The organism is Streptococcus cristatus (assembly GCF_003943815.1).
Lineage (GTDB): Bacteria > Bacillota > Bacilli > Lactobacillales > Streptococcaceae > Streptococcus > Streptococcus cristatus_F.
The window spans coordinates 114324-229666 of sequence record NZ_RJNA01000001.1; the positions used below are offsets into that span (position 1 = coordinate 114324).

The 115343-nt window shown below is 41.2% G+C and carries 106 protein-coding genes, 1 tRNA gene and 2 pseudogenes (2 of these 109 cut by a window edge); 90 read left to right on the forward strand and 19 right to left on the reverse strand.

The window, feature by feature from the left end:
- Positions 1-397, forward strand: partial view of an alpha,alpha-phosphotrehalase gene (gene treC, locus D8872_RS00625; protein WP_125389591.1) — the 3' end only. It extends 1229 nt beyond the left edge of the window; the window shows 397 of its 1626 coding nt (coding positions 1230-1626); its start codon lies off the left edge, out of view; the stop codon is at positions 395-397.
- Positions 398-673: 276 nt separating this feature from the next.
- Here treC and D8872_RS10790 read toward each other — a convergent pair whose 3' ends face one another.
- From D8872_RS10790 to D8872_RS00640, 4 genes are all read right to left on the reverse strand, one after another.
- Entirely contained in the window at positions 674-838 is a 165-nt protein-coding gene (locus tag D8872_RS10790) for a hypothetical protein (protein WP_167320511.1), read from the reverse strand.
- Positions 839-851: 13 nt separating this feature from the next.
- Entirely contained in the window at positions 852-1346 is a 495-nt protein-coding gene (locus D8872_RS00630; RefSeq protein ID WP_125389592.1) for an adhesin, read from the reverse strand.
- 12 nt (positions 1347-1358) lie between these two features.
- Complete coding sequence (locus tag D8872_RS00635) at positions 1359-1829, reverse strand: hypothetical protein (RefSeq protein WP_125389593.1); 471 nt, start codon at positions 1827-1829, stop codon at positions 1359-1361.
- A 253-nt stretch (positions 1830-2082) separates the two neighbouring features.
- The gene (locus tag D8872_RS00640) at positions 2083-2727 is read right to left on the reverse strand and encodes a recombinase family protein (protein WP_125389594.1); all 645 of its coding nucleotides are present in this window, start codon (positions 2725-2727) and stop codon (positions 2083-2085) included.
- 2540 nt (positions 2728-5267) lie between these two features.
- Here D8872_RS00640 and D8872_RS00660 point away from each other — a divergent pair.
- From D8872_RS00660 to D8872_RS00805, 31 genes are all read left to right on the forward strand, one after another.
- Complete coding sequence (locus D8872_RS00660; RefSeq protein ID WP_125389597.1) at positions 5268-5528, forward strand: hypothetical protein; 261 nt, start codon at positions 5268-5270, stop codon at positions 5526-5528.
- Between the two features lie 9 nt (positions 5529-5537).
- Entirely contained in the window at positions 5538-5738 is a 201-nt protein-coding gene (locus D8872_RS00665) for a hypothetical protein (protein ID WP_125389598.1), read from the forward strand.
- 157 nt (positions 5739-5895) lie between these two features.
- Positions 5896-6063: a hypothetical protein gene (locus D8872_RS10795; RefSeq protein ID WP_185761359.1), complete on the forward strand. Its 168-nt coding sequence runs from the start codon at positions 5896-5898 to the stop codon at positions 6061-6063.
- A 2-nt stretch (positions 6064-6065) separates the two neighbouring features.
- Entirely contained in the window at positions 6066-8285 is a 2220-nt protein-coding gene (locus D8872_RS00670; RefSeq protein WP_125389599.1) for a type IV secretory system conjugative DNA transfer family protein, read from the forward strand.
- A gap of 92 nt (positions 8286-8377) precedes the next feature.
- Positions 8378-9181, forward strand: coding sequence for a replication-relaxation family protein (locus tag D8872_RS00675; protein ID WP_125389600.1), 804 nt, complete (start codon positions 8378-8380; stop codon positions 9179-9181).
- Between the two features lie 206 nt (positions 9182-9387).
- A complete protein-coding gene (locus D8872_RS00680; RefSeq protein ID WP_125389601.1) occupies positions 9388-11091 on the forward strand; it encodes a recombinase family protein in 1704 nt (567 codons plus the stop codon).
- A gap of 247 nt (positions 11092-11338) precedes the next feature.
- Positions 11339-12136, forward strand: coding sequence for a pyruvate formate-lyase-activating protein (gene pflA / locus D8872_RS00685; protein WP_061910806.1), 798 nt, complete (start codon positions 11339-11341; stop codon positions 12134-12136).
- 350 nt (positions 12137-12486) lie between these two features.
- Positions 12487-13710, forward strand: coding sequence for a glycosyltransferase (locus D8872_RS00690; RefSeq protein ID WP_125389602.1), 1224 nt, complete (start codon positions 12487-12489; stop codon positions 13708-13710).
- A gap of 167 nt (positions 13711-13877) precedes the next feature.
- Positions 13878-15137 carry an accessory Sec system protein translocase subunit SecY2 gene (gene secY2 / locus D8872_RS00695; protein ID WP_125389603.1) on the forward strand — a complete coding sequence of 420 codons (1260 nt, stop codon included), beginning with the start codon at positions 13878-13880 and terminating at the stop codon, positions 15135-15137.
- A gap of 6 nt (positions 15138-15143) precedes the next feature.
- Positions 15144-16745 carry an accessory Sec system protein Asp1 gene (gene asp1 / locus D8872_RS00700; RefSeq protein ID WP_125389604.1) on the forward strand — a complete coding sequence of 534 codons (1602 nt, stop codon included), beginning with the start codon at positions 15144-15146 and terminating at the stop codon, positions 16743-16745.
- On the forward strand, positions 16732-18291 hold the full coding sequence (gene asp2 / locus D8872_RS00705) for an accessory Sec system protein Asp2 (protein ID WP_125389605.1): 1560 nt from the start codon (positions 16732-16734) through the stop codon (positions 18289-18291). The genes asp1 and asp2 overlap by 14 nt, the downstream gene beginning before the upstream one ends.
- On the forward strand, positions 18288-19322 hold the full coding sequence (gene asp3, locus D8872_RS00710; RefSeq protein WP_125389606.1) for an accessory Sec system protein Asp3: 1035 nt from the start codon (positions 18288-18290) through the stop codon (positions 19320-19322). Before asp2 ends, asp3 begins: the two co-directional genes overlap by 4 nt.
- Positions 19312-21699 carry an accessory Sec system translocase SecA2 gene (gene secA2 / locus D8872_RS00715; protein WP_125389607.1) on the forward strand — a complete coding sequence of 796 codons (2388 nt, stop codon included), beginning with the start codon at positions 19312-19314 and terminating at the stop codon, positions 21697-21699. The genes asp3 and secA2 overlap by 11 nt, the downstream gene beginning before the upstream one ends.
- 69 nt (positions 21700-21768) lie before the next feature.
- On the forward strand, positions 21769-24672 hold the full coding sequence (locus D8872_RS00720; RefSeq protein WP_260471652.1) for a hypothetical protein: 2904 nt from the start codon (positions 21769-21771) through the stop codon (positions 24670-24672).
- A gap of 63 nt (positions 24673-24735) precedes the next feature.
- Entirely contained in the window at positions 24736-25911 is a 1176-nt protein-coding gene (locus tag D8872_RS00725; protein WP_125389608.1) for a family 1 glycosylhydrolase, read from the forward strand.
- Positions 25912-26178: 267 nt separating this feature from the next.
- Positions 26179-27027 (forward strand): hypothetical protein, encoded by an 849-nt coding sequence (locus D8872_RS00730; RefSeq protein WP_048764705.1) that lies wholly within the window; start codon positions 26179-26181, stop codon positions 27025-27027.
- 14 nt (positions 27028-27041) lie between these two features.
- On the forward strand, positions 27042-28571 hold the full coding sequence (gene gtfA, locus D8872_RS00735; protein WP_125389609.1) for an accessory Sec system glycosyltransferase GtfA: 1530 nt from the start codon (positions 27042-27044) through the stop codon (positions 28569-28571).
- A gap of 30 nt (positions 28572-28601) precedes the next feature.
- Positions 28602-29930, forward strand: coding sequence for an accessory Sec system glycosylation chaperone GtfB (gene gtfB, locus D8872_RS00740; protein ID WP_125389610.1), 1329 nt, complete (start codon positions 28602-28604; stop codon positions 29928-29930).
- A gap of 70 nt (positions 29931-30000) precedes the next feature.
- Complete coding sequence (locus tag D8872_RS00745; RefSeq protein ID WP_048764492.1) at positions 30001-30177, forward strand: hypothetical protein; 177 nt, start codon at positions 30001-30003, stop codon at positions 30175-30177.
- A 106-nt stretch (positions 30178-30283) separates the two neighbouring features.
- Positions 30284-31321, forward strand: a complete 1038-nt coding sequence (holA, locus tag D8872_RS00750; RefSeq protein ID WP_125389611.1) for a DNA polymerase III subunit delta — start codon at positions 30284-30286, stop codon at positions 31319-31321.
- 91 nt (positions 31322-31412) lie between these two features.
- A complete protein-coding gene (gene sodA, locus D8872_RS00755; protein WP_062005403.1) occupies positions 31413-32018 on the forward strand; it encodes a superoxide dismutase SodA in 606 nt (201 codons plus the stop codon).
- Positions 32019-32131: 113 nt separating this feature from the next.
- Positions 32132-33184, forward strand: a complete 1053-nt coding sequence (locus D8872_RS00760) for a serine hydrolase (protein ID WP_125389612.1) — start codon at positions 32132-32134, stop codon at positions 33182-33184.
- A gap of 190 nt (positions 33185-33374) precedes the next feature.
- The gene (locus tag D8872_RS00765) at positions 33375-34163 is read left to right on the forward strand and encodes a YhfC family intramembrane metalloprotease (protein WP_125389613.1); all 789 of its coding nucleotides are present in this window, start codon (positions 33375-33377) and stop codon (positions 34161-34163) included.
- Positions 34141-34419 carry an autorepressor SdpR family transcription factor gene (locus D8872_RS00770; protein ID WP_125389614.1) on the forward strand — a complete coding sequence of 93 codons (279 nt, stop codon included), beginning with the start codon at positions 34141-34143 and terminating at the stop codon, positions 34417-34419. Before D8872_RS00765 ends, D8872_RS00770 begins: the two co-directional genes overlap by 23 nt.
- Entirely contained in the window at positions 34406-34903 is a 498-nt protein-coding gene (locus D8872_RS00775) for a DUF1648 domain-containing protein (RefSeq protein ID WP_125389615.1), read from the forward strand. Before D8872_RS00770 ends, D8872_RS00775 begins: the two co-directional genes overlap by 14 nt.
- A 44-nt stretch (positions 34904-34947) precedes the next feature.
- Complete coding sequence (locus tag D8872_RS00780) at positions 34948-35634, forward strand: Crp/Fnr family transcriptional regulator (RefSeq protein WP_125389616.1); 687 nt, start codon at positions 34948-34950, stop codon at positions 35632-35634.
- Between the two features lie 304 nt (positions 35635-35938).
- Positions 35939-37168, forward strand: coding sequence for an arginine deiminase (gene arcA, locus D8872_RS00785; protein ID WP_005590767.1), 1230 nt, complete (start codon positions 35939-35941; stop codon positions 37166-37168).
- A gap of 57 nt (positions 37169-37225) precedes the next feature.
- A complete protein-coding gene (argF, locus tag D8872_RS00790) occupies positions 37226-38242 on the forward strand; it encodes an ornithine carbamoyltransferase (RefSeq protein ID WP_005590765.1) in 1017 nt (338 codons plus the stop codon).
- A gap of 159 nt (positions 38243-38401) precedes the next feature.
- Positions 38402-39349, forward strand: a complete 948-nt coding sequence (gene arcC / locus D8872_RS00795) for a carbamate kinase (protein ID WP_125389617.1) — start codon at positions 38402-38404, stop codon at positions 39347-39349.
- Positions 39350-39561: 212 nt separating this feature from the next.
- Complete coding sequence (locus D8872_RS00800) at positions 39562-41076, forward strand: YfcC family protein (protein WP_125389618.1); 1515 nt, start codon at positions 39562-39564, stop codon at positions 41074-41076.
- Between the two features lie 20 nt (positions 41077-41096).
- On the forward strand, positions 41097-42431 hold the full coding sequence (locus D8872_RS00805) for a dipeptidase (protein ID WP_125389619.1): 1335 nt from the start codon (positions 41097-41099) through the stop codon (positions 42429-42431).
- A gap of 227 nt (positions 42432-42658) precedes the next feature.
- Here D8872_RS00805 and D8872_RS00810 read toward each other — a convergent pair whose 3' ends face one another.
- A complete protein-coding gene (locus D8872_RS00810) occupies positions 42659-43129 on the reverse strand; it encodes an arginine repressor (RefSeq protein WP_125382432.1) in 471 nt (156 codons plus the stop codon).
- Positions 43130-43143: 14 nt separating this feature from the next.
- Complete coding sequence (gene queA, locus D8872_RS00815; RefSeq protein ID WP_125389620.1) at positions 43144-44172, reverse strand: tRNA preQ1(34) S-adenosylmethionine ribosyltransferase-isomerase QueA; 1029 nt, start codon at positions 44170-44172, stop codon at positions 43144-43146.
- Between the two features lie 317 nt (positions 44173-44489).
- Between queA and D8872_RS00820 the strand changes: the two genes are divergently transcribed.
- From D8872_RS00820 to D8872_RS00905, 16 genes and pseudogenes are all read left to right on the forward strand, one after another.
- Positions 44490-45197, forward strand: a complete 708-nt coding sequence (locus D8872_RS00820; RefSeq protein WP_125389621.1) for a glucosamine-6-phosphate deaminase — start codon at positions 44490-44492, stop codon at positions 45195-45197.
- Positions 45198-45302: 105 nt separating this feature from the next.
- Positions 45303-46646 (forward strand): D-alanyl-D-alanine carboxypeptidase, encoded by a 1344-nt coding sequence (locus D8872_RS00825; protein ID WP_125389622.1) that lies wholly within the window; start codon positions 45303-45305, stop codon positions 46644-46646.
- Between the two features lie 232 nt (positions 46647-46878).
- Positions 46879-48044 (forward strand): annotated as a pseudogene (locus D8872_RS00835) (MFS transporter).
- Positions 48045-48202: 158 nt separating this feature from the next.
- Positions 48203-49162, forward strand: coding sequence for a competence protein CoiA (locus tag D8872_RS00840; protein ID WP_125389623.1), 960 nt, complete (start codon positions 48203-48205; stop codon positions 49160-49162).
- A 20-nt stretch (positions 49163-49182) separates the two neighbouring features.
- Positions 49183-50985 (forward strand): oligoendopeptidase F, encoded by a 1803-nt coding sequence (pepF, locus tag D8872_RS00845; protein WP_125389624.1) that lies wholly within the window; start codon positions 49183-49185, stop codon positions 50983-50985.
- Between the two features lies 1 nt (position 50986).
- On the forward strand, positions 50987-51673 hold the full coding sequence (locus D8872_RS00850) for an O-methyltransferase (RefSeq protein ID WP_125389625.1): 687 nt from the start codon (positions 50987-50989) through the stop codon (positions 51671-51673).
- A gap of 110 nt (positions 51674-51783) precedes the next feature.
- A complete protein-coding gene (gene prsA, locus D8872_RS00855) occupies positions 51784-52830 on the forward strand; it encodes a peptidylprolyl isomerase PrsA (protein WP_125389626.1) in 1047 nt (348 codons plus the stop codon).
- Positions 52831-52968: 138 nt separating this feature from the next.
- A complete protein-coding gene (locus D8872_RS00860) occupies positions 52969-53550 on the forward strand; it encodes an LURP-one-related/scramblase family protein (RefSeq protein WP_185761360.1) in 582 nt (193 codons plus the stop codon).
- A gap of 35 nt (positions 53551-53585) precedes the next feature.
- Entirely contained in the window at positions 53586-56204 is a 2619-nt protein-coding gene (alaS, locus tag D8872_RS00865) for an alanine--tRNA ligase (RefSeq protein WP_125389628.1), read from the forward strand.
- 297 nt (positions 56205-56501) lie between these two features.
- Positions 56502-56696: an aspartyl-tRNA synthetase gene (locus D8872_RS10960; RefSeq protein ID WP_231089324.1), complete on the forward strand. Its 195-nt coding sequence runs from the start codon at positions 56502-56504 to the stop codon at positions 56694-56696.
- Between the two features lie 11 nt (positions 56697-56707).
- Positions 56708-56914: a helix-turn-helix transcriptional regulator gene (locus D8872_RS00875; protein ID WP_005590740.1), complete on the forward strand. Its 207-nt coding sequence runs from the start codon at positions 56708-56710 to the stop codon at positions 56912-56914.
- A gap of 165 nt (positions 56915-57079) precedes the next feature.
- Positions 57080-57433: a PspC domain-containing protein gene (locus D8872_RS00880; protein ID WP_185761361.1), complete on the forward strand. Its 354-nt coding sequence runs from the start codon at positions 57080-57082 to the stop codon at positions 57431-57433.
- 15 nt (positions 57434-57448) lie between these two features.
- On the forward strand, positions 57449-58192 hold the full coding sequence (locus D8872_RS00885) for a DUF3169 family protein (RefSeq protein ID WP_125389630.1): 744 nt from the start codon (positions 57449-57451) through the stop codon (positions 58190-58192).
- Positions 58193-58401: 209 nt separating this feature from the next.
- The gene (locus D8872_RS00895; protein ID WP_125389674.1) at positions 58402-59235 is read left to right on the forward strand and encodes an ABC transporter ATP-binding protein; all 834 of its coding nucleotides are present in this window, start codon (positions 58402-58404) and stop codon (positions 59233-59235) included.
- Positions 59228-59920 (forward strand): ABC transporter permease, encoded by a 693-nt coding sequence (locus tag D8872_RS00900; protein ID WP_125389631.1) that lies wholly within the window; start codon positions 59228-59230, stop codon positions 59918-59920. Before D8872_RS00895 ends, D8872_RS00900 begins: the two co-directional genes overlap by 8 nt.
- Before the next feature lie 13 nt (positions 59921-59933).
- Positions 59934-60494 (forward strand): DUF3267 domain-containing protein, encoded by a 561-nt coding sequence (locus tag D8872_RS00905; protein WP_125389632.1) that lies wholly within the window; start codon positions 59934-59936, stop codon positions 60492-60494.
- 187 nt (positions 60495-60681) lie between these two features.
- On the opposite strand, the gene ald is transcribed toward D8872_RS00905, so the two are convergent.
- A complete protein-coding gene (gene ald / locus D8872_RS00910; protein WP_125389633.1) occupies positions 60682-61794 on the reverse strand; it encodes an alanine dehydrogenase in 1113 nt (370 codons plus the stop codon).
- Between the two features lie 130 nt (positions 61795-61924).
- Between ald and D8872_RS00915 the strand changes: the two genes are divergently transcribed.
- From D8872_RS00915 to D8872_RS01000, 19 genes and pseudogenes are all read left to right on the forward strand, one after another.
- The gene (locus D8872_RS00915) at positions 61925-62494 is read left to right on the forward strand and encodes a GNAT family N-acetyltransferase (protein WP_002906034.1); all 570 of its coding nucleotides are present in this window, start codon (positions 61925-61927) and stop codon (positions 62492-62494) included.
- A 48-nt stretch (positions 62495-62542) separates the two neighbouring features.
- Positions 62543-62615: transfer RNA gene (locus D8872_RS00920), tRNA-Thr, on the forward strand.
- Between the two features lie 139 nt (positions 62616-62754).
- Positions 62755-63252: an rRNA maturation RNase YbeY gene (ybeY, locus tag D8872_RS00925; RefSeq protein ID WP_125389634.1), complete on the forward strand. Its 498-nt coding sequence runs from the start codon at positions 62755-62757 to the stop codon at positions 63250-63252.
- Positions 63233-63637, forward strand: coding sequence for a diacylglycerol kinase family protein (locus tag D8872_RS00930; protein ID WP_045499229.1), 405 nt, complete (start codon positions 63233-63235; stop codon positions 63635-63637). The genes ybeY and D8872_RS00930 overlap by 20 nt, the downstream gene beginning before the upstream one ends.
- A gap of 15 nt (positions 63638-63652) precedes the next feature.
- Positions 63653-64552 carry a GTPase Era gene (gene era, locus D8872_RS00935; RefSeq protein WP_061909637.1) on the forward strand — a complete coding sequence of 300 codons (900 nt, stop codon included), beginning with the start codon at positions 63653-63655 and terminating at the stop codon, positions 64550-64552.
- A 56-nt stretch (positions 64553-64608) separates the two neighbouring features.
- A complete protein-coding gene (locus D8872_RS00940; RefSeq protein ID WP_125389635.1) occupies positions 64609-65085 on the forward strand; it encodes an NUDIX hydrolase in 477 nt (158 codons plus the stop codon).
- 27 nt (positions 65086-65112) lie between these two features.
- Positions 65113-65937, forward strand: coding sequence for a DNA-formamidopyrimidine glycosylase (gene mutM, locus D8872_RS00945; protein WP_125389636.1), 825 nt, complete (start codon positions 65113-65115; stop codon positions 65935-65937).
- 5 nt (positions 65938-65942) lie between these two features.
- Positions 65943-66539 carry a dephospho-CoA kinase gene (gene coaE / locus D8872_RS00950; RefSeq protein WP_125389637.1) on the forward strand — a complete coding sequence of 199 codons (597 nt, stop codon included), beginning with the start codon at positions 65943-65945 and terminating at the stop codon, positions 66537-66539.
- A gap of 10 nt (positions 66540-66549) precedes the next feature.
- Entirely contained in the window at positions 66550-67746 is a 1197-nt protein-coding gene (locus D8872_RS00955; protein ID WP_376739483.1) for a multidrug efflux MFS transporter, read from the forward strand.
- Entirely contained in the window at positions 67746-67895 is a 150-nt protein-coding gene (gene rpmG, locus D8872_RS00960; protein WP_005590723.1) for a 50S ribosomal protein L33, read from the forward strand. Before D8872_RS00955 ends, rpmG begins: the two co-directional genes overlap by 1 nt.
- A gap of 41 nt (positions 67896-67936) precedes the next feature.
- Positions 67937-68170, forward strand: a complete 234-nt coding sequence (secG, locus tag D8872_RS00965; RefSeq protein ID WP_005590722.1) for a preprotein translocase subunit SecG — start codon at positions 67937-67939, stop codon at positions 68168-68170.
- 84 nt (positions 68171-68254) lie between these two features.
- Positions 68255-70603, forward strand: a complete 2349-nt coding sequence (rnr, locus tag D8872_RS00970; protein ID WP_125389639.1) for a ribonuclease R — start codon at positions 68255-68257, stop codon at positions 70601-70603.
- On the forward strand, positions 70566-71033 hold the full coding sequence (smpB, locus tag D8872_RS00975) for an SsrA-binding protein SmpB (protein ID WP_002894882.1): 468 nt from the start codon (positions 70566-70568) through the stop codon (positions 71031-71033). The genes rnr and smpB overlap by 38 nt, the downstream gene beginning before the upstream one ends.
- 154 nt (positions 71034-71187) lie before the next feature.
- Positions 71188-71550 (forward strand): hypothetical protein, encoded by a 363-nt coding sequence (locus tag D8872_RS10965; protein WP_260471654.1) that lies wholly within the window; start codon positions 71188-71190, stop codon positions 71548-71550.
- Between the two features lie 11 nt (positions 71551-71561).
- Complete coding sequence (locus D8872_RS00980) at positions 71562-72152, forward strand: hypothetical protein (RefSeq protein WP_260471655.1); 591 nt, start codon at positions 71562-71564, stop codon at positions 72150-72152.
- A gap of 20 nt (positions 72153-72172) precedes the next feature.
- Positions 72173-72250, forward strand: a pseudogene (locus tag D8872_RS00985) (SsrA-binding protein); the annotation flags it as partial.
- 215 nt (positions 72251-72465) lie between these two features.
- A complete protein-coding gene (tehB, locus tag D8872_RS00990) occupies positions 72466-73329 on the forward strand; it encodes an SAM-dependent methyltransferase TehB (protein ID WP_125389640.1) in 864 nt (287 codons plus the stop codon).
- Between the two features lie 323 nt (positions 73330-73652).
- Entirely contained in the window at positions 73653-75359 is a 1707-nt protein-coding gene (locus tag D8872_RS00995; RefSeq protein WP_125389641.1) for a C69 family dipeptidase, read from the forward strand.
- 208 nt (positions 75360-75567) lie between these two features.
- The gene (locus D8872_RS01000; protein ID WP_125389642.1) at positions 75568-76854 is read left to right on the forward strand and encodes a peptidase U32 family protein; all 1287 of its coding nucleotides are present in this window, start codon (positions 75568-75570) and stop codon (positions 76852-76854) included.
- A 146-nt stretch (positions 76855-77000) separates the two neighbouring features.
- On the opposite strand, the gene D8872_RS01005 is transcribed toward D8872_RS01000, so the two are convergent.
- The gene (locus D8872_RS01005; protein ID WP_125387612.1) at positions 77001-77357 is read right to left on the reverse strand and encodes a hypothetical protein; all 357 of its coding nucleotides are present in this window, start codon (positions 77355-77357) and stop codon (positions 77001-77003) included.
- Positions 77358-77446: 89 nt separating this feature from the next.
- On the opposite strand from D8872_RS01005, the gene D8872_RS01010 reads away from it, so the two are divergent.
- Complete coding sequence (locus tag D8872_RS01010; protein WP_005590703.1) at positions 77447-77662, forward strand: YdbC family protein; 216 nt, start codon at positions 77447-77449, stop codon at positions 77660-77662.
- A gap of 9 nt (positions 77663-77671) precedes the next feature.
- Here the strand turns inward: D8872_RS01010 and D8872_RS01015 are convergent, their stop codons facing one another.
- Together D8872_RS01015 and gorA are read right to left on the reverse strand one after the other, a co-directional pair.
- Entirely contained in the window at positions 77672-78226 is a 555-nt protein-coding gene (locus D8872_RS01015; RefSeq protein ID WP_125389643.1) for a biotin transporter BioY, read from the reverse strand.
- Positions 78227-78867: 641 nt separating this feature from the next.
- Positions 78868-80217, reverse strand: a complete 1350-nt coding sequence (gene gorA, locus D8872_RS01020) for a glutathione-disulfide reductase (RefSeq protein ID WP_125389644.1) — start codon at positions 80215-80217, stop codon at positions 78868-78870.
- A 213-nt stretch (positions 80218-80430) separates the two neighbouring features.
- Between gorA and D8872_RS01025 the strand changes: the two genes are divergently transcribed.
- From D8872_RS01025 to D8872_RS01035, 3 genes are read left to right on the forward strand one after another with little or no spacing between them, the layout of a single operon-like run.
- The gene (locus tag D8872_RS01025; RefSeq protein ID WP_125389645.1) at positions 80431-81582 is read left to right on the forward strand and encodes an efflux RND transporter periplasmic adaptor subunit; all 1152 of its coding nucleotides are present in this window, start codon (positions 80431-80433) and stop codon (positions 81580-81582) included.
- Positions 81566-82264: an ABC transporter ATP-binding protein gene (locus D8872_RS01030; RefSeq protein WP_125373290.1), complete on the forward strand. Its 699-nt coding sequence runs from the start codon at positions 81566-81568 to the stop codon at positions 82262-82264. The genes D8872_RS01025 and D8872_RS01030 overlap by 17 nt, the downstream gene beginning before the upstream one ends.
- Complete coding sequence (locus D8872_RS01035) at positions 82264-83520, forward strand: ABC transporter permease (RefSeq protein WP_125389646.1); 1257 nt, start codon at positions 82264-82266, stop codon at positions 83518-83520. The genes D8872_RS01030 and D8872_RS01035 overlap by 1 nt, the downstream gene beginning before the upstream one ends.
- 97 nt (positions 83521-83617) lie before the next feature.
- On the opposite strand, the gene lysS is transcribed toward D8872_RS01035, so the two are convergent.
- The 5 genes from lysS to D8872_RS01060 all read right to left on the reverse strand — a co-directional run bounded on the left by lysS (position 83618) and on the right by D8872_RS01060 (position 88174).
- Positions 83618-85108, reverse strand: coding sequence for a lysine--tRNA ligase (lysS, locus tag D8872_RS01040; RefSeq protein WP_125389647.1), 1491 nt, complete (start codon positions 85106-85108; stop codon positions 83618-83620).
- 92 nt (positions 85109-85200) lie between these two features.
- Positions 85201-85842, reverse strand: a complete 642-nt coding sequence (locus tag D8872_RS01045; protein ID WP_125389648.1) for a histidine phosphatase family protein — start codon at positions 85840-85842, stop codon at positions 85201-85203.
- Positions 85843-85875: 33 nt separating this feature from the next.
- Entirely contained in the window at positions 85876-86352 is a 477-nt protein-coding gene (locus tag D8872_RS01050) for an aminoacyl-tRNA deacylase (RefSeq protein WP_005590691.1), read from the reverse strand.
- Positions 86352-87194, reverse strand: coding sequence for a DUF368 domain-containing protein (locus tag D8872_RS01055; RefSeq protein ID WP_125389649.1), 843 nt, complete (start codon positions 87192-87194; stop codon positions 86352-86354). Before D8872_RS01055 ends, D8872_RS01050 begins: the two co-directional genes overlap by 1 nt.
- Before the next feature lie 134 nt (positions 87195-87328).
- Entirely contained in the window at positions 87329-88174 is an 846-nt protein-coding gene (locus D8872_RS01060; RefSeq protein ID WP_125389650.1) for a glycoside hydrolase family 25 protein, read from the reverse strand.
- Between the two features lie 227 nt (positions 88175-88401).
- Between D8872_RS01060 and ftsW the strand changes: the two genes are divergently transcribed.
- The 6 genes from ftsW to pyk all read left to right on the forward strand — a co-directional run bounded on the left by ftsW (position 88402) and on the right by pyk (position 99833).
- Positions 88402-89616, forward strand: a complete 1215-nt coding sequence (gene ftsW, locus D8872_RS01065; RefSeq protein WP_045499297.1) for a cell division peptidoglycan polymerase FtsW — start codon at positions 88402-88404, stop codon at positions 89614-89616.
- A 47-nt stretch (positions 89617-89663) separates the two neighbouring features.
- Entirely contained in the window at positions 89664-92510 is a 2847-nt protein-coding gene (ppc, locus tag D8872_RS01070) for a phosphoenolpyruvate carboxylase (RefSeq protein WP_125389651.1), read from the forward strand.
- A 230-nt stretch (positions 92511-92740) separates the two neighbouring features.
- The gene (ccpA, locus tag D8872_RS01075) at positions 92741-93745 is read left to right on the forward strand and encodes a catabolite control protein A (RefSeq protein ID WP_125389652.1); all 1005 of its coding nucleotides are present in this window, start codon (positions 92741-92743) and stop codon (positions 93743-93745) included.
- 324 nt (positions 93746-94069) lie between these two features.
- Entirely contained in the window at positions 94070-97180 is a 3111-nt protein-coding gene (locus tag D8872_RS01080; RefSeq protein WP_125389653.1) for a DNA polymerase III subunit alpha, read from the forward strand.
- A gap of 84 nt (positions 97181-97264) precedes the next feature.
- Entirely contained in the window at positions 97265-98275 is a 1011-nt protein-coding gene (pfkA, locus tag D8872_RS01085) for a 6-phosphofructokinase (protein ID WP_005590682.1), read from the forward strand.
- Between the two features lie 52 nt (positions 98276-98327).
- Positions 98328-99833 (forward strand): pyruvate kinase, encoded by a 1506-nt coding sequence (gene pyk / locus D8872_RS01090; protein WP_125373280.1) that lies wholly within the window; start codon positions 98328-98330, stop codon positions 99831-99833.
- A 96-nt stretch (positions 99834-99929) separates the two neighbouring features.
- Here pyk and D8872_RS01095 read toward each other — a convergent pair whose 3' ends face one another.
- Positions 99930-100310: an Asp23/Gls24 family envelope stress response protein gene (locus D8872_RS01095; RefSeq protein ID WP_125389654.1), complete on the reverse strand. Its 381-nt coding sequence runs from the start codon at positions 100308-100310 to the stop codon at positions 99930-99932.
- Positions 100311-100666: 356 nt separating this feature from the next.
- Here D8872_RS01095 and cshA point away from each other — a divergent pair, with 356 nt between their 5' ends.
- The 10 genes from cshA (at position 100667) to lacD (ending at position 110020) form a co-directional block, all read left to right on the forward strand.
- The gene (gene cshA / locus D8872_RS01110; protein WP_125389655.1) at positions 100667-102241 is read left to right on the forward strand and encodes a degradosome RNA helicase CshA; all 1575 of its coding nucleotides are present in this window, start codon (positions 100667-100669) and stop codon (positions 102239-102241) included.
- Positions 102242-102524: 283 nt separating this feature from the next.
- Complete coding sequence (locus tag D8872_RS01115; RefSeq protein WP_125389656.1) at positions 102525-103271, forward strand: DeoR/GlpR family DNA-binding transcription regulator; 747 nt, start codon at positions 102525-102527, stop codon at positions 103269-103271.
- A gap of 326 nt (positions 103272-103597) precedes the next feature.
- Positions 103598-104074: a PTS sugar transporter subunit IIA gene (locus D8872_RS01120; protein ID WP_048763634.1), complete on the forward strand. Its 477-nt coding sequence runs from the start codon at positions 103598-103600 to the stop codon at positions 104072-104074.
- A 20-nt stretch (positions 104075-104094) separates the two neighbouring features.
- Positions 104095-104400: a PTS sugar transporter subunit IIB gene (locus tag D8872_RS01125; RefSeq protein WP_005590672.1), complete on the forward strand. Its 306-nt coding sequence runs from the start codon at positions 104095-104097 to the stop codon at positions 104398-104400.
- Positions 104401-104451: 51 nt separating this feature from the next.
- Positions 104452-105927, forward strand: a complete 1476-nt coding sequence (locus D8872_RS01130) for a PTS galactitol transporter subunit IIC (RefSeq protein ID WP_125389657.1) — start codon at positions 104452-104454, stop codon at positions 105925-105927.
- Between the two features lie 157 nt (positions 105928-106084).
- The gene (locus D8872_RS01135) at positions 106085-106981 is read left to right on the forward strand and encodes an aldose 1-epimerase family protein (RefSeq protein WP_125389658.1); all 897 of its coding nucleotides are present in this window, start codon (positions 106085-106087) and stop codon (positions 106979-106981) included.
- 145 nt (positions 106982-107126) lie between these two features.
- Positions 107127-107552, forward strand: coding sequence for a galactose-6-phosphate isomerase subunit LacA (gene lacA / locus D8872_RS01140; RefSeq protein WP_125389659.1), 426 nt, complete (start codon positions 107127-107129; stop codon positions 107550-107552).
- A gap of 30 nt (positions 107553-107582) precedes the next feature.
- Positions 107583-108098, forward strand: coding sequence for a galactose-6-phosphate isomerase subunit LacB (lacB, locus tag D8872_RS01145; protein WP_005590668.1), 516 nt, complete (start codon positions 107583-107585; stop codon positions 108096-108098).
- A gap of 10 nt (positions 108099-108108) precedes the next feature.
- Complete coding sequence (locus tag D8872_RS01150) at positions 108109-109038, forward strand: tagatose-6-phosphate kinase (RefSeq protein ID WP_125389660.1); 930 nt, start codon at positions 108109-108111, stop codon at positions 109036-109038.
- Position 109039: 1 nt separating this feature from the next.
- Positions 109040-110020, forward strand: a complete 981-nt coding sequence (lacD, locus tag D8872_RS01155; RefSeq protein WP_125389661.1) for a tagatose-bisphosphate aldolase — start codon at positions 109040-109042, stop codon at positions 110018-110020.
- Between the two features lie 39 nt (positions 110021-110059).
- On the opposite strand, the gene D8872_RS01160 is transcribed toward lacD, so the two are convergent.
- From D8872_RS01160 to D8872_RS01170, 3 genes are all read right to left on the reverse strand, one after another.
- Positions 110060-110323 carry a GIY-YIG nuclease family protein gene (locus D8872_RS01160; protein WP_125389662.1) on the reverse strand — a complete coding sequence of 88 codons (264 nt, stop codon included), beginning with the start codon at positions 110321-110323 and terminating at the stop codon, positions 110060-110062.
- A complete protein-coding gene (locus tag D8872_RS01165; RefSeq protein WP_125389663.1) occupies positions 110313-111059 on the reverse strand; it encodes a tRNA1(Val) (adenine(37)-N6)-methyltransferase in 747 nt (248 codons plus the stop codon). Before D8872_RS01165 ends, D8872_RS01160 begins: the two co-directional genes overlap by 11 nt.
- 92 nt (positions 111060-111151) lie before the next feature.
- On the reverse strand, positions 111152-113491 hold the full coding sequence (locus D8872_RS01170; protein WP_125389664.1) for a cation-translocating P-type ATPase: 2340 nt from the start codon (positions 113489-113491) through the stop codon (positions 111152-111154).
- A gap of 157 nt (positions 113492-113648) precedes the next feature.
- On the opposite strand from D8872_RS01170, the gene D8872_RS01175 reads away from it, so the two are divergent.
- The 3 genes from D8872_RS01175 to D8872_RS01185 form a co-directional block, all read left to right on the forward strand.
- Positions 113649-114389: a lysophospholipid acyltransferase family protein gene (locus D8872_RS01175; RefSeq protein WP_125389665.1), complete on the forward strand. Its 741-nt coding sequence runs from the start codon at positions 113649-113651 to the stop codon at positions 114387-114389.
- A 125-nt stretch (positions 114390-114514) separates the two neighbouring features.
- Positions 114515-115210 (forward strand): helix-hairpin-helix domain-containing protein, encoded by a 696-nt coding sequence (locus D8872_RS01180; protein WP_125389666.1) that lies wholly within the window; start codon positions 114515-114517, stop codon positions 115208-115210.
- On the forward strand, positions 115191-115343 hold the beginning of the coding sequence (locus D8872_RS01185) for a DNA internalization-related competence protein ComEC/Rec2 (protein ID WP_125389667.1). It continues 2088 nt past the right edge of the window; 153 of the gene's 2241 nt are visible here — the first part of the coding sequence; it begins with the start codon at positions 115191-115193; its stop codon lies off the right edge, out of view. The genes D8872_RS01180 and D8872_RS01185 overlap by 20 nt, the downstream gene beginning before the upstream one ends.

The following is a 115343-nucleotide window of genomic DNA, read 5'->3' on the forward strand; positions in this document are numbered from 1 at the left end:
GCAGTGGGATGATTCAGTCAATGCAGGTTTTACAACAGGAACTCCATGGCTGAAGGCGGGCAAATCCTATCCTCTCATCAATGTGGAAAATGAAATCAAGGGACCAATCTTTACCTTTTATCAGAAATTGATTGCCCTGCGTAAGGAACTGCCTATCATCGCAGAAGGCAGCTATCAGCCAGCCTATGAAGACAGTCCCCAGGTCTATGCCTTTGAGAGGGAGTGGCAAGGACAAAAGCTTTTAGTCCTTAACAATTTTTATGCTGATCCGATTACGTTGGACATCCTACCAGACTATCAAAATGGCCAGGTGCTGATTTCGAATTACGAGGAGACAGCAGTAGCAGCGACCATGACCTTGAAACCCTATGAAACGTTAGCTATTCTAGTAAAATAATGACTAAAACCAGCTTAAGCTTCTTTTAAGTATGGTGCAGTATACTAGAATCATCAAATGAAGACCTCTTAACTTTATTTGATAGAAGGAGTCCTTTAGTTTAACAGATGAGCAGCTGTTATAGCTATAGTTCCGCACCTTTTTTTCATAACAATCTCCGAAAAGGTCGCCCTCTAGATAGTCTGACACTCAGCAGTCTAAAAATAATCTGAGTTCGCATACCTTATAATAATGATAAAAAGCTAAGACAAAACCAGTCTTAGCTTTTAAATTATCTTATTTATCGTCATTTTTCTTCTTTTCGTATTCATCTAGACTGTCATTATATTTTCCTGATATAAATCCAAAGATACCACTAAAAATAAAATTCAGGAAATCTTCAAATTTTCCATAAAAGTAAGCAAGTATGAAAAGCATAACCAATCCAATAATAATTTCCATTATTTTCTCCTATCTAAGATTTTCGTAACTCAATGAGTAACTCCTTAAATTCATCATCTTTCCATAGAGAATAAGAGACTATTCCGCCTATAGAAAAAGAAACTAATACACCTACTAAACTAGAATGTCTCTTTTTTGCTACCAACTTATTTAGCTCATTGGATAACCCCTTAAATAAACCATAAGAAGTATATGACTCAGGATAAAATACCGAACCTACTTCAAAATTTGCTCCATAGTAATTTACTTCACCATTTCCTTTAAATCCAAAGAATAGGAAAGATATAACACAAAGAGCTAAAATCACTAATCTAGATTTTAATTTCGGATGAATATAATTCATAGTGGTGCTACTTGCCTCGCTTTCTGAGATTGTTTTATTACCTTTAGAGCGTGCTCTTCCAAATGATTGGACCCCCGAAAACTTAGTTGCTACACTCACTATAAGTAGGAACGGTAGGGCTATAATTACAAAACCAAACACAACCATACTCCAACTATTTTCCATATATTCCTCCATCTATTTAACACGTTTGAACTCAAATGTTATTGAGTTGCTACCAATAGTAATACCATTAGCCTGCTCCGCATTTTTATCTATGATATTTTCAAAATATAGTGTATTTTGGTCTTCAGAAAGAGTAGCAACTCCATAGATATTAGCGCCATCAATGATTATCTTATCACCATCCTTTTTCCAAGTTGCATCAAATAGCATTCCACTATCCATAACTAAAGTTTCATCTTCTTTAATTTCCATAGTAGCGTTAAAATGTAACTCATTCATAAGCATAGATAAGATATTACCGCTTAGCTCATTGCCTGCTAATGAATTTATCATGCTTTGGGCATCTTTTCTTGTATTTCCTTGGTTAAATATATCTGTAGTCCAAGTACCTACAAATCTTTTTTCTGACGTACAAGCATTTAAAGTTATAAAAGCAAACAAAAGTATCGTAACTTTAGCAATATTTTTAGCTATCCTCTCCATAAATTACCTCTTTTTGTTTTGTTTTATCTCTAAAAATCCCTGCTACAATAGGGGTTGAGCTTGTTTTAGTGAACGGTCGTCAACTAAAACAATGAAAAAAATAAAAATGCCAATTTAACAAGGTAACGAAAACCTTATTAAATCAGCATTTTAAATATTCTTATTGATAACTTTGATTGTTTTAAGAAACGACCGTCTTTTAAAACACTTTTACGGTTTCAGTTTACTCTTTTTTAAGGTGTTTGTCAATTAATTATAGGTGATTTTTTCTATTTATTTGAATACCATTGCGCTTTAGCACATTATAAACGGTTGCGGTGGAAATATTTAGCTGATTCGCAATCTTGCGCACAGATAATTCTTTTCGTAGGTATTGCTCAATTACTTGTTTTTCGGTATCTTTAGGTAACCCTTTATTTCCTAGTTTTACGCCTCGCTCTTTAGCTTTGCGTAATCCATCTTTTGTTCGGTCTGAAATCGCTTGAAGCTCCCATTCTGCTACATAACCCAGCATTAAGCAAAAGAATTTACCAGTTAAAGAATCCGTCTCAATATTTTCATGAATAGATTGTAGACGAATGTTATTCTTGGTTAAATCTTCAATAATAGCAGAGAGGTGAAACATTTTGCGAGTTAATCTGTCCAGCTTATAAACTACAAAATTAGTTTTAACGCCTTGTTTGGCGTAATTTTTAGCTAATCTTAACGCTTTTTCAAGCTGTGGGCGTTCTTGATTGCCACCAGAATCTTTTTCTATATAGAGCTTGTCGCAGAAGTTGAGAGCTTCTTTTTGAACAGACAAACCCAATTCTTGCCGATTATCTGTTGAGCTAACGCGAGCATAGCCGATAGTTATTGTTTTGATATTTTCTAATTTGTTCTTGTGATGATTTGTCAAAATTTCTCCTTTCTTTACTATTGTAGCAGGGTAGCTATATTTTAGAAGAAAACTTAGATAAAAGAAAAGACTCGCGGTTTTCGCAAGTCTGATAGGTTATGTAATGTTCGTATTGATAGTATATTGTTTAGTGCACGATGTTGCCATGAATTGCAAAAAAAGAAAAAACAGTGTGACACCTAATAGTCTAAACAATCTGAGTTTATATACCTTTAAACATTAAAAGACGGCTAAAATAACTATCTCTATTTTATAGTCTTAGAAAGTAAAGCTAGTAATGCTTCAGATTCTCCAGAGTTATCTGTCTTAACAAGGCCAGTTTCTGTTTTACTGAATAAAGCATTAAAAATTATCAATCGTTCTTTCCATAATTTTTCAGGTGTTTCAAGCTGTAATTTTTTCTCATAGGTATCTTCTAAAATCTTTATAAATGTCTCTTTGTTATTTCGCCATTGTTCAAGATTGTGTTTAAATTCATCTACNTCACGAGAATGCTCTATGAAAATTTCTCTAATTTTTTCATCATTTTTATCAACTAAGTTAGCTGTTTGTTTAAAGTGTTATTCAGTTTCTTTGGCTATATTGTCTATAGATTCCGAAATGGAACTTTCAAGAAACTATCAGAAAAATTAAAATCTGTTACAAATAATAAACTACTATTGACAAAGTGTAAGAATATGGTTTATATTAGTAACACTGAAGATTTCTTATTTTTTCCAACCGACATTATTTTAACGAAAGTGAGGATGGAACGGCTAAAAAAATAAAATCAATGTTAACTGCAGCAGGTGCTGGCAGTATTGGCAGCATAGTCTCTGGTCATATATTAAAAATACCGTTCGAAAATCTTATTGTAATAGGTGTAGTGATAGTCGTTATTTCACTAATTATTTGTTGCTCTACATTCTTGGTTATCAATTCTAACAGAAGAACCAGAAATTCAAAAGAGCTGATGGCCACTTGGCTTAGAAAGGGTAATAACTATACTAAACCTAGGAATAAAGCTTCACCAAGTAAAAGAAAAAATCACCACTAAAAAGTGGTGACACCAGTGTAAATCAGTCTTGTCGTTCTATTGTTGGTTAACTATAAGGCTGATAACTAAAAATAAGAAATCTTCTTCCCAGTGATACTCGAACTATCATTGGGATTTTCTTTATCTCAAAAGCATATATTTTATAGCTACCTGAGATAACTTAATCTATTATACAGACTTTAAGTAATTGTGTCAACAGTTTTGTTGAAAAATTATTGAAATTAGTTTTGACATAGAACTTTCAATTCTAAAGCTCATTTAAAAGTTCATTTTTTATCGTATGCTTTATGACATTGAAACATTTCTGTCACAAAAATAGTGTATGAAGAGTGTCTCATCTAAAACTCATCCACACCCAATATTTCTATATCAATAGGTAATCCTTTAACCTTATTTTTAAACTCCTCCCCCAACTCCTTAAAAAACTCATCATTAGCCTCAATCTCCAAAATATCAATCAGGGTTTTGGCGGTATCTGTTAGGTGGAAGGCGCTATATTCAAACGTTATTCTTTCGTCAGATTCAGTGGTGAAGGTTAAGACGAGGTTATCATTTTGGAAACCAGATAGTTCTCCCTTTTCCACAATTATCTCATGTCTGCCACCACCAGAAATAAAACCATATTCAATCAGGCGTGAAACTTCATTGCCTTTAACACCATACTTAGTGAACAAATCCAAAAAATCAGCATGTGAGATTAAGTAGTGGTCTAAAACAGCTTCGCCTGAAAACTCATCAAAAGAATTGTCATAAAAAGTAAAAGGAGCTATTTTTCTGAACAGTTGGAGTTCTTCTTCTGAAAAACGGTTTAAGTCTTGAGTAATGCGCTTCGAATAACCGTTAGCTCGTGCCACGAGCTCTTCTAATGGTTTTGAAACAACTTCTGTTTCTTGGCTAAAGTCCGGCTCAATATACTGTTGCTGTTTGTCGTGCTGNCAAGCTAAAACATAAAATAAACACTCAGCCAGAAAGAGATAAGGTCGGTCTTGGTGGTTGAGTTTGTAAGACTGCTTCAAGCCTAATAAAACGGCCTTTGGCAGATTTTGCGATTCTTCTATTAGGTCAAAAAAATCTTCTATCGTATCAGACAACAAAAACTTATTTTCTTTATAGTTGGTGTCGCTCAATCGCTTCTCAGCTTGAAAGATGTAGCTGGAAAAGCCTTTTTCTGTTATCTCATCTCGGACGATCCCGTAAAGGGTTCGTCCTTTATTTTGTCCTGTAAACAATTTATTGAAACTTGTGTCCGCTAGATAAGCCAAAGAGTCTTCGTGTAAGACGAATGATAAGCCCACGCTAACTTTTTTTCTATCAGACCAAGTCGTTTTATTGGCGTGTTTTAAAACAATAGAAAATAGACTAGGAATATCAAACATCAAGCACCTCCGAAACTGGCAAGATTTTAGCACAATTATTGGCAACAAATCACGCTTGGGCTTTTCTATAATAAAGCCATAAGTTAGCTAACTTAAAACAATTATATCAAAATTAAAGGAGAAATCTCATGAATCATATTCAAAAATCAACCCCAAAAGTAGAACTTTCTCAACTTGTTAGCCCCTTTCAGTTAGAAGTAGCTAAAACACTAAGTGAAGCGATGGCAGATAATCAAGTCTTGGAGCTTCTCGCTAGCGATATTTTATATAAAGTGGGCAATCTGGCGCTTACTCAGTCTGAAATCCTCAAAAATACGCCAGAAGCTAAAGCATATACAGATTATATTCTAAAAGCGTTCACTTATTACGCTACTGAAAAGATGAAATGAGGTAGCTTTATGATGGATTACTTTATAGCTTTTATGATTATCGTTGTTGCTGTATTTCTTTGGGATTGGTTCGAAAAACCAAAACAAGCAGATAAAAAGCACTATAGCGAAGAAGAAATTTCCTTGGCGGAATTTCTGGAAAAACGGCAAGAAATCAATCAACTTTTCTTGGCCGCTAAAGCAGAAATGCGAAAAATTTCAAGAAAATAAAAGGATTGTTTAGACTAGACAAATGGTCAAAATATGTTCAAATATACTACTGTTTCATTGCTTACAATTCATTCCAATCGCTTCAAAAACTGAGGTAAGCGAAATTTAACTTTTACCTAATTTTCTTGTATAAATGAAGGCAGAAAGGAGACCAACTATGAAAAAACTAGTGGCATATATTCTTGGATTTGTTGCTTGTGCTTGGCTTATCAACTGGGCGGTTAAACTAATTCTGGAAGTTTGGTGGTTCTTGGTTTTGGCGACTGTGGTTGTTTTCATTGGCTGGTTTGCCTTTCAGCTTATTAAATCTAAAGATTGGAGGTAAATATGAGACGTAAGTTTGAAGCCTTATCTTGGAGTGAATTCAGCTGGATGCGCCCGTTTAAGATAGATGATGTGAAGTCTATGTTGGGTCAACTGGTGGGGCTAAGTCGGCGCAAAGCGGTTGTTTTTGAAATTCGATTATCTAAGAATCGTGTGCGTTATCTGTTAGGAACAGAAGAACAGGACAAACGACACATTCACCAGCTGATTCAATCGCACCGAACTATTCAGTTTTCAAGAGTCTTAAAACGTGAAAAACTTTCGGTTGCGCGGTTAGTGAATATCAAAGAATCTCACTATGCTTTAAAAACGGACTCTGTAGAAAACATGATACGTTCAAGCCTTGCAATTTCAAAAATACTTCAGCCAGATGAGACAGTGGTTGTTCAGTTGGTCATTGGTGCAGGCTCACCACCTCGCCCTCAACCAAAAGACCTACCTAATTTATCTGCTAAGTGGTATCAAGTAATCACCAACAATATTCCTGAACTATCTGAAAGCTCCAAGAAGCTTATGCGCCAAAAGTTGAACCAATCTACTTTTAAGTGTGAAATTCGCCTTGGTGTCCAATCTCGCAGTATTTTGCGAACAAAGGAATTTCTTGGCAGCCTACTTAGTAGTTTTCGCATGATGGAATCAAATGCAACCATTGAATTAAAACCATTAGCTATCCAAAAACTTAATCAAGCACAACCTTCTTGGGCTTATCCCTATAGCTTGGGAGTTTCAGACCTCGCTTGTTTCCTACTTCTGCCAATTGGTGAAGAAAATATTGCAGGTGTGCCAAATGTTCACCCTAAATTAGTAGCGCCGCCTTTGGGCTACAATGTTAATCGGAAAACTCAGCGAAGTTTGGCACAAACGGTTGAAAGTCAATCAAGACCAATTCAAATTCCAGCTCAAGCTGGCAAAAAGCACACCGTTTTTCTCGGCTCAACAGGTTGCGGGAAAACCACCGCCATGAGTCACTTGATTTTATCAGATATACAGTCGAAAAATCACAGTATGGTTGTGGTAGATGCTAAGGGTCAACTCACTCATGAACTCTTAGAGCGTACACCAACTGAACACGATGAAGATATAGTAGTCATCTCACCAACCGCCAAACGAGTTGTTGGTATAAACCCTTTTGAACTCACTAAGCACGGTATCGAGCCAGAAGTTATCGCAGACTATCTACTGGAACTGTTTAAAGGGTTATATCCTGAACACTTTGGGATTTACTCACTGGATATTCTATCGCACAGTTTTCTAACGCTTGCTAGAATTCCAAACACTTCTTTAGTCATGTTACCAAGTTTGCTCACCAATCAGTCCTTTCGAAACAAACTATTAAAAGAGTTAAAAGACCCTATTGGGCTGGAAAGTTTCTGGAACTGGTTTGAACTGCTTAGTGAAGCCCAACGTCACCAGATGTTAAACCCCATTTTGAATAAATTCCGCCAGTTTTTGCTTCGCCCACAACTTCGAGCAATGTTGGGACAGACTAATCCAAATTTCAGTCTTGCAGAAATCTTCAAAAGCCGAAAAATCGTATTGATTCCACTAAATAAATCGGTAATCGGTTCAGAGTCTGCGAAACTCATAGGTAGCCTAATCACTTCCATGCTCTGGATGTTAATTTTACGCCAGTCGTCAGTTGAGCCAAGCAAACGCCAATCGATCTTTATCTATATTGATGAAACACCAAGTTTCTTAGGAATCCCTAACGCTAACTTAGATGAAGCACTTTCGCAATCTCGTCAATTTAATGTTGGCTGGAATATCGGCTTCCAGCATCTTGCACAGATGTCGCTCCAGTTAAAAGCTGGAATTGAATCTAATGTTGCGAATGAAATTGTTTTTGGCTTAAATCTTGATGAAGCTCGCGAAATGGCAAAATATACTCTAGAGATTGATAAAGAAGATTTTTACAGCTTACCACCATTTTGGGCATATATCAGAACAGAAATCTCACCAAATACCTACCGTTGGATTATTGGCAAAACCTACCCACCTAAGCCAAAAATTAGAGATAGTCGTGCACCATTTTTGAATAGCTTAACCAAATATGGGCAAAATATAACAGATATTGAAGCTGAATTTGAAAGTTATGCTTTTGAAAAAACAGTTTCGAAAAATGAAAATTCTAACCAGAAATTAACAGATTTAGGGCGCAGAAAGCGTTCCAATCGCTCTTCTAATCGTGTTGATGAAGAAAATTCTTCAAACACCGATAAATAAAGGTTTTTGGGATTTTTACTCACACGACTTACTCCGTAACTAAGCACATTTTGCGGAGAGCACACCTTTAAATTTAATGGAGAACAAAACAGATGAAATGGAATTACAAAACAGATAACGACATACAAATTCTTTATTTTTTGAGTCAAGCAAGATATGCCACCACCAACCAACTAGCCAGACTCTTTTTCGCGGATAGCGCTCGATTTGAAACCGCTATTCGTCGGGCTAATTTTGCACTTCAAAGTCTGAAGAAAGCTGGATTGGTTTCACACTTAAAACGGCGAATTGGTGGCGCACGCCATGGCTCTGCCTCTTATGTTTGGCAAATTACTTTTCAAGGGCTAAAGCTCCTTAAAAGTCAAGATGACAGTATTGTCTTGCGCTATAAAAATAAATATGAGCCAACCCAGCACCACGTTGAACACACTTTGGCGATTACGGAAATCTTTGTTGAGACACTGGAGGCTGTTCGAAATTCAGAAAAACTGTCGCTTGAAACTTTTTCCTTTGAGCCAAACTCTTGGCGTAGCTACCAAAAACTTTCTGGTGTTGGAATGACTTTGAGACCAGACGCTTATTTAGAGCTAGTCAATCACGATTACGAAGACCATTATTTTCTGGAAATAGACCGAAGCACTGAAAGCCTTGCACGCATTGTAAATACTTGTAAGAAATATATTAAATACTACCGTTCAGGTATTGAACAACGACAGAAGGAAGTTTTCCCCTATGTTTTGTGGGTTGTGCCAGATGACAAGCGTAAGCTGGCGATTTCGAAAGCGATTCAAAAAGAATTATACAATTTTTGGGAACTGTTCACTGTCATAACGCTGGAAGAATACCCAGATTATATCAAGGGAGGAATAGATAATGAATCAAAAGAATCAAGATAGAGACTCAAACCGCCCCTCATGCACCGCCGATGAAATTTGTCGAATTGGTCGAACGACTTACTTAATCCGTCACCGTTTTACTGGAAATCGCCATCTTGAAAATGTCCTAGAAAGGTTGATTCTAAGCGATAAATCACTACTTTAACAGTAGCAAAAATGGTATAATAGAAGTATAAGGTGTGTGAACTCCAAAAGGAGAAAAACACATGAACAGAACTTTGACAATTTCAGATTATAGACAAGTAGATACTTCGAAGCTTTCAGATATTACGGTGGTTTATTGTCGCTTAAGTCAAGACGATGGACTGGACGGAGATAGTAACTCAATTACCAATCAGAAGAAAATCCTGCTTGATGTAGTTACAAGAGAAAATCTCTCTAATCCTATTTTGTTTGTCGATGATGGCTTTAGTGGTACAAATTTTGACCGTCCAGCTATTTCGGAAGCTCTGCGTTTGGTAGAAAATCGGCAAGTTTCGAACTTTCTTGTAAAGGATTTAAGCCGTTTGGGGCGCTCTTATATCAAGGTTGGTCAACTAACGGAAATTACTTTCCCAAGCTTTGATGTCCGCTTTATTGCTTTAAATGATGGTGTAGATTCGAATAAGCCTAATGAAACTAATTCTATTTTCTTGCCAATCAAGAGTTTAATGGATGAAATGTATGCAGCGGATACCAGCAAGAAGATTCGCGCGGTGGTGCAAGCTAAAGCCAAAGCTGGCGAGCGAGTAACTACTAACCCACCTTACGGCTATCTAAAAGATTCAAACAACCCTAAAAATTGGATCATTGACCCAGTTGCTAGCGAAGTCGTGAAGCGGATTTTTCAGGAAGCGAAAAGCGGAAAAAGTCTCTCAGAGATTTCAAAAGGGTTAGAAAGTGACAAAATTTTTAAACCAGACCGCCACCGAATAGAAATCGGTTTGAAGTCTATCTCTTCCAGCCCAAATGTGGAAACTTTGCCGTATTTTTGGACGCGAGAAACCCTAAGCACTATCTTAGGACGTGAAGAATATCTCGGGCATACTGTTAATCTTCGAACACGTACAAAATCTTATAAAGACAAGCGTAAGGTGGATAACTCAAAGAAGGATTGGTTTGTTTTCAAGAATACCCATGAAGCAATAATCGACCAAGAAACTTTTGATATTGTTCAGAAGATGAGGAGTCATAAGCGATCTAATCAACGGTATAAAAATCGGGCTGGTCATGAAAACTTGTTTGCTGGATTAGTTTTTTGTGGAACTTGTGGGCGAAAGCATTATTTTTGCCCACAAGAAAAAAACGGATTAAATAATGACCATTACAAGTGTTCTGGCTACCGTAAGCCGATTGATGATTGCGAAAATCCACACTACATTCAAAAATCCGCCCTGATTGAGATTGTAAGCGACAAACTTCGTCAAACTATCCACGAGTGCCAATTAGACCAAGAAACCTTTTTGAAGAAGCTAGAACAGCAAAGCCAAGCTCAATTCAGCAAAGATAACAAACGCCAGCGCCAGCAACTTCAAAAGGATGAACACCGCTCTAAAGAGATTGACAGCATCATTCAGAAGCTTTATGAAGACAATCTACTTGGTAAAATTTCAGATGAACGCTTTGTTAAGTTAAGTCAGAGCTATGAAGAAGAACAGAAACAACTTCAAACTTCCATTTCTGACTTAACCGAAAAACTCGCCAAACAACAAGAAGATAGCCTTAATATCTCCAAGTTTATGGCGAGAATTTCCAAATATACAGAGCTACCAGAACTAACCGTTGAAATAGTGAATGAGCTGATTGACAAGATTGTGATTCATAAACCAACTGGCACGAAACGCAATCGCATTATCCAAATTGACATTTACTACAATTTCATCGGGAGACTAGATAACGAAAAAAGCGAGCCAAACAAATTGGCTCGCTAAACATTAACCCATTTAGCTAAACTGCTATGTGTCAGGTCGGCTCTAGGGCGGCTTTTTTTATGGAGAAAGCTGGAAACGGAGAGAGGCAATTTTAAGAAAAATGGGAGACTTTATCTGTTGTAACACAATGAAAATGAAACTGAAAAACAGTTTATTTTCTAAAAAATAGGCAGAATCTATCTATTTTCACTCGAATCGTGGTATAATGTAGTTATAGTAAAACGTTTTCAGGTACAAGAGGATTATTATGGTTGAAGAAGCGATTGATTATGGGAAAGTAACAGGAATGGTGCACTCTACAGAGAGTTTTGGGGCAGTGGATGGACCAGGTATCCGCTTCATCGTCTTTCTGCAGGGCTGTCATATGCGTTGTCAATATTGCCACAATCCAGATACTTGGGAGATGGAGACTAACAAGTCTCAACTGCGGACTGTGGATGATATCTTACAAGAAGCCCTTCGTTACAAAGGTTTCTGGGGCAATAAAGGTGGCATTACCGTCAGCGGGGGAGAGGCACTTCTACAAATTGACTTTTTGATTGCCTTCTTTACCAAGGCCAAAGAGCTGGGGATACATTGTACGCTGGATACTTGCGCCCTGCCTTTTAGAAATACGCCTCGTTACCTAGAAAAGTTTAATAAACTGATGGCAGTGACGGATTTGGTTTTGCTGGATATCAAAGAAATTAATGAAGCGCAGCATAGGATCGTGACTACCCAGACTAATAAAAACATCCTGGCCTGTGCAAAATATCTCTCAGATATCGGGAAGCCAGTGTGGATTCGTCACGTTCTGGTGCCAGGCTTAACGGACCGTGATGAGGACTTGATTGAGCTAGGTAAATTTGTCAAAACACTAAAGAACGTTGATAAGTTTGAAATCCTTCCTTATCATACTATGGGAGAGTTCAAATGGCGGGAGCTGGGTATTCCTTATTCACTGGAAGGGGTGAAGCCACCGACTGCCGAGCGGGTTAAAAATGCTAAGGAACTGATGCAAACGGAATCCTATACCGAATACATGAATCGGGTGCATAATAACTAAGTGATGTAAGTAGGGTAAGTGGACTGGCGAAAAGCCAGTCCATTTTTCTCAATAAAATACCGGCTAATTCTTCGGGATAGCCTAATTTTATAAGATTTGATAGCATGTTCAGCACCTATTTAAAGACGTTACAGGTGGCGGCTGTCTGATTTTAAAAGGATGGATATATTAGAAGAGCTTATAGCAAGCTTTCTTCTTTTTGCCTGCTTAGCTTTCACCTCTATGTGTAAGGCTAGAAAAGTTAGGTCCAGCTTCCAAGAAGGTGTTTGAATAAAGGCGGAATTTATGGTATAATAAACCCTAGTAGCGATTTTTTTAGAGAATTGAATAAGCTTAGTGGGAGTAGTGTTTTGGAAAAGAAAAAAGCCATTGTGGTTTCGGGAGATTACGGGTATATTAGACAGATTGAAACAACAATAAAATCTCTTTGCTGTCATCATAAAAATCTAGATATTTATGTTTTCAATCAGGATATTCCTCAAGAATGGTTTTACTATACGCGTCGGAAGGTAGAAGCATCTGGCAGTCAGTTGAACGATGTGAAATTGTTTAATGACCAGATTGACGATCAGGTGAAATCGAAATGGGAAGCTGGGACTTACGCTCATATCAACTACATGGCCTATGGGCGCTATTTTATACCGAATTACGTTGCAGCAGATAAAGTCTTATATTTAGATTGTGATATTGTTGTGACACGAAATCTGGACCATCTTTTTGAGATAGATCTGGAGGATTATTATGTAGCAACGACTCGCGCGACATATGGAGTAGGCTTTGGCTTTAATTCTGGAATGATGCTCATCAATAATAAGCGTTGGCGTGAAGAAAACATGGCTCAGCAATTGGTTGAGTTGACAGATAGAGAATTAGCCAATTTTACTGAAGGTGATCAGTCTATCTTGAATTTGATGTTTGAGGGCAAAAAACTTGATTTGGAAGATACTTACAATTTTCAAATCGGTTTTGACATGGGAGCTGCGCTAGATAAGCATGACTGGATTTTCGAAATTCCACTTTCTCCACTACCTGCTGTTTTGCATTATATTTCTGGTCAAAAACCATGGAACACTGTTTCCAACATGCGTCTGCGTGAAGTATGGTGGTTTTACAATTCTCTTGATTGGTCTACAATTATTGAGACAGATGAATTTGATGTCGAGAAAGCTATTAAACAGAGGGATGAAGGCTTTGATCTCCACTGTGTAACCTTGACAAACTCAGATAGGTTAGAGGGAATTGAAGATTTGGTGAGTGCATTACCAAACTGTCTATTTCATATTGCTGCCTATACACAGATGTCTGATAAGTTACTCAAACTGATGGCTTATGAAAATGTTCGTTTGCACCCTGCAATTTTGCCATATCCTTTGAGAGATTTACTGGCGAGCAGCGACATTTATCTTGATATCAATCACGATCAGAAATTCGATACTGTAATTAGAGAGTTTCAAGAGTCTGGTAAGCCTGTTTATGCCTTTGATAATGTACAAACAGAAGGGGTTTCAGAGCGAGTATTCTCACATGAGAATTATCAGGAAATGGTGGAAAAAATTCGATCAGATTTTAATTAAATGACGAACTGCCCCACATTTTGTAATCAAAATAGAGAAAGCAAGTTGATTCCTTATCTATAATTCTATGGAATGGGCTTGCTTTCTTAAGTCTTTGGCTTAAAAGACAAGTTTATGTATGAAAAGAGGACTCTGGGCAAGTCCAAAATACAAATAAAGGATAATAAATGGAGCACTTTGGTCTTAAGAAAAAGAAGCGTCAGAATATTTTTAGAAAGAGAATCTTCTTTACACTGTTCATCATTGCTATTTATATATTAGGAAGACATATCTTGCTTCCAGGCTACAATGGCAGTATGGAAGCTTTTCGGGTAAAGGAAGACAATCCCTTGGCCGCTTTGTATTTGCTGGCAGGAATTGATGTTTCTCAGATTTCAGTATTTTCTTTGGGATTAGGACCTTGGATTACGACGATGATTGTATGGCAAGTCATGAACCTAAAGAAAAGCTGGAATATACAAGCTTGGTCTCTTAAAAAAACGGATTTCTTTCAAAAAATCCTAACCTTGTTCTTTGCGATTGTGCAGGGACTAGCCATTATGTACACCGCTTATAGAGGAAATGGTCGCTTTCTACTTCTCGTGGATGATTGGCTCTATAATCTAGCAGTTTTACTCACAGTTGTGACAGGCAGTTTTATCATTATTTGGTTGTCAAGTCTTAATACTCGTAAGGGAGTGGGAGGATCAACCATTATTATCATTTCAGGGATTTTACTCCAGTTTGCTGACCAATTAATAGTCTTGATTGGGAAATCCTTGTCTTCTGTCCGAGGAGGAATGATTTTAGTTGTGGCTCTATTGGCCTATCTTCTCTTGACCTTTGTTGCTGTCGTGTGTGAGAAAGCCGAGATACGTCTGCCTCTTAATCGGATCATGTTAAGCAGTCGCTACTATGATAAATCTTATTTGCCAATTAAGTTCATTCCTTCGGGTGGAATGCCCATTATGTATGCAACAAGTGTCTTGATGTTGTTCCAATTATTACTAGACTGGACGGGGAAAGGATTTTCAGTAAAATTTGGGAATTTGTTTGACTTTACAAAGCCCTTGGGTCTCTTTGTTTATCTAGTTGCGATTTACTTGTTGGGTATTTTGTTTGCCTATATCAATTTGGAACCGGAAGAGACAGCGAAACGCTTGCAGCGTCAGGGAGAATATTTTGACTATATTCAGCCTGGGAAAGAAACCTTAAAAGTGTTAAAACACTATATTTCTTTGCAATCAAATATAGGAGCTATCTATCTCATCTTGTATGTCGGTCTGCCCTATTTTATTAATTTCTTCTTGCCTTTGCCAAGTTTCTTTTTGACCTTGCCAAGCACACTAGTCATTTTGATCAGCATGCTCTTGCCCTTGCGTGAAGAAATACGAATCTTAAGAATCGGGACTTATTATCATAAAGAACTAGAAGTAAAAGGAGAATAGAGGGATATGTTTTACTTTGTACCTTCTTGGTATAAACAAGATCGAAAATGGTATTCTACTGCCCTACCTTTCTATCTGCAACCGAAAAATATGATGTTTGATGATGCCGTAAATTTATTGCGGATGTTTCAACAATCAGGAGAAGCCAACTCTGTCCTGATTTTGAATTATTCACCTCATATTCGGACTTTCTTTTATCAACAAAGACTTTCATCAGATGAAATGTGGAACCTATTTGATAGCATACAAGGTCTGACAGACGTGCCTGCACGAAAAATTCGTTTGGATGATTTGAAATGGCCGCAGGGAGCAGAAATCTTTTATACTCCTTTTATTGTAGATGTTTACGTCGATCACCTACCTTATGCTCAGATTAATTTTTCACAAATAGGTAATATTTTTGATATTACCTATTTTGAAAATAATCAGATAGATTATCAGCTTGTTTTTGATGACCGTGGCTTTGTCTCCAGTATTATCTATTTTGAGCATAATCAGCCTTATTATCAGGACTATCTGAATGCACAAGGGATATGGCAATTCAGAGAATTTTTGACAGCTGATAACCAGCAGGTCATTATCAATCCTGAGGCACAGGGCACATTTGCTAAGGATGTTTATCAGAATATTGAAGAGCTTGTTAAAGAAAAGCTAGAGCAGCATTTGGCTTCTGTTTTAACCAAGGATGATTCGATTATTGTTTCAGCAGATGTGCAGCATAATCATTTTTTCCAACAGATTAAGAAGGATCATCTTGTTGTTCTGTCCTTCTTTGGCAATCGCTATCCGATTACGAATACAGAACAGCTTTTGTCTGATTTAAAAGATACCCCATTTTTTGTGGTAGATAGCTTGGATAAAATCGTGAAGATTGCAGAACAAGTGGGTGAAGTAGAAGAAGAGCAACTTCCTGCTTATTATGAGATACCACCTTATGACACACAGTTGAATCTTGGGCATAGTCAGCGGAAAAAAGAGTTGATCATCTATGTCAATTTCGATACTTTACCAGAACATCATCTTCAATATGTTTTTACTTCCTTGTTTGATATGATGTTGCAACATGAGTGGATTGACTTATTGGTCGGGACGCAGAGTCAGGATTTTGGTCGAGAAGCTTCTATTCGACAGTTTCTTGAGGAATCTTTATCATCAACAAAGTATGCAGAAAAATTGCTCCTTGTTGACAAGGATAAGGCTGCTAAGAGTGGTGATCCACGCTTAGAAGATGATGATAGCCTCAGAGAGCGAATTGATACTGTAGTGATTCATAGTGATACCGATTTGGCGAAGGCTCTGAAGTATGTTCGCGTCATCTTGGATTTGGGAAGTCCAGCCGATATCCGAACCCAAATTGCAGGTATCAGTGGAGGGATTCCTCAAGTGAATTTGTATAATTCTTCCTATGTGAAGCATGGCGAAAATGGTTGGATCATGAATGATATTTCTAACCTGATAGAGGCACTCTTGTATTACCTCACAGATTTGGAACACTGGAATCAGTCTTTGGTGCATTCGGTTAAGAGGATTGAGCTGTATACAAGGGGAGAAATTGTCGAAATGTGGAAAAATACGATAAAGGAATTAAAGCTAAATGAACAGAATTAGTGTCCTACAGATTGCCAATGAGAATTGGCAGCACCAATATGAGATTCCTAGTAATATCGCATGGACATTTGTTAAACCAGAAGATATCATGTCTCTCTTGCCAGAAGATATTGGTATTTTAAAAAAGGATGGGAAGAAACCGAAGGCTGCTAAGCCCTATGATGTTGTATTGGTCGATACTGTTGAGCATTTTGAGTATATTACAGTATTGGACAGCTTAATTCAGGTTTATCGCTTGTTTTATCATGAACGCTGTCAAATCACTACAAAAACCTTGGAGAGATTCCTTTTACGCAAAAGGGCCGTTCAGTCTACTTTTGAAGATCCAGCTCAGATGCTGTATCTATTTTCACGGGGCTTTTCTTCCAAGCAAAGTGGTACCAAGCTCAGTGTTAATCATCTAGCCGTCAATCCCTCCTTTTCAGGTCAGATTAACTATGAAGGAACTAACTATCTCCGTCTGTGTGGCCAATATGGTGAGGATTACCAAACTGTAGCAACCTATCAGTACAATATCTTTCTGAGCGCAGACGTCCCTTTGGATTTATGGCCAGAGTTCAGAAATTCTGAAGATTGCGCAATTCGTTATGTCATCAAGGGTTATCCAGTTGGCAATTCTCCTATGCAAGAATGGATTTATGATGAAGAATCTTTTGATAAGCTTCTCGTTTTGGATACCAGCGATTCTTATTACCTAAGCGTCAGTGTTCAAGTGAAGGGGCAAGGAATTGTGAAAATTGGACCATTCCACCATCGCCAGTCTCATTTGGGTTATGGCGACTTGTTGATTGGTGGAAATCGTGTTGTGGATAAAAATCGGGAGGAATTGATTTACTACTTCCATCCTGGTGATTTGAAGCCACCTCTCAATATTTATTTTTCTGGTTATCGTCCAGCTGAAGGATTTGAGGGATACTGGATGATGAACAATTTGGGAGCGCCTTTCTTGTTGATTGGAGATCCGCGTTCTGAGGGTGGTGCTTTCTATCTCGGCTCAGAAGAGCTAGAGCAAAAGCTTGTTCAGGTCATTCATCACTGTTTAGATGAATTAGGCTTTACAAGAGACCAGTTGACCTTATCCGGACTATCAATGGGGACCTTTGGAGCCCTGTATTATGCTTCCAAGTTAGAGCCTCATGCAGTGATTGTCGGTAAGCCCTTAGTAAATTTAGGCGATATTGCAGAGAATGAATCCACGATTCGTCCTGGAGGTTTTCCTACTTCTTTAGATTTGGTGCTTCGTACAACAGGAGAATTATCAGAGGAAGGAATAGCTCAACTTAATGAGCACTTCTGGACAGTATTCAAAGAGGCTGATTTTTCAAGGACGAAATTTATTGTGTCTTATATGTATCATGATGACTACGATGGTACGGCCTACCCTGATATGCTAGAAGAGCTAGGAAAGCGAGCTTATCGCGTTAATGTCATTAGTAAAGGATTGACTGGACGACACAATGATGATACGCAAGGAATTGTCGAATGGTTCTTTAATCAATATAAAACTTTATTAGTGAATAGTTTTGAAAGGAAGTTTGATTCGTGAGATACAAGGAAGAAATCTATTTTGCTTATTGGGATATGCAAAGTGTATCACAGTATCTATATGGATCGTCTGTGAAGCTGCTAGCAGATGGGCATGTTTTATATGAAAATCAGTTCATGCCGTCTGGTACAGTCATTCATGAATGGCATTCGCAGGCAAACTATCAGGCTTTACGAAATACGAGTCAGCTTCCTGAATTGAAGCGAGGAGAAAAATATATCTTTGGCAGCCATCTGGAGACTCTTCCTGAAAATTCGACCTACTTAAAGATTGAATTTATGAATGCGCGTGATGAGGAGATTTTTAATCAAATCATTAAGCAGGGTGAAACCATGAGCGTTCGTGTTCCGAACAATACCCACCATTATAAAATTCAATTAGTGAGTTCAGGTTGCCATCGTTTCTTGTTTGAAAGCATCTATATTGCCGAAGAAGGTGTGGCTGATTATACTGTCGATCGCTATTGGATTTCGAAATTGTTGCATAAGGATGTCAATCAAGAGACGATTTACGTTTGCTTTACAGAGCCTGATTTCAATCGGACGGGCTACATTCCAGAAATTGTTCGGGAGCATTTTCCAAATTTGTTGGTAGTCAATTCTTCCTACAAAGACGCTCTTTTGTATATGGAAAAAGAGTTCTTCGAAATCTTACTTGGAACAATTGAAAAGCTGGCTCGAGAATATTCTTTTGAAAAGGTCGCTTTTGCTGGCTATGGGCCGATTTCAAATATCGCAGCCTTGCTTTACTCACAGCAATTTGAAAATGCCTATGCTTTAGTGACTGATGATTTCATGCCAGAATTGGAGTATCAGCATGTTCTTGTTCGCTATCGAAATAGGGTGAATTATCCTTTATTTAGAGATTTGCTGCTGGAACGCTTTAATTCAGCTAGAGTAAAAGAGTATGCCCATCTGAAAAATAGGCCACGGGTACTAACCAAAATTGATTATTTGTTGGATCAGTCTTTTTTGCTTCAAAAAATAGACTTGGAGAAAACGGAAGAGTGGATGAGAAAGAATGAAGCCTAAAAAATTACATTTAGCTAATTCCTTTAAACTAAGGCGGTATAAAAAAATCTTAGAAAAGATTAATCAGCTTTCTGATGATTATGCAGCCATGTCAGATGAAGAATTACAGTCCAAAACTCAATGGTTTAAAGGCCGTCTTTCTAAAGGAGAAAGGCTGCAGGAAATTTTACCAGAAGCCTATGCCACCATTCGTGAAGCGGCTAAGCGTGTCTTGGGGCTCTATCCTTACGATGTGCAAATCTTAGGTGCCTTAGTCATGCAAGACAATCAGATTGCCGAGATGAGGACGGGAGAGGGCAAAACACTAACAGCAATTCTGCCCTTGTACTTAAATGCTTTAACTGGAAACAGCACCATCTTGGTTACGGCCAATGAATATTTGGCGATACGCGATGCTAAACAAATGGCTCCTGTTTTTCATTACTTAGGAATGACAGTTGGGATTGGTGTTTCAGAAAATCCAGCTAAAAGATTGAAGGTTGCGCAAAAGCAGCGGATTTATCAAAGTGATATCGTGTATACAACACATAGTGCGCTGGGATTTGACTACCTTGAAGAAAATTTAGCGACCTCTCAAGCAAAGAAATTCTTGCCTAAATTCTATTTCTGTTTAGTGGATGAGGTTGATGCAGCTCTCTTGGATAGTGCACAGATGCCTCTGATTATATCAGGCTCTCCGCGGGTTCAGTCCAATCTATTTGTTACCTGTGATGAGTTTGTTAAGACCTTGAAGGAAGGGGAAGATTTTAAGCTAGATTCGACTCGGACTTCAGTCTGGTTGACGAGAAAAGGTGTCAAGGAAGCAGAAATATACTTCCGTGTACAAAATGCCTACGATCCAAATAACTACCAACTGATCCGTCAAATCAATTTGGCCTTAAGGGCCAATCATTTATTTGAAAAAGATCGTCAGTATACTGTAGAAAATGGCGAAGTTAAGCTGATGGATGAGGCAACAGGGCGAGTTTTAGAAGGGAATAAACTCCAATCTGGTTTGCACCAAGCCTTGGAAGCGAGAGAACGCGTGAAGATTTCCTTAGAAACACGTTCTATGGCCTCTATTACCTATCAAAATTTGTTCAAGATGTTTCCTAAATTGGCGGGGATGACGGGTACAGGGAAGGTCTGTGAAGATGAATTTCGTGAGGTGTATGACTTGGGAGTGGTCGTTGTACCAACTAGAAAACCCAATCAACGGATTGATTATCCAGATGAAATCTATCTAACTATCCCTCAAAAACTTTATGCTTCTTTGGATTATATTAAAAAACTACACAAAAAAGGGCAGCCAGTTCTGATTGCGACAGGATCGGTAAGAATGTCAGAAATTTACTCCATGCTCCTGTTGCAGGAAGGAATTGCTCATAACGTGCTAAATGCCTACAATGCAGCAAAAGAAGCAGAGATGATTGCACAGGCTGGCCGCCGTTCTGCGGTAACCGTCGCAACCTCTATGGCTGGTCGGGGAACGGACATTATCCTAGAAGAAGGCGTTGCTAAATTAGGCGGACTGGCGGTTATTGGAACAGAGAGAATGTCCAGCGAACGAGTGGATTTGCAGCTTCGTGGTCGTGCAGGCCGTCAAGGCGCACCTGGATTAAGTAAATTCTTTGTTTCACTTGAAGATGATATTATCACCAAGACTGGCAGTAAGTGGATCAATGATTTTTATCAGAAAGAAGTCGCTAAGCCAGAGGAAAAACAGAAGGTTCATCTAAAATCTGTTCGTATTAAATATGAGGTGACAGAAGCTCAGAGAAACAGCGATAATGCGGCAGCTGCTTCAAGACGATCAACGGAGCAGTATGACGAAAGTATCCGAATTCAACGGCAAATCATTTATAATAAGCGCAATGACATTATTGCTCATTCTGACTTTAAACTAGAATATTTTTTATCTGTTTTATCAGATGCTATGGACGCCTATATGAAGAAGCATCCATTTAAAGAGCAAGCTGATTTGTATCGTTTTGTTTTGGATAACATTAGCTACTATTGTCAAGGCATTCCGAGAGATTTAGATGTGACAAACATTCGTCAAGTTAAAAAGTTTCTATCTAAGCTTTTCATTGAAGAATATCAGCGAAAACGCGATAGAATTGAGGATTCAGAACTGTTTGGGCAGCTTCAACGCATTGCAGTGCTAAGAGCAGTAGATGATTGCTGGGTGGAGCAAGTTGACTATCTCCAACAATTTCAAACTTTAGTGGTTAGTCAAGGTTATGCACAAAAGAATCCTGTATATGAGTTTCATAAAGAGGCTTTTGAGTCATATAAGAGAATGAATGCAGACATGAATCTTAAAATTATAAAAAATATGGCGCTTAGTTATGTCAATGTTCAGCCTACAGGGAAATTAGAGGTTTTCTTTGGTTAAAGTTTTGACAGATTGTGCTATAGACTTTATAATAAGGATATAACTGCATTCGGGAGAAAATGTATATTTATGATGGGTAAGAATAATAAAGCAAAAGCAAAGGGGTTTAAGCGCGTTATATCGAAGTTTAAACGATTGGTGACGGAGGATGATAATTATTATGATCCGGATGCAGCCATCTTAAAACCGATTAGCCGAAAACCCCAAGAGCAGAATCAGGTTGTGTTAGGTGTTAATGAAGAATTAAAACCAGAGACAGAACCAATTTCTATTATGGAAGACTTTGAGGATTTTCAAGCCAATAATAGCTTGGTAGTAGATGATCTGATAAAAAATGTCAGCCAAAGCTTATCAATGAGCGTTTCGACCTCAATGAGTTTGTCTGCTGAACATTTCGATAGTGACTCTGTTTCAACAAGCGAGAGTTCTCTTCAAGATTCGCTGTGGGAGAATGATTCATTAGAGACTTATTCTTTAGACTCTTCTTCTCACATTATCGATCAATCAGATTCAGAATCTGAGCTGGTTCTTGAGGATGAATCCTTATCCGCTTCTATCAGCACCAGCGAGAGTCTTTCCGAGTCTGAATACTGGAGTATTTTCGAATCTGAGTCCCTCAGCATTTCAGAGTCAGATTCACTTTATGAGAGTGAATGGCTATCCGCTTCTATTAGCACGAGTGAGAGTCTTTCCGAGTCTGAATACTGGAGTATTTTCGAATCTGAGTCCCTCAGCATATCAGAGTCGGATTCACTTTATGAGAGCGAATGGCTATCCGCTTCTATCAGTGCCAGTGAGAGTCTTTCTGAGTCTGAGTACTGGAGTATCTTTGAATCTGAATCTCTCAGCATATCAGAGTCAGATTCACTCTATGAGAGTGAATGGTTATCCGCTTCTATCAGTGCAAGTGAGAGCCTTTCTGAGTCTGAGTACTGGAGTATTTTCGAATCTGAATCTTTCAGTATATCAGAATCAGATTCACTCTATGAGAGTGAATGGTTATCCGCTTCTATCAGTGCAAGCGAGAGTCTTTCCGAGTCGGCTTCTATCCTTCTTAGCGAATTTGTTTCAACTTCAGTAGCGGATAGTCAGTCAGCTTCTCTGTCAGAATCCATTAGTGCTAGTCTGAGCCTTTCAGAATCTGAGTCTCTCAGTGCCTTAGAAGAGGCTTCTATGAGTCTTTCAGATTCAGTTTATGAGGAGGAAGCTGATTCACCTTCAGTAAACGAGAATAAGCCAGATACTTTCTTGATTTCTCTTAGTACTAGCCTGAGCCTCTCTACTTCTGAATGGTTGGCTCAGTCTGAATTTACTTCACTTAGCCTTTCGGCATCTGAATCTTTGAGCATCAGTCAGTCTCTATCCTTGAGTGAAGCATTTTCTCAACTTCTTTTTGAATCTGAATCAGTCAAGGAGAGTCAGCAGCTATCAGAATCACTTAGCTATAGCCAGTCCCTTTCTCTTTCAGAATCTTTGAGTGAATGGACAGTAACTTCTCTCAGTCTCAGTGAGTCAATCTCTTTGAGCGATTCAATCTCCCTGAGTGAGTCCATTGCCGAGTATACTTGGTTAAGTTCTTCATTGTCGGTTAGTGCCTCTCTTGCTCAATCCGAATTGGAAAGCCAATTGACATCAATTTCCGAGTCTATTAGTGTCTCAGAATCTCTCAGTCAGAGTGTGAGCGTCTTCACTTCTTTCAGCTTGAGTGAGTCAGTTTCCTTGAGTGAATCCGAAAGTCTCAGTGCGTCAAGCTCCTTCAGTTTGAGTGAGTCAACTTTCTTGAGTGAATCTGAAAGCCTTAGTCAGAGTCTCAGCCTTTCAGAATCCTTGAGCCAGAGTGTCAGTACTTCACTCTCTTTGAGCCTCAGTGAGTCAATTTCAGTCAGTCAATCTGAACAAGAGAGCCAGAGCCTTAGTGTGTCAGAATCCTTGAGTCAGAGTGCAAGCATTTCGACTTCATTTAGTTTGAGCGAATCACTTTCCGAGTATACTTGGCTCAGTTCGTCACTCTCAATTAGTGCTTCTGTTGCCCAATCTGAATTGGAAAGCAAGTTAACATCGCTTTCCGACTCTATTAGTCAGAGTGCTTCACTCTCTCTGAGTGTTTCAGAATCTCTCAGTCAGAGTGCAAGCCTTTCAACTGCCTTTAGTTTAAGTGAATCAGTTTCCTTAAGTGAGTCTGAAAGCCTTAGTCAGAGCCTCAGTGTTTCAGAATCCTTGAGTCAAAGCCTGAGTGTTTCAAGCTCCCTGAGTTTGAGTGAATCCGAAAGCCTTAGCCAGAGTCTCAGTATCTCTGAATCATTAAGTGAGAGTGCAAGCCTTTCAACTTCTTTAAGTTTGAGTCAATCAATTTCAGAGTACAATTGGATCAGTTCTTCACTCTCAGTTAGTGCTTCTGTTGCCCAATCTGCATATGAGAGCAAGTTAATTTCAGTTTCAGAGTCGGCTAGTCAGAGCACCTCAGCTTCTATCAGTCTTTCCGAATCTCTTAGCCATAGTGTTAGCATCTCAACTTCCTTTAGTTTGAGTGAGTCGATTTCCCTGAGTGAATCAGAGCACCTCAGTCAAAGTATTGTGAGAGTTTCCTTATCTGAGTTTTATAGTATTTCAGTCTCAGAGTTACTTTCTTACAGACAGAGTGTTTCAGAGTCTAAGTCAGTATCACATAGTTTACAAGTCTCAGAATCTCTGTCACTTAGCTTGTCTCGAACAGAGTCAATGCTTCTTGCCTATCAACAAGAATCGCTTGAAAGTATGAGCCTTGCATCTCAGGAACTTTCAGAGGCGGTTGCACTATCTCAAGAAATCCTGTCTGTTCAAGTGTCTACAACTCCAAACTTGAGCGTGACAGATCAAGATGCATATCAGATGGTAAGACCAGGTTTACAGCCAATTTCTCCTGACTTAAAAAATGTCGCTAGTACATTATCTGGATTGGCTTCTATCGCTCAGAATAAGAAAGACCAGCGATAATTTTAAAGATACTAGAGGATACAATAGTATCCATATATATTCACAAAATCAAAAGGAGTCATTATGATTAGAAATACGATGCCCAACAGCAATAAAGGTTTGGGAACGACGGATGTATTACCAATTAGTGAACCACGTATAGGAGTACTGACAGGGGAAATCAACTACAAAAAGGTACCAATAGGCGCCTATGATCTTCTGGGGCAATTTACTTTAGCGAGTCAACCGGATTATGTTAGTGATTTGAATATGATTCAATCAATGGGCTTCAATGTTTATAGAATTTCTATTTCTTGGGCGCGCATTTTCCCAACTGGAGAAGAAGGGCAGCCAAGTGAAGAAGGTTTGAAATATTATGAAGCTATCATTGATCAAGTGTTGCAAAAGGACATTGAACCGATTGTAACTTTAAGTCATTTCGATCTTCCTCTTCATCTGTATGAAAAATACAGTGCGTGGAAGAGCCGCAAGATGATTGAACTTTATGAGCATTATACAGAAGCTGTTTTCAGACATTTTAAAGACAAGGTAAGATATTGGATTACCTTTAATGAATTTAATATTTTACATCATTTACCATATCTTGGTGGCGGTCTGTCTTTTGAAGATGGAGAAAATCGGAACCAACGAATCTGGCAGGCGGCTCACTATCAATTGGTCGCTTCGGCACGTGCTGTTAAGCTTGGAAAATCAATCAATCCAGAATTTCAATTTGGTGGCATGTTGGTAGTCAGTCGTAACTATAGTCAAAATCTAGATAGTGCGATTGATGCGATGGAAGCAGAAGTTAAGAACCGTGAAAACTACGTTTTTACAGATGTACAAGTTCGTGGTTCTTATCCAAACCATTTCTTGCGCCGTTTAGAACGTGAGCAGATTGCTTTAGATATTGAAAATGATGACTTCTTTGACTTACGAGTCGGAAAGGTTGATTTTGTTAGCTTTAGTTACCATGCATCTAGTAATTCTCAAGAAGTCTTTATCAATAAATATGGCTATAATAATACCAATAAGAATCCAATTGATCCTGTAGGTCTTCGCCTAGCTATGAATAATCTTTATGACCGCTATCAAAAGCCACTATTTATTGTGGAAGATGATCTAGTATTAGATGAGTCAGACAGCCGATCAATAGAAGAGCTAAAAACGAATATTCAAGAGATCGTTAAAACAGTAGAATATGATGGCGTTGAGCTTCTTGGCTATACACCTCTTAGCTGGGTAGATCTCAATTTCTAAACTAGATGATTTTACATCTAGTTACCTTTTATGAAAATACCTGAATGGATTATATGTCATCTATTCAGGTGTTTTTGCTTATAAAAGAATAAGGCTACAAAACTAAGAGAACCATAGAACTAGCGGGTAAATAGACTTTTATTTGCTCCGGNAGTATCCTGATTTTTTTGCTCGGAGACTTATAAAACAATGGTAATAAGCGTCATTTTATGCTACAATTGATAAGATAGTATATAATTAGAATAAATGAAGAATAGAGGGAGCAGAATGAGACTTAAAAAGACCCTATTTGGTAACTATCGTGCCAAGGAAGTTGAAGAATACATTGAATCGCTAGAAGAAGGATTTGATAGTGAAATTCGTAAAAAGAATGAGAAAATTGAATCTTTACGTAAAAAAATTGATGCTTTAAAGAACCAAGAAAGAGAAATCGGTGAAGCTGTCGTTTATGCTAAATCGCTGATTATTGAAGCACATGAAAAGGCAGAAAAAGAGGCTCAAGAGGTTCTAGAAAAAGCTCAGAAAGACTTCTTACAAGTAAGATCGTCTATCCTTGAAGAAATCGATGAATTGACGAAAAAACGTCTTGAAACGGAACAACTTTATAAGGCGCAAAAGGAAAAGATCAAAGAGCTTCTTAGTCAAATTGGTCAGATTCTAGACGAAGAAACTTTAGAGGGTCAAATTGACATCGCAAGTCTAATCGAGGAAGCTTCGGAAGACGACGAATTTGCAAGCATATTTGATACTCCTTTAGAGGAAGATGAAGCTACGCGTTTGTTTGATACACCTTTGGAAGAAGACGAGGCTTCAAATGAGCAAGTTGAAGCTGAAAGTTTATTTGATGAAGCTTCTCTTGAAGCGCACGAAGAAGAAGTAAACGAATCAGATATTTTTGGTGAGGAAGAAGTTCCAGTAGAAATCTCTGCTCCACAAAAAGAAGTTGTAAATATTGAGCAAACATTTGCTAAGACAGGTACAGATAGCTCTGTTCCCGTTACTTACTTCACTTCTCCTGTCAAAAAGTCTAAAGACGAAGATAAAGAAAAAGGGAAAAAAAAGAAAGGAAAAATCATCAAACGCCTTTCAAGAATAAAAAAAGATAATCTTTTGTAAGAGGAACATGGTTTATGACAATTTATAACATCAACCTAGGAATTGGTTGGGCAAGCAGCGGGGTTGAGTACGCACAAATTTATCGTGCAAAATTGCTTCGCAGTGTGGGCTTAGAGGCAAAATTCATCTTTATGGATTTTATTTCAGCCGATAATATTGAACATTTGACGAAGAATATCGGCTTTGAAGACTCTGAGGTCATTTGGCTCTATCAGTATTTTACAGATGTTAAGATTGCTCCAACGACCTACACTCTAGCACAAGTCTTAGCTAGTTTTGATAGAGAACCTCTAGAAATCGTCCGTAATCCTGAGAATAAGACATTTCGGATCTTGTTTGGAGATAATGATTTCGTAACGTGCTATTCTTGCGATATGGATAATGAACTGATTGAGCGGGCAGAGATTGTTTCGCGTGGCTGTCTCATTCAGAAAGAATATTATACTTATACTAAAAACTTTATTGAGTATTATAGTCCTGTAGATGGTCGGGCTCGTCTCTATCAACGGACTTGGCTCAATGAAGACGGTAGTGTGGCTTACGAAGAGATTATCGATGAGGTAGACGGTAAGCAAGAAACGCAAGTTTATCGTTTTCCAGATCAGGTCTTCTACTCCAAGCAGGAGTTTGTTGCTCATTTCATGAGAAGTTTGAAGTTGACAGATAAGGATTTACTGATTCTAGACCGAGAGACAGATATTGGCCAGCCAATCTTCGCCAATAAGGGGGCTGCTAAACTAGCTGTCATCGTTCACGCAGACCACTTCAGTGAAAATCCCGCAGAAAAAGAGTATATCTTATGGAATAATTACTACGAGTATCAATTTGAATACGCAGAAGAAGTGGACTACATTATCAACTCGACGGATGCTCAAACAGAGCTTCTGAAAGAGCAGTTTGCTCAATATACCGACATCAAGCCGAAGAATATTTTAACTATTCCTGTGGGTAGCTTGGATCAGCTGCGCCGACCAGAAGGTCAGCGGAAGCCTTTTGGTTTGATGACAGCTTCTCGTTTGGCCAGTGAAAAGCATATCGATTGGCTGATTCACTCTGTGGTGAAGGCGCATGAGCAACTACCGGAAATCACCTTTGATATTTATGGTAAAGGTGGTGAGGAAGCTATGCTGCGGAAGCTGATTTCGGATCTGCAAGCAGAAGAGTATATTCGACTGATGGGGCATCATCATATGACGGATATTTACAAGAATTATTCCGCTTATCTAGCAGCATCGACAAGTGAAGGTTTTGGTCTGACTCTGTTGGAAGCAGTTGGCTCTGGCCTGCCCATCATTGGCTTTGATGTTCGTTATGGAAATCCAACCTTTATCCGTGATGGGGAAAATGGCTACTTGATTCCTAAGGCTCGTCCAGATGATCTAGATGCCATGACGACAGAGTACGCAGAAAAGATTGTTCAGCTATTAACTCAACATTCTCAAGAAGATTTGTCCCGTGTATCCTACGAGATAGCTGAGCCTTACCTTGATGAGCATATTGCCCAGCGCTGGTCTGATCTAGTTCGATCTGCTCAGACCAACTAAGTAGGATTCAGAAAGAAAGGCATAACCACTATGATTTGTTTGTTTGACCGCTATGATCAAGCAAGTTTTGATTTGTTACGTTCATTAAAAGCAACAGGACTTGATTGTCCTGTTGTTGTTGTACAAGATGATGGCTATCTTTCACCAGATGTCGAGTCTCCTTACAGTTATTTTACAGGAGATTTGGATACGCCAGAAGGCCGGCCGATTTATTTTAATCTTGTCCCCAAACCGCATCTATGGGAGATTCGCTCCAGCAATGTAAATGGTGAAATCTTGGATATGGGCAAGAAGCGTGCGAATATTTTCTATCGCCAACCAACGCATGAAAGACGTGTGCGGGCTGTCGAATGGTTGGATACAGAGGAGCAAGTTCGAGCAGCAGATATCTATAATCGCAAAGGACGGCTTTTCGCACAAATAACCTACGACCAGACACAACGTCCGACCCATACACGTTATTTTGACCAGAACAATGTCGTGGTCATTATGGAAAATCATCTGACTGGTGATATCATCTTGACACTTGAAGGAAAGCGTCACATCTTTAAATCCAAACAAGAATTTGTCGTCTTTTATCTGCAATATCGTGGATATGATACAGATCGTATTATTTATAATTCTCTAGCAACCCCCTTCTTGGTGGCCTACGCTCTTCGTCCTAAAAATGGTCGTGCAGAAGATGTTCTTTTCTGGCAAGAGCCTATCGGAGAAGCCTTACCTGGAAATATGAAAGTAGCTATGAAAATGCCTCATCGCAATATCCGCATCGCTGTTCAGGATAGGCAGGTATATGAGAAAATTCAAAGCTTGGCAACACCAGAAGAAAAAGTCTATTTCCACAATATTGGTTATATTTATGATTACCAGCGTCTTAATAATATGAATCCAGAAGCCTTGATTTTGACCAATAGTGATCAGCTTGAGCAAATAGAGCAACTCTTGACTCAGCTACCAAATGTACATTTCCATATTGGAGCCATCACAGAAATGTCTGGCCATTTAATGGGGCTCAATCGTTATCCGAATGTTTCGCTTTATCCAAATATTCGTCCGGCCAAGGTTGCAGAGCTTTTTGAGAGATGTGACTTGTATCTAGATATCAATATCAGCGATGAAATCCTCAATGCATGTCGCACAGCTTTTGAGAACAACATGTTGATTCTCAGCTTCAAAAACACTTGCCATAGTCGTCGATTTATTGCGGATGATCACATTTATGCGCCAGAAAATGTCTCAGGCGTGGTGGAAAAAATCCAAGCTGTCCTTGCTCATTCATCAGAGATGGAAGCAGCACTTGCTAGACAGAAACAGGCTGCTAATCAGGCTAGTTTGGAGCAATATAAGGCCATTCTTTAACCAGATACATGAGAACTTGCTTTCGATGAGGGCAAGTTCCTTTATGCAGATTTAGTAAGGGAGGACAATCATGCCAGAGAAGAAAAAGGGAATTCTGCAGGAACATATTAACGAGCAACTAGATAATCGTAGAAAACCGTTGAAAAGAGAGAAGCAAGAGTTTAGTATGATTGCAGTTCTAGGCGGCATTCTTTTTCTTATCACCCTCTTGGTCACAATCATCATGCAGTTGGGACAATTCTTTTAGTCCCTGATATTCTAATCAGAATGATGAAAAACAGCAGACTTTCCTGCTGTTTTTTGTTACAATTTATACATGACTAAGAATCAAGAAAATAGAAGGGAGTGCCACTGTGTTAGCAATTGAAAAAATTAAGAAAATCACTCCCGAAAATTTGCCGACCTTAACGATTTTAACGGGAGACGACTTGGGGCAATTTGAGTTGTTAAAAGATGAGTTTCTGAAGCAGATTCATTATGATCCAGCAGATTTGAATCTTATGCTGTTTGATATGAAAGAAACGCCTTATCCAGATGTGGAACTGGATTTAGTCAGCTTGCCTTTTTTTGCGGATGAAAAGATTATTATTTTAGATCATTTTGCGGATCTAACGACAGCAAAAAAGCGTTATTTATCGGATGAAGAACTCAAGTCCTTTGAGCAGTATTTGGAAAATCCTAGTAGCACGACCAAATTAGTCATTTTCGCGGAAGGCAAGCTGGACAGCAAACGCAGATTAGTTAAGATACTCAAGCGTGACGGACAGATTTTTGAAGCGGCTGAGATTAAGGAAGCAGATTTACGCCAGTATTTTGCCAAACAGGCCCAGCTTGAAGGTCTGGACTTTGCTCCGAAGGCTTTTGACCACTTGCTGATCAAATCAGGCTTTCATTTTAGCGAAATCAGTAAAAACTTGGCTTTTCTGAAGTCTTATAAGGAGTCGGGGCAAATCAGTTTAGAAGACATCGCTGAGGCCATTCCTAAAACCTTGCAGGACAATATTTTTGATTTGACCCAACTGATTTTACAGAAACAAATTGATGCTGCACGGAGTTTGGTGCGAGATCTGACCTTGCAGGGTGAAGATGAAATCAAGTTGATTGCTATCATGTTAGGTCAATTTCGAATGTTTACTCAGGTTAAAATTTTGGCGGACAATGGTCGATCTGAAAGTCAAATCGTGGCGGATTTATCAGACTATCTTGGACGCAAGATCAATCCCTTCCAAGTCAAGTTTGCACTCAAGGATGCGCGTGGGCTCAGTCTCAACTTTCTGAAAAGAACCCTGACCTGCTTGATTGAAACGGACTATCAAATCAAGTCTGGCCTCTATGACAAGGACTACCTTTTTGACCTTGCCTTGCTGAAAATCGCAACAGGAAACTTCTAAAAACTTAGCAAAATTTATAAGCAAAATAGTTGAAAAATGTGCGTTTTTACGTTATGATTTGTATAATAATAAAGAAAATGAGGACAAGTAAATGGCAATTATTTTACCAGATCTACCTTATGCATACGACGCTTTGGAACCTTACATCGATGAGGAAACAATGCACCTTCACCATGACAAGCACCATCAAACTTACGTGAATAACGTAAATGCGGCGCTTGAAAAACATCCTGAAATTGGTGAAGATTTAGAAAAACTGTTGGCAGATGTTGAGTCTATCCCAGCTGATATTCGTCAGGCAGTGATCAACAACGGTGGTGGACATTTAAACCACGCTCTTTTCTGGGAATTGATGACTCCTGAGAAGACAGCTCCTTCAGCAGAACTTGCAGCAGCGATCGATGCGACATTTGGCTCATTTGAAGAATTCCAAGCAGCTTTTACAGCGGCAGCAACAACTCGTTTCGGCTCAGGTTGGGCATGGTTGGTTGTCAACAAAGAAGGGAAGCTTGAAGTAACTTCAACAGCGAACCAAGACACACCAATCTCAGAAGGTAAGACACCAATCTTGGGATTGGACGTTTGGGAACATGCTTACTACGTGAAATATCGTAACGTGCGTCCTGACTACATCAAGGCTTTCTTCTCAGTGATCAACTGGAATAAAGTAGATGAGCTCTACGCAGCAGCTAAATAATAGAATTATAAAACGGATCGCAATGATTCGTTTTTAAATGCCCTTAAATTGCCCTTTCTACTTGTTATTTTAATGAGAATCTTTTATAATACTAAAATATTAGGAGAAATACTTTGATTAAAAATGACATAAAGAAACTGGCTTGCTGGTTCGGTGGTGTTTTCTTATTTATTTGTTTTTTGGATCTTTTGGTGGAACCACAGCGAGCCGATAAAAAGATAGCAGAAGCAGGTCAATCAATCGCTTCTTCACAGGCTACAGAAGGAGAGGAAACGAAGTCTGAGGCGACTGCGCGTGCTAGCAAGACAATGGAAGAGAAGCAAGAGGTGATAGAGCAGGATCTTCCGACCATGGAAGCCTTGGGCTTATCTTACGATTATGCGAATATGACCTTGCCACAAGTTATTCAGGCTTACATGGATGACATGGGAATTGAATCTTCGCAGCTTGCTTTTTCTTATAAAGACCTGACGAGTGGGCAAACTTATGCCATGAATGATACCCAGTCTATGACAGCAGGCTCTACCTATAAACTTCCCCTTAATATGTTGGTTGTTGATGAGGTAGCAGCAGGAAAATTATCGCTGGAAGAGCGGTTTGATATTACCAATACCAGCTATGAATACAAGGGAGAGCACGATAACTATGTAGCGGCCTTCAATGGTGCCATGTCTATTCCTGATATGCAGGAGTATTCCTTGGTCTACTCTGAAAATACGCCCGCTTATGCGCTAGCAGAGCGACTAGGCGGTATGGATAAGGCCTACAGCATGTTTGGAAGGTATGGCCGGTCAAAAGCTAAAGTCAAGACGATCAGCAGAGAAAATAAAACAACAACGGACTACTATATTCAAGTTCTGGAGTATCTGTGGAATAACCAAGAAAAATACAAGGACATTCTTTATTTTATCGGTGTTTCCTTCCCTGGTGAATATTACAAACGTTATTTATACGATTTGACAATTTACCAAAAGCCTGGGTATGTTAGAGAGGCTCTCAATGTTGATGCTATTGTCATGGAGGAGAAGCCCTATATTGTGGCACTTTATACCGCCTATCTAGGTGGCAGCACAGAAGCCAGTGAGGAGATCAGCGGAGTTGGTATTGATCAGGTCGGTCAAATTGCCTATATCATCAATGAGTGGCACCGGGTTAATATGAACTAATCTAATAGAAATCAGAAAAAATACGCTTTAGATGAAAATCTGGGCGTATTTTTGGTTTTTAATTGCAGTAAAGCTTAATGACTTTTAGATTGAAATCTATTTAGAAAAAAATCAAAATAGATTTGACAGAAAGAAAAGAAAGATGTATAATCTATTTAGAAAAAAATCTAAACAGTTCAGGAGAAAAACGATGATTTCCATTCATATCTTGATTGCTATGCTGCTGATTTTAGGGGCAGTCCTTGTTCCTTTGGTTTATTTTAAAAAGACCAAGCACATTTCTCTGCTAGTTTTCCTTTTAGGGGGAGTTGGTTTTTATCTGTCTAGTCAGGTTCTGGAAAATATCTTGCATCGTATCGTTTTACAGCCTCAGGCTGATGGGACTATTGCTTTGCGGATGGAAAATCCTTGGCTATACGTTCTTTATACTGTTGCTGCGGCAGCTATTTTTGAAGAAACAGGTCGCTGGGTCATCTTTTACTGGCTGCAAAAGAAGCGTCCACTGACCTTTGGGGATGGTGTGGCCTATGGCTTGGGGCATGGTGGTATTGAGGCTTTGTTTGTTGGTATTGTCAGTCTCTTAAACCTTTGGGTTATAGCTCAAGTAGTGACTCAGGGGAATGCTCAGATGCTGGCTCAAATTCCTCAAGCAGTTATTGACAATGTCCGTTCCATGAGTGCTGGCAGCATCTATCTTTTGGCTCTTGAGCGGATCTTGGCTATTCTTATCCAAATCTTGCTGACCTTCTGGGTTTGGAAGGCGGTCAAGGAGAAGGCTCCAGTGTATTTTTTAGCTGCGCTAGGACTTCACGCCCTGATTGACTTAGCGCCTTCTCTGGCTCAGGTAGGCTTTCTTCCGCCACTTGCAGTTGAAGCTCTGCTCTTGGTAGAAGTAGTGGCACTAGTCTTTCTGACCAAGAAAATCTTGAAAGTTTACCTGAAAGAAAGGTCTAATCATGGGGATCAGTCAAACGCTTAAAGCTCTAGCTGACCCAGTTCGGAGGGGGATTCTGGAAATGCTCAAGCATGGTCCGAAGTCTGCAGGGGAAATTGCCCAAGCTTTTGAGCTGACGCCTGCGACGGTATCCTACCACCTCTCTCAGCTAAAGAAAGCCGGTCTACTCATAGAAGAAAAGCAGAAGAACTTTATTTATTACAGCTTAGATGTCACTGTTTTTGAAGAAATTCTTGTCTGGTTTCAATCTCTTGGAGGAAACAAAAATGAAAAAAAATAGTTTACAAGAATTAGGATGGGCACTTGGCGTCATGCTCTTGCCAGTTTTCTATGCCATCTGGGTCTATCAAGAATTACCAGATAGCCTAGCGATTCACTTTGACTTATCTGGGGAAGGAGACAGCTTTTTACCTAAGTTTCTGTTAATCTCTGCTTTTCCAATTGTCATGATGCTGCTAGAAGTTATGATTTATTGGTCTACTGTTGCTAAAGATATCTTAAATCCCACTTTTAAACACCTTATTCGCTGGATCTTTCCCTTTAGCTTTGTCTTACTCTATATGGCGACTATCTATGGGGGCTTAGACGAGGACTTTGATATCCGTAAAATAGCAACTGTGATCGTTGGTGTGGTTTTTATAATTATGGGAAATTATCTGCCGAAAAGAGTCCAGGCGGATAGAAAACCCATGAATAGAAAGTGGGCACGTCTTTTAGTTTTGCTAGGCTTTCTTATTTTTATAATGGCTGTTTTCTGCCTGTAAGCGGATTTATGCTATAATACTAATAGCAAGCAAGAAGGGTTATTATGATCAATAAGGAACATTATCAGGTTATTAGACGACATCCAGCATTTGCACATTTTCCTGTGGAAATTTTTGATAAGATTGCTATTGAGATTCAATTCCGCAAGATTCCCAAGGGACAGATTATCTTTTTTTCAGGGGATCGTAGGGATCGTCTTTTCCTCCTGCATCGAGGCTATGTTCGTATCGAACAGTATGATTCAACTGATACTTTTTCTTATATGGATTATATTAAAATGAATAGTGTGTTTCCATATGGAGGTATGTTTTTCGATGAGCGTTATCATTATACGGCTAGCGCGGTCACCAATGTCGAATATTTCAGCATTCCTATGGATTTGTTTGAAGACTATTCAAAAAAGAATGTTGATCAGCTGTTGTTTATCACCAAGCGTTTATCACAGATTTTAGAATTTCAGGAATTGCGCTTACGGAATGTCGTCTCAGCCAGTGCGACGGACCGTGTAACCCAGTCTTTATCTATTTTATGCATGGATCTGTGCAAAGAGCAGGATACACTTCCATTTCCAATGAGTATGAAAGAGTTGGCTAAGTTAGGAGCCACCACACGTGAAACAGTCAATCAGGTTCTAAAAAAACTAAGAGAAGAAGAAGTGATTGACTACGAGCATAAAAAACTGACATTTAAGAATAAAGATTACTTTATGAGATATTTTGAAGGAAGCTAATCAATCATTTGATTGGCTTTTTTCAAACATTTTTACACATTTAAAAGTTTTTTCTGATCATATTCTGATATTAATTGAACATATATTTTTTACAAAAAAATATATATTCCTAAAAATAATAGAACAATCAAAATATGCAAAGAAAACGCTTTAAAGTAAATAAATATGATAATGTTTTATAAAAAACGCAAAGGATTTGGCATTTATAATGTAAGATTTTAGGTGTAAGCCTTTCCAATTCATGATAGAATAATAGCATAAAAGGGATTGGGAAACCAAACCTCAACGAAAAGGAGGACAATAGATGTCTACACATCCAATTCATGTTTTCTCAGAAATTGGAAAACTGAAAAAAGTTATGTTGCACCGTCCGGGCAAAGAGCTGGAAAACTTGCTACCGGACTACCTAGAACGTCTTCTTTTTGATGACATTCCTTTCTTGGAAGATGCTCAAAAAGAACACGATGCATTCGCTCAAGCTCTTCGTGATGAAGGAATTGAAGTTCTTTATCTCGAAAAATTGGCTGCTGAATCCTTGATTTCTCCAGAAATTCGTGAACAGTTCATCGAAGAATATTTGGAAGAAGCAAATATTCGTGGACGTGAAACGAAGAAAGCTATTCGTGAATTGCTGCATGGTATCAAGGACAACCAAGAATTGGTTGAAAAAACAATGGCAGGGGTTCAAAAAGCTGAATTGCCAGAAATTCCTGATGAAGCGAAGGGTCTGACTGACTTGGTAGAATCAGATTATCCATTTGCGATTGATCCAATGCCAAACCTTTACTTCACACGCGATCCATTTGCTACCATTGGTAATGCCGTATCGCTCAACCACATGTTTGCAGATACTCGTAACCGTGAAACACTTTACGGTAAATACATCTTCAAATATCACCCAGAATACGCTGGAAAAGTGGAATTGGTTTACAACCGTGAAGAAGATACTCGTATCGAAGGTGGCGATGAGCTAGTTCTTTCTAAAGATGTACTGGCAGTTGGTATTTCTCAACGTACAGATGCAGCATCTATCGAAAAACTTTTGGTGAATATCTTCAAGAAGAATGTTGGCTTCAAGAAAGTATTGGCCTTTGAATTTGCTAACAACCGTAAATTCATGCACTTGGATACTGTCTTCACTATGGTTGACTATGACAAGTTCACCATTCACCCAGAAATCGAAGGCGACCTTCGCGTTTACTCCGTTACTTATGAAAACGAAAAACTGAAGATCGTTGAAGAAAAAGGTGACTTGGCTGAACTTCTGGCTCAAAACCTTGGCGTAGAAAAAGTTCATTTGATTCGTTGCGGTGGCGGCAATATCGTAGCAGCTGGACGTGAACAATGGAATGACGGTTCTAACACCTTGACTATCGCTCCTGGTGTGGTAGTGGTGTATGACCGCAATACCGTAACCAACAAGATTTTGGAAGAATACGGGCTTCGCTTGATTAAGATTCGCGGAAGTGAATTGGTTCGGGGCCGTGGTGGACCTCGTTGTATGTCTATGCCATTTGAACGTGAAGAAGTTTAATTCGTGTTCGACAATCTATCAATAGAAATTTAATAACTAGAAAGAGGAAATAACAGAATGACACATTCAGTATTCCAAGGACGTAGCTTCCTTGCAGAAAAAGACTTTACTCGTGCAGAATTAGAATACCTTATCGGACTTTCAGCTCATTTGAAAGACTTGAAGAAACGCAATATTCAGCACCACTATCTTGCTGGTAAGAATATCGCTCTCTTGTTTGAAAAAACATCTACTCGTACGCGTGCAGCCTTTACTACAGCAGCTATCGACCTTGGTGCACATCCAGAATACCTTGGCGCTAATGATATTCAGCTTGGTAAGAAAGAATCTACAGAAGATACTGCTAAAGTATTGGGACGTATGTTTGACGGGATTGAATTCCGCGGCTTCAGCCAACGCATGGTAGAAGAATTGGCAGAATTCTCAGGTGTTCCAGTATGGAATGGTTTGACTGACGAATGGCACCCAACTCAAATGCTTGCTGACTACTTGACAGTTCAAGAAAACTTTGGTCGTTTGGAAGGCTTGACATTGGTTTACTGTGGTGATGGACGTAACAACGTTGCCAACAGCTTGCTGGTAACAGGAGCTATCCTTGGCGTTAACGTTCACATCTTCTCACCAAAAGAACTCTTCCCAGAAAAAGAAATTGTTGAATTGGCAGAAGGCTTTGCTAAAGAAAGCGGCGCACACATCCTCATCACGGAAGATGCAGACGAAGCTGTTAAAGGTGCAGACGTACTTTACACAGACGTTTGGGTATCTATGGGTGAAGAAGACAAATTCGCAGAACGCGTTGCACTTTTGAAACCTTACCAAGTTAACATGGAATTGGTGAAGAAAGCTGATAATGAAGACTTGATCTTCTTGCACTGCTTGCCAGCATTCCACGATACAAATACTGTTTACGGTAAAGATGTCGCTGAAAAATTTGGCGTAGAAGAAATGGAAGTAACTGACGAAGTGTTCCGCAGCAAATACGCTCGCCACTTTGACCAAGCAGAAAACCGTATGCACACAATCAAAGCTGTTATGGCTGCTACACTCGGCAACCTTTACATTCCAAAAGTATAATTTATAAACCGTAATACCAACAGCTATGAGGGCTGCGACTAATAGCTTTAGTCCAGTCCTCTTTTATATGATGGAAATCTGTTATTTCTTATAAAGTATTTGAAAAAATATTAAACCGAAATCTAAAGGCATTCAATTGAATGTGATAAAGGAGAATTTATGGCAAATCGTAAAATTGTAGTAGCTTTGGGAGGAAATGCGATTCTTTCTTCTGATCCATCAGCAAAAGCTCAACAGGAAGCTTTGGTGGAAACAGCTAAGCACCTTGTGAAACTGATCAAAAACGGGGATGATTTGATCATCACTCACGGTAATGGTCCTCAAGTTGGAAATCTCTTGCTCCAACACTTGGCGGCTGATTCTGAAAAGAACCCTGCTTTCCCACTTGATTCACTTGTTGCTATGACAGAAGGTAGCATCGGTTTCTGGCTACAAAATGCCTTGCAAAATGCTCTCTTGGATGAAGGCATCGAAAAAGATGTTGCTTCAGTTGTGACACAAGTTGTTGTAGATAAAAATGACCCAGCTTTTGTCAACTTGAGCAAACCTATCGGTCCTTTCTATTCAGAAGAAGAAGCAAAAGCAGAAGCTGAAAAGAGCGGAGCGACTTTCAAAGAGGATGCTGGCCGCGGTTGGCGCAAGGTTGTTGCTTCACCAAGACCTGTTGACATCAAGGAAATCGAAACAATTCGTACCCTCTTGAATGCTGGTCAAGTGGTCGTTGCTGCTGGTGGTGGCGGAATTCCAGTCATCAAGGAAGACAACGGTCATTTGGCTGGTGTTGAAGCTGTTATTGATAAGGACTTTGCTTCTCAACGCCTGGCGGAATTAGTCGAAGCTGACCTCTTCATCGTCTTGACTGGTGTAGACTATGTCTTTGTAAACTACAATAAACCAGACCAAGCAAAATTGGAACATGTGAATGTTGCTCAGCTGGAAGAGTATATCAAACAAGACCAATTTGCACCAGGAAGCATGCTTCCAAAAGTAGAAGCAGCTATCGCTTTTGTCAATGGCCGTCCAGAAGGAAAAGCAGTTATTACTTCCCTTGAAAATCTTGGCGCTTTGATCGAATCTGAAAGCGGAACAATTATTGAAAAAGAATAAGCTATTTTACTAGTAAAATATATAGTATTTCTAACGTCTTTATATCAAGTTAGGAATATTTCTTGAAAATAAGTGCGATATTTTCAAAAAATACTAGTTTTTTAGACCTTAATGTGGTAAAATAAATATAAATAGAAAGCGTTTTTCTTAAATATTTATTTAAGAAAGTGGTTGGTTTTTTGCACTTTGTTAGACATTAGGAGGAAAAACAAATGAGTGAAAAAGCTAAAAAAGGGTTTAAGATGCCTTCATCTTACACCGTCTTGTTGATAATCATTGCTATTATGGCAGTGTTGACTTGGATCATCCCTGCAGGTGCCTTTGTGGATGGTGTTTACAAAGCCCAACCTCAAAATCCGCAAGGGATTTGGGATGTTCTCATGGCACCGATTCGGGCTATGCTAGGTACTCATCCAGAGGAAGGCTCGCTGATTAAGGAAACAAGTGCAGCGATCGATGTAGCCTTCTTCATCCTCATGGTTGGTGGTTTCCTTGGTGTTGTCAATGAAACTGGTATGCTAGACACTGGTATTGCTTCTATTGTGAAGAAGTACAAGGGCCGCGAAAAGATGTTGATTTTGGTTCTCATGCCTTTGTTTGCCCTCGGTGGTACAACTTATGGTATGGGTGAAGAAACCATGGCCTTCTATCCTCTCCTTGTGCCAGTTATGATGGCTGTTGGATTTGATAGCCTGACTGGGGTTGCCATTATCTTGCTCGGTTCACAGATTGGATGTTTGGCATCTACCTTGAACCCATTTGCGACAGGTATTGCTTCATCAACTGCAGGTGTAGGTCTTGGTGAAGGAATTATCCTTCGTTTGATCTTCTGGTTTGTCTTGACTGGTCTTAGTACTTGGTTCGTTTACAAGTATGCTGATAAGATTCAAAAAGATCCAACTAAATCACTTACTTATGCAACACGTGAAGAAGATATGAAATTCTTCAATGTTGGAGAAGATGAAGAAAATGTCAACTCAACTCTTACTAAGAAACAAAAACATGTCTTTGTTCTCTTTGTACTGACCTTCGTCTTGATGGTCTTGAGTTTCATTCCTTGGAGTGACTTAGGTATTACTCTCTTTGGAGACTTAAATACTTGGTTGACTGGTCTTCCAGTTATCGGTAAGATTGTTGGTTCATCTACAGCTGCTTTGGGTACTTGGTACTTCCCAGAAGGAGCAATGCTCTTTGCCTTCATGGGTATCCTTATCGGTGTTGTTTATGGTCTTAAAGAAGACAAGATTATCTCTGCCTTCATGAATGGTGCTGCTGACTTGCTCAGTGTTGCCTTGATCGTAGCGATTGCCCGTGGTATCCAAGTCATCATGAACGATGGTATGATTACCGATACTATCCTCAACTGGGGTAAAGAAGGCCTGAGTGGTCTGTCTTCACAAGTCTTTATCGTTTTGACTTATATCTTCTATCTGCCTATGTCATTCTTGATCCCATCTTCATCTGGTCTTGCCAGCGCGACTATGGGTATCATGGCTCCGCTCGGAGAATTTGTCAATGTGCGTCCTAGCTTGATTATCACTGCTTACCAATCTGCTTCAGGTGTCTTGAACTTGATCGCACCAACATCTGGTATTGTGATGGGAGCTCTTGCACTTGGACGTATCAACATCGGTACTTGGTGGAAATTCATGGGCAAACTTGTAGTTGCTATCATTGTAGTGACTATTGCTCTCCTTCTCCTTGGAACATTCATTCCATTCCTATAAAGAGTGAGTGAGGTGATTCCATGAAAACATATATCACAAATCAAGTTAAAGATGAATTTCTTACATCATTAAAAACCTTGATTTCCTATCCTTCGGTGCTCAATGAAGGAGAAAATGGAACACCTTTTGGACAAGCAATCCAAGATGTCCTAGAAAAAACTTTAGAGATTTGTCGAGGCTTAGGTCTCACTACCTATCTTGATCCTAAAGGTTATTATGGATATGCAGAAATCGGTCAGGGAGCAGAGCTCCTGGCCGTTCTCTGTCATTTGGATGTTGTTCCATCAGGTGATGAGGCGGATTGGCAGACACCGCCATTTGAGGCAACTATTAAAGACGGCTGGATTTTCGGACGTGGTGTTCAAGATGATAAGGGACCGTCAATGGCTGCTCTCTACGCAGTCAAGTCTCTGCTAGATAGCGGAGTTACATTTAAAAAGCGGGTGCGTTTTATCTTTGGTACAGACGAGGAGACCCTCTGGCGCTGCATGGGCCGATACAATGAACTAGAAGAAACAGCGACGCTTGGTTTTGCACCAGATTCTTCTTTCCCTCTGACCTATGCTGAAAAAGGCCTCCTACAGGTCAAGCTACATGGTCCTGGCTCAGATCAGCTAGAGCTAGAAGCAGGAGCAGCCTTTAATGTCGTGCCTAGCAAGGCTAGCTATCAAGGAGAACTTTTGGAGCAGGTCGTGGCAGGTTTGCAGGCAGCTTCTTTTGACTATGAGCAAAATGACCAACAAGTTACTGTTCTTGGCCTGCCTAAGCATGCTAAGGATGCAGCTGAAGGTGTCAATGCTATTGTTCGACTGGCGACAGTTTTGCAGCCTTTACAAGCCCATCCTGCCTTAGCCTTTATTGCAGAAGCAGTGGGAGAAGATGCGACTGGAGGCCGTTTATTTGGCGATATTTCAGATGAACCCTCTGGCAAACTCTCCTTTAATATTGCAAGTCTGACGCTGAACTCAGAAAAGTCTGAAATCCGTATTGATATTCGGATTCCTGTTTTGGCGGATAAAGATCAGCTAGTGGCAAAACTAGCTGAGATTGCTGGGCGCTACCAGCTTGACTATGAAGAATTTGACTATCTGGCTCCGCTTTATGTACCTAAGGACAGCGAACTGGTCAGCACCTTGATGGCCATCTATCAAGAAAAGACGGGCGATACTAGTCCAGCTATGTCCTCTGGTGGGGCTACCTTTGCTCGTACCATGCCAAACTGTGTGGCCTTCGGCGCTCTATTCCCAGGGGCTGAGCAGACGGAGCATCAAGCCAATGAAAGAGCATCTTTAGATGATCTCTATCGTGCGATGGATATCTATGCTGAGACTATTTGCCGCTTGGCAGGAGAGTAAAATTGCTAGGATAGATATCAGTGTTGCAGATTTTTCTAAGTAAAAACTGTGAATCAAAACGAAAGAGGCTGGGACAAAAGTCCGTCCTCAAATATAAAAAGCGAACAAAACTAGTTTTCTGGTAATCAGAATTCTGCTTTGTTCGCTTTTCGCATTTAATTATAGATTTGAAGGGCTTAATAATTAAGATTTTTAAAAATTAAAATCTTTTTTTCCCACTCTCTTTGTTATTTACTAAAGAAAAATGGGGGTGCAAATTCTTTGAGTTTATCAAAGCATTCGATAGCAGCTTGGTTATCTTCGCAGATGATTAGGCAGACATCGTCTCCACAGACGGTAGCAACAATCTGGGGTAATTCTAGAGCGTCTAAAATGGCACCAAAAGATTGGGCTAGTCCGGGTAAAGTTTTCATAACGACTTGATGCTGAACGGGGCGGAGCATGACTAGGGCATCTTCCATGTAGAAGCGCAGCCTTTTCTCCCAACGAGAAGGGGCGATGCTGTTAATGACATAGTAAGATCTGTCGTTTTCAGTCACCTTGACTAGATTGAGAGTTTTCATGTCACGAGAGAGAGTAGACTGGGTGACAATGACGCCGTTTGCTTCCAGTAGTTCTTGGAGTTCCTGCTGGGTATGGACTCTTTTTTCCATGATAAGGGAGCGGATGAGGCGATGCCTACTTTCGATTTTATTCATAGATTCACCTGTATTTATTTGATAAACATAGCGTCGCCAAAGCTAAAGAAGCGATAGCGCTCAGCAATAGCGTGCTCATAGGCTTGCAGTGTCAGTTGGCGTCCAGCAAAAGCTGATACTAGCATGACAAGAGTTGATTTTGGTAAGTGGAAGTTGGTCGAAAAGGCATCGACAATCTTCCACTGATAGCCTGGTTTGATAAAAATATTGGTCCAGCCAGAGTCGGCTTGGATTTGACCATCGAATTTGCTGCCGATTGTTTCTAACGTGCGAATGGACGTGGTACCGACAGCAACGATGCGATGGCCCCTTTCCTTGACTTGACGCAGGGTCTCAGCTGCTTCTTCAGACAAGCTATAAAATTCGGAATGCATTTCATGCTCTTCCAGATTGTCAACTGATACAGGACGGAAGGTTCCAAGCCCCACATGCAGGGTCAGGTAGACGAGCTTAACGCCTTTTGCCGCAATTTTATCCAGCAATTCCTCTGTGAAATGGAGGCCAGCGGTTGGAGCGGCAGCGGAGCCGTTTTCTTTGGCATAGACTGTCTGGTAGCGTTCACGATCCTCTAGCTTCTCATGGATATAAGGCGGCAGGGGCATTTCACCCAAACTTTCTAGGACTTCCAGGAAAATGCCTTGATAGTCAAAGCGAACAATCCGTCCACCGTGCTCCAGCTCTTCTGTAACGGTGGCAGTCAAACGGCCATCACCGAAAGAAACACGCGTTCCGACTCTTAGACGCTTGGCTGGCTTGGCTAGAACTTCCCAGAAGTCTCCTTGGGTATTTTTCAAGAGCAGGAGCTCGACATGGCCGCCGGTTTCAGTCTTGGTTCCATAAAGGCGGGCTGGCAGGACACGAGTATTATTCATAACCAAGGCATCACCTGGCTCAAGTTGGTCAATAATATTGTCAAAATGTTGGTCACTAAACTGGCCAGTTTCCCGATCTACAATGAGCAGGCGAGAAGAGTCTCGCTTCTCTAGAGGGGTTTGAGCAATCAATTCTTCCGGCAAGTAAAAATCAAAATCAGCAGTATTCATTCTATCTCCTTAAATAGTTCTCATGATCCAAATATAGTAGGCGGCAAGCAAAAAGGGAATACTGATAAAGAAAATTCCCAGGCATAAAAAAATTAGTTGCCAACCGAGATGTTTTTTTAAGAAAAGCCCAGCGGTAAAAAGGGCAATTCCTAGTAAAAAGATTATAATCATTGGTAATAGCATACTTTTATTATACCATGATTTGACGCTAAGTCTCTCAGTAAAATTTGAAAAAATTAAGTAGAATCTACTTGACAAAAATTGGTCTATACCATATAATAAAATAAGGAATCAATCAAGAAAAATAGGAGAACAGAATGAAAGTTATTCGTGTTGAGAATCAGGTAGAAGGCGCAAAGGTAGCTTTAGAAATCTTGAAAGAGAAGTTGGCTCAGGGGGCCAAAACATTGGGCTTGGCAACAGGAAGTAGTCCGATTGAGTTTTACAAGCAAATCATTGCCAGTGACCTAGATTTATCAGAGCTGACCAGTGTAAATTTGGATGAGTATGTGGGACTTTCAGAAGATAATCCCCAGTCTTACCGTTACTTTATGAATGAGCAGCTATTTAATAAAAAGCCTTTCAAAGAAAGCTTTTTGCCAAATGGTGTAGCAGAAGATTCGGAAGTAGAAGTGAAACGCTACAACCAAGTCTTGGCTGACCACCCAGTAGATTTGCAAATTTTGGGAATTGGCACCAATGGTCATATTGGCTTTAATGAGCCAGGAACTAGTTTTGATAGCACTGTCCATATCGTCGATTTGCAGCAATCAACTATCCAAGCGAACGCTCGCTTCTTTGAGAAGATTGAGGACGTACCGACCCAAGCTATCTCAATGGGAATTCGGAATATCTTAGATGCGAAGTCAATTATCCTCTTTGCCTATGGCTCTTCTAAAGCTCAAGCAATTGCAGGAACAGTCCAAGGTCAGGTGACAGAAGCTTTGCCAGCTAGCGCCCTTCAAGGCCATGAAGATGTCGTGATTATTGCTGATACAGAAGCTCTGAGTTTATTAGAAGCCTAACAATCTATTTCCTATCTAATTTTTAGGTAGGATTTTTTATATTTATCAAAAACCTTGTTAAAAATATGGTATACTAGTTAGGAATGATTTTTTTGGAGGATAAATGTGAAGAAGAAATTTTTGGTATTTGGACTGATTTTATCTGCCTTTCTGTCACCGTTTTCTGCTGCAGCAGATGAATTGGTGGATATGGCACAAAAAATGTATCCTAATGATCATGTGCAAGCTATCAATCGTCCTAAATCATCTTTGATGATTGACGGAAATACGGGCGATATACTGTGGCAGGATAACATTGATGAGGTTCGCGATCCAGCCAGCATGAGTAAGATCATGACCTTGTACTTGGTTTTTGAAGCCATTAAAGAGGGAAAACTCAGTTTAGATACGGTGATTAAGGCGACACCGCAAGATCAGGCTGTTGCGGGAATTTATGAAATTTCCAATAATAAAATCGTGGCTGGAGTCAATTATACTGTTTCTGAGCTGATTACCATGACAGTTGTACCCTCTTCTAACGCAACAACAGTGATGCTGGCAAATTACCTATCAGATAACGATCCCGATGCTTTCTTGGACAAGATGAACGCGAAAGCGCAGGAACTAGGCATGACCAACACCAAATGGTTTAATGCCAGTGGTGCTGCGGCGGTTTCCTTCAAAGGCTACTATACTCCTCAGAGATATAATAACTATGCTAGCAACCAAACGACTGCGCGTGATTTAGGGATTTTAGTTTATAATTTTGTAAAGAACTATCCAGATATTTTAAACTATACCAATCAGGCTAAAGTAACTGTTAAGGCTGGCACGCCTTATGAAGAAACATTTGAGACTTATAATTACTCACTGCCGGGTGCTCGCTACGCTCTGGAGGGAGTAGATGGTCTGAAGACGGGTTCAAGTCCGAACGGTGCCTTCAACTACATTGCAACTGTCAAGCGCGGGAATCAGCGCGTGATTGGCGTCATCATGGGTGTTGGTGACTGGTCTGACCAAGATGGTGAATATTACCGCCACCCATTTGGAAATGCCTTGATCGAAAAATCTTATGCTGACTACGAGTACAAGAAACTGTTCTCTAAAGGGAAGCAGGAGATTAATGGGAAAACTTACAATCTGCCAGAAGATTTTTATGCGACAATCAAAAAAGACGCGAAGGCAAAGCCTGTAGTTGAGAATGGTGTCTTGAAGGCTGGAAATGATCTATACACGCTCTCTCCAAAGATCTCTGATGAGATGAAAGTGGAGGAAGTAGATGCTTCTGTCACCCAGTCTGCCAAAGAAGAAATCACTAAGAAAGAAAATAATAAAACTTGGTATAGTGACTTGCTAAGCAGCCGCTGGTTAATTGCCTTGCCAATTGTCATTATTATCCTGATTTTCTATATCGAGAATCGGAAATCGAGAAAAGCTAAAGCAGCTGCTAGAAAGCAAAGATTTAAATAAAGGCTTGTGCTTATTTTGCAAGCTGAGATAGAGGCTGGGACAAAAGTCCTAGCCTCTCAATTGTCTTTGGATTGTCGAGCAAGACGCAGTGGTTGAGTGGGCTCTACTACGCTGATTTCATCAGCTTTTACAGCCCTACTCAACTGTGCGGAGGTGGGACGACGAAATCGAATTCTAACGAATTACCGATTTCTGTCCCACTCTCTATTCTATTTTTGGAGAGGTTTTGATGATGGGAAAAAAGTTTTCTAATAGCTATTTGGCTTATTTTTTGATGTATAATTTTTATTTTCTGTCCAATTCATTGTTTTCGACCTTGATATCCGTTTATATGTTGGATAAGGGGTACACGGCTGGTCAAGTATCTATCGTCGTATCAGCTTCTTTCTTTTCTTCCATGCTGGCTCAGCCAATCATGGGGCTGTTAACTGATACGCTTGGCATCAAGAGGGTTTCGCTTATCAGTTTTTTCCTGATTATCCTAGGAGACATCTTTTTTATGGAGGCCGATAATCTATGGCTCTTAGCCATCTGGTATAGTTTTGTCTTGATGCTCATCAATGGGGTGGGTACCGTGATGGATGTACTAGCAACCCAAAGTCCTTATAAATATGGGAAAATCCGAATTTGGGGAACAATCGGTTATGCTATTGGTTCACAGCTGGCGGGTTTGATTTATAAAAATATTTCCCCTCAAGCTATTTATTTGGTCTTTATCGGGACTTGTTGCTGAGTATTATAGGGGTTCTTGGCATGAATCCTAAGCGGGATAGGTTGACGAAAAAAACTGGAAAAAGAGGAAAATCGCTCTTTTCAGCCATTCTTAAAAACAGAACCTATCTTTTTTATCTGATTCTTGTCGCCCTTTACTCTGGAGTGGGCAATACAGGGCATACCTATATTCCGTCCATGCTAGAATCTAGCGGCTTGAGTGTTGATTGGGCAACAACTGTTGTGGCTGTCTCTGTACTATGCGAGGCTCCCTTAATCTTTTATTCCTACCTTTTCATGGATAAAATCTCTGTCAAAAAGTTGCTCTATATTTGCTTGGGCATGATGCTCCTCCAGTATGCGGTTTATGCTTTGAACTTTGGCTTATTCTCGAAAATTGCAGTCACCCTGCTTTCTAAGCATGCCTCTGGTATGGTACTGACCATGCTTAGTCTGCGCATCGTAGCAAATTTGGTGGATGAAAAATATTTGGTGACCGCTTTTGCGTTACTACAGACAGGGAGAAATCTAGGAACAATTTTCATCCAGAATATGTCAGGCTCTATCTTAGATCGTTTTGGCTATGGTAGTATGAATCTCATGTTGGCAGCAATTATAGGTCTAGTGCTCTTGCTTGCTCTATTTTTGAAAGTTCCTGAAAAAAAGAATCAGAATTTATTTGGATAAGAAAAAACGAGTCTGGAATTTTTTCAGCTCGTTTTTGTTTTGGGAGATTACATAAGTGAGAGAATAAATAATACTTCGTTCCATTTCACAAGCCCTCTCTTTGGTGTTTTAATTACGAATAAAGATATAAAAGACATTGTTTTGAAAGGGAAATACTCATGTTGCTTGCGAAAAATGAAGAGGGGATTTTGCTGAATGCGATGGAAAATCAGCCGTCTCTAGGCGAACAACTCTTTTGTCCGGCCTGTTCGGGAGCGGTTCGCTTCAAAAAAGGAAGGGTCATGCGACCGCATTTTGCTCATATTTCTCTTGAAAATTGTTCGTTTTATGCGGAAAATGAAAGTGCGGATCATTTGAACTTGAAAGCTGGGCTTTATAGCTGGGGGAAGCAAAGCCAAGAGGTGCAGGTGGAGGCCTTTTTGCCTGAGATAAGGCAGATTGCCGACCTTTTGATAGATGGTCGCATAGCGCTGGAGGTCCAATGCAGTCCACTCAGTCAGGAAAGACTTGAGGAAAGGACGCTGTCTTATCGCCAGCATGGCTATCAGGTACTCTGGCTCTTGGGCAAGAAATTATGGTTAAAACAGTCGCTGACGAAACTGCAAAAGGACTTTCTTTATTTTAGTCAAAATATGGGCTTTCATCTTTGGGAATTGGATGAGAAAAAGCAGGAGCTTCGACTTAAATATCTCATTCACGAGGACTTGCATGCGCGTGCTCAGTACAAGGTCAAATCCTTTCCTTTTGGCCAAGGCTGCCTTTTATCCGTCTTGCGCAAGCCCTTTCAGAAGCAGGGGCTAGAAAGTTATCTGGCTAGGCAGGATCCTGAAATTTGTCGCTATGTTCGTCAGCAGCTTTATTACCAGCAGCCTCGCTGGATGAAGCTCCAAGCCCAGCTCTATCAGAAAGGAGACAATCTTCTAACCAAGTCAGCTGAGGATTTCTATCCGCAGGTTCGGCCTGTCCAAGCTAGCTCCTTTTGCCAAATAACAAGAGACTTGACGCCCTATTATCATCACTTTCATCGCTATTATCAGGCTGAAAAAAATAAGCAGCTTCAAATTATCTATCCACCGGTATTTTATGCGAGGATTTCCCCTACTTTTATGATAAAATAGAAAAGATGGAGGAAATTTCTATGGCAAAACAAAGAAATGAAATTGAAGAAAAATATACTTGGGATTTGAGTACCATTTTCCCAACAGATGAAGCCTTTGAAGCAGAGTTGGCGCAGGTTTCAGAAGAAGTGAAGAAAGCAGCTAGTCTGGCTGGGCATTTGCTGGATTCGGCTGACAGTCTTTTGACAACGACGGAAATCCAGTTGGACTTGATGCGTCGGATTGAAAAGCTTTATTCTTATGCTCACATGAAGAATGATCAGGATACACGTGTGGCCAAGTACCAAGAGTATCAGGCTAAAGGCATGACTCTTTACAGCGATTTTGGTCAAAGCTTTGCCTTCTATGAGCCCGAATTTATGGCGATTACAGGAGAGCAATACCAAGCTTTCTTGGCTGAGCAACCAGGTTTGCAGCTGTATCAGCATTATTTTGACAAGCTTTTGAAAAAGAAAGCCCACATCCTGACCCAGCGCGAAGAGGAGCTATTGGCTGGTGCTGGTGAAATTTTTGGCGCAGCGGGCGAAACTTTTGCTATTTTGGATAATGCAGATATCGTCTTTCCGATGGTGCATGACGAAGATGGAAATGAAGTTCAGCTCAGCCACGGTAACTATATCACCTTGGTCGAGTCTAAGAACCGAGAAGTCCGTAAGGAAGCTTACGAGGCTCTTTATAGCGTATACGTGCAGTACCAGCATACCTATGCCAAGACTCTGCAGACCAATGTCAAGGTTCACAATTACAATGCGAAAGTCCGCAAGTTTTCATCTGCCCGTGAAGCGGCCTTGTCAGCTGACTTTATTCCAGAAAGTGTTTATGACAGCCTAGTTTCAGCTGTCAATAAGCATTTGCCTCTTTTGCAGCGTTATATCGCTTTACGAGCAAAGATTTTAGGTATTTCTGACTTGAAGATGTATGATATGTACACACCTTTGTCAGAGACAGACTACAAGTTCACTTATGAGGAAGCCTTGGCTAAGTCTGAGGAAGTTCTGGCTATTCTGGGTGAGGATTATTTGAGCCGAGTGAAGACAGCCTTCTCAGAGCGCTGGATTGATGTTCATGAAAATCAAGGCAAGCGCTCAGGAGCATACTCAGGTGGTTCTTATGATACCAATGCCTTTATGTTGCTTAATTGGCAGGATACACTGGACAATCTCTTTACCTTGGTGCACGAGACAGGCCACAGTATGCACTCCAGCTACACCCGTGAGACCCAACCTTATGTTTACGGAGACTATTCTATTTTCCTAGCTGAGATTGCTTCGACGACTAACGAAAACATCCTGACAGAAAAGCTCTTGGAAGAAGTAGAAGATGATGCTACCCGCTTTGCTATCCTCAATCACTTCTTGGATGGCTTCCGAGGAACGGTCTTCCGTCAAACCCAGTTTGCTGAGTTTGAGCATGCTATCCACAAGGCCGACCAAGAAGGACAAGTTTTGACCAGCGAGTTTCTCAATGAGCTCTATGCTGACTTGAACGAGAAATACTATGGACTGAAAAAAGAAGATAATCCGCAGATTCAGTACGAATGGGCTCGGATTCCGCATTTCTACTATGATTACTATGTTTTCCAATACTCTACAGGCTTTGCAGCTGCTTCTGCCTTGGCTGAAAAGATTGTCCATGGCAGTCAGGAAGACAAGGATAAGTATCTGGACTATCTCAAAGCTGGGAACTCTGATTATCCACTCAATGTCATCAAAAAAGCAGGTGTGGATATGGAAAAAGAAGACTACCTAAATGCTGCTTTTGCTGTCTTTGAGCGTCGCCTGGACGAATTCGAAGCCTTGGTAGAAAAGTTGGGACTGGCATAAGATGGTCGAGACTTATAATCAAAACTCTAATCCCAATATGCGCCGGCCAGTAGTCAAAGAGGAAGTCGTAGACTTTATGAGACAACGACTCCAGCCAGTTTCTGGTGGACTCAAGGAGCTGGAGGATTTTGCCAGAGCTGAAAATGTGCCCGTGATTCCCCATGAGACAGTGGCTTATTTCCGACTGCTACTTGAAAGTCTGCAACCAGAGAAGATTTTAGAAATCGGGACTGCTATTGGTTTTTCAGCCCTTTTGATGGCGGAACATGCGCCTCAGGCTCAGATTACGACTATTGATCGCAATCCAGAGATGATTGAGCTGGCTAAGGCTAATTTTGCTAAATATGACAGCCGTCAGCAGATCACCCTGCTGGAAGGCGATGCAGTGGATTTGCTTGAGACACTGGAGGAGGATTCCTACGACCTTGTCTTTATGGACTCTGCTAAGTCTAAGTATGTGGTATTTCTGCCTCAGGTCCTCAAGCGCCTCAATCCTGGTGGTCTGGTCCTGATTGACGATGTCTTCCAAGGCGGAGATGTTGCCAAGCCTTTTGAGGAAATTAAGCGTGGTCAACGGGCTATTTACCGAGGACTGCATAGCCTGTTTGACGCAACTTTGGACAGTCCAGATTTGACTGCGAGCTTGCTTCCTTTAGGAGATGGGCTGCTTATGATTAGAAAAGAATAATCCCTTCACTTTTTTCTCAATTTCCAAAAATTTTTAGGAAAAATTAAGATATCAAGTTGGATTTGTGGTACAATAGACAAAGTGAATTTATTGAAGGAGTAGATAAAACAATGAAGAAAAAAATCCTTACAGGAGCAGTAACTCTCTTTTCTGTAGTGGCTTTAGCAGCATGTTCACAAACAGCAAAAGATAAAGATATTGTGACAATGAAGGGCGAGACAATCACAGTAAGTGAATTTTACGATCAAGTAAAAAATAATGGTGCCTCTCAACAAGTTTTGCTTCAAATGGCCATTAAGCAAGTTTTTGAAGAAAAGTATGGCAAAAAAGTAACGGATAAAGAGGTTGAAGAAGCCTTTGAAAAAATGAAATCCGCTTATGGTTCTGCCTTCCAAAATGTTCTTGCTCAAAGCGGAATGACAGAAGATGCCTATAGAGACCAGATCCGCGCAAATAAATTGGTCGAATACGCTGTTAAGAAAGCAGCTGAAAAAGAGCTGACAGATGACAACTACAAGGCTTTCTTTGAAACGTATACACCAGAAGTAACGGCTCAAATTATCAAGGTAGACAGTGAAGAAAAGGCTAAGGAAGTGCTTGAAAAAGCCAAGGCTGAGGGAGCAGACTTTGGTCAGTTGGCCAAGGAAAACTCAACCGATAAGGACACCAAAGATAAGGGTGGTGAGGTGAAATTTGACTCAACCTCTACAACGATTCCAGATGCAGTTAAGAAAGCTACTTTTGCCTTAGAAGAAAATGGCGTTTCTGATGTGATCACTGTACGAGGTAAGCAGAACTATTCAGCAAGTTACTACATTGTTAAATTGGTGAAGAAAACTCAAAAATCTGCAAAATGGACAGATTACAAGAAACAACTAAAAGAGGGAATCCTGACTCAAAAACAAAACGATGCAAGCTTTATTCGTTCTGTTATTTCTAAAGAATTGAAGGAAGCGAATCTGAAAGTGAAGGACCCAGCTTTCCAAAATGTCTTTGCCCAATATGTAGAAGGAGATACTTCTAGCTCATCGTCTAAAGAAGAAAGCAAGTCTCAGTCTTCTAGTTCAGAAGAAAAGAAATCACAATCTTCAAGCTCAGAAGAAAGCAAGTCTGAAGCTGCTCATACTGAAGAAAACCCAGCTCCTTCAGCAGAATAAGCTTGACGAAAAGCCAAGAAGTCAGTATAATAAAATTATTGAGAATTGATTTTCTAGATCTCAGCTCAGAGAATTGGCGGTGCTGCGAGCCATGTGAGAGGAAAATTCATGCTACTCATGTTTCAAACTAAATAGTTAATGAGAATGACAAGTTCATTGAATGAAGGTGGTACCGCGGTTTTTCGCCCTTCAGACAAAGAGCTTGTCTTTTATCTTGACTCTGGAGGTAAAGCGATGAAGACCTATCTTGTCAAACAGAAATTTCGCCTAGGTGGCGAACGCTTTGATATCAAGGACGATCAAGGTAACATAGATTACCAAGTAGAAGGATCATTTTTCCAGATTCCTAAGAGTTTCACCATCTATGATGCCCAAGGACAGACAGTTAGCCAGATCAGCAAAACCTTTCTAACCTTCCTGCCTCAGTTTGAAATCAAACTCAGCAACGGACATAGCTTTTATATCCGTCAGAAGTTCACTATCTTGCGTGATAAATATAAGTTTGATAATTTAGGCCTAAGGGTTGAAGGCAATATCTGGGATCTGAATTTCCGATTACTAGATGACCGCGATCAAGTCGTGGCTGAGATTACCAAGGAGCTTTTCCATCTAACCTCGACTTATCAGGTGAGCGTCTATGATGAGGCTTATTCAGATTTAGTCATTTCCCTCTGCGTCGCTATTGATTATGTGGAGATGCTGGAAAGCTCTTCATCATAATATAAATATTTAGAAAAATTAAGGAGAAAACATAAATGAAACAAATGTCAAGTGCTCAAATTCGCCAAATGTGGCTGGATTTCTGGGCAAGCAAAGGCCACTCTGTAGAACCATCAGTCAGCTTGGTTCCTGTAAACGACCCGACTCTTTTGTGGATCAACTCTGGGGTAGCAACTCTTAAGAAATATTTTGACGGGACCATTATCCCTGAAAATCCACGTATTACCAATGCGCAAAAAGCGATTCGTACCAACGATATCGAAAATGTCGGAAAAACTGCTCGCCACCATACCATGTTTGAAATGTTGGGGAACTTCTCTATCGGGGATTACTTCCGTGACGAAGCTATTACTTGGGCTTATGAACTCTTGACAAGCCCTGAGTGGTTTGATTTCCCTAAAGACAAACTCTACATGACCTATTACCCTGATGACAAAGATTCATACAATCGTTGGATTGCTGTTGGTGTGGACCCAAGTCACTTGATCCCAATCGAAGACAACTTCTGGGAAATCGGTGCGGGACCTTCCGGACCTGATACAGAGATTTTCTTTGACCGTGGAGAAGCCTTTGACCCAGAAAATATCGGTCTTCGTCTCCTTGCAGAAGATATCGAAAACGACCGTTATATCGAAATCTGGAATATCGTCTTGTCACAATTCAATGCTGACCCTGCTGTTCCTCGTAGCGAGTACAAGGAATTGCCACATAAGAACATTGATACGGGCGCTGGTTTGGAGCGTTTGGTGGCGGTTATTCAAGGGGCTAAGACCAACTTTGAAACAGACCTCTTCATGCCGATCATTCGTGAAGTTGAGAAGTTGTCTGGTAAGGTCTACGACCAAGATGGCGACAATATGAGCTTTAAGGTTATCGCTGACCACATCCGTTCTCTTTCATTTGCCATCGGTGATGGTGCCCTTCCAGGAAACGAAGGCCGTGGCTATGTTCTTCGTCGTCTTCTCCGTCGTGCTTCCATGCATGGTCAAAAATTGGGTATCAATGAGCCTTTCCTTTACAAACTCGTTCCAACTGTTGGAAAAATTATGGAAAGCTACTACCCAGAAGTGCTTGAAAAACGTGACTTTATCGAGAAAATCGTTAAGAGCGAGGAAGAGTCATTTGCTCGTACGCTTCACTCAGGTCAACATTTTGCAGAAACCATTGTAGCAGACTTGAAGGAAAAAGGACAAACGGTTATCGCTGGTCAAGATGTCTTTAAACTCTACGATACATACGGATTCCCAGTGGAGTTGACAGAAGAAATCGCTGAAGAAGCTGGTATGACGGTGGACCGTGAAGGCTTCGAGGCAGCCATGAAAGAGCAGCAAGAACGTGCGCGTGCATCAGCTGTTAAGGGTGGCTCAATGGGTATGCAAAATGAAACCCTTCAAAACATCACAGTTGAAAGTGTCTTTAACTACAATGCGAATCAATTGCCGTCTAAGTTGGTGGCTATCGTAGCTGATAATGCTGAAGTTGAAGCTGTTTCAGAAGGAACTGCCTCTCTCATCTTTGCAGAGACTCCATTCTACGCTGAAATGGGTGGACAAGTAGCTGACCACGGTCAAATCTTGGATGCTGCAGGAAACGTCGTTGCTACTGTGACAGATGTTCAAAAAGCACCAAACGGACAAGCTCTTCACACTGTTGAAGTTCATACTCCGCTTGCTTTGAACCAAGAATATACCTTGGCAATCGATACCAATCGTCGTCACCGTGTCATGAAAAACCACACAGCAACTCACTTGCTTCATGCCGCTCTTCACAATATCCTTGGTCACCATGCGACACAAGCAGGATCTCTGAACGAAGTCGAATTCCTTCGTTTTGACTTCACACATTTCCAAGCAGTAACTCCGGAAGAATTGCGCGCCATTGAACAACAAGTCAATGAGAAAATCTGGGAATCAATTGCAGTAGAAACTGTTGAGACAGATATTGACACAGCAAAAGAAATGGGAGCTATGGCCCTCTTTGGTGAAAAATATGGCAAGGAAGTCCGTGTTGTGACTATCGGTGACTACTCTGTCGAGCTTTGTGGTGGTACCCACGTTGGCAACACTTCTGAGATTGGCCTCTTCAAGATTGTCAAGGAAGAAGGAATCGGTTCAGGAACTCGCCGTATCTTGGCAGTGACTGGTAAGGAAGCCTTTGAAGCCTACCGTGAGCAAGAAGACGCTTTGAAAGCCGTCGCAGCGACCTTGAAAGCACCTCAACTCAAGGAAGTACCTCACAAGGTTGAAGGACTTCAAGAGCAACTCCGTCAATTGCAAAAAGAAAATGCAGAGTTGAAAGAAAAAGCTGCAGCTGCAGCTGCAGGCGATGTCTTCAAGGATGTGAAGGAAGTCAACGGCCACCGTTACATCGCTAGTCAAGTTTCTGTATCAGATGCAGGTGCCCTTCGTACCTTTGCGGATAACTGGAAACAAAAAGACTACTCTGATGTGCTTGTCCTAGTTGCCGCTATCGGTGACAAAGTCAATGTCCTCGTAGCTAGCAAGACTAAAGACCTTCATGCAGGAAACCTTGTCAAAGAATTGGCTCCAATCGTCGATGGACGTGGTGGTGGTAAACCAGACATGGCCATGGCAGGAGGAAGCAACCAAGCCAAGATCCAAGAACTCTTGGATGCAGTAGCTGGTAAATTGTAGTATGCTTTTTAAGATCAGGATTCAGTCCTGGTCTTTTTTACTTCTTACTTTGTAAAGGATCTAAGTCTTTATGACAAAAATCTTTATTTTTTTGACAAATATACTTGTCAAAAAGAAAAGAATCTGTTACAATGTATTTAAGTTAAGAAGAAAAGATAAAAGGAGGAACTAATGGAGATACTGTTTTGGTGTCTACTTCCGATATTTTCTGGTTTGTGGCTGATGTCATCCAGTGAATTGAAAAATGTAAAAAGGAAGTTGAAACGTTTAGAGAGAAATAAAGAAAGGAGTGGAGAAATGTCACGTTTTTTTAAAGAAATGATTGGGAAAAAACCGATCATCATTGGTGAAGTTTTCGGGACAGATTGCTGGGAGGTAGTTGATGCTGATGACGATTGGGTTAAGTTGAGTAAGACCAATAAAAAAGGTCAAACAAGAATCAAGCTCATGCGCATTGACGATATCAAGTCTGTTGAACTGAAAGAAGACTGAGAGGTGTTGTCATGAAGCTGAAAAATCGACTCAAAGAGCTGAGGGCTAGAGACGGGTTGAATCAAACCGACTTGGCTAAGAAAGCCGGCGTGTCGCGGCAAACGATTAGCTTGCTGGAGCGGGATGAATACACGCCCTCCGTGGTCATTGCTCTCAAAATTGCTCAGATTTTCAACGAAAGTGTCGAAAATGTCTTTCGCCTAGTGGAGGAAGAGTAGGCTGTTAGGAAAAATCAGTTGCTGGAGACAGTTTATGATAGCCATCTTGTCATGAAGACAAGCAAGCTTTCATATCATAGCGATTACTTGTCTGATCCTGATAAGTTGAGTAAGTATATTAGTGCTTTTCCGCAAGTGACGGAAAGTAAAACAAGGAGAAAAACAATGCAAGAATTTATGGAAAACTTTAAAGTTAACGAAGAACAAGCAAAAATTGCTGGTGTCTGTGCAGGTTTGGCGGATTATTTTGGGATAAAGGTAGCTTATATTCGTCTGATCTTCGGAGTTGTAGTGCTAGCATCAACTGAGCTAGGGATTTTTGTAGCCTTGGGCTATGCCTATCTGGCAGGATGGTTCCAAAAGGATTATTTGTGGAATAAAATGAACAAAAAAGTCAGAAATCACTTTATTTTTCTGATGACAGTGCTGATTATTTTACCTTTATTTGGCCGTGAAATACTGGAAATTGCCTCTGACTTTATTAGCCAAGTCATGGCTTGGCTGACTGCGCTTATTTAAGAATAGGAGAAAACAATGTCAACAAAGAAAAGAATATTGAGAAATATCGGCATCTTAATTCTTGCTGCTATATTAGGAGGAGGAGTAGTCAGTTTTATAATGGCTCATTTTGAGTATTTCTCTTGGCCGACCGTCTTAAATGTTGAACTGCTGAAGAACATTGGTCGAGCGAGTTTGTTCATTCTCTATCCCGTAACCTTTTTCTTGCTCTATCAGACGCATAAAGTTCACGGAGCTTACCAGAGAGAAGAAGATGATGACAGAAGCTATGAGCTCTATCGTCAAACTTTCAAAACCCTAGAATATGCGACGATTTTATATAATATCTCGTCTGCTCTGACTCTATTCACCCTCTTTGTAGGAGTTAGCTACCTAGGTCCGCTACTAAGGTCAGAAACGGCGATTCACATTCCGTTTTATGATATTGCACTGTTTCTTGCTTTGATTTTAGGTCAAATTCTTGTCTTGAAAACCACTCAGAAGGTTCGTCAATATAAATTATCTGCTATGCCAACCATTGAGGAGATGAAGGACTATGCTCTGTCTTATGATGAAGGGGAGTTGCAGGCTCATTATGAACAAAGCTTTTTAACCCTCTTCAATCTCAATCAGCGCCTCATTCCAGGCCTTTATGTCTTGCTCTTTATTCTTGGAGCTGGGACACCAATGCAGGTCGTATCCGGCATGATTGTCTTAACCATTATTTTTGTCTATATCAATGTGGACTCCTATCAAGCAGTTAAAAGATATTTCAAATAAGCTGTTTGTCGGTCAAAAAGGAGTTCATCTGAAATTAGTGAGTTTTATCTTTCCTAGTATCTATATTGGACTGATACTGTTAAATCTTCTATTCCAACTGGATACGATTTTGGCTTGGATTGCGGTATCGGTCATCTATCTTTATGTTACTGTCAGCCAGTACAAAATCGTTAAACGTTATTACAAGTAAGAAAGTGAGAAGAGGCCTTATGTCACAAGTGATTCAAGTAGAGAATATTTCTAAAAGTTTTGGAGATAAAAAAGCTTTAGAACGGATTAATTTTCATATCGATCAAGGAGAAATTTTCGGATTTTTAGGACCATCTGGCTCGGGAAAAACAACCTTAATTAACATCCTGACAGGCCAGCTTGATGCTGACAATGGACAAAGTAAAATTCTTGGTAAGGCCTCAGATGCTATTAATGCTCAGGATTTGGTGAAAATTGGCCTAGTATCTGATACAAGTGGCTTTTATGAGAAGATGACTCTCTATAAAAACCTGCAGATATATGCTAAATTATACGATTTAAAAAATGAGCGGATAGATGAAGTGTTAGAGCAGGTTGGTTTGTTAGAAAGCAAAAATATTGTAGCAGAGAAGCTTTCGACAGGTATGAAGCAGCGGATGTTTCTAGCTCGGGCTCTTTTAAATAATCCTGAGGTCTTATTCTTGGATGAACCAACGAGTGGACTTGATCCCCGTACTTCCAAGGTGATTCATGAGCTTTTGCTTGAGCTGAAGAAAAAGGGAACAACCATTTTTCTGACGACGCATGATATGCATGAAGCTAGCGCCCTTTGTGATCGACTGGCCTTGCTAAATAAGGGAGTATTAGTAGAATATGGCGAGCCGAAAGCTATTATTCAAAAATATAACACAGCCAAGAAAGTTAAAATTAGCTATGAAAATGGGGAAACCGAGCAAATTTCGTTCTCAGAATTGGCTACAAAAGACCTAAAATTGGCTATTACAGTACATTCTTGCGAACCTACATTAGAAGAAATTTTTATTCAATTAACAGGAGAAAAACTAGATGTATAAAAAAATTAAAGCTCTCACATGGCTGCGTACTCAGATTTTATTGACAAATTCTTCTTTGCTTATGTCCGTCTTGCTGCCTTTTGGCCTCCTCTTTTTGTACAATATGATTTTAAATAAGAATGGCAATGCAGGCCAAGGACTATTGAAGATGATCCTGCCTATGACCTTTGCCATGAGTGGCGGCTACATGGTGTCTATTATGATGGCAGAGGACAAGGAGAAGCGTAATCTAAAAACCTTGATGTTGAGCGGGGTTCGTTCTATTGAATACCTCTTATCCATGTTGGTTTATCCCTTCCTATTTACAGTCTTTGCCTTAATTTTTTTCCCATATTATTTGCATGTAGACCTCTCTGGCAAATGGCCTATCTATCTTTTGATCAATCTCTTAATTATTGTTATTATCCTTTTAATCAATCTTTTTATTGGTGCTATTTCCAAGACACAGTCTCAAGCTCAGGTTTATAGTTTATTTCCGCTGTTGCTGATTAGTTTCGTGCCTCTATTTGCTAGTTTTGATAAAACAATACAGAATATTCTGCGGTTTACTTTTATGAATCCATTTATCAACTTCTTTGAAGCAGGAGACTATTCATTCAAAATTGAAGATTTCTCTAATTTGGTGATTTGGCTTCTTATTTTTATCAGTGCAAGCACCTATGTCTTGAGTAAAGGTCGAAAATGATGGAGGAGCTTTTATGAAACTCATTAAAAAAATTAATTTTATGGAAGAAAAGAAATATGTAATCGGTCTAAATGTAGCGGGGCTCTTACTGATTTTTCCTTTCTCCATGCTTTTTGCGAAATTGACCCAGCTAATTTTTCGTGCAGACCATTATGATTTTTCGGGTCTAGATCTTGCCTATTTGTTAGTTTTTGCCTTTATCCTTGTCGTCATCCATGAGTACATCCACGGTTTCTTCTTCAAGTTTTTTGGTAAAGGGAAGGCCAAGGTAAAGTTTGGTTTTAAAAATGGGATGGCTTATGCGACTAGTCCAGGAACTTTTTACAATCGTAAGGACTTCTTGGTCATTGGTTTGGCTCCCTTTGTTTTGATTAGCCTGCTTCTGACCTTATTGGCCATGCTGGGCTTGCTCAGTTCAACTCTCTACATGCCTCTAGCTAGTATTCATGCAGCGGGCTGTGTTGGTGACTTTTACATCGCTTTGCTGCTGTTGGGCCAGACTGATGATATTCTGGTCGAGGATACTGAGGTTGGGATGAATTTTTACCAGAAAGAAGAGCCTAGTCAGGGCTAGGAATCACTGGCATTAGATACTTCTTGTAAAATGTCTATTAAAGAGTAACAGACTTGATAATTTAATGATTTGGAGCAATGTTGATCCTGCCTAAATGGATGGCAGCGTGATACTAAATTCAAGTTTAAAAAAATGAAACCCGAAGGACTAGAAGTTCCTTCGGGTTTTGTATATAAGAGAAAAATGATTAGATAAGTTCGTCAATAGAAGTATAATCGAGATTCAATCCTTCTGCAACTGGTCGACTAGTGATGTGGCCGTGATAGGTTGTGACACCTTCACGCAATCCAGCGTCGTCTGCAATAGCTTGTCTGAAGCCTTTACCAGCCAGTGCTTCAATATAAGGAAGGGTGACATTGGTCAGAGCGATAGTAGAAGTGCGGGCTACGGCACCTGGGATATTGGCTACCGCATAGTGGAGAACACCGTGTTTCTCATAAACTGGTTCATCATGGGTGGTCACGCGGTCAGCAGTCTCGATAACACCACCTTGGTCAACGGCCACGTCAACAATGACAGAACCAGGGCGCATTTGCTTCACCATATCGTCAGTTACCAGTTTTGGTGCCTTAGCGCCAGGAATGAGCACAGCTCCAATCACGACATCTGCTTCGCGGACGCTTGCCTCGATGTTAAATGGATTGGACATGAGGGTTTGGATTTGGTTACCAAAGACTTCTTCCAGTACGGATAGACGTTTGGCACTAATATCGAGAATCGTAACTTGAGCGCCTAGTCCCAGAGCGATACGGGCTGCATGAGTTCCTACAACACCGCCTCCGATAATGGTAACTTTACCTTTTGGCACTCCGGGTACACCGCCAAGGAGAACGCCAGAGCCGCCTGTCTGCTTGGTTAGGAAATGAGCTCCGATTTGGACTGCCATACGGCCAGCAACCTCACTCATAGGTACTAAGAGTGGTAGTTGTCCTTGTCCGTCACGTACAGTCTCGTAAGCTACCCCGGTAGTTTTGGCATTTACCATAGCTTGGGCTAATTCGGGAGCAGCGGCCATGTGCAGGTAAGTGAAGAGTAGGAGGTCGTCACGCAAGAATTGGTATTCAGCTTCCAGCGGTTCTTTAACCTTTACAACCAACTCAGCTGCCCAAGCTTCAGCAGCAGTGGCAACGATTTTTGCACCTTGCTTTTGGTAGTCTGCATCTGTAAAACCAGATCCCAGCCCCGCATTTGTCTCAATCAGAACTTCATGGCCTTTACCAACGAGGCTATGAACACCAGCTGGTGTTAGAGCGACACGATTTTCATTGTTTTTGATTTCTTTTGGAATACCGATTAACATAAAAAATATGCTCCTTTTTTAAGATGTTTTTATTGTATATGAAAACGCTTCAAAAATCAAGAAAAAATCGGAGCGGTTTGCTTTCATTAGTGAATTGTGCTATTCTGTTAAGAAAAAATAGGAGGCCCTGATGGAAAATATTTATGTCAAACTGGCCCGTCATACCAGACTGGAAACTGAGCGGTTGATTCTGCGTCCAGTGACCTTGGAAGATGCCCCAGCGATGTTTGAGTACGCTTCGGATGAGGAAAATACTCGCTATACCTTTGAGACTAACAAAAGCCTGGAAGAAACACGCAACAATATCGCTCTCTTCTATCTGGCCAATCCTTTGGGGCGCTGGGGAATAGAAGTAAAGGAAAGCAGCAAATTCATCGGGACTATTGACCTGCATAAGATCAGGCTGGACTTGAAAACGGCGGCTATCGGATATGTAATCAATAAAAGATACTGGAATCAGGGCTACACGACAGAGGCCAATCGCGCAGTCATCAAGCTGGCTTTTGAGGAAGTCGGCATGAACAAACTTGTAGCGCTGCATGATGTGGACAATCCCGCTTCTGGCCGGGTTATGGTCAAGTCTGGTATGAAATATTCCCACGAAGAGCCTTACGCATCACTAGACAAACATGAGAAAGGCCGCATTGTGACACGGGTTTATTACTATCTGACTAAGGAAGATTATTTTGCAAAAAAATGAGAAAGGATATTGACAAGCACCTATCTACATGATATATTAGATAGGTACGCTGATTTAGCTCAGTTGGCAGAGCGCATCCATGGTAAGGATGAGGTCGCCGGTTCGATCCCGGCAATTAGCATTAGATAAAGAGGTTGAGATTTTCTCAGCCTTTTTTGGTTTTAAATTAGGATTTCTCCTCGTTTAAATGCAATGCTTGTGGCTCTCATAGGCGCCCAAATATGATATAATAAAAGTAATATTAGCAAGGCAGGTAAAATATGTATATCGAAATGGTGGATGAAACCGGTCAGGTTTCTCAAGAAATCATTAAGCAGACTCAGGAAATCTTGGAGTTTGCGGCTCAGAAAACGGGCAAAGAAAATAAGGAAATGGCTGTAACCTTTGTGACCAATGAACGTAGCCATGAACTAAACTTGGAATACCGAGACACGGATCGGCCGACGGATGTCATCAGCTTGGAATACAAGCCGGAGCTGGATATTGCTTTTAATGAGGAAGATTTGGCGGATAATCCTGAGCTGGCTGAGATGCTGGAGGATTTTGACGCTTATATCGGCGAGCTCTTCATTTCGGTGGACAAGGCGCGGGAGCAGGCAGAAGAATACGGCCACAGCTTTGAGCGAGAGATGGGCTTTTTGGCAGTGCATGGTTTTCTGCATATCAATGGCTATGATCATTATACGCCAGAAGAAGAAGCAGAAATGTTTGGCTTACAGGAAGAAATTTTGACAGCTTATGGACTTACAAGACAATAAAAATAACAAGCGAAAGTGGAAAAATCGAGATGTCATATCGAGTTTGGAATTTGCCCTGACGGGGATTTTCACGGCATTTAAAGAAGAAAAGAATATGCGGAGCCATGTTCTTTCAGCTGTGGCCGCCATCATTGCAGGTTTGATTTTTCGGATTTCAGCGACGGAGTGGCTGTTCTTGCTGCTAAGTATTTTTTTGGTGATCGCTTTTGAAATCATGAATTCAGCCGTTGAAAATGTTGTGGATCTGGCTAGTGATTATCACTTTTCTATGCGGGCAAAGAATGCCAAGGATATGGCAGCTGGTGCAGTTTTGGTGGTTTCTGGTTTTGCAGTTATAACAGGTTTGATTATTTTTCTGCCAAAACTGTGGGATATTATTTTTTAGAGAAGGAATAGAACAATGACTTTTAAATCAGGCTTTGTAGCCATTTTAGGCCGACCAAATGTTGGCAAATCAACTTTTTTGAATCATGTCATGGGGCAAAAGATTGCCATCATGAGTGACAAGGCTCAGACGACCCGCAATAAGATCATGGGCATTTATACGACGGATAAGGAGCAGATTGTCTTTATCGACACGCCGGGAATCCATAAGCCCAAGACTGCTCTAGGTGATTTTATGGTTGAATCTGCCTATAGCACCCTGCGTGAGGTGGACACGGTTCTTTTCATGGTACCGGCAGATGAGCCACGTGGCAAGGGCGATGATATGATTATCGAACGTTTGAAAGCGGCTAAGGTGCCAGTTATTTTGGTGGTCAATAAGATTGATAAAGTCCATCCGGATCAGCTTTTGGCGCAAATTGATGATTTCCGTCAGCAGATGGACTTCAAAGAAATCGTTCCGATTTCGGCTCTGCAGGGCAACAATGTTTCCCGTTTAATTGACATCCTTAGTGAGAATCTGGAGGAGGGCTTCCAATATTTCCCAGAAGATCAGATTACCGATCATCCAGAGCGTTTCTTGGTTTCAGAAATGATCCGCGAGAAGGTTCTACACCTGACTCGTGAAGAGATTCCCCACTCAGTTGCAGTGGTTGTTGACAGCATGAAGCGAGACGAGGAGACGGACAAGGTTCATATCCGAGCGACGATCATGGTCGAGCGCGACAGCCAAAAAGGTATTATCATCGGTAAAGGCGGATCCATGCTCAAGAAAATCGGTTCCATGGCTCGTCGCGATATCGAGCTCATGCTCGGAGACAAGGTCTTCTTAGAAACTTGGGTCAAGGTCAAGAAAAACTGGCGAGACAAGAAGCTGGACTTGGCAGACTTTGGCTATAATGAGAAGGAATATTAACAGAGCAAGAATTTTTCATTTCTGGTTATCGATTGAATTGTAGATAGGGAAATTGAATGAACAAAGACTACATTTCCTATATTCGCTCCAAGGTGGGGCATGATAAAGTTATCCTGAATTTTGCTGGTGGAATTTTGACAGACGAGGACGGTCGTGTGCTTCTGCAGTTGCGAGGTGATAAGAAAACATGGGCGATTCCTGGAGGAGCTATGGAGCTCGGGGAGACTTCTCTGCAAGCAGCCATGCGTGAGTTTTACGAAGAGACAGGCATTGCTGTTGAAGCAAAGCGCTTGCTGAATGTTTACACTAATTTTGATGAATCTTATCCTAATGGAGACAAAGTGCAGACGGTTGTCTTTCTGTATGAACTGCAGGCACTGGAGAATGTTAATATTTCCAATTTTCATAATGAGGAAACACTGCGTTTAGGCTTTTTTTCTAAAGAAGAAATAGCAGAGCTGGAAAATGTATCGGATAAACACCGCCTGATGTTAGACGAGTATTTTTCAGACAGCTTTGCTATGGGGCTATGATATTGAGAATACTAAGAAAGGAACTTTATGCCTGAATTACCTGAAGTGGAAACGGTTCGGCGTGGTTTGGAGCGTCTGGTTGTTGGTAAGACGATTAGGCAGGTGCGGATTCGCTATGCCAAGATGATTGGTACGGGAGTGGATAGCTTTGTTCATGACTTGCCAGGTCAGACCATTGAAAAGATTGGCCGTCGGGGCAAGTATTTGCTCTTTTACCTGACGGGTGGAGTGCTGGTTTCCCATCTGCGAATGGAAGGCAAGTATCTTTTTTATCCTGATGCGGTGCCTGAGCGCAAGCATGCCCATGTCTTTTTCGAGATGACAGATGGTGGGACGCTTGTTTATGAGGATGTCCGCAAGTTTGGGACCATGGAGCTATTGAGAAAGGATCAGCTAGAGGCTTATTTTGCTGCCAGAAAGCTTGGTCCTGAGCCGACAGATTCAGAATTTCTCTTGGCGCCTTTTGCAGCAGCTTTGAGTCGTTCCAAGAAGCCTATCAAACCCTATTTGCTAGAGCAGACCTTGGTCGTTGGGCTGGGCAATATCTATGTAGATGAGGCCCTTTGGCGGGCGCGGATTCATCCGGCAAGGCCAGCAGCTAGTCTGAAGCCTGCTGAAGTGAAGCGGCTGCGTGAGCAGATTATAGAAGTTTTGCAGCTTGGGATTGAGAAGAGGGGCTCGACTATTCGGACCTACCGCAATGCTTTGGGCGAAGATGGCACGATGCAGGATTTTCTGCAGGTCTATGGAAAGACTGGTCAACCCTGTGCTAGATGCGGCAGCCCGATTGAGAAAATTAAGCTGGGTGGACGCGGTACTCATCTCTGTCCCCATTGCCAGAAAGCGAGGTAGCTGTCATGGCAAGAATTATCGGTATCACTGGCGGCATTGCCTCGGGTAAGTCAACAGTGACAGAGTTTTTGAGGCAGCAAGGCTACCAAGTCGTCGATGCGGATCAAGTAGTACATGAGCTGCAGGAGCCGGGAGGACGACTGTATCAAGCTCTTTTATCTACCTTTGGCACAGCTATCTTGCAGGAAGATGGCCGCTTGGACCGGCCCAAGCTGGGAGCTATGATTTTTGGAAATCCCGAAGTCTTGGCGCAGTCTAGCCAGCTTCAGAACGAGATTATTCGAGAGGAACTGGCTAGCAGACGAGATTTGCTAGCAGAGACAGAAGCTGTCTTTTTCATGGATCTTCCCTTGTTGTTTGAGTTAGAATATGATAATTGGTTTGACCAAATCTGGTTGGTAGACGTGAGAGAAGAAACTCAGCTCAGCCGCCTTATGGCTCGAAATGCTCTCAGTCAGGAAGAAGCAGAAAAACGCATAGCAGCTCAGCTATCTCTCCAAGAAAAACGAAAGAGGGCAAACGTTCTGATTGATAATAATGGCTCGCTTGAGGGAACTCGACAGCAGCTTCGCGATGCTTTGCAGAAATTAGAAAGAAGATGATTCTATCACGATACAAGTAAATTGGAAACATAATCTGAAAATCGCTTGGTTTGGGAACTTCCTGACAGGTGCCAGTATTTCCTTGGTCACTCCTTTTATGCCCCTTTTTGTGGAGCAGCTAGGAGCGCGTGGTCATGAGGTGGAGTACTATGCTGGTCTTGGCATTGCTCTTTCGGCTGTTTCGGCAGCCTTTTTATCCCCTGTCTGGGGCAGTTTGGCTGATCGCTATGGCCGTAAACCTATGATGATTCGGGCTGCTACGGCTATGGTCTTTACCATGGGTGGCATTGCCTTTGTGCCTAATATTTTTTGGCTCTTGGTCTTACGCTTTCTCAACGGCGTTTTTGCGGGCTATGTGCCCAACAGCACCGCCTTGATTGCCAGTCAGGTTCCTAAGGAAAAGACTGGTTATGCGCTGGGAACTTTGGCAACTGGTGTCGTCGCTGGCAATCTCATGGGGCCCTTGATTGGTGGAGTGATTGCTGAAGTTTTTGGCATCCGCAATGTCTTTCTACTGATTGGCTTTTTCTTTCTGATTGCGACCCTGATGACGACTGCTTTCATCAGAGAAGATTTTAGACCAGTTACCAAGGAAGAGGAGATTGGCTTTGGGGAACTCATTCGTCAGATTAGATATCCCAAGTTCTTGCCTACTCTTTTTCTGACTAGTTTTGTGATCCAGTTTGCAGCCCAGTCTATCGGTCCGATTCTTTCCCTTTATATTCGGGAGTTAGGTCAAACGGACAATCTGATTTTTGTATCTGGGCTGATTGTTTCGAGTATGGGACTGTCCAGTATGCTGAGTTCGAGTATTTTAGGTCGCATGGGGGATCGCATGGGCAATCATCGTTTGCTCGTTCTGGCTCAGTTTTATTCTATTATTATTTACCTGCTCTGTGCTCATGCAGGCTCTTCGCTCCAACTCGGTTTTTACCGTTTCTTGTTTGGTTTAGGAACGGGAGCCTTGGTTCCGGGGGTCAATGCTCTATTAAGTAAAATCACGCCTAAGTTTGGGATTTCTCGAATCTTTAGCTACAACCAGATTTTCTTTTATCTGGGTGGTGTCATTGGCCCCATGTCAGGATCGGCTATTGCAGCGACAGCAGGCTATCATTCAGTCTTTTATGCTACAGCAGGCTTAGTGGGACTGAGTCTCCTTATCAACCTTTTTTGTTTTGGAAATTTATTGAAAAAGAAGGAAATCTAGTGCGCGTTAAAATTCATTTAAAATGCTCCAGTTGCGGCAGTCAGAATTATCTGACTAGTAAGAATAGTAAGACTCATCCTGATAAGATTGAGGTATTGAAGTACTGCCCCAAGGAAAGAAAAGTAACCTTACATCTTGAATCTAAATAGATTTTATGATAAAATAGAAAGGATTTTAAGGAGTTTTATTTATGTATAGCCTATTATTAACGATTTTAGTCATTTTATCAGGTTTTATCGTCATTGCTATTTTTATGCAACCAACAAAAAACCAATCTAGTAACGTGTTTGATTCGAGTGCCAATGACCTTTTTGAGCGGTCTAAAGCACGTGGATTTGAAGCTGTAATGCAGCGTCTGACCGGATTTCTGATCTTTGTCTGGTTGCTGATTGCCTTGATATTGGCAGTATTATCTAGTAAATAAAATGGGCTCTGACTATGTCTTGGCCTTTTTTTAAAGTTTAAAAGGGGACAATATCAAGATCCCCTCATAGTATAGAAAGAAAGTATGAAAGAAGAAATTATAGAATATTTAAAAGACAGGCAGCAGGCTAGCGTACATGAGCTGGCGGCTGCTTTGGGGAAAGAGTCTTCCAAGGATTTTAGTGCCTTGGTCAAGACCATCTCCCAGATGGAAAGAAAGCATCAGCTTCGCTTTGATGATGAGGGGCGGATTGAGCTTTATGAGAAGAAAAAGCAGGAGCGTCTGACGCTCAAGGGTGTTTTTCATGCCCACAAGAATGGCTTTGGCTTTGTCACCTTGAATGAGGAAGAGGATGACCTCTTTGTCGGCCGTAATGATGTCAATCATGCCATTGATGGCGATACGGTAGAAGTGGTCATTACCAAGGTAGCAGACCGCATCAAGGGAACATCAGCTGAGGCTAAGATTATCGATATTTTGGAGCACAGCTTGACGTCAGCGGTTGGTCAGCTGGTTCTGGATGAGGAAAAGCCCAAGTATGCCGGCTATATCCGCTCGAAAAATCAGAAAATCCGCCAGCCTATTTATGTCAAAAGACCAGCCATGGTTTTGGATGGCACAGAGGTGCTCAAGGTCGCTATTGACAAATATCCGACCAAGAAACACGATTTCTTTGTGGCTAGTCTGATTGATGTGGTCGGTCATGTAAACGATCCAGGTATAGATGTACTGGAAGTGCTGGAGTCGATGGATATTGTCTCCGAGTTTCCAGAAAAGGTCTTGGAAGAAGCCGAGAGGGTTCCGGACGCGCCGACAGAGAGTGATTTGGCAGGACGTTTGGACCTGCGTGAAGAGATTACCTTCACCATCGATGGAGCGGATGCCAAAGACTTGGATGATGCTGTCCATATCAAGCGCTTGAAAAATGGCAACTTTGAGTTGGGCGTCCATATCGCAGATGTGTCCTACTATGTCAAAGAAGGCTCTGAGCTGGACAAGGAAGCCCTCAATCGAGCAACCTCAGTCTATGTGACCGACCGCGTAGTGCCCATGTTGCCAGAGCGCCTGTCCAACGGTATCTGCTCCCTCAATCCCAATGTGGACCGGCTGACCCAGTCGGCTATCATGGAGATTGATGCCAAGGGGCGCGTGGTCAAGCATACCATTACTCAGTCTGTCATTAAAACGACCTTTCGCATGACCTACAGCGATGTCAACGACATCATCGCAGGTGATCAGGAAAAGGCTGCGCAGTTCAAGGCCATTGTGCCTAGTATTGATAGTATGGTTCGTCTGCATGAGATTCTGGAAAGCATGCGCTTTAAACGCGGTGCGCTCAACTTTGATACCAACGAAGCCAAAATCATGGTCAACAAGGAAGGTCGGCCAGTGGATATTGTTCTGCGTCAGCGTGGGATTGCTGAGCGCATGATTGAGTCCTTTATGCTGGTGGCTAATGAGACGGTGGCTGAGCATTTTGCTAAGCTAAATCTGCCCTTCATCTATCGGATTCACGAGGAGCCTAAGGCGGAGAAGGTGCAGAAGTTTATCGACTACGCCTCTAGCTTTGGGATTCGGATATACGGGACGGCTAGCTCTATGAGTCAGCAGGCCCTGCAGGATATTATGGAGGCGGTCAAAGACCAGCCTTATGAGGATGTGCTGTCTATGATGCTTCTGCGCTCCATGCAGCAGGCTCGCTACTCTGAGCACAATCACGGTCACTATGGTCTGGCAGCGGAGTTTTATACGCATTTCACCAGTCCGATTCGCCGCTATCCGGACCTTCTGGTTCACCGAATGGTACGGGATTATGGTAAGTCTAAAGAAATAGCAGAGCATTTTGAGCAAGTGATTCCAGAGATTGCCAGTCAGTCTTCCAGCCGAGAGCGTCGAGCTATCGAGGCCGAGCGTGAAGTCGAAGCCATGAAGAAGGCTGAGTACATGGAAGAATTTGTCGGGGAAGAGTTTGAGGGCGTCGTTTCAAGCGTGGTTAAGTTTGGACTCTTCGTCGAACTGCCTAATACGGTCGAGGGCTTGATTCATGTTACCAACTTGCCAGAGTTTTACAGCTACAATGAGCGGACTATGACCCTGCAAGGAGAAAAGTCCGGCGTAGTCTTCAAGGTCGGTCAGCAGATTCGCATCAAGCTGGTCCGAGCGGATAAAGCTACGGGCGAGATTGACTTTGAGTATCTGCCTAGTGAATTTGACCTGGTAGAAAAGACTAGCAAGAGTAGCAGAGGCAGGTCAGGGAGAAATAGACGCCGTGAGGATGAGAAGCGCAGCCATTCTTCCAAAGAAAAAGGCAACAGAGATAAGAAAGATAAGAAGTCCAAGAAAGGCAAGAGCCAGAAGGCATTTTACAAGGAACTAGTCAAGAAAGGAGCCAAGCATGGCAAAGGGAGAAGGAAAGGTCGTCGCGCAAAATAAAAAGGCCAGACACGACTACACCATCGTGGATACCATTGAGGCTGGTATGGTGCTGACAGGGACGGAGATCAAGAGCGTCCGGGCTGCCCGTATCAATCTAAAAGACGGCTTTGCCCAGATCAAGAACGGTGAGGCCTGGCTCAGCAATGTCCATATCGCTCCTTATGAAGAGGGCAATATCTGGAACCAAGAGCCTGAGCGCCGCAGAAAACTGCTGCTGCATAAGAAGCAGATCCAAAAGCTGGAGCAGGAAACTAAGGGAACTGGTATGACGCTGGTGCCGCTCAAGGTTTATCTTAAGGACGGCTATGCCAAGCTCCTCCTGGGCTTAGCCAAAGGGAAGCACGACTACGACAAGCGTGAGTCCATCAAACGTCGCGAGCAAAACCGTGACATCGCAAGACAGATGAAGAACTTTAATACAAGATGAAAGACTGGGCGGCCGGTCTTTTTTAGTATTCAACTGTGACTTTGGATTTATGTTATAATGGGAGGGAACAGGTCTGAGGATGAATGAGAAAAGGAGGAGAAAATGAAGAAGCAAGAATATGTAACTGGAGTTGGTGCAGGAGGAAACTGATACGATGAGAAAGATATTAAAAAATAAGCGTGCTTTTCAATGGATGGTAGCTAGCCTAATTCTTATCCCTTTCATTATAGTAGGTACTGTTGGGTTCCAACAATTATTTAAAGAACCTGAAAAAGTCGAATATTCTATTGAAGAATACCATTCTGTAAAAGAAAACGTATATTTTTTCGGGAATCAACGAAAATTCGTCTTATTAAACATCGATTCCAAAGCGAGACCTGGGGGTGGTGTCTATCTTTATACAACCGAGCGGAAAGTGATGACAAACAAAGGCGGAGTTGATTTAACCGATAGAAAAACAGGCCCAAATCAGATTATTGGAAGATCCGTCTTTATGACTATAGAACAGAAGATTTAGCCGATAAAGAAGTGGATCTAAACAAAGTAGTCGAAGACTATGACGCCAGTTTTTTTCCGATTGATTTCAGAATCTTCACCTATCGTAATAATCCTAAAAGCACCATCAATATAGAAGTCAAAGATAATCAAGGTGATATGAAAACCTTAGTTTTAAACATTGATAGTGGAAAAGTAGAAGGAGAGTATCAAGAGCGTTCAGATATCTATGAAGAGGGTCCTTACTTTTTTTATACGACACTGGATCAGTATGCAGAAGATAAGGGGTATGTAGTAGGTCGGCTCATTGAAAGTTCTTTGCCTTTTAAAGAGGCGGGCAAGGTTGTTGATACCAACATAAACCTCTTTGAGGAATATCCTGAAATTGAGAAAAAAATAACTGAAGGAGATTGGGCTCTTATTCCTCAAGAAGAATACGTGACCCCAGAGGAATGGTTTGACAAAGTGTTACACTGGATGGCGCCTAAGGGAGAGGATAAATTGACGATTTATGGTATAGATACTAAGGGTCAGATTTCTGATACCCCATTCACAACCTATGCAGAATATGAAGCCTGGGTTCAAAAACAACGATCAGAAGGGAAAATAAATGAAACGAATTGATCCTGACAGAATTAAAAGTAGACAAGCGCGAGTCCATCAAACGCCGTGAGCAAAACCGCGACATCGCAAGACAGATGAAGAACTTTAATACAAGATGAAAGCTCTTCAGAACAAGCCGTCGTATAAGATGCAGGGATATAGTTTAGGAAATAAAACTTAATGTACGATATGAGCAAGAATTGACTACTGAATCATTTCTTGCTTTTTTGCTAGTGAGACCTTGAATACCCTAGCGCTTGTCAAGTCTGCTCTTTTCGAGTATGATAAAGACAGTTAAAATTTTGAAATTTGGCTTTCAGAGAAAGGATTTTTTATGACAGAAAAATTGCTAGCTTATAAACGCATGCCAGTGTGGACGGCTGAGACCATGCCCGAATTGGTCAAGAACAAGCACAATACCAAAGAGGGAACTTGGGGCAAAATCACTGTTCTCAAGGGACGCCTTAAGTTTGTCGAGATGTCAGAGGAGGGTGAGGAGCTGGCTGAGCACATCTTTGAAGCTGGTCAGGACAATCCTTTTGCCCAGCCCCAAGCTTGGCATCGGGTCGAAGCCTTGACAGATGATTTGGAGTGGTATTTGGAGTTTTACTGTCGGCCTAAGGATTATTTTCCTATGAAATACGGCAGCAATCCAGTGCACTCAGAGGTTTTGGAAGCCATGCAGACGGTCCGACCAGGACGGGCCTTAGATCTCGGCTGTGGTCAAGGCCGCAATGCTCTCTTTCTAGCTAAGCAGGGCTTTGAAGTAACGGCTGTAGATCAGAATGAGCTGGCTTTGGAGATTCTACGTAGTATCGTGGAGCAGGAAGATTTGGATCTGCCAGTGGGTGTCTACGATATCAACTCAGCTAGTCTGACTCAGACTTATGACTTGATCGTTTCCACCGTTGTTCTGATGTTCCTGCAGGCAGAGCGGATTCCAGATATTATCCGCAATATGCAAGAACATACAGCGCTTGGCGGCTACAATCTCATCGTCTGTGCTATGGATACAGAGGACTTCCCTTGCTCTGTTCCCTTCCCATTTACTTTTAAGGAAGGTGAGCTGGCTGAGTATTATAAAGACTGGGAGCTGGTCAAGTACAATGAAAATCCTGGACACCTCCATCGCCGTGATGAAAACGGCAATCGGATTCAGCTGCGCTTTGCGACTATGCTGGCTAAAAAAGTGAGATAAATTTTTTGAAGCTCAAGTCGGCTCTGCCAAAATCTCTAGTGAATTGCTTATAAAGATTTTATAGCAGGATGTTTTCTGATAAGATAAAAAATAATAGCCTTTCCTCTAAATAAGATGGGGCTATTTTTTGTTTATCTGCTCTGATTTGAGAAAAAAGTAGAGGAAATATAGATTAGATAAAAAATATACACAATTTTGTGTAAACGCTTGCAAAAATTTTAGAAAGAGAGTATACTAAAACAGGAATGTTAAGGTATTACGGTTTATGTTGTTTAGACTGGGAGTTGATTCCAGCCCCGCAGATAGTCAAAAGGAGATAGACTATGAAGAAAATACTGCTCAGACTAATGTTCCTTGCAATGTTAGTTGCTCTTTTGCCTGTTCATGTGGCACAAGCGTGTTCTGCTTTTATTGTCGGTAAAGACCTAACAGCAGATGGCTCTACTCTATTTGGTCGGACAGAGGACTATCCCTACGCCCCTGACGGTGGTCGGCACAATCAAAACTATGTAGTTGTGCCAGCTAAGACCTATAAAGATGGCGATAAGATAGAAGATGAGTCAAATGGCTTTACCTATCCGCATTTGGCGAATGAAATGAAATACACAGCTGTCTACGACTCTGATCGTGACAACGGAAGTAACGGAAACTTCGCTGCGCATGGCTTTAATGAACTTGGTGTAGCTATGACAGCGACCGTTTCAGCAACACCAAACGATAAAGTGCTAAAAGAAGATCCACTTGTAAAAGATGGTCTTCCAGAAGCATCATTAGTTGACCTTGCTTTGCCTCGTGCAAAAACAGCACGTGAAGTTATTGAGACAGTTGCGAAAGTTCTGGACGAAAAAGGGTCAGCAGAAGGAAATATCATCGTTGCAGCAGATAAGAATGAGCTGTGGTACATGGAAATCCTGTCTGGTCACCAATATGTAGCTATCAAATTCCCAACGAATAAGTATGCTGTCTTTGCGAACACTTACTATCTTGGTCACGTTGACTTGAATGATAAGGAAAATGTCATTGCTTCTAAAGATGTAGAAGAAGTAGCTAAAAAGGCAGACAACTATAAGACCGACAAAGATGGCAACTTTATGATTGCTAAGTCTTACGGACCTGATAAATATATGGAACGTAACCGTTCTCGGACCTATGCAGGTATCAAGTGGATGGATCCACAAGCAAAAGTAAATTATGACGATGAAGCTTTTGATCTCTTGCGCGAACCAACTGATCCAAATAAGAAATACACGGTTCATGATGTGATCGCGGAACAAAGAAATCGTTTTGAACACTTGCCAGAATATAAAGCAGATGACTTAGTTGAAGTCGGTAAGAAGATCGATGGCAATGTTTACAAATATGCGCTAGGTAACGAAAACGTAATCGACGCCCACGTTTATCAAATCAAACCAAACCTACCAAATGCCTTTGGCGGTGTTATGTGGCTGGGTCTGGCACAAAGTCGCAACACACCATATGTACCATTCTATGGTAATGTAGAAGATACTTACGAAGCTTTCAAGAACCGTTCTACTAAATATGACGGAAAATCTTGGTATTGGACTGTTTGGCATATTGACCAAATGGTTATGAAATATCCAGAAATCTTTGGTAACAGTATCCAAGAAAAATGGAAAGAAAAAGAAGCTGAATGGGATAAAGAACAGACCGAACGTGATGCCAAATATGCAAACTACACAGATGAACAAGCCAAAGCCGCTGGACCAGAAGTGACGAAGGAAGCCTTGGAACGCTCAGAAAAAATTTTTAAGGAAATCAAAGCAGTCGAAGCAGAGATGGAAGAAAAGATTAAGAAGGAAAAAGGTAAAGATGCAGATCTTGTCTATACAGGCTATAATAAAGCAAACCTCCTAGCAGAAGCAGAAAAAGGAAAATCAGCGGACAAAGCTAGCGATACGAAGAAAGATAGCTCAAGTCAAACTACTTGGATTGTCATCGGCGTATTGGTTGTGCTAGTTGGTGGATTCTTCGGATACAAACAATTTAATAAGAAGAAGGAGGAAGAATAAATTTTGAAAGAAAAGCTAGAAGTTTAAGACTTCTGGCTTTTTTCCTCTCTCAGATAATAAATATATATCCTAAAATACTTAGTAAGGAGATGAGGATAGAAGATTAGAATTGTCAAAAAACTAGGCTTCATCTTGCTTTTAGCGGTAAATTGCTATAAAATAGATAGGGTTAAACATCAATACTTTTATATTGCAAATAGGAGAAAAGATGACAAAAAAATTAAAACGTCCAGAGGTGCTGTCACCAGCTGGTACGTTAGAAAAGTTGAAAGTAGCTGTTCGCTATGGAGCAGATGCTGTTTTTATTGGTGGTCAAGCCTATGGTTTGCGAAGTCGTGCGAGGAACTTCACTTTTGAGCAAATGGAAGAAGGTGTCCAATTTGCGGCTGAGCATGGTGCCAAGGTCTATGTAGCGGCTAACATGGTCATGCACGAAGGAAATGAAGCTGGAGCTGGGGAGTGGTTCCGCCGTTTGCGGGATATCGGAATTGCGGCTGTTATTGTTTCTGACCCAGCCTTGATTGCGATTGCAGCTTCTGAGGCACCCGGCCTGGAGATTCACTTGTCGACTCAGGCTAGTGCAACCAACTATGAAACGCTTGAATTTTGGAAAAATCTTGGTTTGACCCGAGTTGTTTTGGCACGTGAGGTTTCCATGGCTGAGCTGGCTGAGATTCGCAAGCGTACCGATGTAGAAATCGAAGCTTTCGTTCATGGGGCTATGTGTATTTCTTACTCTGGCCGTTGTACCCTTTCCAATCACATGAGTATGCGTGACGCCAACCGCGGCGGTTGTTCGCAATCTTGTCGCTGGAAATATGATTTGTATGACATGCCTTTTGGACAAGAACGTAAGAGCTTGAAGGGGGAAATTCCAGAAGAATTTTCTATGTCAGCTGTTGATATGTCCATGATTGACCGCATTCCTGATATGATTGAAAATGGTGTTGATAGCTTGAAAATCGAAGGTCGGATGAAGTCAATTCACTACGTTTCGACAGTGACCAACTGCTACAAAGCTGCTGTGGACGCCTATTTGGAAAGCCCAGAAAAGTTTGAAGCTATTAAGCAAGATCTAGTAGATGAAATGTGGAAAGTAGCTCAACGTGAGCTGGCAACTGGCTTTTACTACCATACGCCAACTGAGAATGAGCAGCTTTTTGGAGCCCGCCGTAAGATTCCAGAATACAAATTTGTAGCAGAAGTAGTTGCTTATGATGAAGTGACACAAACTGCGACTATTCGCCAGAGGAATGTTATCCATGAAGGCGATCAGGTAGAATTCTACGGACCTGGTTTCCGCCATTTTGAAACCTACATTACGGACCTCCATGATGAAAAAGGGAATAAGATTGACCGTGCGCCGAATCCAATGGAATTGCTGACGATTACCGTTCCACAGCCAGTTCAACCTGGTGATATGGTTCGTGCCCGCAAGGAAGGTTTAATCAATTTGTATAAAGAAGATGGCACTAGTGTGACTGTTCGAGCTTAATCAGGCACGAAAGCTGGAGTAATGTGCTCATCAAGTAGGCCTTGCCTACAAGGTGGATACGAATAGATAGCGGAAGTCCTTATTCTAAAAATTCTGCTATTGCTTTTAAAAAATAAAACTCTTCAAATCGCTTTTGATTTGAAGAGCTATTTTTTGAATTTGCGACTTTCGAGCCGAATATCTTTTCTCTGGGCTTCACGGATGTTATTGGGAACTAGACTGATGCGATGGATATCAGGCACACGGATGATCGTCGTCATGCTTTTTTTGAAATTTTTGACAATCAACTGCTGGCGGTCACGGTCATATTTGACAATATCTCCAGTAAAATTCTTATCCAGAAAAATAACATGGACACCAGAATTTTTTCGAAGAGCTAAGTCAATCGTATGTAGGATATGACTCTTGTCGTCCTCTTCCTTATCTGTCTTTTTATAGTTAATGAACTCATTCGTCTTTTGTAAAATCATTTCGAGATATTTTTTCATAGATAAAATCTCCATAACTTGTTACAATATATTATATAATAAAATAAGTAAAAAAGTAAAATCTTTTACGAATAATGAGATAGAAAGTAGAAAAGAGGTAAAGTATGGCAGATTTTAAATTTGAAATCGAGGAAAAACTGCTCGTTTTATCGGAAAATGAAAAAGGCTGGACCAAGGAGCTCAACCGCGTAAGTTTTAATGGTGCGCCAGCCAAGTACGATATTCGAACTTGGAGTCCAGACCACAGCAAGATGGGCAAAGGAATCACCCTTTCCAATGAAGAGTTTCAAGTTCTTTTGGATGCATTTAAAAATGGATAGACGCAAAGTCTATCCGTTTTTATTGTCTGAAAAATAGGGATGAAAAGCTAGGCTTCTAAATAAAGGAATGCTGATGAGCGTGATTGCGACAATTTTTAAAAGATCGGGAAGAATGAAAGGTGTGACACCAACAGCAATGGCCTTAGAAAATCCCATGTTAGCCAGAAAATGAAGTCCGATTACGCCACCGACAAAAACCAGTGCATCTCCGAGCAAGTTAGCCAAAAAGATCGTATAAAACTTGCTATCTTTACTTGTCAAACTAGAAGTGACCAATGCAAAGAGCAGATAAGCCCAAAGATAGCCCGCGCTTGGCCCAAATAGAGCCTGAAATCCACCGCTTCCTCCGGCAAAGACTGGTAGCCCAATAGCTCCCAGTAGTAGATAAAGCAGCACAGACAAGACAGCCTCGCGGGTTTTAAAAATGGTTGCAATTAAACCTACAGCAAAGGTCTGTAGAGTAATGGGAATCGGTCCAATGGAGAAACTAAGCTGGGAGAGTACAGCTAGGAAAGCAGCGCCAATAGCTGGGAGTGAAAGAAGAAATGCTTTGTTCTTGTTCATGAATAGTAAACCTCTTTTTCGAATTATGGTAACTATTCTAAATTAAAATAAAAAAAAGTCAAGTCTTTTTACATCAGACTAGACAGTTGTTTGTTATTTCCGCTTTTTGCGGCTCCGAATGAGGAGGAAGATAAAGGCGATTAAACCAAAAATATTAAAGAAAATAATTCCCAGAGCTGCTAATAATTTTTTCGTTTTGCTCATTTCCAATCCCCTTTCTCTTAGTATTTCTTCTTATCATATCAAAAATTCCTCTTCTTGAATAGCAGAAAGGATAAAAAATGACTGGCAAGTAAATACAGCAAAAAAATAAGACCGTCTTGAAAAGTTACAATTTATAAGCTTGTTTAGAATAAGTGAGCCAGCTGAATAAAAAAGAGGAAGATCCTTTCAATAAATCTTCCCTAATTTTAGAAATAATTTAGAATTTCTTGAATGATAATTGAATCTTATGCTTTAAAATAAAGTAAGAAGTCAAAGAACAAAACCAGATAGTGTGACTAGCTCTAACCAAATGGCATAAGACTTCTTTCTTACAAAAATGTAAGATAAAAATCAAAAATGAAAGGATAAGTTATGGTTGCCTTCTCTTCTTTATTTTATGATAATAATGAGCTTTAGAAAGGCCAAAGAAGAAGCTTTTAGCGCATGGTGACAAATTCTTCGGAGCCGGTTGGGTGGATGGCAACGGTAGCGTCGAAATCGGCTTTGGTAGCTCCCATCTTAATAGCAACGGCGAATCCTTGAATCATTTCATCTACGCCATAGCCAATGCCGTGGAGGCCGACAACTTTTTCATTGTGACCAGCAGTGATAAGCTTAAACTTGGCCTGCTGGCGGTGCTGGGTGACAGCTGAGTACATAGAGGTAAAGCTAGAGGTGTAGACATGAATTTGCTCAACACCATAATTTCGAACAGCTTCTTCCTCCGTCAGCCCTACTGTTCCAATAGCGGGATGGGAGAAGACGACAGTAGGAATCGTTGAGTAATCCATCTTGGCATCTGTCTTGCCGTTAAAGAGGCGCTCAGACAGGGTGCGTCCAGCCTTGATTGCTACTGGCGTCAGCTCTTTTTCGCCCGTCACATCGCCTAAGGCATAGATGCCAGGTACGACAGTATTTTGGTATTCATCTACAGCGATGAAGCCTCGGTCATTTAGGGTAACCCCTGCAGCATCAAGATTGAGCCCTTGGACATTTGGCTTACGGCCAATAGCCCAAATAATCCGTTCGGCAATATGGCTACTACCGTCTTGGAAGTAGAGTTGTAGCTGACCATCAGGAAGTTTTTCCACTCGTTCGGGTATCTTGTGAGCATGAAGACTAGGGCCAGATTTTTCCATCTCAGCCACCAATCCGTCAATCAGATAGCTATCAAAATTGCGGAGGGGACGGTCGCGGCGGACAAAGAGATCCGTCTTGACACCTAGAGTATGGAGGACACCAGCAAGCTCCACAGCGATATAGCCTGCTCCGACAACGGCAACAGACTTGGGAAGCTCTTCCCAAGCAAAGACATCATCAGAAGTCTCGCCGTATTCAGCACCAGGAATCTGAGGAATGGCTGCATGAGCACCGGTTGCAATCACGATGTGTTGGGCGCGAATCAATTCTCCATTGACTTCGACTGTATGCTTGTCAACGAAATGAGCGCGACCTTCGATCAGTTCAACGCCGTTGCGTTTGAAGCTGCCATCATAAGATGAGCGAGCGCGGTCAATGTAGGCTTCCCGATTCTTTCGTAAGGTAGCAAAGTCAAAGCGCTGATTTTCTGAAGTAAAGCCATAGTCTGGTCCATAGTGTCGGATGGCCTCGGCGATCTGAGCACCGTACCACATGATTTTTTTAGGGACACAACCGACATTGACACAGGTTCCCCCTAATTTCTTTTCTTCAATGACAGCTGCTTTAGCATCATGCTCACCAGCACGATTCATGGTAGCAATACCCCCGCTACCCCCGCCAATTGCAATAATATCGAATTCTTTCATAGTTAGATAGAAGCTCCTTTAATCAATATGAAGTAATTGTACCTTTTTTAGAAAATGAATGCAAAAATCTGCTATGATTTAGAGATCCTGCAGCGTTTTTAGAGGAAAAATGGTCTTTTAGGGATTTTGTCCCTTTTCCTATCACAATATGTTAGGCATATGATATAATGTAGTATAAAAGAAAAATGGTTTTCATCAAGAGGAGGAAAAAAGATGAAAAAGCTGAAAAAATGGCAGCTATTTAGTATTATCGGAGTTGCTGTTGTAGTTGTAGTAGGAGCAATTTCTGCAATGGTCCTAAGTAATCTTAGTTCTACAACAGAACCAAAGGAAGTTGCCCCAATTGTGCAGCAGGCAAAAGAAGGTAGCATAGCCTCATCTGTCCTGTTGACGGGGACCGTAACGGCTAACTCAGAGCAGTATGTTTATTATGATGCTACCAAGGGAGACTTGGAATCTGTCCTAGTAAATGTTGGTGACCAAGTAACGGTAGGCCAAGCGCTTGTTCAGTATAAGAGTGCAGAAGCACAAGCCAATTATGATGCAGCAGTCCGCGCTGTCAATAAGGCTGACCGTCAGATTTATGACTTACAGACCAATGGAGCGACAGTAGAAAAAACTGGCGATGAAGAAACGGATAATAAGTCCCTTGCCTCTGCTCAACGGACCGTCGATTCTCAACTTGCTGATTTGCGTGATGCACGTTCAGACGCTGTGGACAATATGAACAAGGCGCAAGCTTTGTTGGATGCAGCGACTGTTACGAGCACTGTTGAGGGGACGGTAGTGGAAGTAAACCGCGATGTATCCAAATCCACAACAGGAACCAACCAAACCTTGGTGCACATTGTCAGCAACGGTAGTCTTCAAATCAAGGGAGAACTCTCTGAATACAATCTGGCTAATTTGTCAGTTGGACAAGAAGTAACCATTACCTCAAAAGTGTATCCAGATAAAAAATGGACAGGTAAAATTAGCTATATTTCCAACTATCCTAAGGATGGACAGCAAGCTTCATCAACTAATACAGGTGGCGCGGCTTCCTCTGCAAAATATCCATTTACAGTCGATATTACAAGTGAAATTGGTGATTTGAAGCAAGGTTTCTCTGTCAGCGTTGAAGTGAAAAACAATACAAAAGGGATTCTTGTACCAGCAAGCAGTATCGTTTCAGACGGAGACAAGAACTACGTTTGGACTGTCGAAAAAGGTAAAGCGAAGAAAGTGGAAGTAACCTTAGGGAATGCTGATGCTGAAAATCAAGAAATCTCATCTGGTTTGACAAAAGACAGTAAAGTTATCACCAATCCAACAGATAGCTTGAAAGATGGTCAAGAGGTGAAAGCGGATGAAAAAACTCATTGATCTACGGAATATTAATAAAACCTATCGGAATGGTGATCAAGAACTTAAAGTTTTAAAAAATATCAATTTGACAGTTGAAGAGGGCGAGTTTGTGGCCATCATGGGGCCGTCTGGTTCCGGAAAGTCCACCCTGATGAATATTATCGGGATGTTGGATCGTCCTTCTACTGGTGAGTATTTTTTAGGAAACGAAGATGTTGCAAACTTGGGTGATAAGAAGTTAGCCAAGGTCCGAAATAATCAAATCGGCTTCGTTTTTCAGCAATTTTTCCTCTTGTCTAAATTAAACGCACTTCAAAATGTGGAACTTCCGTTGATTTATGCGGGGGTGTCACAAGGAAGTCGAAAAAATTTAGCTAAGCAGTATTTAGAAAAAGTAGATTTGGGCACTCGTATGACTCACTTGCCGTCAGAGTTGTCTGGGGGACAGAAGCAACGTGTTGCCATTGCGCGTGCCTTGGTAAACAATCCTTCGATTATTCTTGCCGACGAGCCGACAGGAGCCCTCGATACTAAAACTGGCGAGCAAATTATGGAACTCTTGACGGAGTTGAACGCTGAAGGAAAAACGATTATCATGGTTACTCACGAACCTGAAATTGCTGCCTATGCTAAGCGCCAGATTGTCATTCGTGATGGAGTCATCTCTTCAGATAGCGCTGAGAAGGAGGAACGTGATTAATGCAAAATTTTAAATTTGCCATTAGTTCCATTCTTGGGCATAAGATGCGGGCTTTTCTGACCATGATTGGGATTATCATCGGGGTTGCGTCTGTTGTCGTCATCTTGGCACTGGGAAATGGAATGCAACAGGGAGTTACCAAGAGCATCACAAAAGAACAGAAGTATGTCAGCTTGCTTTATTCTCCCACTAAAAATAATTATACGATGGGAGTTAATTTGATGGAGGTCAATGGTGGTCAAGATGCAGATAGTGAGATACTAGAGGAACCACCTGTTGTCCAAGAGTCTTGGGTCAAGGAACTACTCAAAATTGACGGAGTCAAGGGCTATTATGTGACCAATGGTTCAACAGCTGACTTTTCTTATCAGAACAAGAAGTCTGATAAGGTCAACATTACGGGTGTGAATGCCACGTTCTTTAAAATTAGAAAATATGAGATTTTAGCTGGACGGACTCTCTTGCCTAGTGACTATCAAAGTTTTTCTAATGTGATGATGATTGATGAAACAGTGGCAACCAGCCTGTTTGGAAGTAGTGCGGAAGCCCTGAATAAAATAGTTTCAGTCGGTGACAGTAACTATCGGGTTGTTGGTATCTATAAGGATCCCAATGCTGGTCAGAGCATGAGTATGAGCTCAGGTAGCGCCCTGATGGCGAATACGCAGGTGGCTTCTGAATTTCATACAGATGAAATCTCAACTGTCTATATCTATGTGCCAGAAGTGGATCGTATCAACGAAGTTGGTGTAGAAGCAGCCAAAGAATTGACGGCTCTCTCAGGAGCTCGTCAAGGAGAATATCAAATCCTGAATATGGATACCTTGCTGGAGCAGTACAATCAAATCACAGGAACTATGACCGGTGTTATCGGAGCTATTGCAGGGATTTCCCTCTTTGTTGGTGGTATCGGTGTGATGAATATCATGCTAGTATCCGTTACAGAGCGGACACGGGAAATTGGTTTGCGAAAAGCTCTTGGAGCAACGCGTGGAAATATTCTCACGCAGTTCTTGATTGAATCTATGGTATTGACCCTTATCGGTGGTCTGCTTGGTCTTAGCCTTGCCTACGCGATCAATGCTCTGCTAGCTGCAGTCGTGCCTGAAAACGTATTTGGAGGCCCACCAGTTGTCTCTGTCACTGCAGCAGTTGGAAGCCTTGTCTTCTCAGCCATGGTTGGGATTGTCTTTGGTATCCTGCCGGCTAATAAAGCATCTAAATTAGATCCGATTGAAGCGCTGAGATATGAATAATGTGAGTAAAAGTCTGGGAAGCCAGACTTTTTGTAATGTAAAAAATCCCGATGGAATTCCAGCGGGATTTGTTTTTTAAACTTGTGTAAGTTTGAGATTACTTCATTGTTGGGAAGAGCAATACATCGCGAATCGTAGTCACATCTGTCAGCAACATTACGAGCCGGTCGATACCGATTCCGAGGCCTCCAGTTGGTGGCATACCGTATTCCAAAGCTTCAACGTAATCATAGTCGATGCCTGTCGCTTCGTCATCACCCAGTTCTTTAGCCTTTGCCTGTGCTTCAAAACGAGATAATTGATCGATTGGATCGTTCAGCTCAGTGAAGGCATTAGCATATTCTTTGGTCATGATGAAGAGCTCAAAGCGGTCCGTGAAGCGTGGGTCTTCTGGGTTTTTCTTAGCCAGAGGTGACACAGCAACGGGGTGACCGTAGACAAAGGTTGGCTGAATCAAGGTTTCTTCAACAAATTCTTCAAAGAAAGCATTGATGATGTGTCCAACTTCAGTATAATGTTTTTCAACTGGTACTTTCTTTTCTTTAGCCAAGGAAGCAGCTTCTTCGAAGGTCATATCTTGCCAGAAGTCTACGCCAGTGATTTCCTTGATGGCATCCACCATATGAACACGTTTAAATGGCTCGTTGATCTTGATCTCAGTGCCTTGGTAGTTGACTGGACCATCACCCTTAACTGCTTTAGCAGCGTGTTGGATGATGCCTTCTGTCAAGTCCATGATATCTTGGAAGTCCGCATAGGCTTGGTAAACCTCGATAGATGTGAACTCAGGGTTATGAGTGGCGTCCATCCCTTCGTTACGGAAGATACGGCCAATTTCATAGACGCGTTCCATACCACCGACGATAAGGCGTTTCAAGTGAAGCTCAGTTGCAATCCGTAGCACCATATCAATGTTTTGAGCATTGTGGTGAGTAATGAATGGACGGGCGGCAGCGCCGCCAGCTTCGTTGTGGAGAACAGGTGTTTCAACTTCAAGGAAGCCTTGTCCATCCAAGTAACGGCGGATTTCTGAGATGATTTTTGAGCGAGTGACAAAGCGTTCAAAGCTTTCGCGGTTGGAAATCAAGTCCAAATAACGTTTACGGTAGATAGTTTCTACGTCAGTCAAACCGTGGAATTTCTCTGGAAGGGGACGCAAAGCTTTTGAAAGGTGAGTAATATGCGTTGCTTTGATAGAGAGTTCCCCCATATCTGTGCGCATCACATCGCCTTCAATTCCCAAGAAGTCACCCAAGTCAGCTTTTTTGAAAATCTCATAGTTTTCTTCACCGACCTCGTCCTTACGAACGTAAATCTGGATTTGGCCTTCACGGTCTTGGATGTGGGCGAAGCCGACTTTCCCTTTTCCACGTTTGGTCATTAAACGACCAGCAATGGTTGCTTTTTCGTTCAATTCATGTAATTCTTCTTTGGATTTGTCGCTGTATTTTTCTTTAAGTTGAGCAGAATTCTCAGTACGTTCAAAACGTTTTCCGAAAGGATCAATTCCTTGCTCAGCTAGCGCAGCCATTTTTTCACGGCGAATAATCTGCTGGTCATTTAGTTCTTCAATATGTTCAGTAGTCATTTTCTTCCTCCTAAGGCTTTCCCTTCTATTCTATCACAAAATAAAAGGAAATTCAGCAATAATTATCGATAAAAATAGAAAAACTGCGATGTTTAAAGATTCGCAGTTTTATCTGTTAGCATGTAATCTAAGTTGTTCCAAGCAAGTAACTTGAAAGAGTCAAAATCGTCTGTTTCCAAAATGGTGACACTAGCGTTGGCCAAGCCTCCGTCCTTACGGAGCAAAGATGTTTCGTAACCGAGCAGGCGTCGAATGCTGGCAGTTAGGTTGGCCCCATGTCCGACAATCAAGACATTTTGATAACCTTTCCCTTTGAGAGACTTCACGAAGGCAATTGTCCGATTTGTGGTTTGAGCGACGGATTCTGCATCAAATAGTTGGTGATCAAACTGGGATAGATCGTGGCGAAAAGCCCACATCTGCTGAGGATAAGTGTTTTCTACAGTAGTAATTTTGGCTCCTTCTAGTTTTCCAAGAGCCCACTCTCTTAGTTCAGGAGTCGAAACAATGTCGGTTTGATACTGGTTTTCACTTTGGATAATTTCTGCAGAACGGTAAGCACGCGGCAAATCGCTAGAGTAGATTTTATCGAATTGAACGTTTGATAAATGCTTGCCCAAGCGCTTGAGCTCGTCAATGGATACCTCAAGAAGTGGAGAATCTCCGCTTGCCCCTTGGAAACGCATTTCTAGATTCCATTCGGTTTTTCCATGTCGGATAAAATACAATTTCATATCAAATTCCTTTTTCCTTTTGAAGCGAATAGCCTAGTCCTCTTTCAAGTCTGCGAACTGTGCTTGAACAAAGTCAGCCAAATCCTGAGCCTTGATCTGGATGCTACGGCCGACTTCACCAGCAGAAACAATGATGCTTTCGCGACTCAGAGCCGTTTGGTCAATGAAAATGGGGAAGGAGTGTTTTTGGCGAATGCCGACAGGATTATTGGCACCATGGATGTAACCAGTCGTTTTTTCTAAATCTTTCTGCGGAATCATACTGACTTTTTTATTGCCTGAAATTTTTGCTAATTTCTTTTCCGACAGATGTTCGGTGATAGGCAGGATGCCAATGACTGTTCCTGTTTTATCTCCGTTTAAAGCAAGTGTTTTATAAATTTGCGAGCGGTCAAATTCCTCTGTCAGGCTATCATCTAAAGCATTAATTTGCAAACCTTGGTGCTCAATCTTTGCCTTGTTTAAAATTTGCTCAACCAGTGTTTTTTTGAGTTTTGTCTTTTTAGCCATTATTTATATTTCTCTTCTAATTGGGACATCCAAATTCCTAGCCAGATGCCTAGTCCAAAGAAAAAGGCAGCAAGAACAAGTGTGAAAATGGATACGCCTGCATAACTAATGCTCTCATTGTTGCCGCTTTGAGGGAGGACAATGAGCAAGGTGCTGGACAATACAATACCAATGATAAAATGGTAAACGCGGGAATGATAATGTTTCAAAATGTAGTCCATGGCTTTTGAAAAGAGAATCAGAGCCAGAGCGCCGCCGATGCCGATTGGCAGGAAAGTGCCAAATAAATCCAGGCGTTTAAATCCTGTCAGCATGGGAGTATAGAGCCCTAAAATCAATAGAAGATTTGAAGGGCTGAGTCCCGGAATCAAGATTCCTAAAGCGATAAGAGCACCCGCTAAAACAAAGGACAGGAAGTTAGCTGGCAGTGTTCCTACCATTCCATTTAGCGAGTAAAGAAAGATCCCTGACAAGATGAAACTAAGCCAGAAAGTAACAGCGTCGGCTCGATCTCTGTCGGATTCCTTGACGGATTCTTTGATCAGGCTGGGAATGGTGCCGATGATGGCTCCAGCAAAGCCCCAGAGAACGATAACCTTGTAATTATCCAGCAAGAGATTGACTGGATAGGAGAAGGCTGCGATCCCTAAAACCATCCCAATAGCCACAGGAGTGAAGTAGAGAACATTCTCGATAAAATTTTCTTTGATATGGGCTAAAAAGCGAATCATTCGCTCATAAATCCCCAAAATCGCGGCTAATACACCGCCAGACACACCAGGTAGGATGAAGCCAAGCGCGATAATCATTCCTTTTAACATCCTAGCAATCCATGAAATCATAATATCTCCCTACAAGTCTTTTTCATTAGACTATTGTACCATAAAGCTACATACTTTTCTGAAAAAAGCAAGAAAAATATCTTGTACAGAGAAAAAAAGATACAAGATTTCCTAACAATTATCTTGCATCTTTTTTATTTTGGTGTTGAAAATAATTTCTTGTAAGTCTCTTTTTTATCCTGTACAGGAGAGAGCTGATTGAGGTCTAAGTTATGTGGGAAACCTTCCAATTTACCTTCTGAGGTGTATTGATGTAGGTCATAGGGCTGTTCAGTATTTGGAGCAGCGTTATAGTAGCCGTCATTATAGCCATAAGTTGGAATCCAAACGGCAGTAAATTTCTCAGTTGAGATACTATGCTCTTCCATGAAATAGGTACCGATGTAGATACCAATATTTTGAGCTCCAAGACTTTCAAGCTTGGCACGAAAGGCCTCAATTCCTGCGTTCATGTCGCCCATAGTCTTTTCTTCAACATCAAGCCAGTAAAAGGTAGGTTTATATTTAGAAGATGCCTTGTAGAAGCTTTCAGCTTCTTTTTCCATTTCTTTGATATTGCCTGCTGCTATATAAGCATACACAGCCACAGGAATCCCCCGTTTTTGAAACTCTTGGATATGGGTAGCAAATGATTTGTCAAGTCCATTTAAATGAGTGGCAACATTTTCTTTTTTTGCTTGAGCTCCACTATGCACGCGAATGATAGCACCAGAAATATTTGTTGACAAGGTATCATAGTCTATTTCGCTGGGCAATTGCCAACCGGAAAGGTCAACGATAGGTTTATTAAGCAATTCTTCCTCAGGTTCGTCTGAAGGAGCTTCCTCCTTTTTTTTATTGGTTGTCACCTGACTGACTTGAGTTTTTTTTGTTTGGGCTTGTTTAATTTGCACATCAAGATGGTGCTTGCTTATGACAATATATAGAATAAAGCAAGCAAAGNATAGCAAGAGTGCAAGCGGTTTAATCCTTTTTCTCATACTGTTTCATTGTAACGTAAAATAAATAGAAAAGCAAAGTATTTATCTATATTTCCAGCGAAATACGAAAATGTAATCTGATTGCAATAGAAGATAAAACAATTTGAAATAATTGGATTTTTGAGGCGATAAATAAGTAAATATCTTTGGAAGCTATCCTAATGCTTTTTTTTCGAATCAAAAAGTGGTATAATGAAGTTTGAATTTTTAGAATAAATTGGTGAAATATGAAAATTGACAAAAAGCATTTATTGAATTACTCAATTTTGATTCCGTACATGCTGTTATCTGGCATTGGCTTGATTGTCGTTTATTCCACGACGAGCCCCATCCTCATTCAAAATGGGCTCAATAGTTTTCGAATGGTCGCCACTCAAGCAGGTTTCTGGCTCTTCAGCTTGGTGATGATTGGGATTATTTACCGAATGAAGCTGGATTTTCTGAAGAGGCCAGGAGTGATTACGTTTGTTATCATAGCTGAAATTATTCTGCTTTTACTCTCACGCTTTATCACAGGAACGATCAATGGGGCACACGGTTGGCTCAAAATCGGTCCAGTTACTGCTCAGCCGGCAGAATATCTGAAGATTATTTTGGTCTGGTATTTGGCCCTACAGTTTTCTAAGAAACAAGAACAAATAGAAGTATATGATTACCAAGCAATCACCTTTAATCAGTTGATTCCACGTGCTGTTACGGATTGGAGGGTTATTGTTGCTTTCTTGATAGGCCTGGTGGTTATCATGCCCGACTTAGGAAATGCGACCATTTTGCTCTTAACAGTTTTGATTGTAATTTCCACCAGCGGAATTGCTTACAGATGGTTCTCAACCATGCTTGGTGCTGTTGTAGGAGGGTCGGCAGCAGTTTTAGCGAGTATTTGGTTGATAGGTGTCAAGCGTGTTGAGCAAGTTCCTGTTTTTGGATATGTTGCAAAGCGTTTTAGTGCTTTTTTCAACCCTTTCGACGATTTGTCTGGCTCAGGCCACCAGCTGGCCAATTCTTACTATGCCATGAGTAACGGTGGTTGGTTTGGCTTAGGGTTAGGAAACTCCATCGAAAAACGAGGTTACCTACCAGAGGCTCATACAGACTTTGTTTTCTCGATTGTTATTGAGGAAGTCGGATTCTTTGGAGCTACTTTAATTTTAGCCCTGCTCTTTTTCTTGATTTTACGAATTATTCTCGTAGGTACAAGAGCCAAGGATCCATTTAATTCTATGATGGCTTTGGGAATTGGCGGTATGATTCTGATGCAAACCTTTGTCAATATTGGTGGTATTTCGGGCTTGATTCCTTCAACCGGTGTAACCTTCCCATTCTTATCTCAGGGGGGAAACAGTTTATTGGTTCTATCAGTTGCCATTGCCTTTGTTTTAAATATTGACGCCAATGAGCGACGAAACGCCATGTATCAGGAACTAGAAGTAAGTCAATCCTAAAAGATCTTCTTGTATGTTAGCTCTTCAACAATAGAAAGGTGTAAATAATGTCATTTACAAAATTAGAAAATTATAGCAATAAAGAAATGATTCGAGAAGAAGTTTCTATTTTAACGGACTTGTTGGTAGATATTACCCGGGATATTCTCAGTCCTGACACTTTTGCTAAAATCTCCATGATTGAAGAACTGGCAGTTCAATCTAAATACCAAGAGCTGAAAGCAGTAGTAGAAGAATTATCCACGGATGATATGGTCTATATCTCACGCTATTTTGCTATTTTACCTCTGCTCATCAATATTTCTGAAGATGTTGACTTGGCTTATGAGATCAATCATCAAAATAATATTGACCAAGACTACCTTGGTAAGCTTTCGACGACGATTGATTTAGTTTCAACGCGAGAAAATGCGCAGGAAATCCTGGAAAATCTAAATGTTGTTCCTGTTTTGACTGCTCATCCGACTCAGGTTCAGCGCAAGACCATGTTGGATTTGACTAATCATATTCACACACTGTTGCGCCAGCATCGTGATGTTAAAGCTGGTCTGGTGAACGAAAAGAAATGGTTAGCCAATCTCCGTCGCTATATCGAGCTGATGATGCAGACCGATATGATTCGGGAAAAGAAACTTAAGGTTACCAATGAAATCACTAACGTTATGGAATACTATAACAGTTCTTTTCTTCAAGCAATCACGAACCTGATGCTAGAGTATAAACGCTTGGCAGAAGAAAAAGGAATCCATTTGGAAAATCCTAAACCCATCACCATGGGAATGTGGATTGGTGGTGACCGAGATGGAAATCCATTTGTAACCGCTGAAACTCTGAAATTGTCTGCAACAGTACAGAGCGAAGTTATTCTGAATTACTACATTGACAAGGTTTATACGCTCTATCGTAACTTCTCCCTGTCTACTAATCTTTCAAAAACAAGTGAAGCTGTAGCAAAGATGGCAGCTTTGTCAAGCGACAAGTCTGTTTATCGGGAAAATGAGCCTTATCGCCGTGCTTTTCATTACATTCAGTCCAAGTTGATTCAGACCTTACTTTATCTGAAAGAAGGTAATTTCTCCGGTGAAGGGCATCGTTTGGCTGATAAAGCTGAAGCAGTCCTGCATGCAAATGCTGCTACCTCGGTCAGCCATAATGGTAGGGAAATTATTCCAAATTATATCCAGTCTAAACTTAGTGGTAGTTTAGATGAATTACGAAAAGAACAACTTCCATCTTATAAAGATGCACAAGAGTTTAAGGAAGATCTCCTTGTTATTCGTGATTCTTTGCTGGAGCACAATGGACAAGCTCTGGTGACTGGAGAACTTACTGAATTGCTACAAGCAGTTGATATTTTTGGTTTCTTCTTGGCCAGCATTGATATGCGTCAGGATTCTAGTGTCCATGAGGCTTGTGTGGCTGAGCTCTTGGCTTCTGCTAATATTGTGAAAGATTACAGCAGCTTGTCAGAGGAAGAAAAATGCCAAGTTCTCCTCAAGCAGCTTCTGGAGGATCCACGGATCCTGTCAGCCACTCATGCACCTAAGTCTGAACTTCTACAAAAAGAATTGGAGATTTTCAAGACGGCTCGTCAGCTTAAGGATGCGATTGGCGAAGATGTTATCAAGCAAAATATTATTTCCCACTCGACTAGCGTATCAGATCTGCTAGAGCTGGCGATCATGCTTAAGGAAGTAGGCTTGATCGATGAAGAAGGGGCGCGTGTGCAGATTGTTCCTCTGTTTGAAACGATTGAGGACTTGGATAACTCCTGCGATACTATGGAGAAATATCTGTCTCTGCCAATTGCTCAAAAATGGATCGCTTCTAAAAACAACTACCAAGAAATCATGCTGGGCTACTCAGATAGTAACAAGGATGGTGGCTATTTATCATCATGCTGGACACTTTACAAGGCTCAACAACAGCTGACAGCCATCGGTGATAAGTTTGGGGTCAAGATTACCTTCTTCCATGGTCGTGGAGGAACTGTCGGTCGTGGCGGTGGCCCAACCTATGAGGCAATCACTTCGCAACCATTGCGGAGTATCAATGATCGTATCCGCCTGACAGAGCAGGGTGAGGTCATCGGCAATAAATACGGTAATAAGGATGCTGCTTACTACAATCTGGAAATGCTTGTATCGGCGGCTATTAACCGTATGATAAGCTATAAGAAGAGTGATAGTAATACGACCAATGAATACGAGAGAGTGATGGATCGAGTGGTCGGTCGAAGCTACCAAATCTATCGCGACCTAGTCTTTGGCGACGAACGTTTCTACGATTATTTCTTTGAGTCTAGTCCTATTAAGGCCATTTCTAGCTTTAATATCGGTTCTCGTCCAGCAGCTCGTAAAACCATCACTGAAATCGGCGGTCTGAGAGCTATTCCTTGGGTCTTCTCATGGTCTCAAAGTCGGGTTATGTTCCCTGGTTGGTATGGCGTTGGCTCTAGCTTCAAAGAATTTATCGATGAAGATCCTGAAAAGAATCTGGCCTTCCTTCAATTTATGTATCAGAGATGGCCATTCTTCCAGTCCCTCTTGTCAAATGTTGATATGGTGCTGTCCAAGTCCAATATGAATATCGCTTTTGAATATGCGCAACTTTGTGAAGACCAAAATGTACGCGATATTTTCAATACAATTCTAGACGAATGGCAGCTGACAAAGGATGTTATCTTGGCGATTGAAGGCCATGACGAGCTCTTAGCAGAAAATGCCTATCTCAAGGATAGCTTGAACTATCGGATGCCTTATTTCAATGTTTTGAACTATATTCAGCTTGAGCTGATCAAGCGTCAGCGCCGAGGAGAACTTTCACCAGAACAAGAACGTTTGATCCACATTACCATCAATGGAATTGCGACAGGTCTACGAAATTCTGGTTGATGCACAAGGAGCTTTAAATACTATCAATAAAAAATCGGCTTTTGAGCCGATTTTTTATTGATTTTAAACTATTTTGAATCAATAACTCATTTCCTGCGATTCGTGTAAATAAAAAATGAAAAAGTTTTCATATCTATACGCTAAAATACTTGAAAGTGTTTACAATTAGTGATACAATGATAAGTGTAGAAAAATGAAAACGATATTTTCAACAAAAGAAAGGAAACTATATGAACACAGACGACACAGTAACCATTTATGATGTCGCCCGTGAAGCGGGAGTTTCAATGGCGACAGTCAGCCGAGTTGTAAATGGTAACAAGAATGTAAAAGAAAATACACGAAAAAAAGTACTAGAAGTAATTGAACGTCTTGACTATCGTCCTAATGCAGTTGCCCGTGGTTTGGCCAGCAAAAAGACGACCACTGTTGGTGTTGTAATTCCTAATATCACAAATAGTTACTTCTCTACTTTAGCCAAAGGGATTGATGATATTGCCAAAATGTATAAGTACAATATCGTCCTGGCAAACAGCGATGAAGATGATGACAAGGAAGTTTCGGTTGTTAATACCCTTTTCTCTAAGCAAGTAGATGGTATTATTTTTATGGGCTACCATCTGACAGAGAAAATTCGTTCAGAATTTTCACGTTCACGAACACCAGTGGTTCTAGCAGGCACGGTGGATGTAGAGCATCAGTTACCAAGTGTCAATATTGATTATAAACAGGCAACCGTCGATGCTGTGGAACTATTGGCTAAACGCAACAAGAAAATTGCTTTTGTCAGCGGTCCTTTGGTAGATGATATCAATGGTAAAATCCGTTTGTCTGGCTACAAAGAAGCTCTGAAAGGCAAGAAAATTTCATATAGCGAAGGCTTGGTATTCGAGTCTAAATATAGCTACGATGACGGTTATCATCTAGCTGAACGACTGATTGCTTCAAAGGCAACAGCGGCTTTTGTGACCGGAGATGAGTTGGCAGCAGGTTTGCTTAATGGTTTGGCTGATCGAGGTGTTCGTATTCCTGAAGACTTTGAAATCATTACTAGCGATGATTCGCAAATCGCTCGCTTTACTCGCCCTAATCTGTCCACTATCGGACAACCTCTGTATGACATCGGTGCGATTAGTATGCGGATGCTGACAAAGATTATGCATAAAGAAGAGTTGGAAGAGCGCGAAGTTCTCCTAGCTCATACGATCAATGAACGTAAATCAACTCGTAAATAATAAAATTGATACGGGATGGGACAGAATTAAATTTTGAAAGAATTTAGTTCTGTCTCGTTTTTTTATTTTGGTTAAACACAGTCGCTGAATATAAGAGACTCTGGGTTTCTTCTTTACAGAAATTGAGGTATAATAGAAGCAGGAATGCTGAAATTAGTTCTTGTTCTACTTACTTGACTGACGAAGGTTAAGAAGAAATAGGCTAGTTAGAGCTTGGGATAGATTTTCAGTAAAACGAAAAAAATAAAGAAGTGGAAACGCATTTTTTCTGTCTTCTTTTTACTAGTAGGCATCATTTATCGTAGCTGTATCAAGGAGAATTTTGTGATTACACAACTAGATACCAAGACTGTTTATAGCTTTATGGATAGTTTAGTCTCTATCAAAAAATATGTTCAACGGTCCAAGGACTTGGGCTACAAAAGTCTAGGCATGATGGATGTGGACAATCTTTATGGGGCTTATCATTTCCTAGAGGAGGCAAAAGCGGCAGGACTTCAGCCCTTGCTAGGTCTGGAAATGGAAATCTATAAAGATGGAAATCCTCTCAATCTGAGACTGTTGGCCTTGGATAGTCAGGGTTATCGCAATTTGATGAAGATTTCGACCCTAAAAATGATGAATCGTCAAAATTGGGAAGACTTTCAACATCTTTTTAAAGGGCTGGCTCTGATTGTACCAATCTTTGAAGGTGTGGATCAGCTTGATTTGGGCTTGGACTTTTACGTTGGTGTCTTTCCAGATACGCCAAGGCAGGAATTGACTAGGCCAGTTCTGCCCTTGCATACGGTTCGCTACTTTGAGCAGGGAGATTTAGAAACCTTGCAAATGCTGAGGGCGATTCGGGATAATATCAGCTTGCGAGAGGTCGGTCACCTGTCGAGCCATGAGTTTTTATTAGCTCCAGCCTCTTTAGAAGAAGCTTTCGCTGAAAACTTTCCAGAGAGTTTGACCAACTTAGAGCGATTGATAGCTGATGTTCATTATGAAATTAACACCGAGTTGAAGCTTCCGCGCTTCAATCCTGAGCGTCCTGCTGTAGAAGAGCTGAGGGAATTAGCTGAGGCGGGATTGGCCAAGCGGGGGCTTAAGGGAACAGCCTATCAAGCAAGGCTGGATCAGGAGCTGGATGTCATTCATCAGATGGGCTTTGATGATTATTTCCTTATTGTCTGGGATTTGCTGCGCTTTGGCCGCAGTCAAGGTTATTATATGGGGATGGGCCGTGGTTCTGCAGTTGGCAGTCTGGTGGCCTATGCTTTGGAGATTACAGGCATTGACCCAGTAGAAAAGAATCTGCTGTTTGAACGTTTCCTAAACCTAGAACGCTATACCATGCCCGATATTGATATTGATATTCCCGATGTATATCGGCCGGAGTTTATCCGCTATGTCCGAGATCGTTATGGTAGCATGCATGCAGCTCAGATTGTGACTTATTCAACCTTTGGGGCTAAGCAGGCTATCCGAGATGTTTTTAAGCGCTTTGGTTTGCCAGAGTACGAGCTGACCAATATTACCAAAAAAATCGGCTTTCGAGACAATTTAACCACTGCTTATGAGCGAAATATAGCCTTTCGTCAGATTATCAATAGCAAGCTAGAATATCAGAAGGCCTTTGAAATTGCTAAGAAAATCGAAGGCAATCCACGTCAGACCTCAATCCATGCGGCAGGTGTTGTCATGAGCGACGATGATTTGACCAATCAAATTCCCTTAAAATACGGGGAGGACATGTATCTCACCCAGTACGATGCCCACGGTGTCGAAAGCAATGGACTACTTAAGATGGACTTTCTGGGCTTGCGCAATTTAACCTTTGTCCAGCGGATGAAAGAAGCGGCTCTAGACAAATACGGAGTTGATATTGATATTGCTCGCATTGACCTGGAAGATGAGGAAACTCTTCGCCTCTTTGCAGCGGGTAATACCAAGGGTATTTTCCAGTTTGAACAAGCAGGTGCCATCAGTCTTCTGAAAAGAGTCCAACCCGTTCAATTTGAAGAAGTAGTAGCTACTACCTCTCTCAATCGTCCTGGAGCTAGTGACTATATTGATAACTTTGTCAAGCGCAAGCATGGTCGCGAGCGCGTGGAGATGATTGATCCGAGCTTGGAGGATATCTTGGCACCAACCTATGGCATCATGCTTTACCAAGAGCAGGTCATGCAGGTCGCCCAGCGCTTTGGTGGCTTTAGTCTGGGGAAGGCCGATATTTTACGGCGAGCAATGGGCAAGAAAAATGCTGCTGAAATGCATGAAATGGAGGAAGAATTTGTCAAGGGAGCTGTCAAATTGGGGCACTCAGAGACCAAGGCCAAGGAAGTTTTTGCGGTCATGGAGAAATTTGCCGGTTATGGCTTCAACCGCAGCCATGCCTATGCTTACTCGGCTCTAGCTTTTCAGTTGGCCTATTTCAAGGCTCATTATCCAGATATCTTCTTTGATGTCATGCTCAACTACTCGAGCTCGGACTATATCACGGATGCACTTGGATTTGGCTTCGAACTGGCTCCTTTGACCATCCACAACATTCCCTATAAAGATAAGTTTCAGGAGTGGAAAATTTATCTTGGCCTGAAAAATATCAAGGGCTTGCCAAGGGATTTTGCTTTCTGGATCATAGAAGAGCGTCAAAAGAATCCCTTTAGCAGTGTGGAAGATTTCATTTTACGCCTGCCTCAGAGTTATCATAAGTTGCCACTTTTAAGCCCTTTGGTGCAAGTAGGGCTCTTTGATGTTTTTGAGCCCAATCGCCAGAAGATTTTGCACAATCTACCGAATCTTTTTGTCTTTGCAGATGAGTTGGGGAGTTTATTTGCTGATACTAGCTATTCATGGACGGATTCTGAGGATTTTACTGCTGCAGAAAAATTTGAGCAGGAGCAAGCCCTGATTGGGATTGGCCTTAGTGATCATCCGCTCATTAGCCTAGCTAAGAAAGCCCATCATCCTTTTGTCTGGATTGAAGAGTTGGCCGATAATAGTAAGGCGACCATTCTAGTTGAAGTCCAGTCTATCAAGGTTATTCGCACAAAAAATGGTGAAAACATGGCCTTTATGCAAGTGACGGATACCAAGAAAAAGTTAGATGTTACTTTATTTCCTGAAGTTTACCGTCGCTTTGCCAAGCAAATCCAAGAAAAAGGCTATTACTATCTGACTGGAAAAATTCAGGAGAGAGATGGCCGGTTACAAATGGTTCTAACAGAGGTGGAGAAAGCAAGCTCAGAACGCTTTTGGATCCAATTAGCTGATACTAGTCACGACAGACAGATTGCGGAGATCCTACAGCGATACCCAGGGGATATTCCCGTGGTGCTACGCTATGAGAATGACAAGAAAACGGTTCCTGCATCAGGCTTTCAAGTTCAAAAATCAGACCAACTTCAAGCTGAACTAGAAAATTACAGCATGAAAACGGTTTTTCGGTAAAAAATCAGGAAAATAAGAGAATTTTTATTCTGATTGTGGTATAATCTATAAGAATGTTAAAAAGATAAAGGAGCACATTACGAAATGAAACGTATTGCTGTTTTGACCAGTGGTGGAGATGCCCCTGGTATGAATGCTGCTATTCGTGCAGTCGTTCGTAAAGCAATTTCCGAAGGAATGGAAGTTTATGGAATTTATGGCGGCTACGCTGGAATGGTTGCTGGTGATATTTATCCACTTGATGCGACTTCAGTTGGAGACATTATTTCTCGTGGAGGAACTTTCCTTCATTCAGCACGCTACCCTGAGTTTGCAAAACTTGAAGGGCAATTAAAGGGAATCGAACAACTGAAGAAACACGGTATTGAAGGTGTAGTTGTTATCGGTGGAGATGGTTCTTACCATGGTGCGATGCGCTTAACAGAGCATGGCTTCCCAGCTGTTGGTGTACCTGGAACTATTGACAATGACATTGTTGGAACAGATTTCACTATCGGTTTTGATACTGCTGTTACAACTGCAATGGACGCGATTGACAAGATCCGCGATACATCATCCAGTCACCGTCGTACTTTCGTTGTTGAAGTAATGGGACGTAACGCTGGTGATATCGCACTTTGGGCAGGTATTGCTACAGGTGCAGATGAAATTATCATTCCTGAAGAAGGCTTCAAGATTGAAGATATCGTTGCCAGCATCAAACGTGGCTATGAAAAAGGTAAGAAGCATAATATCATTGTTCTTGCTGAAGGTGTTATGTCAGCAGATGAGTTTGGTAAAAAGCTGAAAGAAGCTGGTGATACTAGCGACCTCCGCGTGACTGAACTTGGTCACATCCAACGTGGTGGTTCACCAACTGCTCGCGACCGTGTATTGGCTTCTCGTATGGGAGCGCATGCCGTTAAACTACTTAAAGAAGGTATCGGTGGTGTTGCCGTAGGTATCCGTAATGAAAAAATGGTGGAAAGCCCAATCTTGGGAACTGCTGAAGAAGGCGCACTCTTTAGCCTGACTGCAGACGGCAAAATCGTTGTCAACAATCCACATAAAGCTGATATCGGCTTAGCAGAGCTTAATCGCAGCATTAATATTTAATTGGTCAATCAGGGGCGAAATCCCCAAATAGTAGAAGGAGTTTCTTAATATCATGAACAAACGCGTAAAAATCGTTGCAACTTTAGGTCCTGCGGTAGAAATCCGTGGTGGTAAAAAATTCGGTGAAGACGGATACTGGGGTGAAAAACTGGACGTTGAAGCTTCAGCTCAAAATATTGCCAAATTGATTGAAGCAGGAGCAAACACTTTCCGTTTCAACTTCTCACACGGTGACCACCAAGAACAAGGTGAGCGTATGGCAACTGTTAAACGTGCGGAAGAAATCGCTGGTAAAAAAGTTGGTTTCCTTCTTGACACTAAAGGTCCGGAAATCCGTACAGAATTGTTCGAAGGTGACGCAAAAGAGTACTCATACAAAACTGGTGAAAAAATCCGCGTTGCGACAAAACAAGGAATCAAATCAACTCGCGATGTGATTGCTTTGAACGTTGCTGGTGGACTTGATATCTACGATGACGTTGAAGTAGGTCGCCAAGTATTGGTTGACGATGGTAAACTTGGTCTTCGCGTTGTAGAAAAAGACGATGCAAGCCGTGAATTTGTAGTTGAAGTTGAAAATGACGGTGTTATCGCTAAACAAAAAGGTGTAAACATCCCTAACACTAAAATTCCTTTCCCAGCACTTGCTGAGCGTGACAATGACGATATCCGCTTCGGTCTTGAGCAAGGAATCAACTTCATCGCGATTTCATTTGTACGTACTGCAAAAGACGTCAACGAAGTTCGTGCAATCTGTGAAGAAACTGGTAACGGACATGTTCAATTGTTCGCTAAAATCGAAAACCAACAAGGTATTGACAACTTGGATGAAATCATCGAAGCTGCTGACGGTATCATGATCGCTCGTGGTGACATGGGTATCGAAGTACCATTCGAAATGGTTCCAGTTTACCAAAAAATGATCATTACTAAAGTCAATGCAGCTGGTAAAGTTGTTATCACAGCAACAAACATGCTTGAAACAATGACTGAAAAACCACGTGCGACTCGTTCAGAAGTATCAGACGTATTTAACGCTGTTATCGACGGAACTGACGCTACAATGCTTTCAGGTGAGTCTGCAAACGGTAAATACCCACTTGAGTCAGTAACTACAATGGCTACAATCGATAAGAACGCTCAAACTCTTCTTAACGAATACGGACGTTTGAACTCAGATACTTTCGAACGTAACTCTAAGACAGAAGTTATGGCTTCAGCTGTTAAAGATGCTACAAACTCAATGAATATCAAATTGGTTGTTACTTTGACTAAAACTGGTCACACTGCTCGTTTGATCTCTAAATACCGTCCAAATGCTGATATCTTGGCATTGACATTCGATGAATTGACAGAACGTGGCTTGATGTTGAACTGGGGTGTTATCCCAATGTTGACTGAAGCACCTTCATCAACTGATGATATGTTCGAAATTGCTGAACGTAAAGCAGTTGAAGCAGGTCTTGTTGAGTCTGGTGACGATATCGTTATCGTTGCAGGTGTACCACTTGGCGAAGCGGTTCGTACAAACACAATGCGTATCCGTACAGTACGTTAATTTATTTCATAGTATGCAAAAACCGATAGATCCATTCTATCGGTTTATTTTTTGTTCTAGAGTTTTTAATTGATTTCGTAATGGATATTCTCTATATCACTTTTTCTCTTTTCTAGATTCTAATACCCAACCGATTATCCAGCAGCAGACTAGCAGATAATTTTCAATCCAGCCCAGTAGGTTTGCTTGATTTGCTTCTTCAAGATAGCCTAGCAGATGGTTGGTACCAAAGCCCAGTCCACCTAGAATCAGTGCTAGCAGGGTCATACGTAGATAAAACCAATCATACTTTATGTTAGCGGCAATGACTAAAGGCAGAATAGCCAGATTCCAGAAACCAATTTCTCGCTGCCAGTAGGGAGCTAGACCATAGATTGACTCATTGCTCAAGAGCTGGGGCTGGGAAATCTGGATCATAGCTGCGCCCAGCATAGCTAAGATCAGTAAAATGAAAATCACTCGTAAAAATTTATTCATACCTGTCTCCTTTCTTCTTTGTATATTATAATGTTTTTGAAAATGATTTTCAAGTTTTCATTTTTTACAAAAGAAAGCTCTAATAAAATATTTTACAGCTAAGTCCTATCTTTTTAGGTGATTTTGTGGTATACTAGGTTAGTTGCAGAAATACAGTTTTTCTATTCAGTGGGAACTAGCGACCGAGTCGGCGCTTTTTTAGTGCCTGGACTTGAGAGACCATATTTATGAAGAGAAGAGCGAATACTCTCAGGAAATCGAGATTTAGCAAGCGAAATCACTTGGGATGTTTCGATAGTTGAGTATTAAAAGCCTTATAAGGTGGCTTCGCACCGCCTTTAGAAAGAAGAAGAACATTGAAATTTAATGAATTACATTTATCTGCTGAACTGTTAGCAGAGATTGAAAAAGCTGGCTTTGTAGAAGCAAGCCCTATCCAAGAACAGACGATTCCACTTGCCATGGCAGGTAAGGATGTTATTGGTCAGGCCCAGACAGGGACAGGAAAGACAGCTGCTTTTGGTTTTCCGACGCTGGAGAAGATTGATACAGATAATCCTGCTGTGCAAGCATTGGTTATCGCTCCAACCCGTGAATTGGCTGTTCAGAGTCAGGAAGAGCTGTTCCGTTTTGGCCGCAGCAAGGGCGTCAAGGTGCGTTCTGTCTACGGTGGCTCCAGCATCGAAAAGCAAATAAAGGCCCTCAAATCAGGTGCTCATATCGTCGTAGGAACACCTGGTCGTCTCTTGGATTTGATTAAGCGCAAGGCGCTTAAGCTGAATCAGATTGAAACTTTGATCTTGGACGAAGCGGATGAAATGCTTAACATGGGCTTTTTGGAAGATATTGAGTCTATCATTTCCCGTGTGCCAGAAGAACGTCAGACCTTGCTCTTTTCAGCGACCATGCCGGATGCTATCAAGCGCATTGGTGTCAAGTTTATGAAGGAGCCTGAGCATGTCAAGATTGCTGCTAAAGAGCTGACGACAGAGCTGGTAGACCAGTATTATATCCGTGTCAAGGAAAATGAGAAATTTGATACCATGACCCGCCTGATGGATGTGGAGCAGCCAGAGCTGTCTATCGTCTTTGGTCGGACCAAGCGTAGGGTGGATGAACTGACTCGTGGCCTGAAAATACGTGGTTTCCGAGCAGAGGGTATCCATGGTGATTTGGATCAAGGCAAGCGCCTTCGCGTTCTGCGCGACTTTAAAAACGGCAATTTGGATGTCTTGGTGGCGACAGATGTGGCGGCGCGTGGGTTGGACATTTCTGGTGTGACCCACGTTTACAACTACGACATTCCGCAGGATCCAGAAAGCTATGTTCACCGGATTGGTCGGACTGGTCGTGCTGGTAAGTCAGGTCAGTCGATCACTTTCGTATCACCAAATGAAATGGGCTATCTGCAGATTATCGAAAATCTGACCAAGAAGCGTATGAAAGGCCTTAAGCCAGCAACTGCGGAAGAAGCCTTTCAAGCTAAGAAAAAAGTTGCCCTTAAGAAGATTGAACGCGATTTTGCGGATGAAGGCATCCGCTCTAACTTTGAGAAATTTGGCAAGGATGCTCGCAAGCTGGCAGCAGAATTCAGCCCAGAAGAGCTGGCTATGTATATCCTCAGCTTGACGGTACAGGATCCAGATACCCTTCCTGAAGTAGAAATTGCCCGTGAAAAACCACTGCCATTTAAGCCATCTGGCGGCGGCTTTGGCGGAAAAGGGAAGAGTGGCCGTGGCAACGGTCGTCGAGGTGACCAAGGTCGTGATCGTCGTGGTGGACGCGAAGACCGAGATGGCGGGCGTCGTGACTTTAAACGCAAGTCAAATAAGAATAGTCGTGATTTCGAAAGCAGAGGGAACAAGCGTCCGCACCGTACTTCCAGCGAAAAGAAAACCGGATTTATTATCCGTAATAAAGGCGATAAATAAACAGAAAATCCGATGTCATTAGACATTGGATTTTTTGATTGAGGAGAATCTAGATATCTTTCGTGATTTGTTTGAAAAAGGCACAATGAAAACGCATAATCAAACAATATTCGATTTTTTTGAAAAAAAGTATACATTTTTTTGTTTATATGAGAAAATTGTAGTATAATGAAGTAAGAAAGGGTACATGGACATTAAGGTGATTTGAAGTGTCTAAGGAACCTGACAAGAAAAATAGACTTTGTGAGAAGTCTCTAGACATCAACCACAAGGAGGATTGTACATGAAGGAAAGTCGTCATAAGGTGATTTTACAAGAGCTGGACCAGACGGGAGTTGTGTCTGTAAAGAACCTGAAGGAATTGCTGAATGTAACAGATATGACCATTCGGCGAGATTTGATTGATCTTGAGAAGCAAGGACTTTTGATTCGAGTGCATGGTGGAGCTCATAAAAAAGTGAAAGATAGCTTGAATGAAGCTTCGCATTCTGAAAAAACGATGTTAAATATAGAGGAAAAGAAGCTGATTGCCCAAAAATGTGCGGATCTGATTGCTGAAGGAGACACAGTTTTTATCGGATCAGGTACTACAACGGATTTTATAGGCGATTATTTAGAAGGGAAAAATATCAGCATTGTAACCAATTCTCTCCCTATTTTCGAAAAGTTGAAGGATTATCCTAATTTTGATTTGATATTGATTGGAGGGCGCTATCGGGTCAAGACCCAGACTTTTGTCGGGCAGTTTGCCAATAAACTTCTGCAAGAAATTAAGGTGTCCAAGGCCTTTATTGGAGTGAACGGAATTGATGGTCACAATGTGACGACTGCCAATGAAGAAGAAGGAAATGGGAATGCCATCATTCTTAACAATGCAATTGAAAAATATATCGTGGCAGATAATAGCAAATTTGATAGCTATTCTTTCTATAGTTTTTACCGTTTGGACAATATTGACGCGATTGTAACGGATGACCATATCTCTCCGAAAGTGAGAGCGAAATATAGTTCTTACACCAAGGTTCTCTGATTTGATCGTGTTGTCATGAATGTTAATTTTAGATTCTGGAAGCTGCGAATTTCGTAGCTTTTATTTCTTATTGCAGATGAATAATTTTATTTTACAATGGACGAAAAGTTCTTGTATATCAACTTAGACTTGCTAGGATATTTTTATGACTCGTGTTATTCTTCAGCCATGCAGAATGACGAAATGTTCTATCTTCATATGAACATTAAATTTTTAAGTTATTAGATAAATAAACAAAAAATAACAAAACAAACTATTGACAGCGCTATCACATAATGATATAATTAATTAAACGAACAAAAAGAAACAAAAGGAGAGATAAAAAAATGGCGCTTGCCCAATTATTTGATGAAAATCTAGTGTTTTGTTTACATGCGGAAAATCAAGAAGATCTTTTTCATCAAGTAGCTGATTTGTTAGAAGAAAGAGAAGTTGTAACTTCTTCTTATCGAAACGCTTTACTTGAAAGAGAAAAGGCGTTTCCAACCGGATTGGATATGGAATTTTTAGGCAAGGACTTGCCGAATGTTGCCATACCTCATACGGATATTGCGCATAATTTGACTGAAAATGTGGTAGTTGTTAAGCTAGATCAGCCTGTAACCTTCCACAATATGATTTCTCCTACGCAAACCGTTGAAGTGTCTCTCTTGTTCTTTATTATCAACAACTCTAGCTCAAGCCAGACCAATATCTTAGCACAGTTAATGGATTTCTTCACTAGCGAAGGGAATCTAGCTGGTTTAGCTTCTTTGAACTCAAAAGAAGAGTTGTTCCAATATATTTCAAAAGTTATTAAATAAATAAATCGGAGGATTTTATTATGATTAAAATTTTAGCAGCCTGCGGAGCAGGGGTAAACTCAAGTCACCAAATTAAGAGTGCTCTTGAGGAAGAGTTGTCAAACCGCGGTTATGATGTGCATTGTGATGCCGTGATGGTTAAGGATGTCAATGAAGATCTAATGCAAGGTTATGATATCTTCACGCCAATCGCTGCAACAGATCTTGGTTTTGAACCAGGAATTCCAGTTATCGAAGCTGGACCAATTTTGTTCCGTATTCCTGCAATGAGCGCTCCAGTATTTGACAATATTGAAGCAGCTATTAAAGAACACGGACTAAGTTAATCTATTCTTTATCTTGTTAACATTCATATAACAAAAAAGGGAGGAATTATTATGGATGTCATTATTGACCTAGCCAATAAGATTTTCAAGCCGATCTTGGAAATGGGTGGTCCTATCATCATGCTGATCATCTTGACAGTATTGGCTTTACTATTTGGAGTGAAATTCTCCAAAGCGCTTGAAGGTGGTATCAAACTTGCCATCGCTCTTACTGGTATCGGTGCCATCATCGGTATGCTTAACGGAGCTTTCTCAGCTTCACTTGCTAAATTCGTTGAAAACACTGGTATCCAGTTGAACATCACTGACGTTGGTTGGGCACCACTTGCAACCATCACTTGGGGTTCTCCATGGACCCTATACTTCTTGCTCATCATGCTCATTGTCAATGTTGTTATGTTAGCTATAAAGAAAACAGATACATTGGATGTAGATATCTTTGATATTTGGCACTTGTCAATTACTGGCTTGCTCATCAAATGGTATGCAGATAAGAGCCATGTAAGTCCTGCTGTGTCACTCTTGATTGCAACTTTAGCAGTTGTCTTGGTTGGTGTCTTAAAGATTATCAACTCTGACTTGATGAAACCAACTTTTGATGATTTGTTGAATGCGCCAAGTTCATCACCAATGACTTCAACTCACATGAACTACATGATGAACCCTGTTATCATGGTTTTGGATAAGATTTTTGACAAATTCTTCCCTGGGTTGGACAAATATGACTTTGATGCTGCCGCTTTGAATAAGAAAATCGGTTTCTGGGGATCTAAATTCTTCATCGGTTTCCTTCTTGGTGTAGTTATCGGTATCATGGGAACTCCGCACCCAGTGTCTGACGTTGCCGAAGCAGCAAAATGGTCACTTGTTATCAAAGGATGGTTGTCTCTTGGTTTGACTGCGGGTGTCTGCTTGGAGCTCTTCTCACTTATCGGATCATGGTTTATCGCAGCCGTTGAACCACTTTCACAAGGTATTACTAACGTAGCAACAAAACGTCTTCAAGGACGTAAATTCAACATTGGTCTTGACTGGCCATTTATCGCTGGTCGTGCAGAAATCTGGGCCTGCGCTAACGTACTTGCCCCAATCATGTTGATTGAAGCAGTTTTGCTTTCTAATGTAGGGAATGGTATCTTGCCATTGGCTGGTATCATCGCCATGGGTGTGACACCTGCCCTTCTGGTTGTTACTCGTGGTAAATTGCTTCGTATGATTGTCTTTGGAACACTCTTATTACCACTCTTCCTTCTTTCAGGTACCCTGATTGCACCGTTTGCAACAGAACTTGCTAAAGGTGTAGGTGCCTTCCCTGAAGGAGTTAGCCAAACTCAATTGATCACTCACTCAACACTTGAAGGACCAATCGAAAAACTCTTGGGCTGGACTATTGGTAATACTACTACAGGTGATATTAAAGCTATCATTGGTGCTATTGTCTTCCTTGGTGCTTATATTGGAATCTTTGCTTGGTACAGAAAGCAAATGATCAAACGGAATGCAGAATATGCAGCAAAAGCAAAATAATATCCGTTAACTATTGTTAAATATTGTAAGACTAGGGAAGCTAGATTGTCCATTTCCAAATGGGAATGTTGATAATCTGGCTTTTCCTATGTGATGAATACTAAGCAGAGAGAAGTCAGAAGCCTGCCTTTTTCTCTGAAGTAGAGAGGAGATTTGGATGGTGATCGCGCTAGAAAATGATGAATTGACAGTGCAGTTTGAGAAATTGGGAGGAGCGCTTTCTTCAATTAAGGATAAGGATGGCGTGGAATACCTCTGGCAGGGTGATGCGACCTATTGGAGTGGTCAAGCTCCAGTTCTTTTCCCCATTTGCGGAAGTTTGCGTAATGACACCGCTCGCTATGTATTAAAAGATGGTCAAGAAGCGAGTGGAGTGATTCCTCGGCATGGTCTCGTTCGCAAGAAAGAATTTGAATTGGTTGAACAAACGGATACGAGTGTGACCTTTGCTATTGAGGATACAGAGGAGATGTTTCAGAACTATCCCTATCATTTCCGCTTATCGATTCGCTATAGCTTGACTGGTAAGAAGCTTCGTACCCAGTATATCGTAGAAAATCTTGGAGATAGTGGCGCTATGCCGTACTTTATCGGAGGTCATCCTGGCTTTAACTGTCCTTTACTTGATGATGAAAAGTATGAAGATTACTATTTGGAGTTTGAAGAGGAAGAAACTTGCAGCGTTCCTCTCTCTTATCCTGAAACTGGTATGTTAAACTTTCTCGAACGTACAAGCTTCTTAAATCATCAAAAAGAACTAGATTTGGACTATGATATCTTTGCTAAAGATGCAGTGACCCTTGATGAGCTAAAATCGCGGACTGTTGCTCTTCGTTCTCGGAATCATGATAAAGGGTTACGTTTGGAATTTCAAGAATTTCCAAATCTAATTATCTGGTCAACTATTAACAAAGGACCATTTATAGCCTTGGAACCTTGGTCAGGTTTGTCGACCTCGTTAGAAGAGGAGGATTATTTAGAAAGCAAGAAAAATGTCCGTCTACTCCCAGCAGGAGAAAAAGAAGAAATTGGATTTGATATTACTATTTTTTAAAGAAAAATTTTAAAAATGTTTAAAAACAAACATATAATGTTGACAATGAACATAAAATGTTGTATTATAAACTTGTGAATCAAATAACGTTTAATGTTTTAAAACATTTTAGTTCATTATATAGAAAATTAAAGGAGGACTTAATATGTCTATTATCATTGGTGCAGATGCTGCAGGTTTGAGATTGAAAGAAGTTGTGAAAGACTTCTTGGAAAAAGAAAACTTCCACGTAGTGGATGTTACGGCTGAAGGTCAAGACTTTGTTGATGTGACTCTTGCTGTTGCTGCAGAAGTAAACAAAGAAGAACAGAACCTTGGTATCGTGATTGATGCTTATGGTGCTGGTCCATTTATGGTTGCAACTAAAATCAAAGGTATGGTAGCGGCAGAAGTATCAGACGAGCGTTCTGCTTACATGACTCGCGGACACAACAACTCACGTATGATCACTATGGGTGCAGAAATCGTTGGTGATGAATTGGCGAAAAATATTGCTAAAGGATTTGTTAACGGTAAATACGACGGTGGACGTCACCAAATTCGGGTCGATATGTTGAACAAAATGTGCTAATTAGATTACAGTAAGAAAGGTAAGATAAAAATGAGAATTGCAATTGGATGTGACCACATCGTAACAGATGAAAAAATGGCGGTTTCAGAATTTTTGAAATCAAAAGGACATGAAGTCATTGACTTTGGTACTTACGACCATGCTCGTACACACTACCCAATTTTTGGTAAAAAAGTGGGGGAAGCTGTAACTAGCGGTCAAGCTGATCTTGGGGTATGTATCTGTGGTACTGGTGTTGGTATCAACAACGCTGTCAATAAAGTTCCAGGCGTTCGTTCTGCTTTGGTTCGTGATATGACAACAGCTCTTTATGCTAAAGAACAGTTGAATGCCAACGTTATTGGTTTTGGTGGTAAGATTACTGGTGAATTGCTCATGTGCGATATCATTGAAGCTTTCATCAATGCTGAATACAAACCATCAGAAGAAAATAAAAAATTGATTGCGAAAATTGAGCACGTTGAAAGTCACAATGCTCATCAAGCAGATGCAAACTTCTTTACAGAATTCCTTGAAAAATGGGATCGCGGTGAGTACCACGACTAAGAGGTGGCGCATGATTTTAACAGTCACGATGAATCCATCCATTGATATTTCCTATCCTTTGGATGAATTGAAAATTGATACTGTCAACCGTGTGGTGGATGTGACCAAGACAGCTGGTGGTAAAGGGCTCAATGTTACACGAGTTCTTTCAGAATTTGGTGATTCTGTTGCTGCTACTGGTTTGGTCGGTGGCAAACTTGGTGAGTTTTTAGTAGAACATATCGACGATAAAGTAACGAAACGTTTCTTCTCAATTCAAGGAGAGACTCGTAACTGTATCGCTATTCTGCACGGAGATAACCAAACAGAAATTCTTGAGAAAGGACCCGAAGTTCTGGAACAAGAAGGTCAAGATTTCTTGGCTCATTTCAAAAATCTTCTTGACACTGTGGAAGTAGTGGCTATCTCTGGTAGTCTGCCAGCAGGTCTTCCAGTTGACTACTATGCAAACTTGGTAGAACTTGCTAATCGCGCAGGAAAACCAGTTGTTCTGGATTGCTCAGGTGCAGCTCTTCAGGCTGTCCTTGAATCACCGCACAAACCAACAGTTATTAAACCAAATAACGAAGAATTGTCTCAGCTTCTTGGGAGAGAAGTTTCTGAGGAGTTGGATGAATTAAAGGAAGTTCTTCAAGAGCCTCTATTTGCAGGTATTGAGTGGATTATCGTTTCACTTGGTGCAAATGGTGCTTTTGCCAAACATGGGGACACTTTCTATAAAGTAGATATTCCTAGAATTCAGGTAGTCAATCCTGTCGGATCTGGAGATTCTACTGTTGCGGGTATTTCCTCAGGACTTCTTCATAAGGAATCGGATGCAGAACTCCTCATCAAGGCAAATGTCCTTGGTATGCTCAACGCTCAAGAAAAAATGACAGGTCATGTTAACATGGCCAACTATCAAGCTCTATATGATCAATTATTAGTGAAAGAGGTATAAAATGGCTTTAACAGAAAATAAACGTGCATGCTTAGAAAAACTTTCAGATGAGAATGGCATTATCTCAGCTCTTGCCTTTGACCAACGTGGTGCTTTGAAACGCCTCATGGCTCAACACCAAGAAGCAGAACCAACAGTAGAACAAATGGAAGAACTGAAAGTTTTGGTTGCAGATGAATTGACTAAATACGCTTCTTCTATGCTTCTAGACCCTGAATATGGACTTCCAGCTACAAAAGCTCTTGCACCAAATGCTGGTCTTCTCCTTGCTTATGAGAAAACTGGTTACGACACAACTAGCACTAAACGCTTGCCAGACTGCTTGGATGTTTGGTCTGCCAAACGCATCAAAGAACAAGGTGCGGATGCAGTCAAGTTCTTGCTTTACTATGATGTAGACAGCTCTGACGAACTTAATCAAGAAAAACAAGCCTACATCGAACGCATCGGTTCAGAGTGTGTGGCGGAAGATATTCCATTCTTCCTTGAAATCCTCGCTTATGATGAAAAAATTGCTGACGCAGGTTCTGCAGAATACGCAAAAGTGAAACCACACAAGGTTATCGGTGCCATGAAGGTCTTCTCAGACCCACGCTTCAACATCGATGTCTTGAAAGTAGAAGTTCCAGTCAACGTCAAATACGTTGAAGGATTTGGCGATGGTGAAATCGTGCATACTCGCGAAGAAGCAGCAGCTTTCTTCAAAGCACAAGATGAAGCAACCAACTTGCCATACATCTACTTGAGTGCAGGTGTATCAGCCAAACTCTTCCAAGAAACACTTGTCTTTGCCCACGAATCAGGCGCAAACTTCAACGGAGTTCTTTGCGGACGTGCAACCTGGGCTGGATCAGTTGAAGCCTACATCAAAGATGGTGAAGCAGCAGCTCGTGAATGGCTACGTACAACTGGATTTGAGAACATTGACGAACTTAACAAAGTTCTCCAAACAACAGCGACTTCATGGAAAGAACGCATCTAATTTAATCTTGAATGTAGAAATCAAAAAACGTAGTAAGTTTCAGGACTTGCTACGTTTTTCTTCTATATAAGCTAGTTTTTCAGCTCGTTTCTTCTTTTTGAAGAGGGCTTCAGCCGACATGGCTGCAGATTTGTCGGGATGTTCTTCTTGATAGATGAGTGTGACGGGCAATCGGGCGCGAGTGTACTTGGCTCCTTTTCCAGCCTGATGTGTTTTGAGACGAGCTTCTACATCAGTTGTATAGCCTGTGTAGAGGGTGCCATCTCCGCATTCAAGGACGTACATATAGGCTTTATTTTCCATAGTAAATCTCTTGAATTTCTGGTGTATAGCTGCCGTCTTGCTCGTGGATAAAGAGAGGCGGGAGGATTTTNAGACCGTCTGGTGAACCATCTTTGATTGCCTCAATTAAAAGCATATTGGCTTCTCTCCCCTGCTTGGGATAGACAAACTGGATGCGCTTAGGCGCTAGATTATGGTTTTTCATGGTTTCTAAAATATCCAAAAATCGGTCAGGACGGTGAACCATTGCTAAGCGACCATTGGACTTGAGAACTCGCTGGGCAATCGTGCAAATTTCTTCTAAGTTGGTAGCAACTTCGTGACGCGCTAGCAGATAATGCTCACTGCCGTTAAGATTGGAATGTTCATCGACCTTGAAATAGGGAGGATTGCAGAGAATGATGTCAACCTTACTGCCAGAGATGTGGTTGCCTAGATTTTTTAAGTCGTCATGGATAACCTGCATCTGTTGAGCAAGGTCATTCAGTTCAATGGAACGCTGGGCCATATCTGCCAAACGCTCCTGAATTTCCACTGCTAAAATCTGGGCCTGAGTCCGTGTGCTAGCAAAGAGACCAACAGCCCCGTTTCCAGCGCAGAGATCGACGATTAGCCCTCGGTTGGGTAATTTTGGAAAGCGAGAAAGCAGGACACTATCGACTGAATAGCTAAAAACCTCGCTATTTTGAATGATTTTAATATCAGTAGAAAAGAGCTGATTAACTCTTTCTCCGTCTTTTAATTTTGCTTCTGTCATACCAACATTATAGCATGATTAAGTGCTATTCCAAAGAAGAAAGAGAAATTTTATAGGAAAAAACACCTGACAGAAACAGTCAGGTGCGAATTTTAGTTGAATTCATATTTTTGCTTGATAGTACAAGCGATGAAAATTCCGATAAAGAAAACCATGAGAATCAGATAGACTGGCAAGGTTGCGGCTGTCAATGTTGCAATTTCCAAAAGGTGCTGCAGGACAAAGGCTGATAGATAGAATCCAAAGACAGAAAAGATAATGAGCAGGCTACGCCAGAGGTTGAGTGGCAGACAGGCCCGGATGACGGACAGGAAGCTGATGCTGCCTAGCAAGTAGTAGGTCAGAGTGGCCATTTCGATGTCGCTCCAGCCATGGCTGCTGCCCCAGATACGGACAAATAGCACGCTGAAGATAATCATGAGGGAGCTTGGCAGAGCCAGCTGTAGGGAGCGTTTGAGGAAGTGCTTTTCAACCGGCTTAATATTGCGCTCAAAGGTGAGGACAAAGGGTGGGAAACCTTCGACAAACTGGTCAATCAAGGTGATCTGAATCGGGATGAATGGGAAAATCAAGAGGTATTCAGGTTTTCCGAGCAGGATACTGGCGATACAGATAATAGCCAGGATGAAAGAATAAATGGTCTTGATGAAGAAAATAGGAGCAATCCGGCCGATATTGTTAACGACTCGGCGACCTTCAAAAAGAATCTCAGGGACATCGTTAAAGTCGGAGTTAAGAAGGACCAAGTTGGCAATTTGCCGAGTTGCGGGGTCGCCCTCGGCCATGACGATGGAGCAGTCTGCTTCACGCAAGGCCAAGATATCATTAACCCCATCTCCGGTCATGGCTGTTGTCCGACCAGCGGCCTTAAGAGTCTGGATGAGCAGCTTCTTTTGATGGGGAGAAACACGGCCGAAGATAGCTGTTTCTTCGGCCTGCTCAATCAGTTCTTGATCGCTGATTTTAGAGCAGTCGATGTAGCTGGCGTAGTTAGCAAATCCAGCCTGGCTCGCGATATGGGAAACGGTCACAGGATTGTCACCAGAGATGATTTTCAGATCAACATCCTGAGAGCGCAGGTAGTCCAGTGTCTCAGCCGCTCCCTCACGAATAGGGTCGGTGATTTCCAGAACAGCTAAAGCGATCATATCTTCAGGCAGACGGATGCTGTGTTTGTCTAGCACTTGGTCGCTGTGAGCCAGCACCAAAACCCGCGATCCGCGTTTTTGAGCCTCTCCAACCGCTGCAGGATTGCTGTCCAGCAGTATTTCGGGAGCCCCCAGAAAGATAGTTCCGACACTGGATAAGTGCATAGCGCCCCATTTTCGGTCACTAGAAAATGGAATAACATTGTCGCTAGTATAGGTGTGCTCCAGGTGGCCGTATCCCTTGCGGATAGCCTGGGCTGTTGGGTTATTATCCTCGCTGGTTTGGATGTAGGCTGCTAAGATTTGACCGACGGTCTCATCAGAAAACTTATCTGACAGGCTATGCAAGGCTTCAACAGTCATCTTACCTTGGGTAATTGTACCGGTCTTGTCCAGGCAGAGAGTATCTACCCGAGCCAGCGTCTCAACAGAATACATTTCCTGAACAAGGACCTTGCGCATGCCTAGCTTGATGACAGCTGTCAGGAGTGACGTGACTGTTAGCAGGGCGATTCCCTTAGGCAGCATACCCAAAAGAGCTGTCGAGCTGGTAATGACAGAGTTCTTGACAGGCAGGCCCTTTATCATCAGGGCTTCAAAGAAGAGAGCCATTCCGAAAGGAATGATGATTTTTCCAGTAAAGCGAGAAATTTTCGCAAGATTGTATAGAATGCGCGAGTTGATAGGCTTGAGGGTTTTAGCCTCAGTCATGAGCTTGTTGGCATAGTTGTCTGCGCCGACATGGTGTACCTCAGCATAGATCTGCCCACTAGCCAGAAAGCTACCAGACAGCAGCTCAGCGCCTCCTTCCTTGAGAACCAAGTCACTCTCACCTGTCAGCATGGCTTCATTGGCTTCAGCAACACCCTCTACCACACGGGCATCACTGGGAATCTGCTCGCCGGCTGACAGCTTGATCAGATCGCCCAGTACAATTTCTTCCGGCTGAATCTTGACTTCCTGACCGTCGCGGATGACTGTGACCAGCTCTCGGCTGACCAGATTGAGCTTGTCAATCATGTGTTTAGCACGCAGCTCTGTAATAATACCAGTGACGGCGTTAAAGCTGATGACTGCGAAGAAGACCAGATTGCTCCAGGCTTGGACAGAGACCAAGGCTAGAGCAATAACAAAGTTAAGGGCATTAAAAAGGGTGAAAACATTCCGCTTAACGATTTGCCAGTTACTGGTGCTGGTGTCACTTGTAAAATTGTTGGTCAAGCCCTGCGAAATCTTTTCATCTACTTGGATTTTGTTTAAACCAATTAATTCTTTCTTATTCATGAAAATAATGATACCATTTTTTTATAGAAATAGCTATCAGAATCAGCTGTTACAGCCAAAGTTTGGAAAAATATTGCAGACTATAAGGGTATAAGGTATAATGGGAAAGGATGTAATAAATTTCAAGTACAATCACAGTTTGAAATAAGGAGAGTTTATGTTTTATACCTATTTGCGAGGTCTTGTGATTTTTATTCTCTGGGCTTTAAACGGCAATGCCCATTACCATAATAAAGAAAAGATTCCTTCACAAGATGAAAATTATATCTTGGTGGCCCCTCACCGGACATGGTGGGATCCAGTTTACATGGCTTTTGCGACCAAGCCCAAGCAGTTTGTCTTTATGGCTAAGAAAGAACTGTTTGAAAATCGGGTGTTCGGCTGGTGGATTCGCATGTGTGGTGCCTTTCCAATCGACCGAGAAAATCCCGGTCCGTCAGCTATCAAGTACCCTGTCAATATGCTGAAAAAGAGCAATCGCTCACTGATTATGTTTCCAAGCGGCAGCCGGCATTCTACGGATGTCAAGGGAGGAGTAGCAGTGATTGCTAAGATGGCTAAGGTCCGTATCATGCCAGTGGTCTATGCTGGTCCCATGAGTCTCAAAGGCTTAGCAGCTGGGGAGCGCGTAGATATGAACTTCGGTAATCCGATTGATATTTCTGATATCAAAAAGATGAATGATGAAGGAGTTGAGGAAGTGGCTCGTCGGATTCAGGCAGAGTTTGACCGCTTGGATGCAGAAGTGGCGCCTTATCAAACAGGTAAAAAACCAAATGTCTTCTGGAGAATTTTGCGAGCACTAGCCTTTATTCCAGCCGCCTTGATTGGTATTCTGACCTTCATTTTTAGTTTCCTCGCAAGCTTTGTCTGGGATCCAGATAAGCATAGAAAATAATGCTAACAGCTTTTAGATTTTTATCTAAAGGCTGTTTTAGTTTTTCTTATTTATATTTGGAACTTTGTTTCAGATTTTTATATTTCCCTTTTCTTTTACGAATATAAAGATAAAGGAGAAAAATTATGTTTGAAGAAATAGTTGAAAAATTAAAGGAATACAAAATTTTTGTTGGACTTTCCTTATTGGGGGTCGTCTTGGCTGGCTTTTTCTTGCTGAAGGGCAACGCTCAGCCACAGAATCAGGTCAGTGCACTGGCTCAGGAAGTGGTCACATCAGCTTCATCTGAAACCAATGCAGAAAAAAGAAGTGCTAATCAGGAAAAAATCGACTCAGAAAAGGATATGGATTCAGAGGAATCTGAGAAAGAAGTAACAGTTGATGTCAAAGGTGCTGTCAAAAATCCAGGAGTTTATCAGTTGCAGGCAGGAGCGCGTGTGCATGATGCCCTACAAAAAGCAGGTGGCCTATTGCCAGATGCTGAGTCCAAATCCATCAACCAAGCTCAAAAATTAACAGATGAGGCAGTTGTTTATGTAGCAAAAGTCGGTGAGGAAGGAGCAGATGTGACGCAAACTAGTCAGACGCCAGCTGGAAATGGGGGAACAGAAAAAGGAAAGTCTGGCTTGGTCAATCTCAATACGGCGACCGAAGCTGAACTTCAGACAGTTTCAGGCATCGGTCAAAAGAAAGCACAAGACATCATCGCTTATCGGGAAGCCAATGGCAAGTTTAAGTCAGTAGACGAGCTGAAAAATGTTTCAGGAATCGGTGCAAAAACCTTAGAAAAGTTAAAAGACTATGTCACAGTGGATAAATAAATTTCCCATCAAACCTATCTATTTCTGTCTTTTGCTGGTGCTGGCCTACTTTGCGATTTACACTAGTAGTCTGCCAGCTTATCTAGGTTTGGCAGTTCTCCTTGTTCGGCTCTTTTGGCTTTATTCGACTAGA

Excerpts from the sequence above, each read along its gene's own strand:
- D8872_RS10790 (WP_167320511.1), bottom strand. The coding sequence starts at position 838 with ATGGAAATTATTATTGGATTGGTTATGCTTTTCATACTTGCTTACTTT.
- D8872_RS00630 (WP_125389592.1), bottom strand. The coding sequence starts at position 1,346 with ATGGAAAATAGTTGGAGTATGGTTGTGTTTGGTTTTGTAATTATAGCC.
- D8872_RS00635 (WP_125389593.1), bottom strand. The coding sequence starts at position 1,829 with ATGGAGAGGATAGCTAAAAATATTGCTAAAGTTACGATACTTTTGTTT.
- D8872_RS00660 (WP_125389597.1), top strand. The coding sequence starts at position 5,268 with ATGAATCATATTCAAAAATCAACCCCAAAAGTAGAACTTTCTCAACTT.
- D8872_RS00665 (WP_125389598.1), top strand. The coding sequence starts at position 5,538 with ATGATGGATTACTTTATAGCTTTTATGATTATCGTTGTTGCTGTATTT.
- D8872_RS10795 (WP_185761359.1), top strand. The coding sequence starts at position 5,896 with ATGAAAAAACTAGTGGCATATATTCTTGGATTTGTTGCTTGTGCTTGG.
- D8872_RS00670 (WP_125389599.1), top strand. The coding sequence starts at position 6,066 with ATGAGACGTAAGTTTGAAGCCTTATCTTGGAGTGAATTCAGCTGGATG.
- D8872_RS00675 (WP_125389600.1), top strand. The coding sequence starts at position 8,378 with ATGAAATGGAATTACAAAACAGATAACGACATACAAATTCTTTATTTT.
- D8872_RS00680 (WP_125389601.1), top strand. The coding sequence starts at position 9,388 with ATGAACAGAACTTTGACAATTTCAGATTATAGACAAGTAGATACTTCG.
- pflA (WP_061910806.1), top strand. The coding sequence starts at position 11,339 with ATGGTTGAAGAAGCGATTGATTATGGGAAAGTAACAGGAATGGTGCAC.
- secY2 (WP_125389603.1), top strand. The coding sequence starts at position 13,878 with ATGGAGCACTTTGGTCTTAAGAAAAAGAAGCGTCAGAATATTTTTAGA.
- asp1 (WP_125389604.1), top strand. The coding sequence starts at position 15,144 with ATGTTTTACTTTGTACCTTCTTGGTATAAACAAGATCGAAAATGGTAT.
- asp2 (WP_125389605.1), top strand. The coding sequence starts at position 16,732 with ATGAACAGAATTAGTGTCCTACAGATTGCCAATGAGAATTGGCAGCAC.
- secA2 (WP_125389607.1), top strand. The coding sequence starts at position 19,312 with ATGAAGCCTAAAAAATTACATTTAGCTAATTCCTTTAAACTAAGGCGG.
- D8872_RS00720 (WP_260471652.1), top strand. The coding sequence starts at position 21,769 with ATGATGGGTAAGAATAATAAAGCAAAAGCAAAGGGGTTTAAGCGCGTT.
- D8872_RS00725 (WP_125389608.1), top strand. The coding sequence starts at position 24,736 with ATGATTAGAAATACGATGCCCAACAGCAATAAAGGTTTGGGAACGACG.
- D8872_RS00730 (WP_048764705.1), top strand. The coding sequence starts at position 26,179 with ATGAGACTTAAAAAGACCCTATTTGGTAACTATCGTGCCAAGGAAGTT.
- gtfA (WP_125389609.1), top strand. The coding sequence starts at position 27,042 with ATGACAATTTATAACATCAACCTAGGAATTGGTTGGGCAAGCAGCGGG.
- gtfB (WP_125389610.1), top strand. The coding sequence starts at position 28,602 with ATGATTTGTTTGTTTGACCGCTATGATCAAGCAAGTTTTGATTTGTTA.
- D8872_RS00745 (WP_048764492.1), top strand. The coding sequence starts at position 30,001 with ATGCCAGAGAAGAAAAAGGGAATTCTGCAGGAACATATTAACGAGCAA.
- sodA (WP_062005403.1), top strand. The coding sequence starts at position 31,413 with ATGGCAATTATTTTACCAGATCTACCTTATGCATACGACGCTTTGGAA.
- D8872_RS00765 (WP_125389613.1), top strand. The coding sequence starts at position 33,375 with ATGATTTCCATTCATATCTTGATTGCTATGCTGCTGATTTTAGGGGCA.
- D8872_RS00770 (WP_125389614.1), top strand. The coding sequence starts at position 34,141 with ATGGGGATCAGTCAAACGCTTAAAGCTCTAGCTGACCCAGTTCGGAGG.
- D8872_RS00775 (WP_125389615.1), top strand. The coding sequence starts at position 34,406 with ATGAAAAAAAATAGTTTACAAGAATTAGGATGGGCACTTGGCGTCATG.
- D8872_RS00780 (WP_125389616.1), top strand. The coding sequence starts at position 34,948 with ATGATCAATAAGGAACATTATCAGGTTATTAGACGACATCCAGCATTT.
- arcA (WP_005590767.1), top strand. The coding sequence starts at position 35,939 with ATGTCTACACATCCAATTCATGTTTTCTCAGAAATTGGAAAACTGAAA.
- argF (WP_005590765.1), top strand. The coding sequence starts at position 37,226 with ATGACACATTCAGTATTCCAAGGACGTAGCTTCCTTGCAGAAAAAGAC.
- arcC (WP_125389617.1), top strand. The coding sequence starts at position 38,402 with ATGGCAAATCGTAAAATTGTAGTAGCTTTGGGAGGAAATGCGATTCTT.
- D8872_RS00800 (WP_125389618.1), top strand. The coding sequence starts at position 39,562 with ATGAGTGAAAAAGCTAAAAAAGGGTTTAAGATGCCTTCATCTTACACC.
- D8872_RS00805 (WP_125389619.1), top strand. The coding sequence starts at position 41,097 with ATGAAAACATATATCACAAATCAAGTTAAAGATGAATTTCTTACATCA.
- D8872_RS00810 (WP_125382432.1), bottom strand. The coding sequence starts at position 43,129 with ATGAATAAAATCGAAAGTAGGCATCGCCTCATCCGCTCCCTTATCATG.
- queA (WP_125389620.1), bottom strand. The coding sequence starts at position 44,172 with ATGAATACTGCTGATTTTGATTTTTACTTGCCGGAAGAATTGATTGCT.
- D8872_RS00820 (WP_125389621.1), top strand. The coding sequence starts at position 44,490 with ATGAAAGTTATTCGTGTTGAGAATCAGGTAGAAGGCGCAAAGGTAGCT.
- D8872_RS00840 (WP_125389623.1), top strand. The coding sequence starts at position 48,203 with ATGTTGCTTGCGAAAAATGAAGAGGGGATTTTGCTGAATGCGATGGAA.
- pepF (WP_125389624.1), top strand. The coding sequence starts at position 49,183 with ATGGCAAAACAAAGAAATGAAATTGAAGAAAAATATACTTGGGATTTG.
- D8872_RS00850 (WP_125389625.1), top strand. The coding sequence starts at position 50,987 with ATGGTCGAGACTTATAATCAAAACTCTAATCCCAATATGCGCCGGCCA.
- prsA (WP_125389626.1), top strand. The coding sequence starts at position 51,784 with ATGAAGAAAAAAATCCTTACAGGAGCAGTAACTCTCTTTTCTGTAGTG.
- D8872_RS00860 (WP_185761360.1), top strand. The coding sequence starts at position 52,969 with ATGAGAATGACAAGTTCATTGAATGAAGGTGGTACCGCGGTTTTTCGC.
- alaS (WP_125389628.1), top strand. The coding sequence starts at position 53,586 with ATGAAACAAATGTCAAGTGCTCAAATTCGCCAAATGTGGCTGGATTTC.
- D8872_RS10960 (WP_231089324.1), top strand. The coding sequence starts at position 56,502 with ATGTCACGTTTTTTTAAAGAAATGATTGGGAAAAAACCGATCATCATT.
- D8872_RS00875 (WP_005590740.1), top strand. The coding sequence starts at position 56,708 with ATGAAGCTGAAAAATCGACTCAAAGAGCTGAGGGCTAGAGACGGGTTG.
- D8872_RS00880 (WP_185761361.1), top strand. The coding sequence starts at position 57,080 with ATGCAAGAATTTATGGAAAACTTTAAAGTTAACGAAGAACAAGCAAAA.
- D8872_RS00885 (WP_125389630.1), top strand. The coding sequence starts at position 57,449 with ATGTCAACAAAGAAAAGAATATTGAGAAATATCGGCATCTTAATTCTT.
- D8872_RS00895 (WP_125389674.1), top strand. The coding sequence starts at position 58,402 with ATGTCACAAGTGATTCAAGTAGAGAATATTTCTAAAAGTTTTGGAGAT.
- D8872_RS00900 (WP_125389631.1), top strand. The coding sequence starts at position 59,228 with ATGTATAAAAAAATTAAAGCTCTCACATGGCTGCGTACTCAGATTTTA.
- D8872_RS00905 (WP_125389632.1), top strand. The coding sequence starts at position 59,934 with ATGAAACTCATTAAAAAAATTAATTTTATGGAAGAAAAGAAATATGTA.
- ald (WP_125389633.1), bottom strand. The coding sequence starts at position 61,794 with ATGTTAATCGGTATTCCAAAAGAAATCAAAAACAATGAAAATCGTGTC.
- D8872_RS00915 (WP_002906034.1), top strand. The coding sequence starts at position 61,925 with ATGGAAAATATTTATGTCAAACTGGCCCGTCATACCAGACTGGAAACT.
- ybeY (WP_125389634.1), top strand. The coding sequence starts at position 62,755 with ATGTATATCGAAATGGTGGATGAAACCGGTCAGGTTTCTCAAGAAATC.
- D8872_RS00930 (WP_045499229.1), top strand. The coding sequence starts at position 63,233 with ATGGACTTACAAGACAATAAAAATAACAAGCGAAAGTGGAAAAATCGA.
- era (WP_061909637.1), top strand. The coding sequence starts at position 63,653 with ATGACTTTTAAATCAGGCTTTGTAGCCATTTTAGGCCGACCAAATGTT.
- D8872_RS00940 (WP_125389635.1), top strand. The coding sequence starts at position 64,609 with ATGAACAAAGACTACATTTCCTATATTCGCTCCAAGGTGGGGCATGAT.
- mutM (WP_125389636.1), top strand. The coding sequence starts at position 65,113 with ATGCCTGAATTACCTGAAGTGGAAACGGTTCGGCGTGGTTTGGAGCGT.
- coaE (WP_125389637.1), top strand. The coding sequence starts at position 65,943 with ATGGCAAGAATTATCGGTATCACTGGCGGCATTGCCTCGGGTAAGTCA.
- secG (WP_005590722.1), top strand. The coding sequence starts at position 67,937 with ATGTATAGCCTATTATTAACGATTTTAGTCATTTTATCAGGTTTTATC.
- rnr (WP_125389639.1), top strand. The coding sequence starts at position 68,255 with ATGAAAGAAGAAATTATAGAATATTTAAAAGACAGGCAGCAGGCTAGC.
- smpB (WP_002894882.1), top strand. The coding sequence starts at position 70,566 with ATGGCAAAGGGAGAAGGAAAGGTCGTCGCGCAAAATAAAAAGGCCAGA.
- D8872_RS10965 (WP_260471654.1), top strand. The coding sequence starts at position 71,188 with ATGAGAAAGATATTAAAAAATAAGCGTGCTTTTCAATGGATGGTAGCT.
- tehB (WP_125389640.1), top strand. The coding sequence starts at position 72,466 with ATGACAGAAAAATTGCTAGCTTATAAACGCATGCCAGTGTGGACGGCT.
- D8872_RS00995 (WP_125389641.1), top strand. The coding sequence starts at position 73,653 with ATGAAGAAAATACTGCTCAGACTAATGTTCCTTGCAATGTTAGTTGCT.
- D8872_RS01000 (WP_125389642.1), top strand. The coding sequence starts at position 75,568 with ATGACAAAAAAATTAAAACGTCCAGAGGTGCTGTCACCAGCTGGTACG.
- D8872_RS01005 (WP_125387612.1), bottom strand. The coding sequence starts at position 77,357 with ATGGAGATTTTATCTATGAAAAAATATCTCGAAATGATTTTACAAAAG.
- D8872_RS01010 (WP_005590703.1), top strand. The coding sequence starts at position 77,447 with ATGGCAGATTTTAAATTTGAAATCGAGGAAAAACTGCTCGTTTTATCG.
- D8872_RS01015 (WP_125389643.1), bottom strand. The coding sequence starts at position 78,226 with ATGAACAAGAACAAAGCATTTCTTCTTTCACTCCCAGCTATTGGCGCT.
- gorA (WP_125389644.1), bottom strand. The coding sequence starts at position 80,217 with ATGAAAGAATTCGATATTATTGCAATTGGCGGGGGTAGCGGGGGTATT.
- D8872_RS01025 (WP_125389645.1), top strand. The coding sequence starts at position 80,431 with ATGAAAAAGCTGAAAAAATGGCAGCTATTTAGTATTATCGGAGTTGCT.
- D8872_RS01030 (WP_125373290.1), top strand. The coding sequence starts at position 81,566 with ATGAAAAAACTCATTGATCTACGGAATATTAATAAAACCTATCGGAAT.
- D8872_RS01035 (WP_125389646.1), top strand. The coding sequence starts at position 82,264 with ATGCAAAATTTTAAATTTGCCATTAGTTCCATTCTTGGGCATAAGATG.
- lysS (WP_125389647.1), bottom strand. The coding sequence starts at position 85,108 with ATGACTACTGAACATATTGAAGAACTAAATGACCAGCAGATTATTCGC.
- D8872_RS01045 (WP_125389648.1), bottom strand. The coding sequence starts at position 85,842 with ATGAAATTGTATTTTATCCGACATGGAAAAACCGAATGGAATCTAGAA.
- D8872_RS01050 (WP_005590691.1), bottom strand. The coding sequence starts at position 86,352 with ATGGCTAAAAAGACAAAACTCAAAAAAACACTGGTTGAGCAAATTTTA.
- D8872_RS01055 (WP_125389649.1), bottom strand. The coding sequence starts at position 87,194 with ATGATTTCATGGATTGCTAGGATGTTAAAAGGAATGATTATCGCGCTT.
- ftsW (WP_045499297.1), top strand. The coding sequence starts at position 88,402 with ATGAAAATTGACAAAAAGCATTTATTGAATTACTCAATTTTGATTCCG.
- ppc (WP_125389651.1), top strand. The coding sequence starts at position 89,664 with ATGTCATTTACAAAATTAGAAAATTATAGCAATAAAGAAATGATTCGA.
- ccpA (WP_125389652.1), top strand. The coding sequence starts at position 92,741 with ATGAACACAGACGACACAGTAACCATTTATGATGTCGCCCGTGAAGCG.
- pfkA (WP_005590682.1), top strand. The coding sequence starts at position 97,265 with ATGAAACGTATTGCTGTTTTGACCAGTGGTGGAGATGCCCCTGGTATG.
- pyk (WP_125373280.1), top strand. The coding sequence starts at position 98,328 with ATGAACAAACGCGTAAAAATCGTTGCAACTTTAGGTCCTGCGGTAGAA.
- D8872_RS01095 (WP_125389654.1), bottom strand. The coding sequence starts at position 100,310 with ATGAATAAATTTTTACGAGTGATTTTCATTTTACTGATCTTAGCTATG.
- D8872_RS01115 (WP_125389656.1), top strand. The coding sequence starts at position 102,525 with ATGAAGGAAAGTCGTCATAAGGTGATTTTACAAGAGCTGGACCAGACG.
- D8872_RS01120 (WP_048763634.1), top strand. The coding sequence starts at position 103,598 with ATGGCGCTTGCCCAATTATTTGATGAAAATCTAGTGTTTTGTTTACAT.
- D8872_RS01125 (WP_005590672.1), top strand. The coding sequence starts at position 104,095 with ATGATTAAAATTTTAGCAGCCTGCGGAGCAGGGGTAAACTCAAGTCAC.
- D8872_RS01130 (WP_125389657.1), top strand. The coding sequence starts at position 104,452 with ATGGATGTCATTATTGACCTAGCCAATAAGATTTTCAAGCCGATCTTG.
- D8872_RS01135 (WP_125389658.1), top strand. The coding sequence starts at position 106,085 with ATGGTGATCGCGCTAGAAAATGATGAATTGACAGTGCAGTTTGAGAAA.
- lacA (WP_125389659.1), top strand. The coding sequence starts at position 107,127 with ATGTCTATTATCATTGGTGCAGATGCTGCAGGTTTGAGATTGAAAGAA.
- lacB (WP_005590668.1), top strand. The coding sequence starts at position 107,583 with ATGAGAATTGCAATTGGATGTGACCACATCGTAACAGATGAAAAAATG.
- D8872_RS01150 (WP_125389660.1), top strand. The coding sequence starts at position 108,109 with ATGATTTTAACAGTCACGATGAATCCATCCATTGATATTTCCTATCCT.
- lacD (WP_125389661.1), top strand. The coding sequence starts at position 109,040 with ATGGCTTTAACAGAAAATAAACGTGCATGCTTAGAAAAACTTTCAGAT.
- D8872_RS01160 (WP_125389662.1), bottom strand. The coding sequence starts at position 110,323 with ATGGAAAATAAAGCCTATATGTACGTCCTTGAATGCGGAGATGGCACC.
- D8872_RS01170 (WP_125389664.1), bottom strand. The coding sequence starts at position 113,491 with ATGAATAAGAAAGAATTAATTGGTTTAAACAAAATCCAAGTAGATGAA.
- D8872_RS01175 (WP_125389665.1), top strand. The coding sequence starts at position 113,649 with ATGTTTTATACCTATTTGCGAGGTCTTGTGATTTTTATTCTCTGGGCT.
- D8872_RS01180 (WP_125389666.1), top strand. The coding sequence starts at position 114,515 with ATGTTTGAAGAAATAGTTGAAAAATTAAAGGAATACAAAATTTTTGTT.